Raw genomic sequence first — 114981 nt, forward strand, 5'->3', positions numbered from 1 at the left:
TATTGTCACTCATGCCGCCGTCCACAGCCAGATAATTTCTGACATTTGGAACCTCTTTGCGTGATCCCGTCTGGTATAAAGTTGTCCCTGCATCTCCCACAAGGGAGCGCCCCGGCTCAATCCAAATTTCCGGCATCTTCATTGAGTAATGTTCAGCCTGTTTCTTAACTTCCCCAATGATTTCTTCAACATATTGAGATGCATGAATCGGATCATCATCTTCTGTATAGCGGATTCCAAAACCTCCGCCTAAGTTAAGCACTATAGGTTCATAAGCATGCTTTTCTTTCCATTCTGCCATCTTTTCAAAAATTTTCTTGGCAGCCAAAATGAATCCTGTTGTATCGAAAATCTGAGAACCGATATGACAATGCAGTCCAAGTGTTTCGATCCAGCTTGAATTCAGCGCTTTTTGTAAAGCCGTTTCCGCCTGTCCATTCTGAAGGTCAAACCCAAATTTTGAATCTTCCTGGCCAGTTAAGATATAATCATGGGTATGGGCTTCAATTCCAGGTGTAACCCTCAGTAAGATTTTTGTCCTGGCTGCAAGAGATTCGCAAATCTCCTCTAATAATTCCAGCTCATAAAAATTATCGACAACAATACAGCCGACCTGATTCTTAAGAGCCATTTTCAATTCTTCTCTGCTTTTATTATTCCCGTGAAAATGAATTCTTTCAGGTGGAAAATCTGCAGCAAGAGCCGTGTATAACTCTCCGCCTGAAACTACATCCAAAGAAAGACCTTCTTCATCAACAAGCTGAACCATGGCCACTGTAGAAAAAGCTTTGCTTGCATATGCCACTTGTGCTTTTATTCCAAGCTTATCGAAAGTCTGCTTAAATCCCCTTGCCCGTTCTCTTATTAATGCCACATCATATACGTATAAAGGTGTTCCAAATTGACCGGCAAGATCGACTGTGTCCATACCGCCAATTTCAAGATGCCCTTTTTCATTTACCTTCATGGTGCCGTGAAAATACATGGTTCCCCCTCTTCCTTTTCCGCAGGAGCCAGGCCAGGTTCCCCTGCCCCCGTGATTAATCAGTTTATGAAAGAAAAAGACAGCTGCGTAAGAGACTGTCTATTCTGTTTCCTTTAATCCTTTATTTAATTAAAAAAACTTTACCATATTTCGTGTATTTCCGCAATCGGCATTACGCGTATTTCTTATTTAACAGGCTGCTTATAACGATTTTTAGTCTGGACAATACTCGGCCTGATCTTTGAACCGGGCATGGAACGGCGAATCAGGATTTGGGTTAAAGCCACCGGGCTGAATGGAATAAATGGCCATAGATATGGTGTATTTAAAGATTTAATGCTTGCCAGCAGGAGAATGATTAGTGTGAGTCCCACGACTAGGCCGGGTGTATGGAAAATGGCAACTGCCACAAGCAAACACAATCGCAGAATTTTATTGGCAATGCTCAGTTCATAGCTTGGTGTCGTATATGTTCCAATTGCCGAAAGTGATACATATAAAATGACTTCAGGAACAAATAGGCCAACATCTATGGCAATTTGGCCTATAAGTACAGCGGCTATTAAGCCCATAGCTGTTGAAAGCGGTGTAGGTGTATGGATGGCTGCAATCCTTAGAAACTCAATTCCGATGTCTGCAAGAAACAGCTGGGCTATGACAGGCACATTCGTTTCTTCGTTTGGTCCGATAAACGCGATCCTTTCAGGCAGAAGCGAAGGCTCCAAAACAAACAAGAACCATAGCGGCAAAAGCACAACAGAAGCCAAGAGACCTAAAAAGCGAATCCAGCGGACAAATGTGCCGACAGCTGGCGATTGCCTGTATTCTTCCGCATGCTGTAAATGATGGAAATAAGTAGTAGGTGTTATAATCACACTTGGTGAAGTATCAACAAAAACAATAACATGCCCTTCAAGCAAATGGGCTGCTGCCACATCTGCCCTTTCCGTATACCGTACCAGCGGGAAGGGATTGTAACCCTGTTTCAGTATAAATTCTTCAACTGTTTTATCAGCCATGGTAATGCCATCTATTTCAATGGCTTTTATTTCTTTTCTAATTAAATCAACTAAATCCTGATTGGCCACATCTTTAATGAAACCAATGGCAACATCCGTTTTAGACCTTTCACCTACGCGCATTATCTCAAATCGCAGTCTCTCATCCCTAATTCTTCTGCGGGTTAAGGCCGTGTTTACTATAATATTTTCTACATAGCCATCTCTTGATCCGCGGACAACTTTTTCAGTATCCGGCTCCTGAGGGGTTCTGCCGGGATAGCTTCTGACATCGATGACAAGACCTTCTCCCTCTCCCTCGCCTACAACCACAATTAGACCTGAGAGCACCTGATCGACCAGCTCATCCATTGTTTTAATGTGTTCAATTGATTGATGCCTCAGCCTGTTTTCAATGATTTTAAAAAGGTTAGCGGAAAGTTTTTCACTGTCATTGATTCCAACCAATCCCTCAATGATAGCAATGATATAATTCGTATCCGTTAATCCGTTAATATAATAGAAATGTACATCCTTCCTTAAGATCGTTAGCTTTCTGACACCCAGATCGAAGCTTTCTCCCAGGCCGACTCTATTTTTCATATATTTTTCAATTTCATGTACGGATTCAAATATGGGTGTCTTATCTTCTTTCGTCTTCCTTTGTGCCATAATAGCCGCTCCTTTCCAATACAAGTTCTACTGCCTTTTTAGTAATCGGTGATCCTGCATCATAATGATCTTTTTTGGACATCTTCCCGATATCGCCAATTCCCACGATTATCGGCACATCCAGCTGATCCAGACAATAAACGGTATCACCATTGATTCTGCCTATTTCCATCTCGGGAACTCCAAACTTATCAACTCCGTAGGGGGTTAATTCGCCATTATTATCAATACACACATCTACTTTTGTCCATTCGGCCTGTCTTGTTTTTGAGGCAACTGCTATGATTCCCAGAACATCGATATCCTTATGGCACGCAACATATTTCAGCGCATTCTCTCCAGTTCCCTCCCCGATAAACCCGCTGTCATCAAACATAACCAGGACAGGATCATGGGAAACCTTTTTTATTAGCTTGACGATTTGCTGACCGGTTAAGATTGAAGGGTTTCCATGCGACAAGGACAAACATCTTCCTCCGATTTCCTTAGCAACAAGTTCAACTGTCTTCCTTGCAAAATCGTCTCCATCTGTTATAAGAATGACGTGCCTCCGTTCATCCATAGCGGCTTTTCCTTTCCGAATCCTCATTTTTTCTTTAAATATGCCCAGCCGATTGCTTATTTATTTACAAAATAAATCCATTGAAACAGTGATCCGAACACCTTTCCAAATACAAATGCCATTAATAAAATCGCAATTTTCCCATCCACTCCGATTCTTTTCGCAAGGATTGGAAATACATTCAAAACTTCGGTTAAAGCTGCTGCCAGCATTCCAATAAATATTCCCGACGCGAGCCCCAGGGGGATTAAAAGCAGCGGTGTTAACTGGAGCACCGGATCCCATAAAGTTGCCAGGGCACCTGCCAAAGCACCCATAACAACTGCAGCTTCATAATGATGGATCATTTTCATCGTTTTGGTCAGCTGGGTCAGCCTCGGGATAATGCCTAAAACAGCCAGAAAGGCAACGAACCCTGAACCAACAGCGAGCCCCCCCGCAAATCCAATGATCATTACCAGGACAACATTAATGGTCATCAAGATACTTCATACTCTCCTTGTTTTCTTTCAATGCAACATAATTATCAAGATCCAGCTGATAATTGAACATTTCCACTTCCAATGGGCTAGGCTCTTCATTAAGCCGCTTCTTAAAAACATGATTAAAGAATATGATCATGCCGAGCCCCAGGCCTATGGAATAGGGAATTTGAAAAATGAGGGGCTTTCTGTCCACTTCCCCAGTTATGAGAGTGTAAATTCTAAGCTGTACAGCCTGCATGCTCACATCTTCATGAAAATTCATAATTGCCAGGGCGGCACCAATAAACAGAAGCAGCCAAACCAGCAGGAAAAGAGGGAATGATACTTTTTGCTTTTTTGTAACAACCTCAACTATCGATTGAGCCGGCCCAATCGACTGGACCTCCAGGTTTGAAAATAATTGGGTAATGGCACGAATTACCTTCATAACGTCAATTATCACAATATTTTGGTCATGCTCATTTACTTTATATAGCGGAAGTGCACAAAGCTTTACATAAATATCATCATCGGCAATGACCTGTGCAATATCTTTAAGCAGTATTATCTGATTGGGCCGTATTTGCAGACGGTGCCGCAAGCGAATATAAACTGTTTTCTCCAAAACGCTCACTTCCCACAAAGTGATTTCCTTTTTATAAACTTGGTACGACTATTTAGAGCGTTTCCGCTTTTGTGTCTATATTTAGTATGAGTTACATATATTAGCTTCATGAACTCCAATAATTGGCTGTTTAGAAAAGCAGCAGAAGTGGGGGATCTAGACAGGTATCGATGTCCAAAGCTTTATGCTTTGGTATTTTGAAAATAAAAAAAAAGACCGGATGGATTTATATATCCATTCGATCTTTCATTTGCTGGAGTATCTTTTTTTCAAGACGCGATACCTGAACCTGGGAAATACCAAGCCTTGCTGCCACTTCAGATTGAGTCTGATCTTTATAATAGCGCAAATAAACTATCAGTCTTTCCCGCTCATCCAATTCGCGGATCGCTTCTTTTAGAGCTATTTTATCAAACCATTTCCCTTCATTGCCATCATCTATCTGATCGAGCAGCGTTATGGGATCTCCATCATTTTCATAAACTGTTTCATGTATTGATGAAGGTATCCGGCTTGCTTCCTGGGCTAGGATAATATCTTCCGGAGAGATTTCCAGAAACTCGGAAAGCTCTGTAACTGTTGGGATGCGGCCAAGCGTTTTTGATAGCTCATCTTTGGCCTTCCTGATTTTATTGCCCATTTCCTTCAATGAACGGCTTACCTTCACCGTTCCATCATCGCGGATGAATCTTTGGATTTCTCCGATAATCATTGGAACCGCATAGGTTGAAAACTTCACATCATAACTGAGATCAAATTTATCAACCGATTTCAACAAGCCAATACAGCCAATTTGGAAAAGGTCATCCGGTTCATATCCTCTATTCAAGAATCTCTGGACGACAGACCAGACAAGACGCATATTTTTTTGAACAATTTTGTCTCTCGCACCCTGATCTCCGCTTTGGCTTTGCTTTATAAGCTCCTTGACTTCATTGTCCTTTAAATAGGTTTGGCCCTTCTCTGCTTTAACCTCCACATCCATAGCAAGACTCCCTTAATTGCATAGCATTTTACTATTTGATAAATGCTTCCTTAATCGGATCTCTGTGCCTATCCCCGGCTGCGATTTGATTTCGATTTCGTCCATGAAATTTTCCATGATGGTAAAGCCCATACCTGATCTTTCCAGTTCAGGCTTTGTTGTAAATAACGGCTGACGTGCCTCCTCCACATCCATAATTCCAAGGCCTTTATCCTTAATGGTCAAATCAATGAATCCATCTTCAATCAGGACAGAAATATAGACAATCCCATTAGGATCATTTTCATAGCCGTGAATAATGGAGTTGGTTACAGCTTCGGAAACGACAGTTTTAATTTCTGTCAGTTCATCCATTGTCGGATCAAGCTGAGCAATAAAAGCAGCAACAGTGACACGAGCGAATGATTCATTTTGGCTAAGTGCGCTGAATTCGAGGTTCATCACATTTTTCATATTTCAGGCAACCCCCAATCTTTGCAGTGCGTTTTCTTCTGTCGGTTCTAAACGGATAATCTTAAATAAACCCGACATATCAAATAGTCTCTGCACCGCTGGAGAAATGGCACAAACAACCATTTCACCATGCTTTTGTTTGATTTGTTTGTATCTGCCCAAAATAACTCCCAACCCTGAACTATCCATAAAAGAAAGCTGCTCAAGGTTTAAAATAATGTGATGGATGTCATGCTCTTCAATCGCCCTTGTTGCCTGTTCACGCAGCTCATCTGCCGAATGGTGGTCCAGCTCCCCGCTTAAACGAATACATAAGACATCATGCTTCACTTCCAAATTAATGTTAAGACTCACTATCTTAGCCTCCTTATCTGGTACCCGCAACTGAAAAAGCCGCTAATACTCCATGCTCTTTCTCCGGATAGGATAAGCCGGAATCTCAAAAAATTCCGGTATCCGCCCTTATAGTGAGTCAATTTCGATGCATGATGTTTCATTTCCTTCCTGGAGACAAAACTAGTGCATTTTCGCTAAAAATAATTAACATAAAGATTCTTTTCGACAAAAATGAATGGTTATTTATTCAGCTTTTGAAAATAATCCCATAGATCTCTTAAACAAGGTCCACCATGATGCTTCCATACTATCTTCTTTAGCAACCAGAGGGCTTTCAACTAAAACTTTTCCATTCTTTTTCAAGGTTAGTGTCCCGATTTGATCGCCCTTTTGGACAGGTGCTTTAATATTTTTATTTAATGTAACTTTTTGTTCAATTTCCTCAATGCTTTCACCTTTTTTAGTTAATAGGGAAATCGGTTCGCTTGTCAGGGCTTCAACCATTTTCTTCTCCCCTTTGCTTACTGCAACTTTGCCAAGGACATGATTTCTTTCATACATTGGATGTGTCTTATATTGGCTAAATGCATAGTCGAGCATTTTAGTCACTTGGGCATTGCGTTCTTTGGAAGTCGGTGCGCCAAATACAACTGCTATTACCCGCATGCCATCTTTCTCGGCAGTTGCTGTCAAGCAGTATTTTGCTTCAGATGTGAAACCTGTTTTAAGCCCATCAACTCCTGGATAAAATCGCACAAGGCGATTTGTATTGACAAGCCAGAATTTTTTATCTGTGTCCTCACGAAGATAGGCTTCATAGGTTCCAGTAAAATCTGTTATCTTTTCATATTTAAGGAGCTCTTTTGCCATTATTGCCATATCATGTGCAGTACTGTAATGTTCTTTAGCTGACAGGCCTGTAGGGTTTTGGAAATTAGTGTTCTTAAGGCCTAATTCCTTTGCCTTATTATTCATCATTTCAACGAAAGCTTCTTCTGAACCAGCAATTCTCTCAGCCATTGCAACGGACGCATCATTTCCTGAACCAATAGCGATTCCCTGCAGCATTTGCTTTGTGGTCATTTCTTCACCTGGCTCAAGGAAAATTTGCGAGCCGCCCATTGATGCCGCATACTCGCTTGTCCGGATTTTCTCATCCCATGACAGCTTTCCTTCATCTATAGCTTCCATGATTAGAAGCATTGTCATTACTTTAGTCATACTCGCAGGCGGCAGCTGTTCACCGCTATTTTTTTCATACAATATCGATCCGGTATCACGTTCGATAAGAATTGCGGATTTCACATTATCCGCTAAATCTGCACTGCTTTCTCTTGCAAATCCTGAAGGAACAAAGATTGTTGCCATTAATAATGTTATTAACATCAATGAGACGAGTCGTTTCATCACACAATACCTCCATTCTTTATAGCCTCCATTTTTTCCATTCAAAGAAAATTTATACAGTTCTGGCTGACTAAAAAGAAAATAAGAGAAACAGCACCACAGCAAAAAGCCGCCAGACATAAAGTCCTGGCGGCTTTTTGCTGCTATATTATTCAGTTATTTCTTCATGAATCAATACTGGAGCCGGTACTTTTTCAGTCGACATAGCAATGTTTTCATAAAGCATATTTCTTACTTCTTCTACATTTTCGAAGTTGCTGTAGATGGTTACGAGAGATTCGCCCTTCTGTACCTGGTCGCCGATTTTCTTTCTTAACATAAGGCCGACAGCAAGATCGATTTCGGATTCCTTGGTTGCTCTTCCTGCTCCTAAAAGCATGGCTGCTGTTCCGATTTCATCCGCTGCAATCTCAGAAACATAGCCATCCTGCTTAGCTTCTAATTCAAATGTATATTTTGCCTGAGGCAATTTTTGCGGATCATCAACAACGGAAGCATCTCCGCCCTGAGAGCTTAAGAATACTTTGAATGTGTCTAAAGCGGAACCGTCTTTAATAACATTTTCAAGCTTCTCACGCGCTTCCTTCAATGAATTCGCTTTTTTCGCCAAGAAAACCATATGGCTGCCCAAGGTCAGGCAAAGTTCTGTCAAATCTTCAGGACCTTCGCCTTTTAATGTATCGATCGCTTCTTTTACTTCAAGGGCATTTCCAATTGCATAGCCCAGCGGCTGGCTCATATCGGAGATAACTGCCATTGTGTTTCTGCCAACATTATTTCCGATTCGAACCATCGCTTTCGCTAATTCACGTGAATCATCAAGTGTCTTCATAAATGCGCCAGCGCCTGTTTTAACATCAAGGACAATGGCGTCAGCACCTGCAGCGATTTTCTTGCTCATAATCGAACTTGCAATTAGAGGAATGCTGTCGACTGTAGCTGTAACATCGCGCAGTGCATACAACTTTTTGTCAGCTGGTGTTAAGTTTCCGCTCTGTCCAATTACTGCAATTTTATTTTGATTAACAAGCTTTATAAATTCATCATTTTCAATTTCCACATGGAAACCTACTACAGACTCAAGTTTGTCGATTGTTCCGCCTGTATGTCCGAGTCCCCTGCCTGACATCTTCGCAACCGGAACACCCACTGCCGCTACAAGCGGCCCCAGGACCAGTGTTGTTGTATCGCCAACACCGCCAGTTGAATGTTTATCTACTTTAATGCCTTCTATTTTCGATAAGTCGATTTGATCACCGGATTCTACCATCGCCATAGTCAAGTCGGCTCTTTCGCTCTCTGTCATTCCCTGGAAAAAGATAGCCATTGTTAAAGCACTTACCTGATAATCCGGGATTGATCCGTCTGTATATCCTTTAATGACAAACTGAATTTCTTCTGTTGTTAACTCAAGTCCATCCCTTTTCTTTTCAATAAGATCCACCATTCTCATCATCAAACACCACTGCTTTCATTTATTCTTTTCTTATGGCTCTAATCTAATCGGATTGTTGTTTTTGTTCAATAAGCAGCCCGTTGATTTCAGCACGGGACACTTGCTTCCCGCAGGGAGGAACGAGAGCCTCCTCTGAGCAGGAGTCAAGTGCCCTCCGCTCCAACCAACTTAGTAATTAAACTAAGTTAGCCGCATAGCCTCAGAATCAACATGCCTTAAAAAATCTTATACACCAAGTTCCTTAACAATTGCTTTCACATAACGAAGGAAATCGGCTTTGACTTTCTCAGTTGTTTCGATTACTTCTTCGTGGTTCAGCGGCTGATCCAGGATACCTGCAGCCATATTTGAGATACAGGAGATTCCAAGAACATTCATTCCTGAATGCTGTGCCACAATGACTTCTGGAACAGTTGACATGCCGACTGCATCTCCGCCCATTGTTCTCAGCATGCGAATTTCTGCAGGTGTTTCATAAGTTGGCCCTGTATTGCCGACATAAACTCCTTCCTGAATCTTCAGGTCTAGCTTATCGGCTATATCTCTGGCAAGCTTTCTCAATTCTTTGGAATATGCTTCTGACATATCCGGAAAACGCGGACCCATGCGGGAATCATTGGGACCAATAAGCGGATTGCTGCCCATATTGTTGATATGGTCTGAAATAAGCATGAGATCACCAGGTGAATAGGCTTCATTCACTCCGCCTGCTGCATTCGTAACAATAAGCTTCTCAACACCCATTTCGTTCATAACTCTTACCGGAAAGGTTACTTTATCAAATGAGTATCCTTCGTAATAATGGAAACGGCCTTGCATAGCAACCACTTCAATGCCGTTCAAACGTCCGAATACCAGTTGTCCTGCATGGCCCTCTACTGTTGATACAGGAAAATCAGGGATTTCGTTATAAGGGATTTTAACCGGTTCTTCAATTTCGTCTGCCAGCACTCCAAGTCCTGACCCTAATATCAGCCCAATCTTTGGCTGTCCAGTATACTTATTTTTAAGAAATTCAGCCGCATTTTGAATTTTGCTATAATTCATCGTCATTCTCCTCATCTGCTTTTTTATTCGTTATTTCAATTGATTTAAAAAGCTTTTGCCAAAAGCCGGCATCTTTACATTAAAGTTATCAGCAATTGTTGCTCCAATATCTGCAAAGGTTTCGCTAATTGGAAGCTCTTGCCCTTCCTCCATGTCTTTTGAGTAAACAAGAAGAGGAACATATTCACGTGTATGATCTGTGCCATGGTGGACCGGGTCATTACCATGGTCCGCAGTGATCATTAATAGGTCGCCGTCCTGCATTTTTTCAAATACTTCAGGCAGGCGCTCATCAAATTCTTCAAGTGCTTTTCCATAGCCTTCCGGATCACGTCTATGCCCAAATAATGCATCAAAGTCAACAAGATTCAAAAAGCTCAGGCCCGTAAACTCTTTTTCAAATGTTTCAATCAGCTTATCCATTCCGTCCATATTTGAAGTTGTACGAATGGCTTCCGTTACCCCTTCGCCATCAAAAATGTCGGAAATTTTGCCGATTGCCAATACATCGAGGCCAATGTCTGCCATTTCGTTCATTACCGTGCGGTCAAAAGGCTTTAACGCATAATCATGTCTATTGGATGTTCTTTGGAAATTTCCCGGCTCGCCAATGAATGGTCTGGCAATCACTCTGCCGACCATATATTTTTCATCCAGCGTCAGTTCGCGTGCAATCTTACAGATTTCATACTGTTCTTCGATTGGTATTATATCTTCATGTGCCGCGATCTGCAGTACTGAATCGGCTGATGTATAAACAATCAAAGCGCCGGTTTTCATATGCTCTTCCCCGAGTTCAACTAGAATTTCCGTTCCGCTCGCCGGTTTATTGCCGATTATTTTTCTCCCGGTAAGGGCTTCAAGTTCAGAAATCAATTCCTGCGGGAACCCGTCTGGAAATACCCGAAAGGGGGTTTGGATATTCAAGCCCATGATCTCCCAATGTCCAGTCATTGTGTCTTTTCCGTTAGATGCTTCCTGCATTTTAGTGTAAAATGCCATTGGCTTCTCTGCTTTTTCGATTCCTTTGATTTCACTGATATTACTAAGCCCGAGTTTGCCCATATTCGGCATCTTCAGGCCATTCATTTTTTCTGCAATGTGGCCAATCGTATCAGCGCCTTTATCACCGAACTTATCGGCATCAGGCGCTTCTCCAATTCCTACTGAGTCCATGACGATTAAAAAAACGCGCTTATATGTATATGCAGACATATGTAAACCTCCTAATTATTTGAATACGGTTACAAAAATCATATTCGTATAGTACCCTTTTTAGGTTTATTTAACACTGATTCTCTTGCTGAAAGAAAAGCGGAACGCCTTGTCTGCCCACACACCTCAAGGAGGCAGGCGATGGACCTGGACAGTAAAAAAGGTAATTCTTTCAGTTAAATAAATATATAGATAGCCCTTTCATTCGTCAGAAGTCTGACATCTATATTTTACATAATAAACAGGTAAAAAGACAAGAAAAAGCTGCCTATTTTTCATGGCAGCTTTATGACATTTATATTTACTTAGTTAATTAATGGTTTAAGCACGGGGATGATATTGGCTGTACACATCTTTAAGGCGAGTTTTGGTTACATGCGTATAAATTTGCGTGGTGGAAATATCGGCATGTCCAAGCATTTCCTGGACTGCCCGCAAATCCGCACCATTTTCAAGCAGATGAGTAGCAAATGAATGCCTCAGCGTATGCGGAGTAAGTTCCTTCTCGATCCCTGCCTCCTGAGCCAGCCGCTTCAATATTTTCCAAAATCCCTGTCTTGAAAGACGTTTGCCGTGATGATTTAAAAATAACGCTTCATCTTTATGCTTTTTTGGAGCAAACTTTCCTCTTCCTTCATTTAAATATTTTTCCAGCGCTTCTGAGGCTGTTTTGCCAATAGGCACAATCCGCTCCTTGTTTCCTTTGCCTATACATCTTACAAAGCCCATCGTTAAATGGACATCACCTATGTTCAGGCCAATCAGCTCACTTACGCGAATGCCTGTAGCATATAAAAGTTCAAGCATAGCTTTATCGCGCAAACCAAAGTGATCCCTTATCTCTGGAAAATCCAATAAAGTTTCCACTTCCTGCATATTTAATACTTTTGGAAGCGAACGTTCCATTTGCGGTGTTTCTATATGGACCGAAGGGTCATGGCCAACTGCTTTTTCGCGGAGCAGAAATTGGTGAAAGGCCCTTATGGAGGCTATATGCCGGGCCAAGGTTTTTGAGGATTTGCCCTGTTTTTTTAAAAAGCCGAGAAATTGGAGAATCTGTGTCCGCTGCACACTCTCAAGGCTTGAAATCTTCTCTTCAGACTTGAGATATTTCAGATAACTTTTCAAATCTCTTTCATAAGATACAATTGTATTTTTGGCCAGGCCTTTTTCTACAAGTAAATAATGAATAAAGTCCCTTAACTGATCATCCATATGATTGCATTACTCCCCATTTAAATAGAAAAGAATTAACCGGTCCAGCAAGCTCCTATCTTCATCTGTACCGCTCGCCGACACCTTAACAGCCGCTCCCTGTGGTTCGTCATAGCGGTGATAATCCTGGTATTCTTCGTTTAACCACATAATACCATAATAAAAAAGGATTGTGCATCCAGTAAAAATGACAAACACTTTAATGGTCTGAAAAGCCATACTCAGCCAGGATTTCATTGTTTGGTCCTCCATCACTTTTAATAAGCAAAGATTCAAATGCTTTCTATTATTAAAAGGTATGCCATTTTGGACAAGAATTATACCTGAATCTGCATAATTGGCGTTTCTTCAGGGCACTCTTCCTTTTTGTTTGTTATTGGGGATTTACTTTTATAACCAGGCTCTTATGGATTGTTGTTTTTCTGAAAGAAGCCCGTTGATTTCAGCACGGGGCACTCCAGCTTTCCCGCGGGGAGGAATGAGAGCCTCCTCGGCTTCGCGTCTCTCCCTTCCCTCTCCTCCCGCAGAACATTGAATAAACCTCCTTGAATGAACACCGCACGAAGGAAATGCGATAGCATTTTCGAGGATCAAGTGCCCTCCGCTCCAATCAACTTTGCGGTAAAAAATATTTTTATCCATTCGAAAACAGCAAACTTTGTGAAAATAGATCAAAATAAAAAGCCCATTCTAATGTAAGAATAAGCTTTGTCAATAAATATTAGTTTTCTTCTGTTTCGGTTTCGTTGTCTGTCTGTTTATCCTGGCAGCGGTAGCAGATGCCATGAAACGTAAGGCGGTGATCCTTTATTTTAAAGTTCCAGCGGCGTTCAACCACTTCCTCTACGTCTTCAAGCAAATCTTCCTGAATTTCATCAACAGCTCCGCACTCAATACAGACTAAATGGTGGTGAAAATGGGCTGCCCCTTCCTGACGCAGGTCATAACGGGAAACTCCATCACCAAAGTTAATTTTATCGACAATTTTTAGTTCAGTCAGCAATTCAAGTGTTCTATATACAGTTGCCAAGCCTATCTCAGGCGATTTCTCTTTTACTAGGAGGTAGACATCTTCCGCACTTAAATGATCCTCTTCGTGTTCTAACAGGACGCGAACTGTTGCCTCTCGCTGTGGTGTTAGTTTATAGCTGGATGAATGCAACTGTTTTTTTATTCTTTCAATTCTGCTTTCCATACCGAAAGTCCCTCCCTCGCCACTAACATTCTCATTATAACAGAAATGAGATCACATTCAAAATAAAATAATTATAAATAACAGATAAAAATTACTTTTATATAATAATTATTATAATATGATTCAAAACATATTTAAACCTCTTTATATGTACCCTATCTTCTTTGTTTCTATCCCTTTTCCTGCACAAACAAAAGACAGAGCTGGTAGCTCTGCCATTACATTCATTCATATGTTAGGATTGGATTGAGTTGACAACAGACTTCATTAAGACAGGCGAGATAAACGCCTCGACTCCGGCTGCAGCAATTAGAAACAGAATGGCTACTGCAAAAGCAACCATATACCTTCCAAAAAGAGGCATCATGGGCTGACCGACTTTTTTCATAAATTGTCTTCTTATCATTTTTAAAGAGAAAGAAACAGCCAGTGCTGCAGCGAGAATAAATATAGGTATAATGATCAGATTCTGGGGAAGGACCGATACAAAGGAAAGCAAAAACCCTTCCCATCCCATTTGGTTAACGAGAAAACCAACTGTAAAGCCAACCACCATCCCTTTCATAAATAGAAGAATCAGAATGACAGGCAGTCCAATTATGGAGATTCCCAAAATCCACATCAGTCCTATAAATTTTGTATTATGAAAAAAGCTCTGTTTGAATAATTCATCTGCTGCTGCAACATGTCCATCTGATACCTGGCCAAAAAACTGCGACAGATAATAAAATAAATCTTCCTTTTGTGTAAAGCTTAAGCTATTCACAACGATAGCCCCAAAAATGACACCCATCAGGAATAATACAACAACAAATAAATAGATTGAGGAATGTTCGCGAAAGTGGGCTGCTGCAGCGTTCTGGTACATTTTTTTCTTCATTGCTCTTCCTCCTAAAACAAAACAGATTGGATATTAAATTCTATGCCTGTCCCAGATTTGTATGACAAAGAATTGGTTACTCCCCAATGGAAAAAAAAAGTCTTGAATACTTCAGTTATTTCCGCTATAATTTTCAAAATTATTTAAATTGTCATAGAGGGGAATGAGAAAATGGATTCGATTTTAAATGAGTTTCCAGAGAGGATTGAAACCGAAAGGCTATATATGAGACCTGCCTTGCCCGGAGATGGGAAAACAGTGCATGAAGCTATATTAGTTTCAGCTGCTGAGCTAAGAAAATGGCTTCCTTTTGCACAGAATGAACAATCAGTGGAAGAAACTGAAGCTGGCATCCGCAAATCTTATGCCAAGTTTATCCTTAGGGAAGATTTCCGTATCCATATTTATAGGAAAGAAGACGATGTCTTTATTGGCTCCACTGGCCTGCATCGTATTGATTGGGATGTCCGCAAATTCGAAATAGGTTATTGGGGAGATTCGAGGTTTCAGAAAAAAGGATATATTACTGAAGCTGCCGAAGGTTTGACGAAATTTGCCTTTGAGCATTTTCAAGCGAACAGAGTGGAAATTAGATGTGATCCGAAAAACATAAACAGCCGAAGGATTCCCGAAAGGCTGGGATACACGCTTGAAGGGGTACTAATCAATGACAGTCTGAGCGCAGATGGAAAAGAGCTTAGGGATACATGCATATATGCTAAAGTATCTAAAAAACATAGAGCCTGATGGGCTCTATGTTTTTTAGATATCCATAATTTTGCCGTACTTGCCCCCGCCCCCTGCCTTGAGGTTTAATGTTCCTCCTCGGGCTTTCTCAATAAGCCTGGCTGTTTTCTTAGGGATTACTTTGCTTATTTCTGATAAAGGAACATCGTGAAGAATGGCCATTTCAGTGCCGAAATGATTCAGCAGCTTCTCCAGCATTTTCGGGCCTAACCCTGGAATGAACTCAAGCGGCACTTGATGAATATAGGGAGGCCGTTCAACGAGCAATTCTCCAGATGATTTTAGTTCAGAGATCCGGTCAGCCACGCCTTTGATAAATTTGTGGTTACCGCAATTTCTGCATATGCCCTTTGCTCCATCAAATGGGGCAAAACATTCAGAGCAAACAGTCTGATGGTATTTTCCAAGCAGCGGATCGAGCCCGAAATTGGCTTTCACCTTGCATTTTTCTTTTTCAGCCAAAGCCTTTTTCAGGCCAGCAAATGTTGGTGACTCCATTTCAAGGATTTGATATTCTCTTGCAATTTTTTTTAGTGAATGGGCATCTGAGTTGGTTAAAAAGGTATATCTGTGTAGTTCAGCTATTTGATCAGCCATCATAGTATCTGCACTGAGCCCCAGCTCTATTGCATCAATTAAGCCAGGATCAAACACTTCTGACAGCGACCGCTCCACCCCTTTCCCGAATAAACTTTTAAATGGGGTAAAAACATGGGCAGGTATAAAAAGCCCATCCAGTTCCTTCACTTTTTTCTGAAGAATTCTGCCTGAGGCATAAATTCTCTGTGAGCTTAATGTTATATTCTTTAAATGTCCCGATAGCCAGGCTGAGAAAACCTTCATAGCTGAAAGGGTCGGAAAGAAGCAAAGAACATGAATGGGGCCTTTACAGAATTCATCATATATTTCAAGCTCTGAGCCAGGTATAATCGTTAAATCTCCATACTGAAGTCCCCCGTCGCTATGTTCAGTTACCAGTCCTTTTTGAGCCAAATCCTCGATTTCAAGAATGACTTCAGGAGAATGACAATCAATAATGCCGATGATATCAAGCCCTTTTTCATTTCGGGCATGCCTGATGATATTTGTGAAGGTTAAGGATTTAGCGCCTGTTATTTTAACCGGCTTTCCCGTAAACGTACGTCCAATATGGATATGGAGATCAGTAAAAAAGCGCTTCATGCTATTTTTTCTGCGCCTCTTGCAGCTGCAGATATTGGATAGCATAAGCGGTTTTCGCATCATAAATCCTTTGCTGCTTCAGCAGGGAAATTGCTTCATCAAGCGTTACTTCCATAAGATTCACAAATTCATCCTCATCAGGCGAAGCGGCATTTTCTTTTTTCATAAGACCCTTTGCTATATATAAATGTACCAGCTCATCGGCAAATCCAGGAGAAGTGTAGAATGAGATCAGCCATTCCATTTCCGTGCAGCCGTACCCCGTTTCTTCTTCAAGTTCCCTTTCTGCACAAACTCTGGGCTCTTCTCCTGCTTCAAGCTTTCCGGCAGGGATTTCAGCAATAATCTTATCCAGCGCTTTTCTATATTGTTCGACCATCACTATTTTATTATCTTCTGTTACAGCCAATACAGCTACTGCCCCGGGATGTTTGATAATTTCCCGCTTCGATGTTTTGCCATTCGGCAATTCAACATCTTCCACCTGCAGACTAATGACTTTACCAGTGAAGATTTTTTCCGTATTAATCGTCCTTTCTTCTAGGCGGCTCATTGTTTTTAAGTCACTCCTGTTCTATTCCGATAATGATTGCTCATACATTTTATCATACTTGATGAGGGGGAGTATGGCATGAAGGTGTATGTCCACAGAAGGGGAATTATTCTGACCGGAAAAGCCTGGGAAGTCCGTGAGAAATTAAAACAATACAGCAGGCAGTACGTTCTTGTAAAAGACTGGGTTGAATCTCAGAACAATATAAAATGATAAGCCTCTAAATTTGAGTATGCCTCATTTGTTTATGTACAATTATAGAAAACACTCAAATGAGGTGGGTACTTGAAAAAGAGAAGACTTGGAAACTCAGACTTGTACGTTAGCGAGCTTGGGCTGGGCTGCATGTCAATTGGCACCAACCCTTCCCAGGCTCAGGAGATTATTGAAGCTGCCCTTGAGGAAGGAATCAATTATTTTGATACAGCTGACTTATATGACTTTGGCGAAAATGAAAAGCTTGTCGGACAATCCTTAAAGAGTGTCCGGGAACAGGTTATCATTGCTACCAAAGCCGGCAACCGCTGGAATAATAATAAAGATGGCTGGAGCTGGGATCCCTCAAAAAGCCACATCAAAGAAGCTGTAAAGGACAGTTTAAAAAGGCTGGGCACAGACTATATTGATTTATATCAGCTTCATGGAGGCACGATTGAAGATCCTATTGATGAAACCATTGAAGCATTTGAGGAACTGAAGGAAGAAGGATACATCCGGCAATATGGCATATCCTCCATCCGTCCAAATGTGATCCGTGAATATGCTTCAAAGTCCTCCATCATTTCGGTCATGATGCAATACAGCATTCTAGATCGGCGACCGGAAGAAGAAGCTTTACCGCTTCTAAATCAAAAAGGCATCAGCGCGGTTACAAGAGGTCCGCTCGCTAAAGGTCTGCTCAGCGACAAAATGCTGTATAAGGCAACGGAGTCAGTTAAAAAGAAAGGCTATTTGGATTACAGCTATGCTGAATTGGAAGAAACGCTTACCAGCATCAGGGAAAAAATTTCGGATGAGCGCTCCATGACTGAGATAGCATTTCAGTATAATCTTGCGGATCCCGCTGTCGCTTCCGTGACGGCAGGTGCCAGCAAGGCAGAGCAAGTTAGAGCAAATGCAAGAGCAATAAGAGCTAATCCCCTGAATAAAGATGAATTGACTATTATTCAATCCATTGCCAAGCTAAACAAATATGAGCAGCATCGATAATAATAGCTTGTAATAATGAGAAAAGAAGGGGCTGATGGAAAGTCAGCCCCTTCTTTTTTTGAAAGATAAGAATATGTAATTTCTGAAGTTAGATAACTGTCCAGCTCAGGCACCATCGGCTCTCGGGCCTAAGCTGCTAAGCGTGCGCCTTCCGCTTTTCTTATTATTTGAACTCTTTCCAGTTAAGATCGCTTTCTCCAAGCAGTTCTTCAAAACTTTTATTTTTTTCGCGCAGTCTTCTTTCCTCTCTTTTTTTGCGCTCATCTTCTTCCTTCTGTTTATCTTCGGCAGCTTTTAATTCCTGCTTTTTCCCTTTTAATTGCTCCATTAAGTCCTGGTTTAGCATATCGCCAAGCGTGACTGGCTTATCGTCTTTTTTAGGCTGGGAATGGTGTTTTTTCTTTTTCATATAATCCCCTCATCAACTAATTTTGCCATTTATTATATCATATTTTTCTATTCATGAAGGAACAGGCTGCATGGCTATTACGACAAATACTCCAGGAACTCAATTCTGTTTCCGAATGGATCATCAACAAAGAATCGCTTCCTTCCTTCTATTGGCGGTTCTTCCTTTATAGCTATCTTCTGCTCTTGGAGACTGCTTCTCAAGTCTTCGAGGTTTTCTACAATAAATCCAGGGTGGGCTTTTTTGGCCGGCAGGAAGCCTTCCTGCACCCCGATATGGATTTCCTGATCTCCGCATATAAACCAGCAGCCGCCGCGCTTCTGAAGATTTTCAGGCTTGGGAATTTCCTTCAGTCCAAGCTGCTCACCGTAAAATTTCCTCGCTGCATCCTCGCAGCCTTTTGGAGCTGCCAGCTGGATATGATCGATTCCTTTAAATGAAAAACTCATTTTTTCTCCTCTTTTCTTTCAACCTCTTATTAAGAGGCCTATTTCTATTTCTCATTAGTTGTTTGCACTTTTGAATGCTGCCCGTTGATTTCCGCTGCAGGCACTCAAGCTTTCCCGCGGGGAGGAACGAGAGCCTCCTCCCGCAGGACATTGAGTTATGTGCAAATATAAACACTGAAATTTATTAAAAAACAATTCAAAAATAATGAAAAGCACAGCATGCAGCTGTACTTTTCAAAAGAAATTAATAAGCTTCTGTTACAACGTTTTCATCAATTTGCAATTCAGGTTCTGTTGAATTGATTATGTCCTCGATTGTGAAGCCTTTAGCGACTTCAACAAGCTTCAAACCAGAATCAGTGACATCGATGACTGCCCGCTCAGTTATAATGCGGTCAACAACGTTTTTTCCTGTTAAAGGCAGGCTGCATTCTTTAAGGATTTTCGAATCTCCATTTTTATTGGTGTGGTCCATGATGACGATGATTTTATTGGCGCCATGAACCAGATCCATTGCACCGCCCATTCCCTTGATCATTTTCCCGGGAATCATCCAGTTTGCCAGATCCCCTTTTTCAGAAACCTCCATGCCGCCGAGAATGGCAATATTCACATGGCCTCCCCTGATCATCGCAAAAGATTCAGCACTATCAAAATAGGAGGCCCCCGAAATTGCGGTAACTGTTTCTTTTCCTGCATTAATTAAATCCGGATCAACTTCGCTTTCGGCAGGGTATGGTCCAATTCCCAGTAATCCATTTTCAGATTGAAGGACTACTTCTTTATTATCAGAAATATAGTTTGCAACCAATGTCGGCATGCCGATTCCCAAATTAACGTAAAAGCCATTTTCAATTTCTTTCTCAGCACGTCTGGCAATTTTCTCGCGGACTGCTGCTTTATCGTTACTCATGAGTCCCTCTCCTTCCGTCCGTATCTATTTCTTCACAGTCAGTCTTTCAATGCGCTTTTCCTGTTTTCCCTCAATCAGCGACTGGACATAGATGCTCGGCGTATGAATATAGTTAGGATCCAATTCACCAATTTCATAAAGTGTCTCCACTTCTGCAATTGTCACTTTGCCTGCTGCTGCAATCATCGGATTGAAGTTCCGGGCAGTTTTGTGATATACAAGATTGCCCATTTTATCGCCCTTCCATGCTCTTACAAGGCTGAAGTCTGCTTTCAGTGCCTCTTCAAGGAGATATTCCTTGCCGTCAAAAACCTTGGTTTCTTTCCCCTCTGCAATCGGTGTGCCTACTCCTGCCGGCGTATAAAAAGCAGGAATGCCGGCACCGCCTGCACGAATTTTTTCCGCCAGCGTTCCTTGAGGCAGCAGCTCTACTTCAATTTCGCCTGAAAGAACCTGTCTCTCAAACTCTTTGTTTTCGCCGACATAAGAACCGACCATTTTCTTAATCTGTTTATTTTTTAATAGCAGCCCAAGCCCCCAATCATCAACACCGCAGTTATTTGAAATGACAGTAAGGTCCTTGACCCCTTTATCAACTAAAGCAAGAATAAGGTTTTCAGGGATTCCGCACAGACCGAAGCCGCCAACCATAAGGACAGCGCCATCATGAATTTCCTGAACTGCTTCACTGAAGGAAGTACAAATTTTCTTCACTTCAATCACTCCTTTCATTGAAATACTCAATTTTTTTGCTTTTCATTTATTTTCGATATTCCTATGCAAGCTCCACCACCGTGGCTACCCCCTGGCCACCGCCGATGCATAGAGTTGCAAGGCCTTTTTTCGCCTGTCTTTTTTGCATCTCATGAATAAGAGTTACAAGAATTCTTGCACCGCTTGCGCCGATTGGATGTCCGAGCGCAATTGCCCCGCCATTTACATTCAGAATCTCCTTGTTAAAACGAAGCTCCCTGTCAACTGCGAGCGACTGGGCTGCAAATGCTTCGTTTGCTTCAATAAGCTCCAATTCATCCATGGAAACAGAAGCCTTTTCAAGAGCTTTTTTTACCGCAGCAACAGGGCCAATGCCCATGATGCTTGGATCCACACCTGCACTTGCATTTCCTTTAATCGTTACTAATGGCTTAAGTCCAAGTGCATCTGCTTTCTTTTTGCTCATAACAAGCAATACCGCAGCACCGTCATTAATCCCGGAAGCATTACCGGCTGTTACGCTGCCGTCTTTCTTAAACGCCGGGCGCAGGCCTGCGAGCTTTTCAGCATTCGTCCCTTTTTTTGGATACTCGTCTGTATTAAAAACAATCGGATCCCCTTTTCGCTGAGGAATTTCCACAGGAACGATTTCATCATTGAATTTTCCTTCTTCAATTGCCTTTGCCGCCTTTTCCTGGCTGGCTGCTGCGAATTCGTCCTGTTCTTCCCGGCTCAGCTCGTATTTAGAGCAGAGATTCTCAGCAGTAACTCCCATATGGTAATCATTAAATGCACACCAGAGCCCGTCTGATATCATCGAATCTATAAGCTTTTGATCTCCCATTTTAAAGCCATTTCTTGCATTTTTCAGTATGTAAGGAGCCTGACTCATATTCTCCATGCCGCCAGCAATCACCGCTTCTGCATCACCGGCTAAAATGGCCTGTGCAGCTAAATGAACTGCTTTCAGCCCGGAACCGCAGACCTTATTAATCGTCATCGCGGAAACGCTTTCAGGAAGGCCCGCTTTAAGAGCTGCCTGCCTTGCCGGATTCTGTCCCAGACCTGCCTGCAGGACATTCCCCAGGATTACTTCATCTATCTGATCCGGGGTTACACCTGCTTTTTCAAGTGCGCCTTTTATCGCAATCGCCCCAAGCTCTGGTGCTGATACGTCTTTAAGGCTTCCATTAAAACTGCCGATTGCTGTCCGGACAGCGCTGACTATTACGACTTCTGTTTGTGCCATCTCTCTCATCCTTTCAAAACATCTCTCTGCTTGTATTCGTGCCAAGATCTCAAAATTCCTTTTATTTTGTCAAAATTTTTATTATTCTTGCAATCAAAAATGCTTTCCTACTACAATAAATTCAAGGGATTTAACATTTTTAAGAAAACGCTTACCAGGCACAATCTAAAATATGTAACGGGAGAGGAAAACATGACGCTTGCAATTCCAAATAAAGTAACCATCATTGAAGTGGGCCCTCGGGATGGACTGCAAAATGAAAAGTCCTTTGTACCCACCGAAGTCAAGAAAGACTTTATTAGAAGTTTAAAAAATGCAGGATTAACAGAATTGGAGCTTACTTCATTTGTGTCTCCTAAGTGGGTTCCGCAGATGGGGGATGCAGCTGAAATTACGGCAGATTGCCTTGATGCAAATACAAGGGATATCGTGCTGGCCCCAAACCGCAAGGGCATTGAAAGGGTATATATGACTGAATGCCGGGCCGTTGCCGTTTTCGTCGGTGTAAGCAATACATTTAATAAGAAAAATATTAATAAATCCACTCAGGAAAGCATGGATGAACTAAAGCCGATTATCGGAGAACTGAAGGAGAAAGGTTACTTTGTCCGCGCCTGCATCTCTACGGCATTTCATTGTCCGTATGAAGGAGCAATCGACCCTGAAGATACAGTTGGGCTATGCCGTCAATTTGTTGACGCAGGGGCTGATGAATTAAGCGTGGCAGATACAATCGGGATGGCTGCTCCCCATGAATCGCACGGGCTTTTTTCCCGTTTAAAAGAAGAGTTTCCAACTACCCTGCTGACTGCACATTTCCATGACACAAGAAAAATGGCTCTCACTAATATTTTTGCAGCCTTACAGGCAGGTGTCGACCGCTTTGATACTTCCGCCGGAGGACTTGGCGGATGCCCATTTGCCCCGGGCGCTGCAGGCAATGCGGCAACTGAAGATGTTGTGTATATGCTAGAGCGTATGGGAATTGAAACCAATGTTAATCTTAATCAATTACTTGAAGCGGTAAAAATTGTTCAGCCTCATCTTTCCAGGCCGATTGAAAGCACCTATTTCAGGCTGAACGCTCAAACTGTTCAATAGCAGCTTCTTAAGATGAATAATACGCCCTTTCTTATAGCATCTTATTAGATGAAAACAACTGCTAAAGCAGCTGACGAACTCAAATCAGCTGAAGCCTATTAGAAGGGGGATTATCCGATGAGCCAAAAACGCGATAAAGGATATAGCCAGAAGGGAAAGCCGAATTCCGATACAGTAAACCAGACGATTGCTGCCGAGGATTTAGAAAAGGCAATTCATCCAACTAAAAGACAAAACGCAAAGCAATAAGCCGCCGAAAAGCGGCTTTTTTCATGCCGAGATTCCTTCTGAAATTTCTGCATGTCCCGGCTCACATCTCTGTTTTAATTTTATCCGGAATGGTAAAATAAAGAAAAAAGATGGAGGGATGGGTTTGAGAAGGTTTTTACGTTATTTATTTTCCATCGTACTCTTTCTTTCATCACTCGGCGTCTATTTTACCAATAGGCTTATGTTTATGAGAAAGAAGGAAGATGACTTTATTTTAGAAAGGGAGAAGGAGTCCGGCAGACTTGATCTTATCAAGTATGAAAGCCTGCCAAAAAGAGAAGTGCTTATTCCCTCCCCATTTGGCTATAACTTAAAAGCTGTGGCTGTCGAACCGCATAAAAATAGTCGCTATATTGTTATTTCCCACGGGGTTACGGAAAATAAAATGAACTCGATTAAATATATGAACCTTTTTTTGGACCGGGGATTTAATGCGGTTATCTATGATCATCGCCGCCACGGAGAATCCGGAGGAAGAACGACAAGTTACGGACATTATGAAAAGTTTGATTTAAAAGCAATTATTGATTGGCTTAAAGCGGAAAAAGGGCCAACTATTCAGATTGGCATTCATGGCGAAAGCATGGGAGCTGCTACAATGATCCTCTATGCGGGAATGCTCGAAGACGGTGCCGACTTTTACATCGCCGATTGCCCTTTTTCAGACTTTAAAGAGCAGCTGGCTTACCGTCTGAAAGCAGAAATGAGGCTGTCTCCAAAGCTCTTTTTGCCTGTTGCCGATCTATTTCTGCGGATGCGTGAGAAATACTCCATCGCAGATGTATCGCCTATTTCTGTAATTGAAAATATAAAGAAACCCATCCTGTTCATACACAGTGAAAAAGATGATTTTATTTTGCCGACCATGTCCGAGGCTTTATACGAGAAGAAAAAAGGCCCTAAACAACTTTACCTTGCTGTCAATGGAATCCATGCCCAATCCTTCAATGAAAACAGAGAAGATTATGAAAAAGTCATCGACGAGTTTTTGGATCAGTATGTCAGCAGCAAAGATACTTTATCACAATAGAAACAGCTGGCTTCAATGTGAGCCAGCTGCTTCATATAGGATCCTCTAATTTTTCTTTCTCTTTATGATTTCCTTGCCCTCTGCCGACAGCCCTCTTGCAGTATGAAAATCTCCCATTTTAAAATAATAGCGTTTGTTTTCTTTTTTAATAATAGCCGCTTCTTCAAATTTCTCTTCCTTGCCGGCCACCTCTACTTTTTTTATATCTCCGCTCTGAATCTCGCCAAAAATAATCGGTAATCTGTTTTCTAATTTACCTTCCTTATCGTAATCATAAAAAGTATCTTTATAAACGGTCATATGTTCATTCTCATAATATTCCCAATGGTTATGGCCTTCATTTTTCCAGCCTTTTTTGTCACTGCCCTTCAAATAGGCAGCCGCCATGGCCTCGACCTCGTTTTGTCCATCATTCTGCTGCGTTAAATACAGCAGTATGACTCCATCTTTTACTTTTTCTTTATGTAAGACTTCTTTTACGTTGAATGGAATTCCATCATCAATCGCCTGGCCCATTGTTGCTGTACTGCACCCTGACAGCATCAGGAAAGCTGCCGCCAGCAAAAATAACTTCTGCTTCATTCGAATCTCCCCCCATCAGCACTCTCTCTTCACCAATAATGACAAAACATCTTTGTTATTGTTATTCTATTTAGCCTGTAACCTTTTACTAATATATTAAAACCTTATTTTCCAGAATTTTGGAAGGGTATTTTTACCTATGTAACCTATTAAAAAAGACCGCCTTCCCTCAGCGGCCGCCTGCTACATCATTATTTTGTTTTATCAATAAAGCTCATCCTAGGGTTTAAATACTGATTTGGGCTTTTTAACTGAAAGCAATTTGCTTTCACTGAAAAGTCTATTGTTAAATCGTCATCCAAAAATACTTCCTTTGATTTTTCCGCATATATGCTGCCAGCGTTCGTTTTAATTTCCCTGTCATCTTCATCCAGGTCATTAACAAGCCAGAGAGCCGTTACCCCGCTTACTACACAGCCGCAGCCATCTATATCATACTTTAGTTTTATGAATCCATCTTTGCCGGCAATCCGTTCGGACAATTTTTCAGCCGCCAATTCAGTTAATGCAATTTCCATGTTTAAAACTACCTCCCCTTTGCATATGCTGTATTTTAACACAGATAGGAATAACATGCTTCTGAAAGAGACAGTTGCTTATTCAGCCACCAAAATGTGAAAGGATGATTGGATATGTCAAAGGCGCAGATTAAAGTAATGGATAATGGATCGCTGCGTGTAACAGGTGATGTAGAGTTAATTGATATGGATGGCAATAAATTTGAAACAAAACAAACCTTCTCCCTTTGCCGCTGCGGGAGGTCCCAAAAAATCCCATTTTGTGACGGCACTCATAAAGGAACTTTCCAATCCTGTGTCCGTGCGGAGAAAGCTCTCGACGACAAGCAATAAGGGTGGAAAACGGGGACAGTCATCCCCGTTTTTTTTCATTTTTTATTCCTGCGGGTGTTGCTCTTTCATCCTGTACAATCCCCTGTAGCATTTCCCGGTCCCTGTCCGTACTGTCTTCTCCTGCCCCTGGTGCGATATTAGCCATCGGCAGCTGTTCCAGTTCTTTTCCTCTAGGCATATTTCTTACACCCCCTGCTGTTAAGGTGCTTCCCGCGCCCAAAAACTACCCGTTTTAATTTCATCCAGTTCAGACAGCTCTATTCTTCCGTGAACCGCGCATCCGCTATAGCGTTAATGGAAATACGGTGAATCTCCCCAAATCGATCAACAATATGAAGCTTTTGGCCAAGTTCATCCCAGTAATGGATGCTCCCGATGACCAGTTCATAATTTCTGCTCCTGTAATGAGTAAGTGTAACGCTTTTTTGAAATTCCATTGCCTCCGAAAGAATTTCATTCATATATTCAAATTTCTGCTCATCCAATTCCCGCTTTTGCTCGTACGTATCTTCCTCTGCCCAGTCTCTCAAGAGCTTTACATGTTCCGGCAGCATCATAGAAGTCCATTTTATTCTGCCCCGATCGCGAATCATGAGCTGACCCCCTTTTACATTTTATGGCCGCCAACCAATGTCGCACGGTGCTTGGCGGTTCCTGCGCTTGTATAAGAGACGGCTCTTAGCAAAGCTCCTCCTCCAAACTTGGAGCGGATCCGGTCCACTGTGTAGCCGAGCTCCCTTTTTTTCCAGCCATCCAAATCGAACAGATTCAGCTGCATTTCGCTGTCATCCGTAATATTGCCGAGGGAAATGGAAATCTGACGCACTGTTTTGCCCTCATAATTCTCGTCAAAAAGCTCGAGGCAAACGCGATAAAGATCCATCGTAATATTGGTTGGCTGGTCAACTGTCCTTGAGCGGTAAAAGCCTCCTCCAAATTCATCCTGGCTGTAGCCAAGGCCAAAACTGATGGTCCTTCCGGCTTTGCGGTGGCTGCGGGCCCTTCTTGCCACTTCCTCACACATCTCAAGGACCACATGCTTAATTTCCTTTTCCTCTTTATAATCCCTCAGTAAAATCTGGCTTTTCCCAAAGCTGATCTGCCCTTCCATGATCGGTGCCCCTATTTCCGACAGATCAATACCCCATGCATGGTGATAGAGCTGATTGCCCATAATCCCAAACTTTTTTTCAAGCTTAGCCAGATCATAGCGGGCAAGCTGTCCAACTGTAAAAATCCCCATTCCATTCAATGTCTTTTCAACACGGCGGCCGATGCCCCACATTTCCCTTAAAGGGGATACATTCCACAGCTTTGCTTTCACATCTTCGTACGTCCATTCAGCAACCCCCTTTTTTTTCGCCTCAAGATCCAGGCAGAGCTTTGACATAAGCAAATTAGGCCCTATTCCTATGGCACAGGGGAGCTGAAATTCCCGTTCAATATCATCTTTTATTTTCCAGGCAATTGTCTGGGCATCACCCCAGAGATGCACTGCACCGTCTACTTTTATAAAACTTTCATCGACACTGTAGGTATGGATGGCTTCCTTGGGGACATAACGGTTAAACACCCTGGTGATTTCAGTGGAGATTCTTAAATAAGTCGCCATTTTCGGCTCCTCAATTCTAATGCGCGGATCATTTGGAACCTCAAAAAGCCGGGCCCCTGTCTTTATCCCAAACTCTTTTTTCATTCGCGGAGAGGCAGCCAGAACAACGCTGCCCTTCCGTTCCACATTCCCGGCAATTACAAGATAGCAATCAAGAGGATCCAGACCAAGCATGACAGCAGAACAGCTTGCATAAAAGCTCTTCATATCAACACACAAAATTTGATTATTCGGCATTGCGCTGTAATCAACCATGACATCGACATCCTCCTTCAGAAAAGCGCAAGGCGCCGTACCTGCTTATGCTGGCCGGCATCTCCTGAATCCAATAAAAACAAACAAGAACATCCGTTCTATATATGTATACCCATTATATTAAGCGAATATGCGTTCGGTTTCAATGGAAATTTTACGCGTTTTTTCTTAAAACAGGTTCTTTTGCCAGGTGCCGATATTACCAGAAGCCAGTATAATCAGCTTGAGGTGCAAAAATAATGAACAAAAAACTGATATATAAAATGGTTCAAAACTGTTTAAAGCAATATAACGAGGACAGCCATTCCATTTCGTTTGAGAGCAGGGAATTTGCAGAGATATTCAATAAAGTAATAGAGGAGAAAAATAAAGAAGCAGACAGCGAGCTGCATGAAATAGTAAATGATGTGGTATACGGGTATATTACTGGTTCACCATATTTTTGAATGAAAAAGAAGCCAAAGCGATTGCTCCGGCTTCTTTTCATTTCTGATTGAATGCACGTTTTCCAATTTTTTCGAAAAGCCCTGGAAAAAGTGTATAGACGATGCTTCCCGCATTCATCCACCGAGGAAGATTAATTTCCCTGACCGGCCGGAGCATTGCATTAACTACCTTGAGCGCAACATATTCGGGCTTAAGCATAAATTTGCTGACATTTTTCACATATGTGCCTTTTTCATCGGCAATATTGAAGAAGTTTGTCTCAATCGGTCCGGGATTAACAGCAGTCACAAAGACATTGCTGTCAGCCAGCTCCATCCGAAGGCTGTTCGTATAGCCAAGAACAGCATGCTTGGTTGCGGAATAGACACTGGATTTCGGTGTGGCAATTTTGCCCGCCTGTGAGGCGATGTTGATAATATGGCCGCTCCTCTGCTTCCTCATCACCGGTAGCACCATGCTGGTGCAAGCCATTAAACCAACTACATTTACATCAAACATTCCCTTTATTTCTTCAACGTTTGCTTCATGCGCTTCCCGGAAAACGCCGAACCCGGCATTATTCACAAGAACATCTATATGATCAAACCGGGCAAGTACCTCGGAAAAAACAGCCGAGACCTCGTCAGTGTCCGAAACATCAAGTTTATGTATGTAAACATCCACTGAAAAACGCCTCAGCAAATCTGCCTGCAGTTCCTGCAATTTGTCAAAACTGCGGGCAAGAAGGACAAGGTTCGCTCCCCTCTCGGCACAAAGGACAGCCATCTGGGCCCCGATCCCTCCGGATGCACCTGTAATAATCACATTTTTATTCTTTAATCTGTCTGACAAATCAAACCACCTCTTTTGATGCGGAATACAAGAATGCTTCCTCCTCTTTATTTATATAAATCTCTCCTATTGAATGTAAATAGTCAAGCTGAGCGACCGTTTCGGAAATCGTCAGGGAAAGCTCCTTCTCATAAACTTTCGGAAAAAGGCGGCGGCACACTTCAAAAACAGTGAGCGATTCGGACTCGAGCCATGCCTTTACTTTCATTGCCCGCTCATGCTGCCGGCCAAGCCTTTCGTTTATTAACTCATTCACATTTGTAATATCCTCACCATGTCCAGAGTAAAAAAGGGATATTGGAAGCTGCTGCAGCTTTTTCAGCGACTCATTATACTGAATCTGCGGCTTTGGCCGTTCCGTATTGCCGGGAAGCGGCGGCTCCAGGATGGGATTAGGAGAAATGTGTGCAAGCAAATGGTCTCCTCCAAGAAATACACCATCTTTCTCCCTGAACAAACCTATATGGCTCTGTGCATGCCCGGGTGTCTCCATTACCGTCCAATCGTCCAGCCCTTCAGGCTGCCTGCCTTCCTCCAGTTCGCCCGTCAGAGTACGATTGCAGGAATAGCGCAGAGTCTTTTTCATCTTATTTATAAAGGAAAAATAACTTTCAGGAATCCCAAATTCATTGAACAGTTTTATGTAAAATTCATCATGAAATTTTAGAAATTGGTCCGTCCGGGACAGCCACCTTTGGTTAACCCGGTGCCCGAACAAATCGAGATTATCAGGGAAAAAGTCAAGCAGCCCGGCATGATCGGGATGATGATGTGTGAGGACAACCTGTTCAAAATCACCGGGAGTTAAATTCAGCTCTTTAAGCTGGGATTTTAAGGCTTCCCATGCTTCATCCGTTTTAGGGCCGGCATCAACAAGAGTCAGCTTTTCCCCTTTCACTGCATATACATTAACGTCACCGACAGGAAAAGGTGTCGGGATAACAAGCTTTGCAATTCCATTCTTCCAATTTGCCATTTTAACAATCCCCCTAAATCACTATATTTAAATAAAATAAAGCTGTTTTTTTATATACTTCCGCAGGCCATCCAAGTCATACAGTCCATATGCCCTTTAGATAAACCAACTTGTTTTACCCTTAAAATATCAGCATTTGCCATGCGTACAAATTACCGAAATTCCATAACATAATTTAGAAATCTTCATATATAAAAATAAGTGTACCGTTCTTTTTATCAATTGTCATTATTTTCACATAACTTTTGCACATTATTAATATTTTTTAGGAAAATACTGCTTGACAAATAAGCGTGTCTTCTTGCATAATCACAATTAAAATTTGATTTCACAAACCAAGCTGCACTATTGGACAGCAGGAAAATAGCGATGAATAAGATTAGTAAATGGAAAACGGCGAAAGAGAGTGAAGCTCAGCGGCTGAAAGGCTTCACAGTCCACTTGACCATTGAACCTGCCTTATGAGCTGTTAGGAAAACCTAAACGCACCCCCGGCGTTATCGGGATCGAGATGCCTTTTCAAAGACAGCGGATGCAGCAGGCATGCTGCACTCAGAAGGAAAGGCAATGAAGGTGGTACCGCGGAAGCATAGTCTTTTCGTCCTTTACTGGATGGAAAGGCTTTTTTTATTTTAGTCAGCCGGCATTTGGATCAATAAAGGAGGAATAACAGCAAATGAAAAAATTAGTTATTGTTGGAGCAGGATCAATGGCAGAAGCGTTAATATCAGGAATGATTGAAAGCCGGCTCATAACCGGCAGCAATATTTGGGTCACAAACAAATGCAGCAGGGAAAAGCTGCAATCCATGCAAAAAGCCTATGGCGTTCAGACAACTTATAATCACAGTGAACTGTTCAGGGGGGCTGAAACGGTTATTTTAGCGATGAAGCCAAAAGATGCAGCGGATGCCATTACTCTAATAAAACCTTATTTACAGGAAGATATGCTGATCATTTCTGTTCTGGCAGGCGTTTCAATCGAAAGCATTGAACTATTGGCGGAAAAAAAGCTGCCAGTCGTGAGAGCCATGCCGAATACATCGGCAGCCGTCGGAAAGTCAGCGAGCGCCTTATCGGCTAATGAAAGAGTGACCAAAGAACAGATGGAAGCAGTAAGAGGCATTTTTGATACAGTGGGAAAGTCAGCGTTTGTTGAGGAACGTCAGCTCGATGCCGTGACAGGTCTGTCAGGCAGCGGACCAGCGTATATTTATTATCTTGCAGAAGCCATGGAAAAAAGCGCGGAAGAAATCGGGCTCGAAAAGGAGATGGCGAAAGAATTCATCATCCAAACCCTCATCGGGGCAGCCGAAATGCTGGCCAGGTCGGCCAAGGATCCTCAGCAGCTTAGGAAGGAAGTAACAAGCCCCGGCGGCACCACAGAAGCAGGTGTAAAAGTGCTTGAAGCAAACGGGGTGCAGCGAGCCTTTATTGAATGCATCAAGGAAGCGACAGCCCAATCCAGACGGCTTGGCCAAAGCTTCAGCAGCACAGTGAAAATTTAGCTAGGGGCATCTCCCCTGTAATTACGTCTTCTTATTGCAAACTATGAAAAAAGGATGAGAAACACGCAAATGCTCACTATTCTATTAAGCGCAAGCCTCCTTGTATGGATTGCAGTACTAATTGATGCCGTTCTGGGACTAAAAAGCCTGGACCGCCTTGAAGATAGCAATACGATGACTGATGGCCCTCTTCTTTCTATCATAACAGCGGCAAGGAATGAAGAAGCCAGGCTTGAGGAGAGCTTAAAAACCCAGCTGCAGCAAAGCTATAAACGCATTGAATGGATATTGGTCAATGATCGTTCAACCGACAGCACAGGAAGCATCATGGACCGCCTCCAGAAAAGTGATTCAAGGGTTAAGTGTATCGATATCAAGACTCTTCCCAGTGGATGGCTTGGAAAAAACCATGCCCTTTACATGGGATATTTGGAGTCATCAGGGGAATTAATTTTGTTCACAGATGCTGATGTATTATTTAAAAAGGACGCCCTCAGCAGGGCCGTTCATTATTTTAGTAAGAATGACCTTGACCATTTAACCGCGGCACCGAGCTTGATGGGAAGGAGTTTCTGGCTCAACACGTTCATTGCTTTTTTTCTTTTCGGTTTTTCCTATTATAAACGCCCCTGGCTGGCGAACAATCAACGTTCCAAAACCGGCATTGGCATTGGGGCATTTAACATGGTATCCAGGCAATCCTATGAAGCAATCGGAACACATAAAGCAATAAGAATGCGGCCTGATGATGATTTAATGCTTGGAATGAAAATAAAACAAAATGGCCTCAAACAGAAATTTGCAACGGCGATGGACCTGATTGAAGTTGAATGGTATGAAAGCTTAAAAGAGGCCTTCAAAGGATTGGAGAAAAATACTTTTGCAGGCCTTCATTACCGGGTTAGCATGGTTCTGTTTGCAATTGCCGGCACATTCATTTCTCAGGTGCTTCCCTTTATCACAATTTTTTCAGCCGAAAAAGTTATTTTCAGTTTAAGCCTTGTAAACATCATTTTTTTAGCAGTTGTTTATACAATTATTACAAAAAGAATGTCCAAATTTTCCCCGCTTCTGTTTGTTGTATTTCCAATTACAGCTCTCCTGTTTATTTATTCCATACTTCGTGCCAGCATTCTAACCTTTGGAAGGGGCGGCATTGTCTGGAGAGGTACATTATATAGATTAAGCGAACTCAGGAATAAACGCTGAAGTAAGCAAACACCTTCCTAAGTGCATGTTCTTTTTCATTTGCGGAATCGCCTGATATACTTAATATTTAGGATAGCGAAATAAGGAGGCATTGATTATGGAAACAAAGCTTTTTTCCCCTTTAACAATTAAAGGAATCACCTTTAAGAACAGAATTGTTATGGCACCGATGTGCATGTACTCAAGCCATAATGAAGACGGCATGGTTGAAAACTGGCACCGGACACATTATACGAGCCGGGCTGTTGGCCAGGTGGGATTAATCATCCTGGAGGCAACTGCTGTAACTCCGCAGGGACGTATTTCTCCGCAGGATCTGGGAATATGGAACGATGACCATATCGCAGGCCTGAAAGAATTAACCGGGCTAATGAAAGAACACGGGGCATCAGCTGGGATACAGCTTGCACATGCCGGCAGAAAAGCGACTGTCGAAGGGGAAATTCTCGCCCCATCAGCTATTGCTTTTAATGAAAAAATGAAAACACCTAAAGAAATGACAAAAGAAGAAGTGTCTGAAACTGTGGAGGCATTCAAAAAAGGGGCTGAAAGGGCGAAGAAAGCCGGCTTTGAAGTAATTGAAATTCATGCGGCACACGGCTACTTGATCAATGAGTTTCTTTCACCGCTAAGCAATAAACGAAGTGATGAGTATGGGGGATCAGCCGAAAACCGCTACCGTTTCCTCCGTGAAGTCATTGAAGCAGTTAAAACCGTTTGGGGTGGGCCTTTGTTTGTTAGAGTATCAGCACATGATTATCATGATGAGGGGTTAACTGCAGAGGATTATGCAGAAATGGGAAAATGGATGAAGGAGCAGGGAGTGGATCTTATTGACGTAAGTTCCGGAGCGGTAGTGCCGGCTAGAATAAATAGCTACCCGGGCTACCAGGTCAAATTCTCTGAAACCATTAAGGAAGGTGCCAATATTCAGACTGGTGCAGTCGGGCTAATTACATCCGGCCTGCAGGCAGAAGAAATTCTGCAAAACGGACGGGCAGATTTAATCTTCATTGCGAGGGAATTGCTGAGGGACCCTTATTGGCCTCGCACAGCAGCAAAGGAACTTGGAGCAGCAATTGAACCACCTAAGCAATATGAACGCGGCTGGATTTAAAGAAAAGCAGAAGCACCTTGCCCACGAAGGAACGCAGACTAAGAACGCCACATCCTCCCAAAAAGCTGCCGCTTTCGGATGTGCGATCGCTGCCGCAACTTTCCTTGACCTGCGGCAACGTCTGCATGACCCCCATCGTGGGGCCTCACCTCGAGGGGGCAGGCTGCTTGCGCTAGACAGCTCTCAAGGTATACAAAGTTATAAATTCTGAAATTAAAATAAAGAAAAGGGATGGCGGTTGAAATGTACCCCGGATAGCGGACACTGATAAAAAAGTGCCCCTATCCGGGGTTTTTTGTGTTTCAATAGATTTAACAAATATGGGCGGAGGATTAACATGAGTAAGAATATTTATAATGAATTTCAAATTAAAGAGCTTGAAAAGAATCCTAATGTTTTATGCGCTTCTGAAAGGTCAATCTCCTATAGTCCTGAGTTTAAGCTAAAAGCAGTTACGGATTATAAAAATGGAAAAGCACCGTCGCAAATCTTTATTGAACAGGGCTTCGACCTTGACATGATCGGTAAGAAACAACCCCAGCGTTGTCTTAAGCGTTGGAGGGATTCATATGAAAGGTTTGGAAAGGAAGGTTTCCTTACGGAACGTAGAGGCAAAGGGAGTACCGGGCGTCCTTCTTTAAAGCAACTTTCCGTAGAAGAGAAATTAAAAAAAGCTGAAGCAAGAATTAAATTCCTTGAGGCAGAGAATGACTTCTTAAAAAAGCTGGAAGAGTTAGAAAGGCAGGCGTTGAAGAAGAAACGGTATTAACGGCAGCTGAGAAGTTTTCGTTGATCGAGAAAACCATCAGAATTCATCAGTTAAATAAAGCTGTTTCCTACCTGTGTGAACTGGCAGGTGTCAGTCGAAGTGGCTACTATGATTGGTTGAAGGCTGCACCATTACGGGCACAACGTGACGATCAGGATGAATTGGACATAGAGTTAATCCGAGAAATTTTCATAAGCAAAAGAGAAAAAGCAGGTGCACTCCAGATTAAAATGGTTATGGAGAATGATTATTCAACTGTAATGAACCACAAGAAGATTAGACGTTTAATGGCAAAATATTATCTTGTAGCTAAGATAAGGAAAGCCAATCCATATCGTAAGATGGCTAAGGCAACTCAGGAACATCGAACCTGCCCTAACCTTCTTGACCGTGAATTCAATCAGGAAGTGCCAGGAAAAGTTCTGCTTACTGATATTACTTATCTCTATTATGGAAAGGGCCAAAAAGCATATTTATCCTGCGTAAAGGACGGAGCTACAAAAGAAATTCTTGCCTACTACCTTTCCACGTCTTTAGAGATGGATATTGTTTATAAAACGTTAAAAAAGTTAAAGGCAGCTGTTGGCAACCACTTTCATCCAGAGGCCATATTGCATTCTGACCAAGGAATGCACTACACGCATCCTCTATTCCAAAGCAAAGTAAAAAAGCTTGGCCTAACTCAGTCAATGTCCCGAAAGGGAAACTGTTGGGATAACGCACCAATGGAAAGTTTCTTTGGACATTTTAAAGACTTATCAGAGTATAAATCACTTGATAATATAAAGGATGTAAAGAAAGAAGTAGATCGTGTAATCGAAGAATATAATCATCATCGTTATCAATGGGGCTTAAATAAAATGACCCCGGTACAATACCGGGACCACTTATTAGCTGCATAGGCGCTTTTTTATAAACTGTCCGTAAATGGGGGTACATTTCAGGTTCGCCATCCCTTTTCTATTAAATAATCTGCAGTGAATCAAGGAATACAATGATGATAACCAAAGGCACTACATAACGCAAAAGGAAATACCAGGCGGAAAAGATTCCATTCAGCGATTTTGAACCTTGAATCAATTCATTTCTCAGCAGATCCTTCTTCATTTTGTATGAAACAAAAATAGAAATGAAGAGCGCCCCTACCGGCATTAATACATTGCTGACAAGAAAATCAGCACTGTCAAATATCGTTTTGCCGAAAATTGAAATATCTGATAGGCTGCTGAAGGAAAGTGCAGATGGGACTCCTACGATAAAGATTGCCAATCCTGTCAGCCAGGCTGCACGGATTCTGCCTCTTCCCTCCTTATTCGTCAGAGCAGCCACCACTATCTCAAGCATTGAAAAAGCGGAAGTTAAGGTTGCAAATAGAAACAGTGCAAGGAATAAGAGCAAGAACACTCGTCCGAACAGAATCTGATCAAAAACAGATGGCAGAACAATGAACAATAAACCAGGACCTGCAGCCGGCTCAAATCCCAGTGAGAAAACGGCCGGGAAAATAGCCAATCCAGCTAGAATAGAAATAAACAAATTCATTCCGACAACGGAAAAGGCCGGCTGCATCAGATTTTCATTTTTAGATAGATAAGAGCTGTAAGTTACCATAACCGATACCCCGACACTTAGAGAGAAAAACGATTGACCCATCGCATAAAGGACGGTTTCAGACGTCAGATTTGAAAAATCAGGCTTTAAGAAGAATGCGACGCCTTCCATGGCATTTTCCAGTGTTAGGGATCGTGCAATCAAGATAATAAATAAAAGGAACAAAGCCGGCATCATAATTTTGCTGACCTGCTCGATACCCTTCTGGATACCTTTAGCAACCACTAAAACAGTTATTAATAAAAAGAGCCCTTGTGCCGCTACAACAGACACAGAGTCTGACACGGATGTGCCAAATAACTCTTCATAATTGCCGGCTCCATTCATAGAACCGGTAACCCCGTATACAATGTACTTCAGAATCCACCCGCCTATTACACTATAAAACGATAAAAGCAGAAAACAGGTAAATACGCCAAGGTAGCCAATCCAGTGCCATTTAGTTCCCGGAGCAATATCCTTGTATGCCGAGATTGCCTCTTTCCCCGTGCTGCGGCCGATCACAAACTCAGCCAGCAAAAGCGGAAAACCAATTAATAGTGAAAATAGCAGAAATAATAATATAAATGCTCCACCACCGCTTGTCCCGGTAACATACGGAAGCTTCCAGATAGCTCCAAGTCCGATTGCCGAACCGGCCGAGGCTAAAATAAATCCTATCTTCGATGACCATTGCTCATTTTGCTGCATGCCTGTACCTCCATAATTTACAATATAGATACTGCCTGGTTCCAGGCGGCGATAAGCTGGCGCCTGGAGCTTTTCTTAATAGAAACCGGCTGGGTTTCCATTTTTTAGAACTTTCCCAAAAAAACAAAAAAGCCACATACTTCAAAAGGGACGCGAATCAGATTCACGCGGTACCACCCTTTTTGAAAGCATGTGACTTTCCACTCGAAATATAACGGATTAACCGTCTTTCCTGCTATAGAGCAGAAAAGATAAGCTCCAAGATGAAATTCATCTTATCTTTGTGCCAGTTTTCACCATCCACTGGCTCTCTATAAACAGGGAGATAAGACTTAATAGAGTCTCTTCATAGCTTTTTAATATAATGTTTTAAAGTATAAGTGTGATTATATTATGCCTGCAGGAAACCGTCAATGCCAAATTTGAAAATTCAATTTTTCCAGACATTACTTTTCGTTCCAAATCCGCCTCCATGCCGCACCCTCACTATCTGCCTTAATCTCGAAAACATCCGGGTTGCTCATCTTCATAAGATGCTCAAAGCCTGCATTTTCATCAAAATAGCGCAGCAGCAAAGTGGATAAATTGCCATGACTGACCAGAACGATATGATTTTCACTGGAAGCGATTAATTCATCCAGCAGGGAAGCAGCTCGTTCCATGCCTGACGAATGGGATTCTCCCCCTTCGAAAACCAGTTCAAAATCGGAAAAGCTTTGCTTAAGCTTCTCCTGCCAATCATCAAAAAGAATGGAGGATAGCACCCTTTCCCCCAAACGGCTTTCCTCCACAATCTCAAGGTTTCTCGACTGTGCAAGCGGCCGGATAGTTTCCATCGCCCGCACAAAAGGGCTTGAATAGATGCGATTAATTTCCTTGTCTTTAAAGAAATCAATTAATTTTAATGCCTGTTCCCTTCCGCTTTCTGTCAATCTGGCAGAGAAAGGCTGGCCCTCAGCCTTTGCATGGCGCACGACATAGAAAGTTTTCAATTAATTCACCTCTCCTTTATCAAGCGGTATATGAATTTCTTTAAAGTCCTCAGCAATTACCGTATTGGGGAAAATTGTCTGCGATTCCTTCACAAGCTGTTCCCAATCCTGGCGTTCATATCGTGAACTGATATGATTCAGACAAAGCTTCCTTGCATTCGCCTCACGCGCGACTTTGGCAGCCTGCCGGGTTGTCGAATGGAAATAATCGTGTGCAAGCTTTTCTTCTCCCTGTGAGAAGGTTGCCTCATGAATTAATAGGTCTGCATGAGCCGCTAATTCTATTGCCGCATCGCAAATCCTGGTATCTCCCAGCACCGTGATGATTCTGCCCTTTTGAGCCGGGCCCAGAAAGTTTTTTGCTTCCAGAATACTCCCATTCTCAAGCTCTATGTTTTCGCCATTTTTTATTTTCTTATATATCGGACCCGGCTTAATTCCCGCTTCTGCAAGTTTATCCGCGAGCAATGTTCCCGGACGGTCCTTTTCAGTAACCCGGTAGCCATATGAAGGAATCCCGTGCTCGAGCAAGCGCGCTTCCACCTTAAAGTCTTTTTCATCCAATATAGTGCCATCACTGATTTCAGCAACTTTCAAAGGGTATTTAAGGTATGTACCGCTGACAGAGAGCGAGACTTCAATATATTCTTTCAGCCCTTTTGGCCCGTAGAGAGTCACCTCAGTATCACCGCCCTGAAAAGAGCGGCTGGAGAGCAATCCGGGCAGACCATAGATATGATCTCCATGCAGATGTGTAATAAAGATTTTTTCAATTCTCCTCGGTTTAATGCTTGTATGCAGTATTTGATGCTGGGTAGCCTCCCCACAGTCAAAAAGCCAAATGCTCCCTCTTTCATCCAGGAGCTTTAAAGCCATCGAAGATACATTCCTCAGTTTAGCTGGAATTCCTGCACCCGTTCCCAAGAAAAAAACATCCATTGAAAAAACAACCTCCTTTCCAGCAGTCAGGATAAAAAAATCTGTCAGAGCTTGCCAGTTCGAATATAAACAATATACCACAGCAACTGCGGAATATTTAAATCAATTGTTTTTTGTTTTATTTAACAGGATAGTTCCTGGCCTTTAGAAAGAAACTATGTTAAAAAGGCAAACTTAATATTTGCGAAAATAGCTTTAAACAGATACAATTTTATACTTGTACAGACGTTTTTTGCGAATGCAATATAACAGCTTTTATTCAAGCTGCGGGCGGGCAAATGCCAGTCCAGCCTTACATACAGAAATATTTTCGAAAAGAGGTTCTAGAATCGTGAAATCAAACGAAAAACCGACCGCATTAATAATGATATTTGGGGCAACGGGGGATTTGGCTAAAAGAAAATTGTTTCCCTCACTTTACCGCTTGTACAAAAAAGGCAGGCTGTCTGAACGTTTCGCGGTAGTCGGGATCGCCAGAAGGCCGCTCTCGAATGAAGAGTTTCAGGCAAGTGTCAAAGCCTCTGTTGAGTCAGCTATTAAAGATAACGGAGAACTTGAAGATTTTATTTCTCATTTTTACTATCATTCGCACGATGTAACGGATTCAGGCTCCTATTTGGCATTAAAGAGTGTGGCTGAAAAATTGGATGCTCATTATTCCCTTGAAGGCAACCGCATTTTTTACCTTGCCATGGCCCCTGAATTTTTCGGTACCATTGCAGAGCATTTAAAAGCAGATGGACTGACGGATGTGGATGGCTTTAAGCGCCTTGTCATTGAAAAGCCTTTTGGTCATGATTTGGAATCAGCGAAACAGCTTAATAAGCAAATTCGAAAAGCTTTTTCAGAAAATGAAATTTACCGGATTGACCACTACTTAGGGAAAGATATGGTACAAAATATTGAAGTTATCCGTTTTGCCAATGCCATTTTCGAACCTTTATGGAACAATCGCTACATCTCAAATATCCAGGTTACATCAAGCGAAGTACTGGGTGTAGAAGAACGCGGCCGTTACTATGAAAAAAGCGGCGCCCTTCGTGATATGGTTCAAAACCATATGCTGCAAATGGTTGCCCTCCTGGCAATGGAGCCGCCAATCCGCCTGACAACAGATGAAATCAGATCCGAAAAAGTGAAGGTATTAAGAGCCATGCGTCCGCTTGAAGGGGACCAGGTGAAAGAATACTTTGTCCGCGGCCAGTACGGAAAAGGCCAATTAAACGGACAGGAAGTCCCTGCATACAATGAAGAGCCGATGGTGGATGAACAATCAAACACCGAAACTTTTGTAGCTGGCAAGCTGATGATTGACAATTTCCGCTGGGCAGGTGTACCAATCTACATTCGTACTGGAAAAAGAATGGCTGCAAAATCAACGAAAATTGTTATCCAGTTCAAGGATATTCCGATGAACTTATACTATCAGACTGAGCAAACGTTAAATCCGAACCTGCTGGTCATCCATATTCAGCCTGAAGAAGGCATTACTCTATATTTGAATGCCCAAAAATCAGGACAAAACATGGAAGCCACACCGGTAAAATTAAATTTTGCCAACAAAGGCATCGATGACATGAATACGCCTGAAGCTTATGAAAGGCTTTTATATGATTGCATGCGCGGAGATGCAACCAACTTTACCCATTGGGATGAAGTGGCCCTTTCCTGGAGCTTTGTCGACAAAATTTCCGACGTATGGGAAAACACAAAAGAAGCAGGCTTCCCTAACTATGAATCCGGTTCAATGGGTCCAAAAGAAGCAGACCAGATGCTTGAAAAAGACGGTTTCTTCTGGTGGCCTGTAACAGACCTTGATGTTGAACAGTGTTAAATAATTTTCGAACCCCCCTGCCGCGGCAGGGGGGTTCGTTTAGGGGATACCATGATCCGGCTTCCTGCAATTACAAAAAAAACAGCGCCTTTTGAACGCTGTTTTTTTATATTACTCCATCCAATTTGTATGGAAGATGCCTTCTTTATCTGTACGCTGATAGGTGTGTGCGCCAAAGTAATCACGCTGTGCCTGAAGAAGGTTTGCAGGCAAAGTTTCAGTGCGGTAGCTGTCATAATAGGACAGTGCCGCAGAGAAGCATGGTACAGGGATGCCGTTCTTCACAGCCGTACTGATGATTTCACGGGTAGCATCCTGGTAGCTTTCCACGATTTCCTTGAAATACGGATCAAGAAGCAGGTTCTTTAAACCAGGCTCACGGTCATATGCTTCCTTAATTTTTTGCAGGAATTGGGCACGGATAATGCATCCTCCGCGGAAAATCATCGCAATATCGCCGTATTTAAGATCCCATCCATATTCTTCGGATGCTGCTCTCATTTGAGCAAAGCCTTGTGCGTATGAGCAGATTTTGCTCATGTAAAGGGCTTTGCGGACACTTTCGATAAAGGCTTTTTTATCACCGGTGAATTCCGATGCAGCTGGCCCGCGAAGAACTTTGCTTGCGTTGACACGCTCTTCTTTCATGGCAGAGATGAATCGGGCAAAAACGGATTCAGTAATGATTGGAAGCGGTACGCCAAGATCCAGCGCACTTTGGCTTGTCCATTTGCCGGTTCCCTTTTGGCCGGCTGTGTCTAGGATGACATCTACCAGCGGCTTGCCGGTTTCATCATCTTTTTTCGTGAAGATATCAGCGGTGATTTCAATAAGATAGCTGTCAAGCTCACCTTTATTCCAATCGGCAAATACTTCATGAAGCTCTTCAGCAGTCAAACCAAGCACATTTTTCAACAGAAAATAAGATTCGGAAATCAGCTGCATATCGCCGTATTCAATGCCGTTGTGGACCATTTTCACATAATGGCCTGCCCCATCCGGACCGATGTATGTTGTGCATGCTTCGCCATTAACCTTTGCCGCGATATCTTGAAAAATAGGGGCAACCAGCTCGTAGGCTTCTTTTTGGCCGCCAGGCATAATGGAAGGCCCTTTTAATGCGCCTTCTTCACCGCCGGATACACCAGTACCGATGAAGTGTATGCCCAGCTCGCTTAATTCCTTATTGCGGCGCTGTGTGTCCACAAAGAAGGTATTTCCGCCATCAATCAAAATATCCCCTTTATCCAATAAAGGCTTTAGCTGCTCAATGGTCGCATCTGTCGGGCCGCCTGCTTTAACCATAAGCATGATTTTGCGCGGTTTTTCCAGGGAATCAACAAACTCCTCAATTGTATATGTACCTTTAAAATTTTTTCCTTCGACTTCCTTAAGCATCTCATCCGTTTTTTCGCGTGACCGGTTAAAAACGGATACAGAGTAGCCTCTGCTTTCAATATTCATGGCAAGATTTTTGCCCATTACGGCTAAGCCGATAACACCAAACTGTGATTTCGTCATCTTTTATTACTTCCCTTCCAGCCTTTAAGCGTGTAATTGCTTGTTCAAAAAGAAGATCTTTATTAAGATTATTTGAACATCATCCAATAAAAGAATCCACTTTACTTTAGCAAGATTCCTATTCTTATTCAACTTTCCTGTCTTAGTTTAGCTTATAGCCGCCTGAAAAACTCATGAAATATCATCTTTTTTACTGCCCTTCCCTGGCCTGCTCTGCAAAAAGTCTTTATTAAAGCTGGTATCAGTGCCGATTTTGGGGCGGGGCAATTTCATTTCCGAAAGTGCACCTGCATTGTCAATTATTTTAGCCCCATATTTCTTTCGCAAAAGGTCCATTGTCTGAAATAACGGCTCTTTTTTAGCATCTTTTTCAAAACTGAATAAATCCAGCTGTTTAACTGCCTGATCGGGTTCGACAAGGTCTGTTCCTGTAATGCCCAGCAGCCGTACAGCGTTTCCATTCCAATGTTTTATAAAAAGCTCCTTTGCCATTCGATAAATTTCTTCATCCTGCTGAATAGGATTCTTCAGTTTGCGGCTTCTGGTAATGGTCTTTCTATCCTTATACCTAATGGTAATCCCCAGAGAAACCGCCATTACCTTTTTTCTTTTCAGTCTGGAAGAAACCTGTGAAGACAATTTTTCAAATACTTGAAGCAGCTCTCTTTGATTCGAAACATCCCTTGGCAGTGTGGTGGAATTTCCTACACTTTTAAATTCGGATGCCGATTCCGGATCAACTTTCCTAAGATCTTGGCCATTGGCTTTTTGTTTCAGTCTCGGGCCATTGATCCCTAGGGCTGCTTTTAATACAATTTCATCCGCTTTTGCCAATTCACCGATTGTGGCGATGTTCAGATTTCTCAGCTTTTCCCCGGTCTTCTTGCCGACTCCGTGCATTTCTTCCACTTGCATCGGCCATAAAATATGGGGTACATCTCTTTTTCTAAGAACTGTAATCCCCATTGGTTTTTTCATGTCAGAAGCCATCTTGGCTAGAAATTTGTTGGGAGCAACACCGATGCTGCAGGGCAAATCGAGCTGCTGGAAAATCTGCTTCTGTATCGTCTCAGCAATTTCTATTGGGCTCCCAAACTCATAGCTGTCTGTAATGTCCACATATCCTTCATCAATGGATACAGGTTCAACAAGAGTGGAATATTCGTGCAATATATCAAACATTCCCATAGAAGCTGCACGATATCTCTCAAAATTTGGCTTCATAATAATCAGCTGGGGACAGAGCTTTTTAGCCTCCCACAGAGGCATGGTGGTTTTTACCCCGAAGCTCCTTGCCTCATAGCTGCAAGTCACGATTATTCCGCGCCTCTCCTCCGGATTGCCTGCGATCGCTAAAGGCTTGCCCTTTAATGTGGGATCATAAGCCATCTCAACCGAAGCATAAAAACTATTCATATCAACATGGAGGATAACTCTCCCGTTTTTCGGATACATTTGCTTCATGCCGGCACTTCCCTGTAAAATCATTCACTTCTATTTTAGCAGATATTCTTCTTTTCTTTTATTATGAGGATTATAAAAGCAAAAACAGAGAATCTTGCTCCTCTGTTTTTGAATTCGCCCGCTATGCTGTTGTTTTCTGTGTTTTCATATACTCTTTTATTTCCCTTATTCCTTCCAGAGATTCCACCAGATTTGCAGGGTCGATTATAGTAATCAGCCTATGATCGATATTGGCTACCCCTGTAAAATAATTGGTTTTTTGATAGGCAATCAAACCTGGCTGTTTCAGGCAGTCTGCTGGAATATCTAAAATTTCCTTGGCTTCAGTCACCAGCACTGCAAATGATAGCTCTTCTGTCTGCAGCACGATCATCCTTGCCGAACCGCTATCGGACAGTGCCCGGCTGTAAAGAATTTCTTCAAAATCAACAACAGGAATTAGCTCTCCTCTGACTTTGACAATTCCTCTTACATAACTGGGCAAATGAGGGATCGGTGTTATGCCTTCCATTTTCTCAATGGATATAACAAAGGGAATGGGTGTGGCATATTCCTCATTTCCTGCCCGGAAAACGACAGCTTTATTATTTTCAGTCATTCCATTTCCTCCCCGGAAACTCTTATGTATAGAACTAATATACCATAGGCATTATTTTCTAACTAGAGAGGATCTAATAGAATTAAGTGATATAAAAAAGAGAACCGCTTCGGGTTCCCTTTCTTTAAGCTTAGACTTTAGACTTCTTCGATAATGGCAATGACCATTTCAGCCAGTTTATTTAATTCTTCAATAGGCATGCGCTCATTGGTTGTATGAATTTCTTCGTAGCCAACAGCAAGGTTGACTGTTGGTATGCCTAAACCGGCAATAACGTTCGCATCACTTCCGCCGCCACTGTGAAGAAGCTCGGAGCTTCGGCCAATCTTTTCAGCCGCTTTTCGGGCCACTTCAACGACATGGTCGCCTTCGCCAAATTTAAAGCCAGGGTACATAACCTGAACATCCACTTCAGCTTTGCCCCCCATTTCTTCAGCAGCACTTTCAAAAGCTTCTTTCATTTTAGCAACCTGCTGTTCCATCTTTTCAGGAATTAATGAACGTGCTTCTGCTAAAATATCAACATGGTCACACACGATATTCGTCTGCTGTCCGCCTTCAAAACGGCCAATGTTAGCCGTTGTTTCTTCATCAATGCGGCCCAGAGGCATTCTTGAGATCGCTTTCGCTGCCATAGTGATAGCCGAAATGCCTTTCTCAGGGGCTACACCGGCATGTGCTGTTTTCCCTAGAATAGCAGCCTTAACTTTCGCTTGTGTCGGGGCGGCAACGATAATATTTCCGACTTTGCCGTCACTGTCCAGTGCGTAGCCAAACTTCGCTTTAACAAGTGAAGGGTCGAGTACCTTCGCTCCGACCAGTCCGGATTCTTCCCCAACTGTGATAATGAACTGGATAGTTCCATGAGCAATATTCTGCTCTTTCAGGACTTTAACAACTTCAAGCATAACGGCAAGTCCTGCTTTGTCGTCGGCACCCAGGATCGTTGTTCCATCGGTTACAACATAGCCGTCCTTGATGGAAGGTTTAATACCTTTTCCAGGAACAACCGTATCCATGTGGGAAGTGAAATAGATTATATCTGTTCCTTCTTTGGTTCCCTGAAGAGTGCAGATGAGGTTGCCTGCACCGTGTCCGGTCTGTGCAGTTGTATCGTCTTCATATACCTCAACCCCAAGATCCCTGAATTTTTTCTTCAGCACTTTTGCAATTTGAGCTTCATACTTTGTTTCAGAATCAATTTGCACCAGTTCCAGAAATTCGTTTAATAACCGTTCCTCATTAATCATTTATGTACAAACCTCCAAATTTAAGCTTACTAAGCAAGTATAACTCCAATATTTTGGCACAGCAAATCAGGAATCCATTATAGCGGGATATTTCCATGCTTTTTATGAGGCCTGCTTTCTTTTTTATTTCGCAGCATTTCAAGCGCCTGAATGATCTTGATTCTGGTTTCTCGCGGATCGATGACATCATCCACCATGCCTCGGCTTGCTGCCACATATGGATTGGCGAACTTTTCTCTGTACTCCTCGATTTTTTGTGCCCTGGTAGCCTCAGGATCTTCACTATTCTGGATTTCCCTTGCAAAAATAATGTTGGCTGCACCTTGAGGACCCATTACAGCTACTTCCGCATTCGGCCATGCAAATACAAGATCTGCGCCAATAGATTTACTGTTCAGGGCAACGTAGGCTCCTCCGAATGCTTTTCTTAAAATTACAGTAAGCTTTGGCACTGTTGCTTCTGAGTAAGCATAAAGAATCTTTGCGCCATGCCGTATGATCCCGCCATGCTCCTGTTTAACACCTGGGAAAAAGCCTGTAACGTCCTCAAATGTAATAAGGGGAATATTAAAGGAATCACAGAACCGGATAAACCTTGAAGCCTTATCGGAAGAATCAATATCAAGGCCTCCTGCCATTACCTTCGGCTGATTGCAGACAAGTCCCACCGTCTCACCCTTGATTCGGGCAAGCCCGACTACAATATTTTTAGCAAAGTCACGCTGTACCTCCATAAAAGTATCTTTATCCACTACCTGTTCAATGACTTTTCGGACGTCATATGGACGAAGGGCATCAAAAGGAATGGCGTCTGTGAGATCCGGACGGTAATCATCGTCCTCATCCCGTTCTGACATTGGCGGTTTTTCCTCATTATTCTGCGGAAGGTAGCTTAACAGACTTCGTACCTGCTCAATAACTTCCTCTTCGGACTCGCCTCTAAAGTGTGCGTTTCCGCTGATTGTGTTATGCACACGGGCACCGCCCAAATCCTCCGGTGAAATTTTTTCCCCAGTAACCGTTTCGATTACTTTTGGGCCAGTTATGAACATCTGGCTCGTCTTTTCCACCATGAAGACAAAATCCGTGATCGCTGGAGAATAAACCGCTCCGCCTGCACATGGCCCCATAATGACAGAGATCTGCGGAATCACTCCTGAATAAATGGAATTCCGGTAGAAAATATGGCCGTACCCATCAAGGGAAACAACACCTTCCTGAATTCTGGCACCGCCGGAATCATTCAAGCCTACAAATGGAGCCCCATTTTCAGCTGCCAAATCCATTACATTAGCAATTTTTTTTGCATGCATTTCCCCCAGGGCGCCGCCAAAAACAGTAAAGTCCTGGGAAAATAAGAAGATAGGACGTCCGTTGACTTTACCATAGCCAGTTACAACACCATCGCCAGGGCCTTTTTGGTTTTCCAATCCAAAATCCGTGCTGCGGTGCTCAATAAATGGATTCAGCTCAACGAATGTGCCCGGGTCAACTAATAAATCGATTCGTTCACGGGCAGTCAGCTTCCCTTTTTCATGCTGTTTTTGTATACGCTCATCCCCTCCGCCAAGTTCGACTTCCCTGCGGCGGTCGTATAACTCATTTATTTTCTCATAGATGTCTGCCATGCTTTATTTCAATCCTTTCTTTTCACAAAATTCATATAATATGCCACCTGTTGATTTCGGGTGCATAAAGGCTACCTGGGCACCGCCAGCACCAATCTTCGGTTCATTCTGCAGCATCCTGATGCCCTGTTCCTTCATTTGATTAATGCGTTCCTGTATACTGTCAACACCTAATGCTACATGATGAAGACCTTCGCCTCGCTTCTCTATAAACTTGGCAATTGGACTTTCTTCACTTGTCGGCTCAAGCAGCTCAAGTTTCGTTTCCCCTGCTTTAATAAAAGCAACCTTTACTCCTTGGCTGTCCACTTCCTCAATTCCGAGAAATTCAAGCTGAAGCACTTCAATATAAAATGGAAGCGCTTCATCAAGAGACCTGACAGCGATACCTATATGGTCCACCTTCTTGATCATATGTTTTCCTCCTCATGGATGTCGGAATTTATCAATTTCCCGCAGAATGCGGGCATATTTTGGGTCTATTATTTAAATATTCGTTAAAAATGTCGAAAATCCTTTTAAAAATTGAGCGGTTGTTCAATTTGAAGATTCTTAGTAAAATAATAGTAAGAATTGGAACGAGGAGGAATAGAATGTCAAATAAGAAAATGACAAAAGTGATTGTTTATTTAATGATATTTGCAATGCTCGCATCTACCCTCATTATGGGGATGTCGATGTTTTTATAACAGAAATTATGTAGACTTTTTCAGCTGCTGCGGAGGGCAATTCCGGGCAGCTTTTTTTTCTGGCATGAATTTTTCTTATGTTCTATTTTTTATTCAGCATATTCTCAATTTACCTAACATGCATACCATTTTATTTTACTTCTTAAACGCTCTGCAATGCATAAAAAAACTGCATCCATTCAGATGCAGCCAGTTTGTAGACAAAAAGAGTTCGGAAAAGTCTCATTCCGAACTCTTTTTTTCATTTTTTGTAGGACTTCAAGTAATTACAGAGAATTGCAGACCTCTCCGAGGTTATCATTTAGGCCATTTCTGGACCTTGCCAAGTCCAGGTGGCCATTTTCTTCAAATTCATGGCAGCGAAAGTAAGCATCGCCTGCATCGACATTTTTTTAAGTCCCCTGAGGGTTGTCCAACGCATGCCATGCTTTTCTTTTGCATCTGCGAATACTCGTTCAATTGTTTCTTTGCGTTTTTCATAGATCGGTTTGACGTCTTGATGGTGGCGAAGATGATCTGCTTCTTCCACATGTTCCTCCCACACATGACGTTGAATCAGTTTTTGATGTGCTTGACTCTGTGTGCATTGAGACAAGAAAGGGCATCCAGCACAAATTCGAGGATCTGATTTATATTGACGATACCCTTCCTTTGTAGTTGTAGTATATTTTAATATCTCACCAGTTGGGCAAATGTAACAGTCAAAATGCTCATCATAAACATACTCATGTTTTCTGAAGAAACCCTCTTTTGTGCGAGGTCGTGTGTAAGGTAAAGCAGGTGTGATGTCGTTTTTCAATAAGTAGCTCGTGATAGCAGGTGTTTTATAGGCTGCGTCTGCCGCAACAGCTTTTGGTTTACTAACTTTCTCAATAACTTGTTCTACCAATGGCTCTAAAATATGACTATCATGCGTGTTACCAGGGGTTACAATTGCGCCTAACACGAAGCCGTTGCGGTCTGCGGCCGCATGGAAAGAATAAGCGAACTGTTTTGTACGCTCATCTTTTACATAGTAGCCACTCTCTGGATCTGTTGTACTTTCCTTGATTTCTTTGTATTCTTCTTTATCAAACTTATCTGGTGGAAACGGCTTTTTTCCATGATCCTCGCGGTCTTGGTTAATCTCCTCTTGAAGGCGTTCTTGATAAGCACGGGTTTCTTTTCGAACAACTTTCTTTTCAAATTTGCGTTTATTTGCACTCGCTTTTACATGAGTAGAATCTACAAAAACGTGTTCAGCACTAATTAAATTCTTTTCAGCTGCGGTTTTTAAGATTCGGTAAAATATTTGTTCAAAGAGATCGGTGTCTTTAAATCGGCGCTCATAATTCTTACCGAAAGTTGAGAAGTGAGGAACTTTATCGTGAAAGCCATATCCTAAAAACCATCGATAAGCCATATTCGTTTTCAATTCTTCAATTGTTTGACGCATGGAGCGAATACCGAAGGTATATTGAATAAATGTGAGTTTAATTAATATTACAGGGTCAATACTTGGGCGGCCTTTTTCTGAATACTTATCTTTTACCAAGTCATAGATGAATGAGAAATTAATCGCCGCTTCAATTTTGCGGACCAAATGGTCCGCCGGTACAAGTTCGTCTAAAGCAACCATTTCAATTTGATCCCGTTGAATTGGATTATGTTTTGAAAGCATTTAAATCACCTCAAGCATTGTATTACTTCTATTTTAAAATAAAAAAGACTGCAGACAAGCACGATTTTCATCGAGTTTGTCGACAGTCTGACTGCATCCATTCAGATGCAGCTAATTATTATTTCAAAGGATCATTTTTTTATTGCCCCGTACTCTCTTCCAAGTTCATCAAAATTTTTTGGGGAGCTGACAACTAAAATTTTCGTACCAACCGGTACAGATTCATATAACGACTCGACTGCTTCATTCTGCAATCTAATGCATCCATTTGAGACGTACCTGCCGATGGATGCAGGGTCGTTCGTACCGTGAATGCCATAAATCCTTCCATCTGTATCCTCTGCGTCAAATCCAATCCATCTAGTCCCGAGTGGATTACGTGGGTCACCGCCCTTAATATCCTTTTTCCTGTAATAAGGATTAGCTGCCTTAACAGTGACAGTGAACATCCCTTCAGGTGTAAGATCATCGGTTTTCCCGGTTGCAGCTGTGATTACACTTTGTACTTTATGATCATGAATAAACGCGACTTCATTTGTCTGTTTATTGACAATTAAAAATGGATCTCCGGGCAGCGGGTTGGGTCCCAATGGCCAGATTGGGGAAAATGAAAAAAACATGATGGCCGCTGCAGCAAACTTCAGCATGATCATTCACGCTCCAATTCCTTTTCCTTAGTTTGCTTCTGCTGTCCGGTCTTGATTCATTTCCCTATCCTTTAATCCTTTAAAAGAGCTTTTTATAATTAAATACTGTTCCATTTCTTTTACAAAGTGAAGCAGCGCAGCCCGTGCCTCAAATTCCTCTCTTGTCTTGGGGAGCTCCATATTTTCAAAGGAAACTCTCATTCTGTATAATTTATCCAGAAATTGAATGGCCGTATTCCCTGGATGAATGTGGTCCGATAGCTCCTCAATAAAATCAGCAATCATCTCCCCCTGTTCAACAGGCAGGGCTAGGGACGTTACGCTTGGAAGAACACGCTCAATAATCTCGAATTGCTTTTCCCTCATTTTAAAATAGTGATAATATAAGTTATCATTCCTTCGGAAGTGGTTTTCGACATCTCTGAAGGCCAATGTTTTAGCCTTATCGATTAATTCCATCGTTTCAGTGATTTCTCTGCCATCCCAGCTGCTTTCATGTGTACGCAAATACTTCACGATTTCATCAAAGATAATCTTAAAGTTATCTTCTATCTCGAGCCTATACTCCTTAAGCTTCGATTCCAGACTTGGCATATAGAGGTTTGCGATGAGCGCCACACCAATTCCGACAGTAATAATGCCCAGCTCATTCAGCAGGAGTTCCTTTGAAACTTCCCCTGCTGAATAAATATGCAGAATAATAACGGAGCTTGTCACAATACCATCGCTGGCCCTTAACATGACAGCTGCGGGAATAAAAAACAAAAGCAGCAGTCCTATTACAAGCGGATGATAGGCAATCCCCTCAAAGAACAAGGAAGAAAACACCATTGCCATTAAGCATGCAAAAAAACGGTCCCATGAAGCTCGCAGAGATTTTTTCTTCGTTACTTTTATGCATAAAATAGTCAATATTCCTGCAGAGACAAAATTGTCAAGCTGCAGCATCTGTGCAATCATGATGCTAATGGAAGTCCCCACGGCAGTCTTGATTGTCCGGTAGCCAATTCTGTATTTCATATAGTCAAACTCCTATATTCATTTGCCCGCACCTAAATTTAAAGAAGGCTGTTTGTTTTAAGAAAAGTGAAAGAGAAGATGATCCTTTTGACCATCTTCTCCCATAGCATATATCGATTATAGCATTTTTTGCAAGAAATCCCTTGCACGTTCACTCTTAGGATTAGAAAAAAATTCTTTAGGTGAAGAATCCTCTACAAGCACGCCGCCATCCAGGAAAAGCACCCTGTCTGCCACTTCACGGGCAAATCCCATTTCATGGGTAACAATCGCCATTGTCATGCCTGTATGGGCTAAATTTTTCATAACTTCCAGTACTTCTTTCACCATTTCCGGGTCAAGAGCGGATGTGGGCTCATCAAACAGCATGACATCAGGTTTCATAGCAAGAGCTCTGGAAATCGCAACCCTTTGCTTCTGTCCCCCGGATAACCGATTTGGATATTCGTAGGCTTTGGCCGATAATCCGACCTTCTCCAAAAGCTCGAGCCCTGTTTTCTCAGCTTCAGATTTCGAAACTCCCTTAACCTTCATTGGTGCATAGGTCAGGTTTTGAAGAACCGTTTTGTGCGGAAATAAATGAAAATGCTGAAAAACCATTCCCACATCTTGGCGCACTTTCATAATGTTTGTGCCCTTATCCGTAATGTCCTGCCCGTTAATCATGATCCTGCCATCTGTAGGCACTTCCAGGAGATTGATGCAGCGCAGCAATGTTGACTTGCCGGAACCGGATGGACCAATAATAGCTACTACTTCGCCATCTTGAATACTGGTTGAAATTCCTTTAAGAACTTCAAGGTTACCGAAATGTTTATGCAAATTTTCCACTTTAATCACTGCGTCTCATTCTCCTTTCAATCCCTTTTCCAAGCACAGTCAGGATCATTACCATAATGTAATAGATAAGCCCGGCAATCAGTATTGGTTCAAAGTAGGAAAACTTTTCGCCTCCCACGATGTAAGCCCGGCGCATCACGTCTGTTACCCCAATAACCGTTACGATTGCAGATTCTTTTGTAAGGGTAATAAACTCGTTCATCAAAGCAGGCAAAATGTTTTTCATCGCCTGCGGGAGAATAATATCCATCATGGCTGGCCTATATGGGACACCTAAAGCCATGGCCGCTTCACTTTGGCCCTTATCAACAGCCAGGATGCCTGCCCGGATAATCTCCGAAATATAGGCAGCTGAGTTTAGTCCAAATGACAGGACGGCAGCTGTTGACGGATCAATTTTATACCCGATCAGCTGGGGCGATCCATAATAAATGAGCATCAGCTGAAGAACAAGAGGTGTTCCTCTAAAAACGGATGTATAGGCATCTGCTATCCACCCAAGAATTTTAAATCTGCTGATTTTAAAGAATGATAGAATAATGCCTAATACAAAACCCAATATGCCTGCCATAGAAACTATTTGTAGCGTAACGCCAATGCCTTTAAGTATATATGGAAGGGAGGGAACGAACTGCTGAAAATCCAGATTCACTATCTTTCCATCCTCTCTCTATAAATAGTTTACTAGTTTCCAAGAAGAATAAAGCGTCCAAAGGAAAATATGCCTTGGACGCCAATTCCCAGCGGAATTATTTGTTATCAAACCATTTTACGATCAGGTCTTCCAATTCACCGTTTTCTTTCATCTTCACAAGCTCTGCATTAAATTTCTCAGTTAATTCGCTGCCTTTTGGAAAAGCCATGGCAGAACCTGCCTCCGCTTCAGCTTCTTCGATCGTAAAACCGGCAAGATCTTCATTTTTTTCAAAGTATCCTTTTGCAACAATATCTTCAATCATGGCAGCATCAAAACGGTCTGCCATAATTTCCTGAATCAATTCAGGGATGCGGTTGCGGTTTTCTACTTTCATATCAACTGTCTCACCAATTTCTTCTGCTTTATCAGCCTGAATAGAGGCAAGCTGCACACCTAAAGTTTTGCCGTTCAAATCTTCCAATGACTCAATTCCGCTTCCTTTTTTCGAAACGATCATATGACTGGCTGTATAATATACATCACTGAAATCAACGTTTTGCTTGCGCTCTTCAGTAGGTGTCATCCCCGAAAGAACAAAATCGACCTGGTTAGTTTCCAATGCAGGAATCAGTCCGTTAAAGTCCATATCCTTCACTTGTATCTCATAACCCAATTTTTCAGCGATCGCTTTGGCCAAATCCACATCAAAACCGATGATTTCTTCCCCTTTTGCGGAATCTACATATTCAAATGGCGGATAATCAGCTGATGTACCCATAGTTAATACTTTTTTATCTGAGTTTTCCCCTGAGCCGCTTCCAGTGCTGGCTTCTTCACTTGTGCCGCATGCAGCTAATACGCCAACTAAAAGTATGCTTAAAGCAAACATGATGACTTTTTTCATTTTAGTTTCCCCCTATAAAATATGAATAATCTCTGCATAACTATTAATAAATATTCACTAAAATGAATTTTAACAGATTTTTATATTTATGCAATAAGATTTTTAAATATTTATTAGAAGTTTAATTATTCAGATAAATGGACATAAAAAAAGTCCCGTAATTCGGGACTTTTACTGGAGAAATAAAAAAGAAAACTTTGAACGTCGAAAAACTATCTAGTTCCAAAAGGAATACTTCGACAGCTTTACATCGCACGACCGAAAGCGGCAGCTTTTGGGAGGAAGTGGCGTTCCTTCGCGAGCAAGGCGCTTCCGCTTTTCCTGTTTAAAGCTCTTCGCAATATTTCTCAAAGGTATCCTGCAGTTTTTGAACAACAGCCATTGGCTCATGGCCTTCAATTTCATGGCGCTCGATCATCGTGCATAATTCTCCGTCTTTAAGAAGAGCAAAAGATGGTGATGATGGCGGATAGCCGGTAAAATAAGATCTTGCTTTTTCGGTTGCTTCTTTGTCCTGGCCGGCAAATACAGTAACCAAATGGTCAGGGCGCTTATCATAATGCAGAGAATGCATGGCCGCAGGGCGGGCAATTCCGCCTGCACATCCGCAGACTGAGTTCACCATTACAAGTGTGGTGCCTTTTTTATTAAGGGCTTCATCCACTTCCTCCGGTGTAGTTAATTCTGTATAGCCGGCATGCACGATTTCCTGGCGTGCCTGCCTTACAACATCATTCATAAATAAATTGAAATCCATATTCATAGATCATCGCTCCTTATGCTGATTAATCTTTTTCACTATATACATAATACCAATACAAGAACAAAATTTACAATCAAGTCATTTTTTTGAATAAAAAAGTTTAGCATCTGGGTTATGGGGGAAAGATAAAACTACAGCTAGATCCATACCCCTAAACTCCCTAGATTCGCCAGTGCCCACAAGGCACTGGCCATTTTTTTTTCAGGAAAAGCTGCCCTGTTGAAGGACAGCTTCATTTCGAATAGACATTAAACAATTCTTCCACTGCAGATGTAACCGTCCTGTTTCCTGAGATAACCTCATTTTCGATTTTCGGAAGGAGCGGCTTAATGGCAGGATGATAAAAAAAGCTGAATTGAAGCTGATCCAGGATCATGGAATGGATCCATTGTTTTGTCTGGAGTCTTCTTCTTTCCTCAAATACACCTGAAGATTTTGCAGTATCTTCGAACGTTTTGATCACTTTCCATATCTCAGGGATGCCCTCGTTCAAAACAGAAGAGCAGGTGTAGGCTCTGGTTTGCCATCCCTTTGTAGCAGGCTGGAGAAAGTGAAGTATACGGTTATACTCTGCTTTTGTTTTCTCCGCTAATTTTTTGTTGCTTCCATCGGCTTTGTTGACAATTACCGCATCAGCCAGTTCCATAATGCCTTTTTTCATTCCCTGCAATTCATCGCCAGCCCCTGTCAGCGTTAATAGCATAAAAAAGTCCACCATGTCCCTGACAATGACTTCACTTTGTCCCACACCAACTGTTTCAACCAGAATAACATCAAAGCCTGCCGCTTCACACAGCAGCATGGTCTCTCTCGTTTTCCGGTGAACTCCACCCAATTTTCCTGCAGAAGGTGAAGGTCTTATGAATGCCCGGGGATTTCTGGAAAGCTGCTCCATCCTTGTTTTATCGCCAAGGATGCTGCCGCCGCTCAAGCTGGAGCTCGGATCGACCGCAAGCACCGCTACTTTTAACCCTAAATCACATAAGTATGTCCCAAAAGATTCAATGAACGTGCTCTTTCCTGCTCCCGGCACTCCTGTTATCCCAATCCTAAGCGATTGTCCTGAATGGGGCAAAAGTTTGTGCAGGATTTCCTGTGCATGGCGAAAATGATGTTCAGCGTTACTTTCAATCAGAGTGATCGCTCTGGCAAGCAGACCTCTGCTGCCATTCAAAATGCCTTCTTCAAGAACGTTTAGATCAGGGAGGGAGGCAGATTTTTTTTGAAACCTGCCTTTTTTCTCAAATTTCAGCTCCGGCTCGCCTGTATCCACACCACCGCGCACAATGCTTGTAAAATTATCTGCCTTTTCTTCATCAAACCATTCCGGTTTCTTATCCTCAGTCATTTACTGGGTCACTTCCTCATACCCGAGACGGCTGTAGATCTCCCTGATGACTTTTTGGGCTGCCACTGGAATGACTGTGCCCGGTCCAAAAATGGCAGATGCTCCATGCTCATATAAATACTGATAATCCTGCGCAGGGATAACCCCGCCAATTACGACAATAATATCTCCCCTATCCAATTTTTTCAGTTCAGCAACGAGCTGCGGCAGAAGAGTCTTATGACCGGCAGCAAGTGAGCTGATCCCAATGACATGAACGTCATTTTCTACAGCCTGCATGGCTGTTTCTTCCGGTGTCTGGAAAAGAGGGCCGATATCCACATCAAAACCGAGATCGGCAAAGGCTGTTGAAATCACTTTTGCTCCCCTGTCATGTCCATCCTGCCCCATCTTGGCAATCAGAATCCGCGGTCTCCTTCCCTCATTTTCAAGAAATTCATCTGTCATCTGCTTTACTTCTGCAATTTCTTCTTCGTTGGAAAAAGCAGAACTGTACACGCCGCTGATAGAACGGATAATTGCTTTATGGCGGTTGGCAACTTTTTCAATCGCTTCAGAAATTTCCCCGAGAGTGGCTCGAACCCTGGCTGCATTTACTGCTAGCTCAAGAAGATTGCCTTCCCCTGTATCTGCAGCTTTTGTAATAGCCGCCAAAGCTTCAGCAACTTTCTCATTGTCGCGGGAAGCCTTTAGCTGCTCCAGCTTCTCGATTTGCTTTAATCGGACAGCCGTGTTGTCAATGTCAAGAATATCAATCGGCTCTTCTTTTTCCAGCCGGTATTTATTCACACCAATAATGGTTTCTTTTCCGGAATCAATTTGTGCCTGCCTTCTGGCTGCCGCTTCTTCGATTCTCATTTTTGGCAAGCCTGTCTCAATCGCTTTGGCCATTCCGCCAAGATTTTCGATTTCTTTAATATGCTCCCAGGCTCGCTTAATTAACTGATCTGTTAAAGCTTCAACATAATAAGAGCCGCCCCATGGATCAATTACATTCGTGATCCCTGTCTCTTCCTGAAGGTACAGCTGCGTATTTCTGGCTATACGGGCAGAAAAGTCTGTCGGCAATGCAATGGCTTCATCCAGCGCATTAGTATGAAGGGATTGTGTATGGCCCATTGAAGCTGCATGCGCCTCAATGAGAGTCCTTGTTACATTATTAAACGGATCCTGCTCTGTTAAGCTCCAGCCGGAAGTTTGCGAATGCGTTCTAAGCGCCATTGATTTGGGATTATCCGGCTCGAAGGTCTTCATCATTTTTGCCCAAATGAAGCGGGCTGCGCGCATTTTTGCCACTTCCATGAAGTAATTCATGCCGATTGCCCAGAAAAACGAGAGCCTTGGCGCAAAGGAGTCGATATCGATTCCAGCTTTAAGGCCGGTTCTTACATATTCGAGACCATCAGCCAGCGTATAGGCAAGTTCAATATCAGCAGGAGCCCCCGCTTCCTGCATATGATAGCCAGAAATACTGATGCTATTGAACTTAGGCATGTATTTTGAAGTATATTCAAAAATATCGGCAATGATCTTCATGGACATTTCCGGAGGATATATATATGTGTTGCGCACCATATATTCTTTTAGGATATCATTCTGGATCGTTCCAGAAAGTTTCTCCTGGCTTACTCCCTGCTCTTCCGCTGTAACAATATAAAAAGCCATGACAGGCAATACCGCTCCATTCATCGTCATGGATACAGACATTTGATCTAAAGGTATCCCATCAAACAGCATCTTCATATCCAGGATGGAATCAATGGCTACGCCAGCTTTCCCGACATCTCCCTCGACTCTTGGATGATCTGAATCATAGCCTCTATGAGTAGCCAGATCGAAAGCGACTGATAAGCCTTTTTGACCCATTGCAAGGTTACGCCGGTAAAAGGCATTACTTTCCTCTGCAGTAGAAAAACCGGCATACTGCCGGACAGTCCATGGCCTGTTCACATACATGGTTGAATATGGCCCTCTTGTATAAGGGGGCAGTCCAGGCTTATCGTTTAGGTGCTCCATGTCTCTAAGATCTTCATTTGTGTACAGAGGCTTTACATTTATTTGCTCATTTGTTTCAAAGAGAAGTTGATCAATGGATGAATCGATTTCTTCCTCTGCTTTTCTTTTCCAGTCATCTTTGGCTGATTGTTTTACTTCAAGAATATCCAGGCTTTTAAAATCAGGTTTATTGGCCATTGCTTGCCGCCTCCATCTCGTTCAGCATATTTAAGAGAGTTTCATAGCAATCGCTTTTTACATGAATGTATCCGCCGATGCCAGCGTTCTGATATTCATCCTTTTTCCTCTCTTCGGGAAGGCCGGCTAAATAGATTTCAGCTGACGGGAAAGTTTCTTTCAATTGTTTAATTAAAGGTACAGCTATGCTATCGTATAGTTCATTTGATCCGCAAATAAAATAATGCCTGCAATTTGTTTTTTGAATAAATGCTTCAGCATCTTCAGGATTATATACCGAACCGCTTTTAACTGCCTCAACCCCGCCAGGAGCCAGGAAGCCTGAAATAAAATCAGCACGCGCCTTATGGTCTTTCAATGCTCCCAGACAGATAAGACCTGCTTCTGGACGAATGCCCTTTCCTTTTAATCTTTCAGATAAATTCCGCAAACCCTCGAAGGACTCAGAAAGACGAACCTGCTGGATAATCTTGAGATCACTCCTGCTGTTCTGGACGGTTTCCAATTCTGTCTGAAGCGGCTTTTCATCAAGATTTGCATATATATTCGTTCCGATGATACTTTGTTTTCTTGTATGAACATCTTTCTTCTTCTTTTCAAGAATTTGGGTAATCTGATCATGAACCCATCCTGTTTGAAGGGCATCCTTCATTCCTCCCAGCTCTTCTATCTCAAGGAAAAGTCCCCATGATTTGGAAATCAGTTCATTTGTCAGATGCTCAATATACCAGGAGCCGCCTGCTGGATCAGAGACCTTTAGTAAATGCGCCTCTTCCCTTAAAATCAACTGAGTATTGCGGGCAATCCGTTCTGAAAAAGGAGATTTGGCTCTTTCCGGATCATTATATGGACTGACATGAAGGTATTGTATTCCTCCCAATACTGCTGCGAACGCTTCATTCCCCGCTCTCAGCATATTTACATAGGAATCATAGGCAGACTTTGTAAAGAAGGACGTCTCTGCTGAAATGACCATTTTTTTACTGTCACCCCCAGCTCCGAATGCTTCCGCCACTTTGCCCCATAATACTCTTGCAGCACGCAGCTTGGCAATTTCCATAAAAAAGTTTGAGCCAACAGCAAACTTAAAGACCATTTTAGATAATATTTGTTCAAGGCCTTTGCCTTTATCAAGAAGATATTGCAGGTGATTTACTCCTGCTGCAAGAGAAAATGCAAGTTCCTGGACGGCATTTGCACCGCTATTATGATAAACCGCTGAATTCACCATGATTGTTTTCATGCTTGGCAGATTTTCTTCTGCATTACTCATCGTTTTATTCAAAGCTTCGTATAGTTCATCGATTGAGCGGTCGTTCAATGTATCGGCAGCAGCAATAGCAAGTGGATCTGCGGCAACATATCCGGAGACTTTTTCTCTTTCTTTTACTTTTCCAAGTCCTGCTATTAATACATGCTGATTTCGTCCGGCATCCACACTGAAAGGGTACCTTTCATAAAGTTCGCCTACAGACAGGCTTATCTTCTCTGGATTTTTTAACTGTTCAGGCTCAAACGCAAGAGCTGTCTGCCCTGTCTTGATGGCAGCAAGAAGTTTATCTGACAGCTCTTCGGAAGAGGAAGCACTAATTTTCTGTGCAACCTTCCATTCTTCAGACAGGTATCCGGCTGCATAGGAACCTCTTCTAAAATCTTCTAAGCCCGGATACTGTGATAATGCACCTGTTTCCAGGTCTTCTCTGGAATAAAGCGGTTTCAATTTTATGTTTTCATATGTATTTCGTGATAATGTTTCTAAGGATTTCCCTTTAAGAGTTCTTTCCGCACTTTGTTCCCAATCTTCATTTGTCTGCTGCGGGAATTTTTCTTCAATCATTTTCTTTAATGACATAAATTTGCTGTCCTTGTAGCTGACAGCGTTCCCTCCCCTCATGCGGCAGCGGACCCGTTTCTTATAAGAAACAATGCCGCAAGAAAATTATAATAAAATTCTAAATTCTCCATATACCTATTTTAGTATACAAAAGAGAAACAAGCAATGAACAATAAGAAACCGCTGTCCCAAAGCAGGACAACGGCAATTTTAATTACTAATAAATAGTTGTATTTTCTTTAGAAGTGTTCTCCAGAATTTCCTTCACACGCTGCAGGAAGCGGCCGCAAACCAGGCCGTCTAATACACGGTGATCGAGTGACATACAAAGGTTAACCATATCACGGACAGCAATCATGCCATTGTTCATTACTACAGGACGCTTCACAATGGATTCAACCTGAAGAATTGCAGCCTGAGGATAATTGATAATGCCCATTGACTGGACAGACCCGAATGAACCGGTATTATTTACAGTGAAAGTTCCACCCTGCATTTCAGCGGAAGTCAATTTACCTGTACGTACTTTTAAGGCAAGATCATTGATTTCACGGGCAATACCCTTAATCGTTTTTTCATCAGCTGCTTTGATGACCGGAACGAATAACGCGTCATCTGTTGCAACTGCAATGGAGATGTTGATATCCTTCTTCTGGATAATCTTATCACCTGCCCACATAGAATTAATCTGCGGGAATTCTTTAAGGGCCTGCGCAACAGCTTTCACGAAGAAAGCAAAGAACGTAAGGTTGAAGCCCTCTTTTTGCTTAAACTCACCTTTAATGCTGTTACGGTATTCAACAAGATTTGTAACATCTACTTCCATCATTGTCCAGGCATGTGGTGCTTCATGTTTGCTGCGAAGCATATTGGCTGCAATCGCTTTACGCACTCCAGTAACAGGGATTTCAACATCACCCGGCATTACTGGAACATTAGGTGCTGGCGCTGCCTGTTTCTGTGCAGGCTGGGAAGGTGCTGGAGCCGGTGCCTCTGTCTTTTCCGGTGCTGGTGCTGATGCAGCAGCTGCCGCTGTAGGAATATCTCCGGACTCAATGATTTTCATAAGGTCTTTACGCGTAATGCGTCCGCCTCCGCCTGTACCTGTCACCTGGTTTAAGTCAATGCCATGCTCTTGAGAAAGCTTTAAGACGGCAGGTGAATAGCGGACTCCTTTTGGAGCATCTGCCGAAATAGGTGCCGCTGGTGCAGAAGGCGCCACACCTGAAGGTGCAGCTTCAGCTTTGTCCTCTGCTTTAGATTCTGATGGGGCTTCCTGAGCTGCTTCTCCGCCGCCTTCAGTTTCAATTGTCAGAATAACCTGGCCAACTTCATAAGTTTCTCCCTCTTCTGCAACCAACTCTTTGATTACACCAGAGAAAGAGGATGGGACCTCAGCATTTACTTTATCAGTCATTACTTCAGCAAGCGGATCATATTTATTTACTTTATCTCCAACGGAAACCAGCCATTTGCTGATTGTCCCTTCAGTAACACTTTCCCCAAGCTGGGGCATTTTAATTTGCTCAATAGCCATTGGGTAACCTCCTTCTAGCTGCCCGCATTTGCGGGTCATGCAGCTAGTACAGCTGATCCGGTATGAATTCCAGCCGGAAAGCTGCACCATCTGCTCTTTCCATTTTTATTAACTAATGCCTTTATTAAAATTCAGCCAATTCGCGCATTGCTTTTTCTACTTTATCAGGGTTAACCATAAAGTATTTTTCCATAGTCGGGGCGTAAGGCATTGCTGGCACGTCAGGACCGGCAACGCGTTTGATTAGTGCATCCAATTCAAACAGGCAGTTCTCTGCAATAATGGCAGAAACTTCGCTCATAATGCTGCCTTCTTTATTATCTTCAGTAAGAAGAAGCACTTTTCCTGTTTTTGTCGCAGCTTCGATAATTGCTTCTTTATCTAACGGATATACCGTCCTTAAATCAAGGATATGCGCTGAGATGCCATCTTTGGCAAGTCTTTCAGCAGCCTGCAGAGCGAAATGAACGCATAGGCCATAAGTGATCACAGTGATATCTTCACCCTCGCGTTTTACATCCGCTTTTCCGATTGGCAGCACATAATCATCATCAGGAACCTCACCCTTAATCAGGCGATATGCACGCTTATGCTCAAAGAACAGTACAGGATCCTCGTCACGGATTGCCGCTTTCAATAATCCCTTAACATCATAAGGCGTAGAAGGCATAACAATCTTAAGTCCCGGCTGATTCGCAAATACTGCTTCGACAGATTGGGAATGGTATAGTGCTCCATGAACACCGCCGCCATATGGTGCACGAACAACGATCGGACAGCTCCAGTCATTGTTGGAACGATAGCGGATGCGTGCTGCCTCAGAAATAATCTGGTTAACCGCCGGCATTATAAAGTCGGCAAATTGCATTTCAGCAATCGGGCGCATTCCATACATCGCTGCACCGATTCCAACCCCTGCAATTGCTGATTCAGCAAGCGGAGTATCAATTACACGGTCTTCGCCAAATTTATCATACAGTCCTTGTGTCGCTTTAAACACGCCACCTTTTTTACCTACGTCTTCACCTAAAACAAATACCTTTGAATCTCTTTCCATTTCCTCGCGGATTGCCATAGTTACCGCATCGATATAAGAAATTACAGCCATATTCTCTCCCCCTTACTGTTCAGCATAGACATGCTTTAAAGCAGATTCCGCTTCTGCATATGGAGCGTTTTCAGCATAATCAGTTGCTTCGTTTACCAATTTCATAATCCGGTCATTAATTTCCTTTTCAATCGCATCATCCATTACACCATTTTCTTTCAGGTATGCGCCAAAAGTAATAATCGGATCTTTTGTTTTCGCTTCAGCCACTTCATCAGGAGCACGGTAGCTTCGGTCATCATCATCAGATGAGTGTGGTGTTAAACGGTATGAAATGGTTTCGACCAATGTCGGCCCTTCTCCGCGGCGGCCTCTGTCCGCTGCTTCTTTCACAGCTTTATAGACTTCAAGCGGATCGTTTCCATCAACTGTTATACCTGGCATACCGTAGCCGATAGCTCTGTCAGATACGTTTTCGCAAGCAAGCTGTTTTTCAATCGGTACAGAGATTGCATATTTATTATTCTCACACATAAAGATAACAGGGAGCTTATGAACACCTGCAAAGTTCGCACCTTCATGGAAGTCCCCCTGGTTTGAAGAACCTTCACCAAAAGTTACAAAGGTTACCAGATCTTTTCCTTCCAGCTTTCCGCCAAGAGCAACTCCAACAGCATGAGGCACCTGTGTAGTAACAGGTGAAGAGCCCGTTACGATTCGGTTTTTCTTTTGACCGAAATGTCCTGGCATTTGGCGGCCGCCTGAATTTGGATCTTCGGCTTTAGCAAACCCTGACAGCATTAATTCCTTGGCTGTCATGCCGAACGTAAGGACTACTCCCATGTCGCGATAATATGGCAGGACATAATCCTTCTCGCGATCAAGTGCAAATGCAGCACCTACCTGAGCAGCTTCCTGTCCCTGGCAAGAAATAACGAAAGGGATTTTTCCCGCGCGGTTTAAAAGCCACATACGCTCATCAATACGGCGAGCTAATAGCATCGTCTCATACATTTCAAGAACTTTCTCATCACTTAAACCTAAATCTTTATGTCGGTTTTCAGCCATTTATACAACCTCCTAAGCTAATATGTATCACCGGGCTCCCAAAAGAAGCCTGGACTTTTCTGTTTATTCAATTGGAACTTTATCCGTGGATAGCTTTTCCATCAACTGCAAGGGCAGCTTCACCGATTGCTTCAGATAACGTCGGATGAGGATGGATTGTATGTGCTACTTCCCATGGAGTTGCATCAAGAACACGGGCCAGACCTGCTTCTGAGATCATGTCTGTAACGTGCGGGCCTATCATATGGACACCCAGGATATCATCGGTATCCTTATCTGCCACAATTTTCACAAAACCGTCGGATTCACCAAATACCAGTGCCTTTCCGATTGCCCGGAATGAGAACTTGCCCGTTTTGACATTATGGCCTTTTTCTTTTGCTTCATCCTCTGTTAATCCTACACTTGCCGCTTCAGGTGAACTGTAAATGCATTTAGAAACCAGGCTATAGTCAATTGGAGAAGGATTCTTGCCGGCAATGTGCTCAACGGCTACGATTCCTTCATGAGAAGCAACATGAGCCAGCTGAAGGCCGCCAATGACGTCACCAATCGCATAAATATGGGATTCCTTTGTCTGGAAGTATTCATTTGCTAAAATAAATCCCTTTTCTATCTGAATGTCAGTATTTTCAATGCCAATACCCTCTGTATTTGCCTGACGTCCCACTGAAACAAGCAATTTCTCGGCGGAGAATTCCTGCTGAGATCCTTTCACTTCAGCTGAAATCGTAACTCCGTCGCCTTTCTGAAGGGTTTCAGGAAGCACTTTTGCTCCTGTTACAATTTTGACTCCCTTTTTCTTCATAAGGCGCTGCATTTCTTTTGAAATTTCTTTATCTTCCGTAGGTATAATGCGGTCAGCATATTCGATTACTGTTACCTCAGCACCAAAGTCTGATAACATAGATGCCCATTCGATGCCGATGACTCCACCGCCAACAATTATAATGGAGCTTGGCACTTCTTCCAAAGCTAAAGCCTCATCCGAAGTCATTACAAGTTGTCCATCAATGTCCAATCCTGGCAGAGTACGAGGACGTGATCCAGTTGCTACAATAACATTTTTAGGGATCAGCATTTCATTTTCGTCCCCATTGTTCATTTCAACAGAAATTGTGCCCGGCATCGGAGAGAAAATAGATGGTCCAAGTATGCGGCCTGTTCCTTCGAATACATCAATCTTGCCTTGCTTCATCAAGTGCTGAACACCTTTATGAAGCTGATCAACGATTTTATTTTTTCTTTCCTGTACCTTATTGAAATTGATGGATACATCACTTGTCACTACGCCAAAATCTTCACTGTGCTTTGCGGTAGCAAACACTTCAGCACTTCTTAATAAAGCCTTGCTTGGTATACAGCCTTTATGAAGGCAAGTCCCTCCAAGTTTTCCTTTTTCAACGATTGCCGTTTTTAAACCAAGCTGTGAAGCACGGATGGCAGCTACATAGCCGCCTGTGCCTCCGCCTAAAATCACCAAATCATATTCCTGTGCCAAATTGCTTCCCCCTTCTATTTCAACGCTGCTTTGTCAGCTTTTTTTCCAGGATATTCTTTTTCAGTCTCTTCACCGCGGAGGACACGAAGAGCGCCTTCAGCGAGTGCCTGCAGTTCATTTTCACCAGGCTGCACGATGACATCTGCAATCCAGTTAATCCGTTCACTGATTTCGTTTACAAAGTCCTTGCCATAGGCAAGACCCCCTGTAAGGATGATGGCATCAACCTTTCCGCCAAGCACTGCACTGGCAGATCCGATTTCCTTAGCCACCTGATAAGCCATTGCGGAGTAGACAAGCTTTGCTTTCTCATCTCCGCTTTCAATCATCTTTTCAACCTTTACTGCATCATTTGTTCCCAGGTAACCAACGAGACCGCCTTGTCCAACAAGCTTTTTCATCACTTCTTCACGATAAAAGCTTCCGGAGTAGCAAAGTCCCACCAAATCACCGGCAGGTACTGTACCTGCCCGTTCCGGACTGAATGGCCCGTCTCCATGAAGTCCGTTATTAACATCCACCACTCTGCCTTTTTTATGAGCACCTACAGTTATACCTCCGCCCATATGCGTAACGATTAGGTTAAGCTCCCCGTACTTTTTGCCAAGTTCTTTGGCTACTCTCCGGGCAACAGCTTTCTGATTCAAGGCATGGAAAATACTTTTTCTTTCTATCATTGAAAAGCCTGAAATTCGGGCAATTGGATCCAATTCATCTACCACCACCGGATCGACAATGAACGAAGGAATATTTAAACCAGAAGCAATCTCATATGCCAGTATTCCGCCAAGGTTTGAAGCATGCTGACCAGCAAAACCGGCACGAAGATCCTCTAGCATTGCATCATTAACTGAATATGTGCCTCCTTCAATCGGTCGCAGCAGCCCCCCGCGGCCGCACACTGCACTTAATTTGGAGATATTGATTCCTTCGTGATCCAATGTTTCCAGAATGGTCTGCTTTCGGAATTCATATTGATCGATAATACTTTCATAAGAGTTAATGACATCTGCATCATGGCGCAATGTCTTCTCCAGGACAGAGATCTCATTATCGAAAACTCCAATCTTAGTTGAAGTGGATCCCGGATTGATGACGAGAATTCGATGTTCTTGTTCTAGCACGTTTAAACCTCCATAAAGAGCGGAAATCTCCCTTGTAAAAGTATACTCTTACTCAGGTACTATTAACTGCCGCTGCATTTTTTCTACTCTGTTTTTAAAGGCAAAGACGCTGAATATTCCATTCAGCGCTTTGCATTTCAGGAAAGTTACTCCTCCCTAAAGCTTATCTGCGGCTTAGAATATGATGGCCATTTTGGAGGAATTGTCCGCGTGAATTACGCATTCTTTCAATTCTTTCCTCAACCATGCGGTCAGCCGCTTTATATGTCGGAATTCCATCCCTTTTAGCAATCTCAATAACTTTTTCAATATTATTGTATACAGTTTCAACTTTTTTCATTGCTCGTTCACGGTTGTATCCGTACAGCTCATCCGCAACATTAATAACTCCGCCTGCATTAATTACATAGTCAGGAGCATAAACGATGCCCATCTCATGAATTAAATCACCGTGGCGTGTTTCTTTAAGCTGGTTGTTGGCAGCTCCAGCGATTACTTTTGCTTTCAGCTGCGGGATTGTATCATCATTAACTGTCGCACCTAAAGCACAAGGAGCATAAATATCACATTCAACTCCATAAATTTCATTTGGTTCAACTGCTTTAGCACCGAACTCTTCAACTGCACGCTGAACTGCTTCTTTATTAATATCCGTAACAATCAGCTGTGCACCTTCTTCATGCAGATGGCGGCAAAGATTGAACGCAACGTTTCCAACACCTTGAACAGCAATTGTTTTGCCTTCAAGAGAATCAGTTCCGAATGCCGCTTTTGCTGCAGCCTTCATACCTCTGTATACGCCATAAGCTGTAACTGGTGAAGGGTTGCCGGAAGAGCCGAACGCAGGTGAAATTCCTGTTACATAGTCTGTTTCCTCATGAATCAGGTCCATATCAGCTACTGTAGTACCCACGTCCTCAGCAGTAATGTAACGTCCATTTAAACCTTGGATATAGCGTCCGAATGCACGGAACATTTCTTCGTTTTTATCTTTGCGCGGATCGCCGATAATAACTGTTTTACCGCCTCCAAGATTTAAACCAGCTGCTGCATTCTTATATGTCATGCCGCGTGCAAGACGCAATGCATCCTCAATAGCAGCTTCTTCAGATTCATAAGTCCACATGCGTGTACCGCCTAGTGCTGGGCCTAAAGTGGTATCATGAATAGCAATAATAGCTTTTAATCCTGATTGTTTGTCCTGGCAAAACACCACTTGTTCGTAATCATAAGTTTCTAGGTATTTGAAGATTTCCATGTTATAATTCCTCCCCGGATTCTTTAAAAGTAATATGTTCGTTTTGTTAAAAAAAATTTAATTTACGATTTATAAAATACTGAATGAATTAATTTCTTTCTTTCAGAGCCCATTACTTTGCTGAGCATATCGCTAAAGCAAGGGAATAAACCTTGCTTTCTGCCGAATCTGCTCTTGAAGTAAGAACGATCGGCGCTTTGGCACCTGCGATAACAGCTCCTACTTTTGCTTTCGCAAAGTAGACAAGTGATTTATATAAAGTATTCCCAACTTCTATAGTCGGCACCAATAAAATATCTGCCTGTCCGGCAACTTCACTTTTGATCCCCTTATGTTCAGCCGCTTCAAAAGAAATTGCATTATCCAAAGCCAGGGGACCGTCGACAAGACAATCTTTTATCTGGCCCCTTTGGTTCATAAGAGTTAATGCTGAGGCATCCAGAGTTGCCTGCATAGCAGGATTAACAACCTCTACTGCAGCAATCGGGGCTGCAAGAGGCTTTTCTATTCCTATGCTCCTTGCAATTTCAACTGCATTTTTCAGGATTTGTGCTTTTTGATTGAGGTCCGGTGCAATATTCATTGCTGCATCAGTGACAATCGTAAATCGTTCAAAACCTGGAACCTCAAATACCGCCACATGTGATAAAACATTTCCTGTTCTTAAGCCGAATTCTTTATTTAAGACAGCTTTTAAAATACCTGCCGTCGGGATATTTCCCTTCATCAGCACATTGGCTTTCTGCTCTTTTACAGCCCTTACTGCCAATTCTGCAGCATATGCAGGCGATTCTGCATGAAGGATTTCAAGCTTAGGGCTTTCAGCTGCTGCGCTATGGTTCCGATTTATGATTTCGCGGATTTTTACTTGATCCCCAAATAATAAAAAGCTTGCTAAGTTCAGCTTAATTGCTTCAGCAACTGCTTCGAGAACTTCTTCGTCTTCCGCTGCGGCTACGGCTACTGTTTTCTCACCATATTGGGTTGCTTTCGTTAGAAGCGAATCCAATTTCATCTGTTCAACCCCCTTACTAGAAAAGCGCGCGCCTCGCCCTCCCACGGCACCTCGCGGGGCAGGCTGATTGTGCTAGACAATTACCGGCGCCTTTTTCTTGATGTCCATCCGTTTATTATACTTGCAAGAAGTGTGCCAACTTAAAATTACTGTGAAAACGCTTTATTCACTGAGTTAAAGTGCGCAATTAATTGCACACTGTGAAATTTATTGCATGCCATCTTTTGCAATATCGTATTTCTCCAATTTATAGTAAAGATTCCTGACAGAGAGTCCAAGCGATTTAGCAGTCTTGGTTTTATTTCCATCCAGCTTGTGAAGTGTTTGTCTGATCATTTTTGCCTCATATTGCTCTACCAGCTGAGTTAATGTTTTAGTTTGTGCTCCTTCACTTGTTTCAACACTTGGAGACGGCTTATTGGCACCTATCAAATCCGGAATATGCCTTTCCTCTATATCTGTTTCGTTGTAATTCATAAAAATAATGGCTCTGCCGAGGATATTATCAAGTTCTCTCACATTTCCCGGCCAATCATAGGCCATTAGTTTATTAACTGCTTGTTCTGTTACACCTTCTACATTCCGTCCATATTCCTGGTTGATCTTTTGAATAAGCCTGCTGCATAGAAGAGGAATATCCTCCTTTCTGCGTCTTAATGAAGGAATATGTATAGGCATTCGATTCAGCCTGTAGTATAAGTCTTCCCTGAAAGTGCCGTCTGCAATTCCTTTTTCTAAATTCACATTGGTCGCAGCAATAACTCGAACATCTATTGAAATGGGCTTGGTCCCTCCCACTCTTGTAATTTCATGTTCTTGAAGAACCCTGAGCAGTTTCGCCTGAGTGTTAGCTGTCAGCTCGCCAATTTCATCCAGAAAGATACTGCCTTTATCAGCTTCCTCAAACAAACCCCGTTTGCCGCCTCTTTTTGCTCCTGAGAACGCCCCCTCTTCATAACCAAATAATTCGCTTTCCAGAAGAGACTCTGATAATGCTGCGCAATTAACCCTGATAAACTTGTTATATTTTCGGTCGCTGGCATTATGTATAGCGTGGGCGAACAATTCTTTGCCTGTCCCTGACTCTCCTCTTAGCAAAACGGTAGCTGGAGTTTTAGCCCCGAGTCTTGCCTGTTCAATTGCAAGCTTCATCTCTTCAGATGATCCAATAATATCCTCGAATGAATATTTCGCTTCCAATGTACGGATAATCTGTCTTGCCCGGCTTAATTCACGATTCAGATTCTGAATTTCCGATACGTCGTGAATAACTCCCACACTTCCTTTTAACTTTCCATCAACAATGACAGGCGCAACATTTACAATAACATCCTTTCTTTTCGGTCCGACCCTCATGGCCACACCTCTCATTGCCCTTCTCGTTTGAAGAACCTTCATATGCACACTTTCACCTTCGGAAATATCAGCTGTGGCAGGCTTCCCGATCACTTTTTCTTCTTCCAGGCCTGTTAGCCTCGAATATGCCGGATTGATCAAAATCCCTTTCCCATTTTCATCAACCACAGAAATGGCTTCTTCACTTGATTGAATAATCGCCTGAAGCATTGTCTGTATCTCTTTCAAATTCGTAATTTCTTCCGCAAGCGAGACTACTTCTGTTATATCCTTAAAAACAGCAAACGCACCCATTAATTCGTTATTTTCTCCAAGCATCGGTATTCTTGTCGTAATAATTTTCAGGCCATTTGCCAAAGTCATTTCCTGATTCGCTTCAATTCTCCTTGTTGCCATAACTCTGGGAAGCATGCTGTCTGTAATGACTTCATTAATTTTTTTCCCTAAAGCGTCTTTCCTCTTAATTCCTGTCATTCTCTCCGCACTTCGATTAAAGACTGTAATCTCACTAAAGTTGTTGATTACAATCATACCGTCATCAGTCGAATTAAAAATCAAATCATGCTTATACGTTTCATTTCTGAATTTTGAAATCAGTTCTTCCTTTTCTTCAAGTAATTTCGCGATTAAGAAAGCTACACTTCCAGGAATCAGGACCGTATTTTTGCTCCTGGCTTCCCTGATGTCGATAAACACCTGTTCATTTCCGGTAACTTCAATAATGATATCAATATCCTGATCCATAAAATAACGCCAATCAGTGCCAATCGGGATGCCGCTTTCTTTGGCAATCCGAAGTCCTTCAGCACCCGGATTAATGTCCACCATAGCTTTTACATCCAGAACAGCCGTTTCCTTTATAATTTTAAGGATGGCCGTACCGCCTTTACCTGCACCGACAATCATTACTGTTTGCATTTTTCTACCTGCTTTCATTGAAAATTCTTGCACGCTTGACATTATTCCGTGCAACATTCTTCATGAATTTATTTTAGCACAGCAGCGGTACTTGACAAATTTATTTAATGATTTATGATTTCGGTAGGTAATTCGATTTGAAGGGAATTTTTTTATGATTAGACTAATTGCTTTATTAATTTTACTCCTGCCAGGCATATTGGCTGTCTATGGGATAAAATTAATGAGAGATATGGTCTTTGGCATCCTGCAAAGCCCATTTCCATATTTATGGCTTCAATTTGTTTCAGGTTTCCTTTTTTTAATCATAGGTCTTGGCTTTATCGCAGGATTTATTCTTTATCGCGATCGAAAGAGAAACAAAGTTCAGGAACGATTTAAAACCAAATAAGTTAGTGGGGGGATAAAAAGTGAAGCCGCTGCAGTTATCACCGGAAACAGCATTAAAGCTTGCTGAAAAACTAAATCTTCCTCTTGAGCAAATCATGCACATGCCTCAGCACATTTTGATTCAAAAGATGATGGAGCTTGAGAATGAAGAAAAGAAATAAATTAATAAGTTCAGTTTGAAAAATTTCAAACTGAACTTTTTTGTTTCCGCTGAATTTTGAGGACAATAAAAAAACGCCCCATAAGGAGCGCAGCATAAAAAATAAATGATTTTGTTATAAGTCCTTACCCTTTCAAGAAGCTTTGTGCTCCAGACGCAGCTTATCTGCAACCATTGCAATGAATTCCGAGTTGGTTGGCTTTGCTTTTGTCATGCTGACTGTATACCCAAAAAGAGAGGAAATGGAATCAATATTACCGCGGCTCCACGCAACTTCAATCGCATGGCGGATTGCACGCTCCACACGGCTTGCAGTAGTATTAAACTTCTTAGCAATATCAGGGTACAGCACTTTTGTAATGGAACCGAGAAGTTCTATATCGTTGTATACCATTGAAATGGCTTCACGGAGATATAAGTATCCTTTAATATGGGCAGGAACGCCAATTTCATGAATGATGCTGGTGATGCTGGCATCCAGGTTCTTAGGCTTTGCTTCTCCCTGAGGACGGTAAGATTGAGCGGGTTTGCGGAGAAATGAATTCGATTTTCCGCTGACTTGGCGTATATGACTTGCCAAATTGTCCATGTCAAATGGTTTAAGGATAAAGTATGAGGCTCCCAAATCCACTGCCTTCTTGGTAACATCCTCCTGTCCGAATGCAGTGAGCATGATTACATTAGGGAGTGTTTTCAAATTTAAATCTCTCATTTTTTCGAGTACAGCAAGTCCATCCAAGTGAGGCATGATGATATCCAATACAAGAACGTCGGGCTGTGTATGCTCTAATATTTCGAGGCAATCCTGTCCATTATGTGCCACACCGGCAACTTCCATGTCTTCCTGAGAAGATATATATTCCTCTAAAAGCCCGACCAGTTCCCTATTATCATCCACAACACAAACTTTTATTTTCTTCACTTACTTTCCTCCTCGGTCCAATTATGGTCTCTTTAATAAATGTTCATTTTCGAACATGCTCTTTTTGATATCTATTTTCTATTCTAAATGAGAAATTCGACAATGCAACAAAAATTCCTCTACTTTTTTGAAATTTTCTTAAAAAACCAACTAAACCTCATTTATTCTTTTGTTTTCTTCTGTTTTCGACCGATTTCGTCATACTCTTTACAATCCGTGTTTCTTTGTCGAAAATTCTTTATTTTCATTTTAACATAACTATTTTACTCATAGTTTTTGTTTAGCCTATAATGCGGCCTGTTTTTTCACTGCAAGAGCAGTAAAAAAAAGACGGGTTTAACCCGCCTTTTTTAAGATCCATTCAGTATTAGGATGCTTTTTCTTCAGCTTTTTCATATATATCAATACCTGCTTCATTTAACATCCATTCAATATGAACACCATATCCTGAAGTAGGGTCGTTTACAAATACATGGGTCACTGCTCCAATAATCCTGCCATCCTGGATAATCGGGCTTCCGCTCATCCCCTGGACTATGCCGCCTGTTTTATCAAGCAGCTTCTGATCCGTCACTTTTATGACCATTCCTTTTGTTGCCGGAAACTTCTGCGGAATCGTACTGACAATTTCAATATCGAACAATTGTACTTCGTCATTGTCGACCACAGTTAAAATTTGGGCAGCGCCCTCTTTGACTTGATGAGATAAGGCTATAGGCATCGGTTTGTCAAAAATTCCGTTCTTCATATCCCGGTTTAATTCCCCAAATATTCCGAATGGACTATTTCTGACAATATTCCCGATTATTTCTTTATCTGAAGAAAATCGTGCAAGTTTTTCACCAGGATTGCCATTGCTTCCTTTTTCAATTGAAGTAACAGTTGATCGGACAATTTGCCCGTCTTCAACCACAATTGGCTTCTTTGTATCCATATCGGAAATAACATGGCCGAGTGCTCCATATTTTTTCGATTCCGGGTGATAGAAGGTCATCGTCCCAATACCTGCTGCAGAGTCACGTATATATAATCCAAGCTTATAGGTTTCTTCCCCGTTTTCTTTCAAGGGTGTCAGCTCTGTTTTCACCTTTCCGCTTTCACGGCTTACGATAATTTGGAGCGGATTGCCGCTTTTGCCAGCTTCTTGAACAAAGGGAGCAACATCTGACATTTTTTCTATTTTCGTTCCATTGATTTCTGTAATGATATCTCCAATTTTTATGCCGGCCGTTTCGCCAGGCGAAGCTTTTCCTTCAGCTGTATTAACCTGATGGTGTCCAACTACTAACACGCCTACTGTATTCAGTTTAACCCCAATCGATTGGCCTCCTGGAATAACTTTAAAATCTTTTAAGACGTTAACATCAACTTTCTTTATCGGAAAACCTGCCAGTTCGAGAAGCATTTCATTTTTTCCATTTTCTTTTGCATGAAGCGAAATCGAATGGTTATCTTCTTCAAGTGAAACACTTGTATTATCTATGGACAGTCCGGACGACACTGCTTCTGCCTTTGCAATGTCTAACTGCTGCCCTTCAAAAAGAGTAATATTTGCAGGTACTTGCAAATATTCCTGAACAGGCTTGGAAAAACCTAAAGCAATTAATGAAACAAGGAGAATTCCACCAATTATTTTGCGTAAAACATCATATGTCAAATTTTTCACTCTCCTCGCTTCTAGTCCATCCACGTCAAATGGCTACATCTTTAATTTTGCCTGCATTGAGGGCATTTATAACAGCCATTCACATAAAAAAAGCTATCCTGCTTTGGATAGCTTTTCAAGGTATTAGATCTGATAGCGCCGCTGGCGGGAACAGACCTTATAATGGATCAAAATTACTTTAGCTGATTAGCCAGGTGCAGCAGCTCTTTCGCATGCTCTTTTGTTAAATCAGTAATTTCCACCCCGGAAATCATACGGCCGATTTCTTTGATTTTCTCATCTTCAGTGAGCGGTTTTACTGTTGTTTTTGTCCGCCCATCCTTTGTGTTTTTAGCAATAAATAAATGAGTATCTGCCATGGCCGCAACCTGAGGAAGATGAGAGATGCACAGAACCTGTGAATCCACGGAAACGTGATGAATCTTTTCCGCGATGGCTTGTGCAACCCTGCCGCTCACGCCTGTATCCACCTCATCGAAAATAATACTTGTGACACCCTGATGCTTTGAAAATATGCTCTTTAAAGCAAGCATGATTCGGGACAATTCACCGCCTGATGCAATTTTAGACAGCGGCTTAAGCGGTTCTCCCGGATTGGTGGAAATGTAGAACTCAGCCCTGTCAATTCCGTTTTTCAGGAAGACTTCGGAATCAGAAAAGAATCTGACCTCAAAGACTGTCTTTTCCATATATAATTCCTTAAGCTCTTTGTGAATTAACTTGGTAAGTTTAAGGGCAGATTTTCTGCGCAGCTTGCTCAATTCTTCTCCTTCAACCAGAAGGTCTTTTTTCAGGGCAGCAACTTCCTTTTGCAGCTTATCAATATGGGTTTCTTTATTTAGCAGGGTTTCAATTTCTTCTTCTATCTGTGCAGCGTATTCCAGCACTTCTTCAACCGTTTTTCCATATTTTCTTTTCAACCCATTAATTTCATTCAATCTGCTTTCTATCTCATTAAGTCTTTGGGGATCATATTCCATAAAGTCCATTTCATTGCGGAGTGATCTCGCTGCATCTTCAAGCAAATAAAAACTGTTTGCCACATTTTCCGCTATTTCTTTATAGGCGGGGTCCAGTTCCGCGGCATCATTCATATAGCCCATAACCATTCCGATCCAATCAAGCCCTTTTTGTTCTCCTTGAAGGGCATTATAGCCTGACTGAAGAGAATCAAAAATACGTTCAAAATTGGAAAGCTTTCTTTTTTCTTCAATCAAATCTTCATCTTCGTTCAATTTAAGCTGAGCAGATTGAATTTCATCCAGCTGAAATTGAATTAAATCAAGCCGGTGCGCCATTTGCTGTTCATTCTCACTTAAATTTTTAAGCTTTTTCAGTGTGTTTTCATATAACCTGTAGATATCCTGGTATTCAGTTAAAGCAGCGGATAATTTGGATCCCCCAAACTGATCGAGGAGAGGAAGATGAAAGGTTTCATCCATTAATTCCTGATGTTCGTGCTGGCCATGTATATCAATAAGGGAACTTCCGATTTCTCTCAATACAGATATAGTGACAAGTTTTCCGTTCACTCTGCAGACGCTTTTTCCTGTCTTTGATATATCTCTGCGGAGAACAATCATTCCATCTTCAATCTCTATCCCAAATTCAGCAGACCGTTTATAGCAAGGATGTTTAAGATCATCCAGGATAAAAAGCCCCTCAATTTCAGCCTTATCCTCACCATGGCGGACAAATTCTGCAGATCCCCTGCCTCCAGCCAGCAAGTGAATGGCATCGATAATGATGGACTTTCCCGCCCCTGTTTCACCAGTTAAAACAGTTAAGCCCTTTTCAAATGAGACAGAAAGGGCTTCGATTATGGCAAAATTTCGTATGGATATTTCGTTTAACAAACATATCACCTCTTAAGAAAAGCGCAAGCGCCTTGCCCAACCCCGACAAGCACATGACGTGCCTCCCGGAAAGGCGTTCTTTGCCTTTTTGGGGGCTTGCTTGAAATGTGAAGGCGACTTCCCTTCAAGGAATACAGACTAAAAGCGCCACGTCCTATGGCAACGTCTGCATGACCCGTACACTCCCAAAAGCTTCCGCTTTCGGTCGTGCGATGTTTATGCTGACAAAGCCTTCCTTGTCCTGCGGGCCTCAGGCATAAGACGGTTCTTGTAAGAAGGCGTTTCTTCTGTAAGGAAACGGCTTAGATCTGAGAGTCTCTAGGAGCCGCAACTAGACAAGCTTGTGACCTCGATGGGGCAGTCTCTGGAGCTAGGCAGTTATCTAACTTCAGTATTCATACATTCTTATCTTTTAAGAAACACGATGAACACCAGCCTATCGGCATAAGCGACGGCGCTCGGAGCTTGAATTATCTACAGCATTTCAAGAAAACGGTTTGAAATTGCTTCTGTATCTTCTGGGGTTTTGCATATGATCAGGCATGTGTCGTCCCCGCAGATTGTCCCCAGAATCTCTTCCCAGTCAAGGTTATCAATAAGTGCGCCAATAGCCATGGCATTGCCCGGGAGAGTCTTCATTACAAGGAGATGTCCTGCAGTATCCACTCTGACAAAGGCATCCATTAAATTTCGTTTAAGCTTTTGCAGCGGATTGAAGCGCTGGTCCGCTGGAAGACTGTATTTATATCTTCCGTCCATTAAAGGAACTTTTACCAGATGAAGCTCTTTAATATCTCTTGAGACAGTCGCCTGAGTTACATTAAACCCGGCGTTTTTCAATTCATCCACCAGGTCATCCTGTGTTTCAATATCGTTATTTGTAATAATCTCCCGGATTTTAATATGTCTTTGCCCTTTATTCATTTTTTCACCTCTATAATCAGCCGCTTAACAGCGGGCAGAAAAAAATTAATTTAAAGTATTTTGTACTCTAATGTTAGCTGATTTTCTCAATAAAGTACAATTTTTCCCGTATATTATTTATTATTATTCGTTCAAACTCGACAAATTCCTTTAAGAAAAGCGCAAGGGCCATTCCCACCCGAAACCTTCGAAGGGCAGGCTGCTTGCGCTGGATAGTTCTCGAAGCAGACATTATATATCCTTTTTAAAAAGAGGAACAGGCATCAGCCTATTCCTCTTCTTTAACCTTCGTTTTCAGTTCGGCGTGGGCTTCTTTTACAACTTCATCTGTCTGGGCTTTAAGAAGGTTTTCTCCTTCCTCTCTGCTGCCTGACCAATACAGATGGAGGAGAAATTCTATGTTGCCGTCTCCGCCTGTAATGGGTGAATAGGAAACGTCCTTGACATCATAACCGAGGCTCAGTGCAAATCCGATAATTTTATCAAGCACTGCTTCATGTACTTTAGGATCTCTGACAATCCCCTTTTTCCCAACCTGTTCCCGTCCAGCTTCAAACTGGGGTTTCACTAGGGCAACTGTGTCACTGCCCGGAACAAGCAGCGTTTTTAATACAGGCAATATAAGCTTTAGAGAAATGAACGAAACATCAATGGAAGCAAAATCAGGCATACCGGCTGAAAGATCGGCCGGGGTTACATACCGGAAATTGGTCCTTTCCATTACAACTACTCGTTCATCCTGCCTTAATTTCCAGGCAAGCTGATTATATCCGACATCTAATGCATATGACAATTTGGCGCCATTCTGCAGGGCACAATCTGTGAAGCCCCCGGTTGAGGACCCAATGTCAAGGAGGATCTTGCCTTCGATTTCTAAATTAAAAACTTTTAGAGCTTTCTCAAGCTTCAAGCCTCCCCGGCTGACATAAGGCATGACCTTCCCCTTTAAAGTAAGCGGAATGTCCGCACTAACCTTCTCGCCCGGCTTATCCATCCTGCTTTCATTGCTGAACACCAGGCCGGCCATAACGGCTCTTTTCGCTTTTTCTCTTGTCTCAGCAAGACCTCTTTCAACTAATAAAACGTCTAATCGTTCTTTCTTTGTTTTCATTTTTTAAGCCCTTTTTTGTTTTTTTCTTGCCAGTTTTCCCATTCTCTCAACAACATCTTCTGAAGTCATGCCGATTTCTTCTAATAGTTCATTTACACTGCCATGCTCAATAAATTTATCAGGTATCCCCATACGGTCGATTTCCGCATGATGGAAGCCATGTTCGTGAGCATATTCAAGAATTGCACTGCCAAAGCCACCCTGCAGCACAGCTTCTTCTATAGTGAGAATTGGCATATTGGCTGTGAACAATTCATGCAGCATCTTTTCATCAAGCGGCTTAATAAACCTTGCATTAATGACTTTAATGGAGTGTCCCTGTTTCTCCAGGATTTGTGCTGCCTTCAAAGCCATTGGAATGGTTGTCCCAAAGGTTAAAATCGCTCCATCATTGCCATCGAGCAGAACTTCCCATGTTCCAATTGGAATTGGCTTAAGTTCTGTGTCCATAGGTACTCCTATGCCATTTCCGCGCGGGAAACGCATTGCGATAGGGCCATCATTATATTCTATAGCTGTTTTTACCATATGCTGGCCTTCATTTTCATCTTTTGGCATCATCAATACCATATTCGGCAAATGCCTTAAAAACGCAATATCGAATACACCCTGATGGGTTTCACCATCTGCACCCACAAGTCCTGCCCGGTCTATTCCGATAAATACATTCAAGTTCTGGCGAGCAATATCGTGTACCACCTGGTCATAAGCACGCTGCAGGAAAGTAGAATAAATTGCAAGAAACGGCTTCATGTTTTGGGTTGCCAGCCCGGCAGCTACCGTTGCTGCGTGCTGTTCAGCAATACCAACATCGTACATCCGATCCGGAAATTCACTTGCAAAGCCTTCAAGCTTCGAGCCAACAGGCATTGCAGGAGTAATTGCAACGATTCTTTCATCTTCTCTCGCAAGCTTCCTGACGGTTTCCGAGACAAGCTTGCTCCATGCTGGCGGTGTACTTGCAGGTTTCAAAAAGTCGCCTGTTTCCATTTTATAAGGTCCCGTACCATGCCATGTGCCAACCCGGTCGCTTTCTGCAGGGTGATAGCCTTTTCCTTTTTTCGTTATAACATGGAGGAGCACTGGGCCTTCTGTTTTCTTAGCATAAGCAAGGTTCTCGAATAAGGCTTCATAGTTATGCCCATCGACAGGTCCCAAATAGGTAAAACCTAATTCTTCGAAGAACATGCCTGACACAAACAGATACTTTAGGCTATCTTTCAGTCTTTCAGCAGTTGAGGCCAACTTTCCGCCGACTGCCGGAACCTTTTTTAATAAATATTCAAGTTCATCTTTCACCCAATTATACTTGCCTGCAGTCCTTAACCTTCCAAGTACATTGTGAAGAGCACCAACATTAGGTGCAATTGACATTTCATTATCATTTAATATGACAATCATGTCCTTTTTTTCATGACCGATATGGTTTAAGGCTTCTAAAGCCATTCCGCCTGTTAATGCACCGTCCCCAATTACTGGAATGACATAATTGTTCTCTTTTTTCAAGTCTCTGGCAATAGCCATTCCCATTGCTGCAGATAAAGAAGTGGAGCTGTGCCCCGTTTCCCATACATCATGCTCGCTTTCAATCATTTTCGGAAAACCGCAAAGACCTTTATATTGTCTTAAAGTATCGAATTGACACGCACGGCCCGTAAGAATTTTATGGACGTAAGACTGATGTCCGACATCCCAAATAATTTTATCCTTCGGACTGTCAAAACATTTATGCAATGCGACAGTCAGCTCAACAACTCCAAGATTAGGCCCAATATGCCCCCCGGTGCCTGAAAGCTTTTCTATTAGAAAAGTGCGGATATCCTGACTCAAACTTTCCAATTCTTTATTCGAGAGCCCTTTTAAAAAGGAAGGGTCTTTAATTGATAACAGATCCATACTGCGGACCACTCACTTTCGTTTCTTATTCATCCGTTTTCTTTTTACGTAATGTTAGGCAGTGTTTGTATAAGCCTAAACAAAACAAGCCTATTTATTACAGCGTCTAGCCTGTCTAAAAGATAGTATCTTAAGATTACCTTATTACAGGAGATTTTCCAAATGCTTTTCATATTAAACAGCTTTAGTCTTGATGGTGTCTCTTCCGCTGGCCAATGCATCCACAGGAAAAAAAGTGCAAGCTTCTCCAGCAGCAATTCCTATGATACCAAAATATACACATTGAAGACCATCATTTTATTAAACAGCAAATGCCGCTGATACAAAAGTACAGCGGCAAGACCATCGTTTTTCTAATTCATTTTTGGCACCCTGACTTCCGATTTAGTGATCCCTGTTTGCAATTAGATCTGTTATTTCTTCGAGCAGCTCTGTTTGAAGGCCTGTTTCCCTCAGCTTTTCTTTTGCAGATCTGATATGTTCTTCAAGCGCCTCTTTCGCCCCGCTCATTGAAAGAAGAGATGGATAAGTACTTTTATCTTTTGATTCATCACTGCCTACAGGCTTCCCGATTATCTCCTCTGTCCCTTCAAGGTCGAGGATATCATCCCTGATTTGAAAAGCCAGTCCCAGGTGATAGGCAAATTTAGATAGAGCCTGAATTGTTTCCTGACTGGCATTTGCCAAAATTGCTCCTGATACAACACTGCATTCCAGCAGTTTGCCCGTTTTGTGCACGTGGATGTACTCAAGATCCTCTAAGCCCAGCTGCTTGCCTTCCCCTTTAATGTCTGCTGCCTGGCCGCCTACCATCCCCTCAGCACCGGAAGCTTTCGACAGCTCTTTAATTAAAGAAAGCTTTGTTTCAGCAGAAGCAAATTCGTCAGGCGTTTCCGCAATTGTTTGGAAGCTGTATGTAAGCAAGGCATCGCCTGCCAGAATGGCGAATGCTTCTCCAAATACTTTATGGTTCGTCGGTTTGCCTCTTCTTAAGTCATCATTATCCATGCTTGGCAAGTCATCGTGAATGAGCGAATAAGTATGGACCATTTCAATCGCCGCCGCAGTCCACAGCCCTTTCGACGTATCCTCGCCAAAAGCAGCCAATGAAGCAAATAACAGCATTGGCCTTATCCGCTTTCCTCCGGCTTCAAGTGAATACAGCATTGATTCCTTGACCTCAGGAGGAGCATTTAATTTATGTACGTAATCCTTTAAATGAATTTCCAGTTTCTCTTTATGCAGTTCAGAGAAAGAACTTAAGGATTGATGCAAAATTATTCCTCCTCCGGAATGGCAAAGTTCGATTTACGGCCATCCTCCGCCAGTATTTCCGTAAGCTGTGATTCTACATTTTTAAGCTTATCATGGCATAATTTTGAAAGCTCCATGCCTTTTTTATAAATATTAATAGCCTCTTCAAGGGGAACATCTCCCTCTTCAAGCTTTTCCACAATAACTTCAAGTTCTTCCATTGCTTGTTCAAATGAAAGTTGTTTTTCATCCGCCATGCCATTCACTCCTCAATATCCGTTACCTTGCATTCAATGCTTCCATCAGACACCTTCAATTTTATCATATCATCCGCTTTAACTTGGGACACGGTCTTTATCAGGGTTTCATTTTCTGTATAAGCAAGGCTATAGCCCCTATCCATAATTTTTAGCGGACTGAGCGCCTCGAGGGTTGAAATAACTCTCGCAAAGTCCTTTTCTTTTGCAGCCAGGATGTTTGCCATTGTTCTGTTTAAAAGTTTATGAAGCCGATCATTGTTTTCTTTCGCCTGATTCTTCAGCTGCCCTGGATGACTCCGAACCAGCCTTTTTTGCAGGGTTTCTGCCTGCTCAAGCTTTAAATCGTGCAGCCTTCTTGAACCTCTCATTAGCTGTTCGGTCACTTTATCCAGCTGTTCCATTTTTTGCTCATACAATTTTTGCGGGTACCGGAAAGCGTATGATTTCTGCACCCTTAGAAGCCTTTCATTTTGCAGTGCAACTTGTTCTTTCATCGCTCTTATCAGCCGTGATTGCCTGTTGAAAAGTCTTTCCGTCAAGTCATCGATATGCGGAACAGCCAATTCTGCAGCTCCCGTTGGGGTTGGGGCCCTTAAATCTGCAACAAAATCTGCTATTGTAAAATCCGTTTCATGGCCTACAGCTGAAATTATAGGTATTTCAGACTTAAATATTGCCCTTGCTACGGCTTCTTCATTAAAGGCCCAAAGCTCTTCAATGGAGCCTCCGCCCCGTCCGATGATTAAGACATCTGCATCCCTGGAGGTATTAGCTTCCGTTATCGCTTTCACAATTGAGGGAGCTGCCTGGTTCCCCTGAACAAGCGCAGGGTATATAAGTATGTTCGCAATTGGATAGCGCCTTTTGAGCGTTGTCAAAATATCTCTGATTGCAGCTCCAGTAGGGGATGTGATTACCGCAACTGTTTTTGGATAACGCGGTATATCTTTTTTATGCGCAGGTGAAAAGAATCCTTCTTTCTCAAGTTTTTCTTTAAGCTGTTCATAAGCCAGATAAAGTTCACCAATCCCGTCGGGCTGCATTTCCTGTACGTATATTTGATATTGCCCGCTGGATTCATAAACGGATATGGCTCCGCGAACTAAGACTTTCATGCCATTTTCCGGCCTGAATTTCATTGTCCTCGCATTTCCTGCAAACATTACGGCTAAAATTCGGGCTTTCTCATCCTTTAAAGTGAAGTACATATGACCGCTTGAATGCTGTTTAAAGTTTGAGATTTCCCCCTTAACCAAAATATTTTGCAGATGTGGGTCGGCATCAAATTTTCGTTTTATGTATTTGGTCAGTGCGTTTACTGTCAGATACTGCTGTTCCTTCATAACAATCTCCTTTATGCTGAAGCTGCATTGCATCTCCTGCAGAGCAATAACGCAAGAAAAGCACAAGCGCCTTGCCCACCACTGATAAGCACAAGACTCGACTCATAGAAAGGCGTTCTTTGCCTTTTTGAGGCACGGCTTGTGATCTCGAGGGGGTAGGCGCTCCTTCTAAAAGCTAGCGCTTTTATTTGTGCGATGATAAAGCTGTCGAAGCTTTCCTTGCGGAGCTGGACAGTTATCAAAGTTCAAGGTTATACTTTCCTATCTATCAAAAAAACTGTCCTTCCATTCTGCCTGCATGCTTTTACCTGCATGACAGGTTTCCTAAATACAGGATAATGGAAATGGACAGATTTTGCATCAATGGCGGCCATTACTTTTAACTTTGCTTATGGAAAGCTTTGCTGCTTTTAGCGTATTATGCATTAACATGGTAATTGTCATCGGCCCCACTCCGCCTGGAACAGGAGTAATAAATCCTGCTTTGTGCTTCACTGCCTCGAAATCAACATCGCCGCAAAGCTTTCCTCCCTCATTTCGATTCATGCCGACATCTATCACGATTGCACCATTTTTAACGTGGTCTTTCGTGATTAATTTCGCTTTCCCTGCTGCTGCCACCAGTATATCCGCCCGCTTTGTATATTCCTTCAAATCAGCCGTTTTCGAATGGCAGTATGTGACAGTAGCGTCTTCATTGAGGAACAGCTGCCCGGCGGGCTTTCCTACAATGTTGCTTCTCCCAATAACCACTACATGCTTTCCGGAAATGTCTGTACCAATGCTATCCAGCATTTCAATTATTCCTGCGGGAGTACAGGGGATAAATGCATCCTGAGCTGTCATCATCCTGCCAATATTTATGGGATGAAACCCATCTACATCTTTGTCAGGAGATATGGCCTCGATGATGGCTTTTTCATTAATATGGCTTGGGAGCGGAAGCTGGACAAGGATTCCATGGATATCTTCACTTTCGTTTAACTCAGTGATTTTTCTGATAAGCTCTTGCTCACTGACGCTTTCGGGAAGTTCAATAAGCATAGAATTCATTCCCAGCTTATCGCATGTTTTCTGCTTGTTTTTCACATATGTCCTGGATGCCTGATTATTCCCTGCTAAAATAACGGCCAGGCCTGGCGTGATCCCTTCCGCCTTCAGCTTTTGAACTTCTGAACCGATATGATCCTGTTTCTTTCTTGCAATTTCTTTTCCATCTATTAATTCTGCAGCCATTTTCATCCCCCTATCAGGAACTCGGAAGCGCCTATGATAAGGACTGCCGGCTCGCTTGCATCTAAAAAGTGCCAGCACATCCAGTATGAGTCAGAACTCTATTATTTTTAAAGCTTTTCTTTTACCTTTGATAAAACACCATTAATAAACTTGCTTGATTGATCATCACCGTAAAGTTTGGCGATTTCAATAGCTTCATCGAGCACCACATTGGCCGGGACTTCCTCCGCTAAATACAGCAGCTCGTAAACGGATAAGCGCAGAAGATTGCGGTCTACAGTAGCAAGCCTCTCCAGTGTCCATTTTTCAAGAAATCCTTTGATTTCGCCATCAATTGTTTCTTTATGCTGCAGGACACCCGATACTAGTTTGTTTAGGTACTCATCGCTTTTTTCACCCTCTAAAACATGTTCGATGGCGGTCTCCGGTTCTGCCTGGCTTACATCAATTTGAAATAAAGCCTGCAATGCTTTTTCTCTGGCTGTTCTTCTCTTCATCTTTATAAAACCCCTTTATGGCTTAACATAGTAATTTTTCATTTTTGAGCATTTTCACGTCCAAAAATTGCATAAGAAGATAATAGCATAAGTAAGGAATCTTCGCACTACAACAAGAGCATTATGTTTGGACAGAAACATGATTTCAGGCTGGAAACTTATAAATTTAATTTTCCCTTTAAAAACTCCTTTATTACGTCTTAAGGAGTGAATGATGAAGGAGACTGAACCATGAGAAAAGCCAAAGACGAATTTTATGTCTTTGGCTTGATGGTGGGTTACATTTCCTGTTCGTATTCAACCTCATGCTTTTGGTTTTCAAACATGATTCCTACTACGTGGATGTTTACTTCCTGGGCGTCAAGGGCTGTCATATTCAGGAGGGCCTGACGGATGTTATCCTGAATTTTTTGGGCAACGCTTGGAATGGAGACGCCGAATTTCATCAGACAATATACATCAACTTTGATGCCTTCTTCTGTTAATTCGACTTTTACGCCTTTGCCATGGTTCTTCTTACCGAGCCTTTCAACCACTCCTGTAGCAAAGTTTCCGCGCATTTGCGCTACGCCTTCTACTTCCGAAGCAGCAATGCCAGCAATAACCTCAATAACTTCCGGTGCAATTTCCACCTTGCCAAGGCCAGAATTTTCAGGGCTCATTTCGAGAATATTATTTTCGCTCATTTTAGCACCTCCACAAGTCTTTAAGAATTCATTACATCATGCAATTCAAGAAATTTCGTATTAAACTGCCCTTCCACAAAGTTTTCGTGGCTTAGGAGCTTGAGGTGGAATGGGATTGTTGTATGTACCCCTTCCACTACAAATTCACTTAATGCCCGTTTCATTCGGGAAATGGCTTCTTCTCTAGTATTGCCGTAAGTGATCACTTTTGCAATCATTGAATCGTAATATGGAGGAATCATATAGCCAGGGTAGGCAGCAGAGTCCACTCTGACACCCAGCCCGCCAGGAGGCAGGTACATATTGATCTTTCCTGCTGATGGCATAAAGTTCTTCTCAGGGTTTTCCGCATTAATTCTGCATTCGATCGACCAGCCGCTAAAAGTAACATCACTCTGTGTGAAATTAAGCTTTTCACCTGAAGCAACCTTAATTTGCTCCTTGATTAAATCGACCCCTGTAACCATTTCTGTAACTGGATGCTCCACTTGAATACGCGTGTTCATTTCCATGAAATAGAATTTGCGATTTTGATAATCGTATATAAATTCTATCGTGCCAGCGCCTGTATAATCAACCGCTTTTGCTGCTTTAACAGCTGCATTTCCCATTTCTTCGCGTGTTTCCCCGTCAAGAGCAGGTGAAGGCGTTTCCTCCAGCAGCTTTTGCAGACGCCTTTGAATGGAGCAATCCCTTTCTCCCAGATGAACGGTGTTCCCGTAATTATCTGCAAGAACCTGGATCTCCACATGGCGGAAGTCCTCAATATATTTTTCAATATAAACGCCAGGATTTCCGAAAGCCGTTAGTGCTTCCTGCTGAGTGATCGTAATTCCTTTAATAAGCTCTTGCTCAGTGCGGGCTACACGGATTCCTTTCCCGCCTCCGCCGGCAGTCGCTTTAATAATTACCGGATATTCAATCTTTTCAGCAAGCTGAATAGCATCTTCTGTATCCTTTATGATTCCGTTGGAGCCAGGAACAATCGGTACTCCTGCTTCCTTCATGGTTTCCCTTGCAATATCCTTTGTGCCCATTTTGCTGATGGCTTCTGGAGTCGGGCCGACAAAGATAATATTGCATTCTCTGCACAGTTCAGCAAAGTCCGCATTTTCAGCAAGGAATCCATAACCTGGATGGATCGCGTCACAGCCTGTAAGCTTAGCGACACTAATTATATTGGTGAAATTCAAATAGCTGTCCTTTGAAGCTGTTGGGCCAATGCAGTAAGCCTCATCGGCCAGCTGAACATGGAGTGCTTCCCTGTCAGCTTCTGAAAATACAGCTACAGATTCTATCCCCATCTCGCGGGCTGCCCTAATGATGCGCACCGCTATTTCTCCTCTGTTGGCAATCAAGAGTTTTTTGATCATCTGTAACCGCTCCTTATTCAGGCTTTACTAAAAATAGTGGCTGGCCATATTCTACTAACTGGCCATCCTTTACAAGCACTTCTACAATTTCGCCATTAACTTCTGCTTCAATTTCATTAAATAACTTCATTGCTTCTACAATGCAGACAATGGAATCTTTTGTAACCTTGGAGCCGGCTTTTACATAAGCATCGGCTTCAGGTGAAGATGATTGATAAAAGGTCCCTACCATTGGTGAAACAATCTTATGTAAATCTTCCGCGGCATCAGCCTGTGGTGCCGGCACTTGCGCTGGCGCTTCTGCTTTTGGCTCTTCCACTTTTACAGCAGCTGGCTGGACTGGCTGCGGAGCAGGAGCTATCGCTTGAACAGCTGCCGGCTGAACTTGCTGAACAACGGCTGCTTCATTGCCCTTTTTCTTCATCTTAATTTTTGAACCTTCATGCTCATATACAAATTCATCAATATTTGACTGATCAACTAATTTAATCAGTTCACGGATTTCTTGTACTTTTAACATTTTGGCACCCCTTGTTTTCTCACTGCATGACAATCCCTTTAATCCGTATTTATCCTTTTGATGCAAAGAATTAGAACATACGGCAGGAATGTTCTGCATGATTTAATTATGACTAGATACTAATATCATACGATAAGACCTTATAAAACTTCAACATCCTATTATGTACTGGATAATAATTTCTCTATCCATCCTGTGTTCCATTTTAATATTTTTCTAATTTTTTGTGAAATATTTAAGGATTTTACATGAAATTCAGCCAGATTTCTATAGTAAACAGGACTTTTATATTATGCACTTATATGAAAAAGTTACCAAACATAAAATAAAATTATAAAAGGGAGCCCGCAGGAATTATGCAGGCTCCCTCTATATTATTTACTTTTCAACCTGGAACTCAACGGCGACTGCCTCAAGCTGTCCAATTTCGTTCCTTACTTCCTGAATGATATTGTTTGCAGCAGAAGCTGAATGATCTTTTGCTTTAACCGTAATTTGAACCTTCTTGCCGTCAGCACGGACAAGTACATCTTCATAATCCATCGCTCTGATTAATGTTTCAAGCATCGCTTCTTTTTGGGCGATTTCATTTAATTCATCAATTTGATCTTTTGCCTTCATTCTTTCTTCAGCCGGGAGATCTGTTTGCCCAAGAACTGACGTAAGGTCTTCCTTCATGCGGCTGCGCTCATCGTCAAGCTGAAGGCGCAAAGTTTCAAACATTTCATCACTGGCAGTGTTTGTAATAATCGCCTTGCCATCTTCACTTTCAACTGATTCCATTTCACCCTTTGCCTTCTCTTCCATAGCAGCCAGGTCACTGCCTTTTTGCTCCGGAGATGTTACATAATATACGGATAATACAACCACCAAACTTAGCATTGTTAAAAGCCAGACTGTTTGTTTCTTTAAAAGCATCTATTATTCCCCCTTTGTTTTTTTAGGCATTACGGATACTCTATGACTTGGGACATCGAGTGCCCTTGTTACTGCCTCAATAATCCATTTTTTCACTTGTATATTTTCTGCCCCTTTTGCCACGACCAGCACTCCCCTTATTTCAGGTTTCTTGGTTTCTATGACAATCGGAACCTCTTTTTCTCCATTTCGGACGATCACAAGCTGTTCTTCCTGTGACTGATCCTCAACCTTCCTTTTGCCGCCTTCCCGATCAGTTTCATCGGTTTTCTGTGTTTGGGTCGTTTTATTTTTTTCAAGGACTTTCTTCTCTGTGGCATCCACATTTACCACAACTGTTGCATCTTCAACCCCTACGATTGCATCAAGGGCCTCTTTTATTTGAGCTTCGTATGCCTTTTCATAATTGGAGATTGTATCATTTCCTCCGGATTTCTGCTGGCCGAATACCGGCACCTCTTCTTTCTGCTTCGCTTCTTCCCCATTTTTAAAAACGGACAAATCCTCGGTGGAGCTGTCTTCTTGAAACAGTGTATTGCTGATCAGCATGATCGCGGCTCCAAAAAGGAGAACCAGAAGCAAATAATGGAATTTCCCAGGCTTCTTGTCAGACTGCCCGTCTTTGGAAATTATCTTTTTTATCCACGTGAAAGGTCCTTTTTCATTATCCATCCTTATCCATATTCCCCCCTTCTGCCAGAACTTCGATTGAGTTTGCGTCTACATTCCACTTTTGTGCGAGAAAAGAAGCGATTCCTTTTGCGTCTTCATGATCGGGTCCGCTGGATGGAAGAGGTTCCCCGGTATTGATATCCACTGTTTTAACCACTTCTACTGCTTCTGCTTCTGCATCTTCTGCTTTAAGTTGGATCATGACCTTTTGCAGGTTATCCGGGAAGGCTTGATCACTGCTTTCATCTACTAAAATATCAATGTTGGCAATTTCCAGACCGTACTGTTCCATCAACTCCTCTTCTGCGTCCTTTTCCATTTGGACAGCCATTTGTTCTAAAATATATGCATCACTTGAGGCTTGTATTTCTTTTTTCTTCATTTCTATTAAATTTTCCATGTTTTTTTCACCAGATGCCTCAAAAACTGGCACTGAAACAAGAGCCTCTTCAAAATCACTTGATATAATTCTTAAAATCGGTGTAAGAATAATCGCAATCAGCAGCAGCCCTGTCACCATTTTTGTGTATTTCTGAAGCTTGGAATTGGGGAGGAGCATATCTATGACAGTGGCAAGCAGAACAAATAATATGATGTTCGTTACCCATTCTTTTATGAAATCCACTTCATTCCCTCCCTACCTGACCATCATGGTCAAATTACCGGCTGCTATAATAACCGTAATACTAAGGAAAAACATCAGGGAGACGATGGCCAGAGCGGCAAAAACATAGATGATGCTTTTGCTGATTATATCCAGGCAGGATATGATCGGCCCTCCCCCCAGCGGCTGTAAAATGGCAGCCGCGAATTTATATATAAACGCAATCATTAAAATCTTGATTGCAGGAAAAGCTGCGATAATAAGGAGAATGGCGACTCCTGCTATCCCAACAGTATTTTTCAATAGCACCGAAGCGCTAATGACTGTATCGGTCGCATCTGTAAACATCCTCCCAATGACTGGAATGAAATTTCCAGTAATAAATTTCGCTGTACGTATGGTAATTCCATCGGTAACCGCCGCTGAGGCTCCCTGAACTGAAATGACTCCTAAAAAGACTGTCAGGAACATGCCGAGAAGTCCTATGCTCCAATTCCGCAGCAGATTGGCAAGCTGGGTTACCTTGTAATGCTCTGACAATGTACTGACGATGCTTAACAGAGCGGATAAGAATAAGAGTGGAAGGATGATATACTGGATAAATAGTCCGCTGACATTCATCAGAAATAAAATCACCGGGTGGAAAAAAGCAGCGGATACCACACCTCCCGAAGAAGCAATCAGTGCAAGCAGCAGCGGTATTAGAGCCATTATGAATGACACCATGGTTGAAATGGTTTCCTGTGTATAAGTGATCGCAACATGAAAGCTATTCAGTGCAATAATTATTAAAACCATGAAAACGATTGAATAGGCCGCTTTACTGACAGTGCTTTTTTCAAATGAATTCTGCAGGGACTGGAGGAACATGCTAAATACCGTCAGCAATATTAAGGTTCCAAGCAGTTTTCCATTTACAATAAACTCATGGAACACAAACTTCATTGCGCCGGCAGCCCACTCTTTTAGTGAGAATTCTTTTTCTCCCTTTATAAATTCATAAAGGCTCCCCTTTTGGCTTTCAGGCAAAAAGCCTCCATACTCTGTTGTGATTTCTTCCCAAAACCCTTTCAATTCATTAAGATCTAACTTCTCCACCTGTGATTCCACTAAATCCTGGGGGGATATCGTTTCCTCTGCTTCGCCGGTCTTAGGTGAGGCTTGTACAATTGGTGCCAGGAAAAAGAATAGAATTAAGCTTAACCATAACGTTTTCTGCATCCTTTGCTTCATTTTTTTCACCTCTTTTAAAAGACCCTGTCTAATGCCCGCAATATGTGCTTGTCCATTCCGGCGCCCAGCCTATTCAGCAGGCCGGCATAAGCTAGCTCGGAATCATGCGAATGATGGTTTCGATTAATACAGTAAGGATCGGGATAGCCATGGCGAGGATAAGTATTTTCCCGCCCATTTCAATTTTTGCTGCAATGGCCCCCTGACCTGCATCTTTCGTGATCTGGGCTGCAAATTCAGCAATATAGGCTATTCCGATTATCTTTAAAATGGTTTCAACATATACGATATTCACCTTTGCATTGACGGCAATCTTTTCAATCATATGGATAATGGCATAAATTTGGTCTACCAGAAAAAGAAAGATGGCACAGCCGACAAAAACAATCAGCAAAAAAGCAAAATTGGGTTTTTGCTCCTTAACAATCAGCGCCAGGAAAGTGGCTACAAGCGAAAATCCGACTATCTGCAGAATTTCAATGGCTGAGCCCCCCTTTTAACCCTGAAACAAAAAAACAGATTTTATTTTTTGGAATAGGTTATCTACAATGGAAGCAACCATGAACAAGATATATATAAATCCGAACAGCGTCACCCATTGTGCGTATTCCTTTTTGCCCACCTGATCAAGAATAGTATGCAAAAAGGCTACAACAATTCCGACACCTGCAATCTTAAATATGATATCTACCTCTAGGCCCATCTTTTCTCCCCCTAAGCTCTGATCAGCGTCCGGCATTCAAGCTGCCGGCGTTTCCTACATTAGTAAAATGATTAAGAGCAATCCGGATAAAAAACCCAGACTTTTGACCATTCTCTCGTATTTCACTTGTCTGTCATGTGCATCTGCTTCTTCACGTTCCAGGTGGGAAAGGGTCAGCATAATCTGCTTTTGCTGGGAAAGACGGTCATGTCTTCCAAGTGTTTCGCCAAATTGCTTCATAATCTCGAATTCCCCTTGTTTAAAAGCCGTCATTTTCCATATTTCCTTCAAACTTTCTTCCCAGGCGTCCTTAACGGTCGTCTCGGAATCAGTCAATTTCTTTGCAAAGGATTCAAAGAACCAGGATAATGGCTTGGAAAGCTGGGCAGAAAGTCTTCTGGCTGCTTCATGAAGTGGCGTATGGCCATACATAATTTCAGCCTCCAGGGACTGCAGTGCCGATTTAAGCTGGCGAAGCTGGCGCGGCCGTTCGGTCAGATGCCTCGAAGCTTCAAATCCTGCCCACGTTGTAGCAACGATGATCAAAACAGCTCCAATAACCTTCATCATTTACATCACGCCCGCTTTATGAGGATATCCCGCACTGTCTGAGTTTCTAATGCACACAATGCTGCCTGGCCCTTCTTTCCTGCCCAGTTCAATAAATCGCTGAAAAATGCCCATTTCCAATATGGCTTTTAAAGTGGGGCGCTTCTTAATTTCTTCCAGTGAATTCCCATGTGTAGTCATAATCAGCTTTATTCCGGCATTTACAGCCTCCATTATGGCCTCTGCATCTTCATGCCTGCCAATTTCATCAACAACCAGAACCTCGGGGCTCATGGAACGAATCATCATCATCATGCCTTCAGCTTTTGGACAGGCATCAAGGACATCAATTCTATTCCCAAATGTCATTTGCGGAATCCCGTTCACACATCCTGCTATTTCGGAGCGTTCATCCACAATCCCAACCTTGCTGGCAGGAAAGTCATTATTTGGATCACCAGATGAAATGATTCTTGCAATGTCGCGCAGTAAGGTGGTTTTACCAGTCTGCGGCGGACCAATAATCATGGTATGCAGCCACCCATCCCTGTAAATTCTGGGAATCAGATTCTGGGCAATGCCAATTTTCTCCCTGGCAATTCTTATGTTAAAAGAGGAAATATCCCTGATTGCCTTAACCTTCCCTTGTTCAAGAATGACCTTCCCTGCTAGTCCTACCCTATGGCCGCCTTCAATCGTGATATAACCTCTCTTCAGTTCTTCCTCCAGTGTGTAAATGGAAAAATGGCTTATTTTATTCAGCAAATGCACAGCATCCTCTGACTCAACTATATATGGGAGATAATGCGGCATCCCCCTTGCTGTCAGCTCAATGGGTCTGGAAATACGGACCCTGATTTCCTCCAGATCCTCTAAGATTTGCGGAGGGATTCTCTGTATTTGTTCGGCAATTTTTTTCGGCAAAAAGGCTATAATCGTTTCCATGTCTGCTCCTCCATTCATCATCTGATTTCGGACTAGCTTCTCATTATTTAAAATGTATGCCTGAGGCAAAACAATATGACTTAGATTTGCAAGCTTCACAATTATTTAGGACAAGCTTTTTGCTGAGTAAAAAAATCTTTTTTTCAAAAAATAATCCAATAAGAACATTGAAAAAGGCTGGTGTCAATTTATGAAAGCTAACTGCACTTACATTCTGGTTATTTTTCTTCTTTTAGTCCTTGGCATCTTCCCTTCAGAAGGAATGGCTCTTCAGGGAAATACAAAAGGACCGCAAAATGTCATTCTTATGATTGGAGATGGAATGGGAATAGGCCAGATTGAGATTGCAAGAAAACTGGAATATGGAAAGGATGGGCGGCTGTTCCTGGAATCTCTCCCCCACACGGCATTGGTGCATACCGAATCTGCCAATAATTTCGTTACAGACTCAGCTGCCGGTGGTACTGCACTTGCAATTGGAAAAAAAACGAATAATGAAATGATCGGAGTTACTCCTGATGGCAAGGAAATAGACAGCATTCTGGATTTATTCAAGAAAAACGGAAAAAAGGCGGGGGTTATCTCTACCAATACAATTACAGATGCAACACCTGCCGCCTTTACAGCAAGTGTTTCAAACAGATGGTCCGGACAGGAGGAAATTGCACGCCAGCAGCTGAATAATGAGGTCGATGTGTTAATGGGAGGCGGGAGAGCCTATTTCGGCCCGGATAAGCAAAATGGGAAGGATTTAATTAACGAGGCCAGGCTGAAAGGGTATGACTATGCAGCCAATCGGGAGGAAATGCAGAATGCCAAAGGGGGAAAGCTTCTCGGATTGTTCAATAATGGATATATGAACTTTAAACTGGACCGTCCTCTAAAAAACAGCAAAGAACCAAGCTTAAAAGAAATGACTGAAAAAGCGATCAGTGTACTTTCAAAAGGAAAACAGGGATTTTTTCTTATGGCAGAAGGCGCAAGGATTGACCATGCTTCTCACGCAGGCGATATTACAAGCATCTGGAAAGAAACCATTGAATTTGATGAAGCTGTAAAATATGCAGTTGAATGGGCAAAAAAGGACAAAGAAACACTGGTATTGGTTGCCGCTGATCATGAAACAATGGGGATATCAGCATCAGAACCGCTGGATATACAGCAGTTAAAAAAAATCAAGGCGACGCCGCAGTATATGGTCAGCCAATTTGCAAAAGGTGAAAATAGAGGTACTTACCGGTCAGAAAGCGTGAAGGATGTTTTAAAAAAGTATGCAAATATTGATTTAACCGAGCAGGAAATTAAAGCATTTAATGGCAAGCTGATGACCACAGACAGCCAAGTTTATCCTCAATATATAGCAGCATGGGAAATAGGAAGCCTGATTGCAGAAAAGTATCATGGGGGCATTTTAACAAATAAAGTAAGATCTCTCAGCTCAACCGGCGGACATACAGGCAATATGATCCCTTTATTTGCTTATGGCAATGGAAGCGAAACTTTTACAGGAGTGATGGAGAATACAGATATCCCAAAGAGAATTGCGCAGCTGATGAATTACAGCTGGGATTAATTATGTAGCATTTTCTCTCTTTCCCCGGCGTAATTCTAGAATGATACCTCAATGAAAGCGGGGAATGAAATTCATGTATTATTATCAGCCCTTTGTCCGCAATTCTGTACAAACAGGTAGCCATTCCAGATCAAACAGAAATATTTTAAGGGTTTCAGGTGAGGGAAAGCTAGCTGTACAGCCTGACCAGGCTAACATAAAACTGGGAGTTTTAACAGAAGACAAGGAGCTTCTGAAGGCACAGGAACAGAATGCAGCTGCCATTTCAAGTGTTAAAAAGGCTCTTAATGCTATTGGAATAACAGATCAGCAGATTCAAACGTCCGATTTTACCATTTTTCCGCAATACGATTTTGTAGATGGCAAGCAAATTTTCCGCGGGTACAGGGTCGAGCATATACTAGGCATTACTGTCGATGAGATAGAAAATACGGGACTCGTTGTGGATACAGCAGTGAATAATGGTGCAAACACCATCAGAGGAATTCATTTTGAAGCTGAAAACCAGTCTGAATTGTACCGGCAGGCATTAAGTCTGGCCGTTATGGATGCTTACAAAAAGGCAGAAACAATTGCCTCTGCACTAAGAGTACAATTAATCAGCACCCCGCTATCCGTTGCGGAAGGAACTTTAGGCATGGAGCAGCCTGTTTCGTTTCAATCCTCCACTTTTGTTAAAAGTGCCGTCAGCACACCTATCCAGCCGGGAACCATAGACATAGAAAGCCAAATCACAGCAGAGTTCACATATTATAGTTAAAAGATCTTCGTCTTATAATCATGAGGATAAAGCTAATACTAATAATGTCTCACTTAGTAACTTCCCAGAGAAATGAGGTTTAAGGATGAATGAGAACTTAGGTGAATTTTTAAAATACCAGAAAAAAGGCGACAGGGCTTATCTTGGCGGAACACGCGATAACAGAAATGGTCCTGCATCTGACCCTGATTATAATAATCGCAATGATACTGACATATCCCCTGGAGCTGAAGGCAGGAAATATAAAGGATAAAAAAAATCCCGAGAAATCGGGATTTTTTTATCAAATTATGCACGAGACACGTAGGAACCATCAGTTGTATTGATGATCAGCTTATCCCCTTCATTGACAAAGAAAGGAACTTGTACAGTCAGACCTGTTTCAAGTGTAGCAGGTTTCGTTCCGCCGGAAGCAGTATCCCCTTTAATGCCTGGTTCTGTTTCAGTCACTGTAAGTTCAACAGAGTTAGGAAGCTCGATTCCAAGAGACTCTCCCTGGTAAAGCATAATAGCAACTTCCATGTTTTCTTTTAGAAACTTTAATTCGTACTCAATTGCAGATGCAGGCAGCTCGATTTGCTCATAAGACTCATTGTCCATGAAAACATGCTGATCTCCATTTGCATAAAGGTATTGCATTTTGCGGTTATCAATTTGTGCCCTCCCTACTTTTTCACCTGCGCGGAAGGTTTTTTCCTGAATGGCACCTGTGCGGAGGTTGCGCAATTTGGAACGTACAAATGCCGCTCCTTTTCCAGGTTTAACGTGCTGGAAATCCATTACACGCCAAATGCCGTTATCAACTTCAATCGTCAATCCCGTACGAAAATCGTTTACAGAAATCATGAGTTTGTCCTCCTATTGTGTACAATTAAAGAATGATCAATTCTTTAGTAGAATGAGTAAGCGTTTCGTTGTGATCCTTTGTAATGACTGTATCGTCCTCAATGCGGACACCGCCAAGGCCCGGTATGTAAATGCCCGGCTCCACCGTTACAACCATTCCAGGTTCAAGGATAACATCAGACTTAAATGACAATGCAGGCCCTTCATGCACTTCAAGCCCGATGCCATGTCCGGTAGAATGGCCAAAATACTCGCCATAGCCTTTACCAGAAATATAATCGCGAGTTAAGGCATCTGCTTCTTTGCCGCTCATTCCCGGTTTGATGCCTTCCATCCCCCGCTCCTGAGCTTCCTGCACGATTGTATAGATTTCTTTCAGCTTATCTTCAGGTTCTCCAACAGCAACCGTGCGGGTAATATCTGAAACATAGCCCTTATAATAAGCGCCGAAGTCCAGTGTGACCAAATCGCCTTTTTCGATAACCTTATCACTGGCGACTCCATGCGGAAGTGCTGAACGGTATCCGGATGCTACGATGATATCAAACGATGATGAAACTGCACCCGCTTTTCTCATAAAAAATTCTAATTCATTCGAAACTTCCAGTTCAGTAATTCCCGGCCGAATGACATCAAGAATATGTTTAAACGCAGCATCTGCAATGTCAGCTGCCACCTTTATTATCTTAATCTCTGATTCGGTCTTTATCAAGCGTAACTTTTCAATTGTGTCAGAAACAGGGACAAGTTCAGCGTTAACAGCTTTTTCATAAGCCTTATAGGAAGAAAAAGTTAGATGATTCTCTTCAAAGCCAAGCTTTTTGATCCCAAGCTGTTCAGCCTGTTTGGCAACTTCTTCAGGAATTGCACCAGTATGCTTTACAATTTCATACCCTTCACACTGTTTAGCTGCCTGTTCCGTGTAGCGGAAATCGGTTATGAAGATTGCTTTATCCGCACTGATTAATACGACGCCGGCTGAACCGGTAAAGCCAGTCATATAGCGGCGATTGTAACTGCTGGTAATCAGCATTCCATCTATCCCAGACTCTGTAAAGCGTTCGCGTAATTTTTGTATTTTCTCCATCTTATCCTCTCCCCTTTTGAATATCCAATAATGCATGAAAAGCAAGTTCATATCCTTTAAAGCCCAGGCCAACTATTTGCCCTATTGCAGCAGGTGCAATGACAGAAGTATGCCTGAATTCTTCTCTGGCATGAACATTAGAAATATGTACTTCGATCAAAGGAACCTGGATTCCTGCAACAGCATCCCTGATCGCATAACTATAATGGGTAAATGCCCCGGGATTGAAAATAATACCCTGTGTGCCATCTTCATTGGCGGAGTGAAGCTTGTCAATGAGTTCCCCTTCATGATTTGACTGAAAACAGGACACTTCTGTCTCAAACGAAGCACCCAATGCTTTCATATTTTGCTCCAGCTGATCAAGCGTTTCTTTTCCATAAACACCTGGTTCCCTTTTGCCGAGCAGATTTAAATTCGGCCCATTTAACAGGAGTATTTTCCCCATGTTCAACCCCCTTTAACATAGTTGCTGACGGGCCTCTCTTTCTATTCAAGTCATTTCCCTGACAGCATCGAAAAAGAATGCCCATTAAGAACATTCTATCATAAAGCAAAATTTCATACAGTTCTGATGTATAGCGCTTTTCGCATAATTTTTCATCACTTAACAGCAATCGTGCACAAAGATAAAACATTCGTCATTATGCTTTGTTCATCAAGTTAAATCCGGATCTGTGCGGGTCTTTTTTTCATCTTCAGTCTTGCCTCTGATTTCTTGGGCTTCATATGAAATGGAATACCCTACGAAAACGCCAAATAATATATAGAAACAGATCGATGTGATAATTGTATTCCGCTCAAGATCCCAAAACGGGCTGATTCCAGGAAAGATTGGGTTGAGTATAAAAAATACCAGTAAAAAAAGGGCAACTCCATAGCCAGCCCCCACGAAAATACTTTGAAATTTCCGCAGCGCTGCATAATAAATTAAGGCCGCCACAATTGATATTCCTCCAATAAAGAGAATTGAGATCAATGTTCCCAGCCAGCCCTCTTTCCAGGCACCAATCGTCCAGGGTTCGAGAATGACATTAGGGCGAATTTCGGTAAAATTAAACACGTATGCCAGATAGGCCAGGCCGCTCCAAAGAATGCCTCCAACCAGTCCGGTAATGACCACCATTGCCATAAAAGACATTGGTTTTTCCCTTTGATCCTGTTCCAAGCGCTCCTTTTCTTCTGCCACTTTGCGCCACCTCCTTTTCCTATTATGTCCACACGCATTTATTCCATTGCACCAGATTTAAAATAAATGCAGATTGGATTAACCATCCTGCAAAGATCGTCCATATTTTTTATATAATTTCCTGTTGTATAGAGGTTTTATGAGATTTTAGGTCGAATAAAATAATTAATGATACAGTCCTTTGATTTTGTGCTTATTTGAGGTAATGTGTGTTCCGGGACTTGTGTGCATAGCATAAATTTAAGTATAGGCAGCATCCAGCTATTCCCGATACTTATTAAAAGATATATTCCGCTGTTTAAATTGTAAAGAAATAGGAAAAGAAAAATATGAAGACAACTTTCATTAATTATTTCGATAAACTTTAGCTTATATAGTTTAAAAGCTTATAAAATTGCTCATCATGCTTTTAGGGAGGTGGCTTTCTTGAAAAAACCATTTACATTTTATATTGTCTCCGGGCTCATTTTGCTAGCTGTTATCGGAGTTGCCGTCAGCCTGATCTCAAATCCTGCCGGTTTTTTGCAGAGAATAGCTGTCATTGTCATCATTGGTGCTGTTGTATACTTTCTTTTTCAGCGCTTTAACAGATTTAATCCCTCAAAGCGGGAACAGCGAGCTTTTATAAAGGCAGCCAAAAAATCAAAAAAGCGCTTTAACAATAAAGAAACGGGCTCAGCGAATGGAAGAAAGGCTTCTGTAGGTTCCCTTACTTCAATTAAAAAGGCTAAGAAAAAATCTTCTCCACACTTGACAGTCATAGAAGGCAAAAAAGGCAAAAAGAAAAATCGAGCCTCCCTTTAACTCGGGCTCGATTTTTTATTTTTATATGATAAGTCCTGAATTCTGGGGAACCTTCAAGAATCGGGCTCTGGCTTTTCTCTTTAATAGCTCCATGATGAAAAAAATTGCTCCGCACATTGCCTGCCGTGCTCCAGAAGATCTTTTTTCTTTTGCTCGGTTATATTAAATTCAGCAGTCAGCACGCCATCCGTTGGAATGAAAATAATGTTTTGTGCATGTTTTCTGGAGATGTATCTGGCATCATGTGCATCCTTCATCGTTTCAAAAAGCGCAGCATACATTTGGATGGCGTTGTCAATTTTATTCGGCGGCCGTTCGCTTAAATTATGGCTTAACTTTATCCCGAGGACAGGCCTTGTCTTTTTCACGTTTTCCTTATCAAAAAGCCACATGGGAAAATTGCTTAGAACCCCGCCATCCACAATGACACTCGAGCTGCTGTATGCGTTCAGCTTAACCGGCTCAAAAAAATACGGGAGACTGCAGCTCATCCTTATCGCCTTTGCTACCGAAAACGAAGCGGGGTCAATCCCATAATTTATAAGATCATCGGGCAGTACTACCAGTCTTCCGTTTGTCAGGTCAGAAGCTATGACTCTCAGCGATTGCGGAGGAAGGTCTGAAAAGGTTCTAATCCCCCTGTCAGCCAGCTTTTGAGCAATCCAGGTTTCCAGCTCGGATCCTTTATATAATCCCAGCCGCCAATAAAGGTTAAGCCATTTTCCTACTGCGAAGGGAATAAAGGTTTTTCTTTCATCAAGAAGCTTTTTTACATCAAACTGATCGACGAGCTGATATATTTCATCACTTGTATAATTGGCAGCAATTAAAGCAGCAACGATGGAACCAGCACTTGTCCCTGCAACCCGCTTAAATCGAAAGCCTCTTTTGTGAACTTCCTCATAAGCACCGATTAACGCAAATCCCTTGATGCCTCCTCCTGAAAAAACCCCATCTATATACATGTAAGCCACTCCTGTCGATGTACTTGCCCATAGAGGAACTCTTACTTATACATCTTTAATCAGGAGCTTTTTAAAATAGTACGGCTGACAAGCAAAAACTCAGGTTTAGGTGAAATATTGCACTTCTGCTTCTGGAAAATAAGAGTGAATATACCCCCTAATCGTATTTTCAAGATCCTTTGCTTCATCAGTCGGATAAACATACTTGCCTATTCCATATCTTCCCCACTTGTATTTGCGTTTTTCTTCATCCATTTCCAGCTTTGTTTTCGGGTAGCGTTTTTCAATTACCTTTTTGGCTGGTTTTGTAAATCTGTGCTGGATTAACTCGAAAGTTAATCCTTCCAGATTGATGCCTTCGAGCGATTTGCTTAACCTTTGAAAAAGTTCATGATAGCCTTCACGCCAATCATCATGCATGTAAATAGGCGCTACGATAAAGCCAAGCGGGTAGCCGGCATTAGCTACTTTGCGGGCAGCTTCAAGCCGATCGTCGAAAGAGGAAGTGCCCGGTTCAAAGTTTTTTATTACAAACCGCGAATTAACACTAAATCGAAATCGGGTTTTCCCATTATGTTTAGCATCAAGCAGATGGTCGACATGATGATACTTAGTGACAAAGCGGAGCTGGCCATACTCCGTCTGGCCAATAAATTCAATTGTTTTTTTCAGAGAATGGGTCAAATGATCAATCCCTACGATATCGGATGTACATGCAGCTTCAAATCGTGTAAGCTCCGGCTTTCTCTCCTCCATATATTTAGAGGCCTGCTCAAAGATTTCTTCAAGGTTTACATACGTGCGAATATATGGCTTGCTTCCAAGTGTGGTTTGCAGATAGCAATAGTGGCAGTGGCCCATGCAGCCTGTAGCAAGCGGAATGGCATATTCTGCCGAAGGCTTGGATGTATCAAATTTCAGAGTTCGTCTGATGCCTACCACCAAAGTGGATTTCGCATTGCGGTACTTTTGCAATTCGTTATCACCGGGAATATTTCTCACCTGGTTATGTGATGTTGTTTCCCTAATTTCCAAGTTCATTTTTTCAAATTTTCCCTTTAGCTCTCTTCCTAGGGGATATTCGAGAGCTTGAGGTTCTATATAAACTAGCTGAGGGATAAATGGCTTCATTAGGCATACCTCACTTTATCAATTTGTCCTGCCAGAGGAAAAATGTCAGCAGAACCCTATGTCTGTAGTATGAACCAATTAATCCAACAGCAAAAAAAGAAGATGGAACAATTATTTCCATCTTCTTGGTTCGTTTAAATTATTCTTTTATAAACCGCATTTCAGCTGGGCATTACAGTTTGTGCAAGTATTGCAGCCGCCGATTTCTTTGACTTTTCCTTTACGGCATACTGGACATGTATTGCCGACTTCCGAACCGATTGTTACATCGGTTGAACGCAGGTCGCTGATTGTATCAACCAGAACTACATGCTGCTTTGATTTTTCTTTTTTGACTGTATCTGTATCTTCAAAGCTGTTCTCTTCAGCTTTCAGCGTCAATACTTGAGAATCGCGTGAGCCGTCTACATAGACAGTGCCGCCCTTTGCACCGCCGCGGTATAAGCGTTCATACACTTGCTCAACCTGTTCAACACTGTAGCCCTTCGGTGCATTTACTGTTTTACTGATCGAGCTGTCGATCCAGCGCTGTATAACACATTGAACATCTGCGTGGGCTTCAGGAGCCAGATCCATTGCTGCCACAAACCATTCAGGCAGATTATTAGGATCTGCATCCGGATTGCGGTCTAAATATTCCTGAACAATATCTGCCTTTACTTCAATGAACTTGCCTAAGCGGCCGCTCCTGAAGTATGAGAAGGAGAAATATGGTTCAAGACCTGTAGATACTCCAACCATGGTACCTGTGGATCCAGTAGGTGCAACAGTCAGAAGATGTGAATTACGGATTCCGCTTTGTAAAATGGATTCACGGATATCCTCAGGCATTTTCTGCATGAAGCCTGTTTCTGTAAAAGCTTTGCGCAGGCGATTTGTTTCTTCAGCATTTTCACCTGTTAAGAATGGGAAGCTCCCTTTTTCCTCCGCAAGCTCTACAGAAGCTCTGTAAGCTGTGGCTGCAATGGTTTCGAAGACTTTGTCAATCAGCACATTGCCTTCCTCAGAACCATATTCTGTTTCACAATAGATCAGCAGATCATGAAGCCCCATAACGCCAAGGCCAACACGGCGCTCGCCTAATGCCTGCTTTTTGTTTTCTTCAAGGAAGTATGGTGTAGCATCTATTACATTGTCCTGCATACGTACTCCCACTTCAACAGTACGCTTCAGCTTTTCAAAATTAACGGTCTTATTTTCCTTATCTGCCATTTCTGCAAGGTTCACTGCTGCAAGGTTGCAGACTGAATATGGTGCAAGAGGCTGTTCGCCACACGGATTTGTTGCTACAACCTTTTGTCCGTAAGCCTGTGCATTGGTCATGTCATTGGCATTATCAATAAAGAAAATACCTGGCTCTGCCGAGTATGTTGCACAGATATTAATCAGGTTCCAAAGTTCTTTCGCTTTGATTTTGCGGTGAACACGGACTTTATAGCCAAGTTTTCCCCATTCTCTGACGTCACCGACTTTATGCCATTCTTCGTTGTAGGTTTTCATGGTATCAGCATCATATGATTCAACATCCGGGAAGCGAAGCTCATATTCTGCATCATTTTCAACTGCATCCATAAATTCTTTTGTCAGGCAGACTGAAATGTTTGCCCCGGTCAGGAATTCAGAATTATGAACACTGTAAGTACCGCCAGTCGCCAGTTTTTCTTCAGCATCCTGTATGATTTTATCGCTGAAACCGCCATAGCCGGGAATGCTCTTGTAATTGATAATACCCTGGTACATGGCTATTTCCTGTTCAGTAAATGGAGTGAATTTTAATTTTTCTTTAGCATATTTTTTTATTGTATCATCATTTGTATTTTCAAGAAGGAATCGTAAAATTCTTGGGTTTTGCATTTTCGAGATGATGAATTCGATGATGTCCGGGTGCCAATCTGCCAGCATAATCATCTGAGCACCTCTGCGGGAACCTCCCTGCTCCACAAGGTGTGTAAGCTTCGCAATATCATCAAGCCAGGATACTGAACCCGATGACTTGCCGTTTACTCCTTTAGCCAGTGTGTTGCGCGGCCTTAGGGTTGAACCGTTTGTCCCAACTCCTCCGCCTCGGCTCATGATTTCCATTACCTGCTTTCGGTGCTCGGAAATTCCTTCACGGGAGTCCTGTACGAATGGCATTACGTAGCAATTGAAATACGTAACATCTGTGTCGGCACCCGCTCCATACAATACGCGGCCAGCCGGAATGAAATTCAAGTTTTTCAATTCCTGATAGAACTTTTCAAACCATTCTTTTCTTTTTTCTTCGGTTTTCTCAACAGATGCCAGGCCTGTTGCGTTACGCTTGGCGATTTGCTCATAGAAGATTTCAAGGGGTTTCTCGATTACATCAAGAGGCTTTGTAATAATGCCTGTTCTCGATTCTTCCGGATCATCCAGTACTCCTCTGTAGTCTTCCTCGACTAAAACCTTGGCTGTCTTGTTTTCCCAGTCAATATCCTGGATGAATCCTAAGCCTCGTGCCGGAAATTTTGGATCTTCCTTGATTGTGAGGACGACGAAGTCACCGTTTGTGAGTGTCACTTTCTCGGTGTCTTTGAAGGTGTAACGATCTAGCATAACTAAGCGGGAAACACCTTTGTGGGTCATTTTCATATCTGGGGTTACAGGGTGAACCTGAGGAAAAAGACGGATATCCTTGTTTAAACGATCAATGTTCAATTTCATTTTTTGTCCTAGAGCAACAGACATTGTTACAACTCCTTCTAAATTCAATTATCAATTTGTGTAAGCATTCTGGCAGATAGGGTAAATCTATCTGTTTTAAAAGAGTACCCTAAAGTTACCATACCTCAAACCCCAAAATCAATATATAGTGTCCTAAATATTTTCGACACCACTACATATTGTGTCTAGTTCAACTAAAAGTGATTTTGTCAAACTTAAAATATACCAAAATTTAAAGAAAAACAGAGTTAATAGCCGATTTCCGACAATTAACGATAAATTTTAACATATTTTGAAGCTTGCACTTTTACAGGGCAACAATTGGAAAATTATTCATTAAAAAAAGAGAAAAAGCGACTTTGCCGCTTTTATCTCTTATAGTTCCAGTCATCACTTTCATATCGCTCTTTTGCGATTTTTTGTACATATGCCATTTCTTCATCTGTAAGCTTGTAAGGTTCAAGTTCAATATTCAAGCCTTCTTCAAATCCTTTTTTGAAAGTTGCTTTTGCTTGATCCAGGGTAATTTTTTCAGTTGTCAGCTCATTTATAGCAACAGCTTTATTCTTAAAAGCTTTTTGCATTCTCTCTTTGACTCTGTCATTCGGATACTTGAACAAGCTGAACAGCTTGTCTTCATCCAAATCAAGCAAAATGGAACCATGCTGAAGGATTACCCCTTTTTGCCTTGTTTGTGCACTCCCAGCCACTTTACGGCCTTCTACAACAAGTTCATACCAGCTGGGGGCATCAAAACAAACAGCAGATCTTGGATTTTTCAGAGAGTCCCTTTCTTCAGCTGTCTTCGGCACTGCAAAATAAGCTTCCATCCCAAGTCCGTGAAAACCTTTTAAAATCCCTTCCGAAATAACTCTGTATGCTTCAGTTACTGTATTCGGCATTTCGGGGTGGGCTTCAGGTACGATCACACTGTATGTGAGTTCATGTTCATGAAGTACGCCTCTTCCGCCTGTAGGCCTTCGGACAAATCCCAATCCATGCTGCTTCACAGCTTCCATATCTATTTCTTTTTCAACCTTTTGGAAATAGCCGATTGAAAGAGTCGCCGGATTCCAGCCGTAAAAACGGATTACAGGAGGCATTTTGCCCTCACTGTTCCAGTCAAGCAACGCCTCATCCAAAGCCATATTAAAAGAAGGTGACCCCTCTTTTGAATCGATAAAACGCCAAACCTCTTTAGTCATATGTAGCCCTCATTTTCAGATTCTTTAACTAGTCATTTGCGGTTAATAGTCTACCAAAATTCCAGTGAAATTTAAAGCAAGTTGAATTTCCATAACAAATTTAACAGATTTCCTTTACTCCTATTAGGAAAGGCTTATATAATATTAGTTGGCTTACCTATGTGTGAAAGGAGAAAGACATATTGGAAACACTTTATTTCATTCTTATCATTTTGGGTGCAATCATTACCTATTCCGTGATAACCTGGTTTTATCAGCGCCGAATTGTTAAAACGCTTACGGAAGACCAGTTCAGAGAAGGCTACAGAAAAGCCCAATTAATCGATGTACGTGAACCAAATGAATTTGAAAACGGCCATATTTTAGGTGCCCGCAATATACCGCTTTCACAAATGAAAATGCGCATGAAGGAATTGCGTCCGGACAAGCCAGTCTACTTATATTGCCAAAGCGGCATGAGAAGTGCGAGAGCTGCCCAGTTTTTGCATCGTAAAGGCTACAAAGACCTTTCACACCTGCAGGGCGGATTTAAAAAATGGACAGGAAAAGTGAAAGCGAAAAAATAATAGCAATATTTAAAAAGACCCCGTTATTTTAACGGGGTCTATTGATTGGAAACCCCTCTTCTAAGTTCAATCATATAATCTATTCGCCAAAACCGCTGTTCTTTTCTCATTTAGCTTGTTTCATGCCCAGGTTTTCGATTCTTTTCCCCGGAATCGCTGCAAATTCCCAAATTTCCCTATTCCTTCCCAGAGTTCACAAGTAGTCTATAAGCCGCAAAAAAAGAGTGCCCTCTTAGGGACACCCTTTTTCGTTTTATTGCTTTTGATAGCGAAGAACCGGCTTTCTTGCAGCCATTGTTTCATCAAGACGGCCAATTACTGTTGTGTGAGGTGCTTCCTGAACAATCTCAGGGTTTTCCTCAGCTTCTTTAGCTATTTGAATCATGGCGTCGACAAAAGCGTCCAGCGTTTCTTTTGATTCTGTTTCTGTCGGCTCAATCATAATACACTCTTCCACGTTAAGCGGGAAGTAGATGGTTGGCGGATGGTAACCAAAGTCAAGAAGACGCTTGGCAATATCCAATGTACGCACGCCAAGTTTCTTTTGGCGCTTGCCGCTTAAAACGAATTCATGCTTGCAATGTCTGTCAAATGGCAGGTCAAAGAATGGCGCAAGCCTTCTCATCATATAGTTTGCGTTTAATACCGCATTTTCCGTAACAGCCTTCAGTCCATCTGGCCCCATAGTACGGATATAAGTATAAGCCCGGACATTGATTCCAAAGTTTCCGTAATATGGCTTTACACGGCCGATTGATTGCGGGCGGTCATAATCAAATTCATATTGGTCACCGTTCTTTACCAGAACAGGCTTTGGAAGGAAAGGAATCAGATCCGCTTTTACCCCGACTGGCCCTGATCCCGGTCCGCCGCCGCCATGCGGTCCTGTAAAGGTTTTATGAAGATTAAGGTGAACCACGTCAAATCCCATATCTCCAGGGCGTGCTTTTGAAAGTACAGCATTCAGGTTAGCTCCATCATAATATAGCTTCCCGCCGGCGCCGTGAACAATCTCAGCCATTTCAAGAATGTTTTCTTCAAACAAACCTAAAGTATTCGGGTTAGTCAGCATAAGGGCAGCAGTATCCTCGCCAACCACTCTTCTTAAATCCTCTAAATCCACCAGCCCATTTTCATCAGATTTAACAGTTACTGTTTCAAAGCCTGCGACTGTCGCGGATGCAGGATTTGTTCCGTGGGCAGAGTCAGGAACGACTACTTTAGTGCGCTTTGTATCGCCATTCGCTTCATGATAAGAACGGATCATCATTAATCCAGTCCATTCTCCATGTGCTCCTGCAGCTGGCTGAAGTGTAACCTCATCCATTCCCGTAATTTCAATCAGATGCTCCTGCAGATCATACATCAGTTCCAGAGCACCTTGAACAGAGCTTTCATCCTGCAGCGGGTGCAAGTGGGCAAAACCATTGAAGCGCGCTACATTCTCATTGATTTTAGGGTTGTATTTCATTGTGCAGGAGCCCAGTGGATAAAACCCTGAATCAACGCCATGATTGCGTTTTGAAAGTGCAGTATAATGACGCATGATATCAAGTTCAGACACTTCCGGCAGCTCAGGCTCTTCCTCTCGCAGGTAGCCTTCGGGAAGAAGTTCGCCCAGGTCAATTTCTGGAATATCCATTTCAGGCAGGCTGTAGCCGATACGGCCTTCTGTGCTTAATTCAAAGATGAGTGGCTGATCTTCCTTATGCATGGTAATCCCCCATTTCTTTAACGAATGCATCAATTTCATTCTTCGTTCTCAATTCTGTTACAGCAACAAGCATATGATTTTTCAGGTCAGCATAATCTCTGCCCAAATCGTAGCCGCCAATAATGCCCTTATCAAGAAGCTTTTGATTTACTTCTTTAACAGGCTTATTCAATTTGATGACAAATTCATTAAATGAAGGGCCTTCGAATGGAACTTCAAAACCGGCAGCCTTAAATTGCTGTTTCGCATAATGGGCTTTTTGCATATTGGCAGCAGCCATTTCCTTTACGCCCTTCTTGCCAAGAGCAGTCATCGCTACAGATGCCGCAAGTGCGTTTAGAGCCTGATTGGAACAAATATTTGAGGTTGCCTTATCGCGTCGGATATGCTGTTCACGCGCCTGAAGAGTAAGCACGAAGCCGCGGCGCCCCTGATCGTCTACCGTTTGTCCGACAAGACGGCCCGGCACTTTTCTCATTAGCTTGGTTGTAACGGCAAAATATCCGCAATGCGGGCCTCCGAAAGCTGTAGGAATTCCGAAAACCTGGGCATCTCCTGCTACAATGTCTGCTCCTAATTTACCAGGAGGTGTCAGTGCGCCAAGAGCAAGCGGGTTGCTTGAAACAACAAACATGGATTTATGGGCATGGATAATCTCCTCAAGCTCTTGTAAAGGCTCGACTCTGCCAAAAAAGTTAGGATACTGTACAATGACAGCTGCGATATCATCGCCAATCATTCCATTTAGAGCTTCAAGATCTGTGATGCCGTCCTTATGAGGAATTTCAATCACTTCAATATATTGGCCCTTTGCATATGTCTTTACTACTTCTTTAGATTCAGGGTGAACGGCGCTTGAGATAAGAATTTTCTTGCGGCGTGTGCTGCCTGCGCTTAGCATGGCTGCTTCAGCAAGTGCTGTTCCGCCATCATACATAGATGAGTTGGCAACATCCATTCCTGTTAACTCACAGATCATGGTCTGGAATTCAAAAATTGCCTGGAGCTCTCCCTGGGAGATTTCTGGCTGGTAAGGAGTATAGGCAGTATAAAACTCTGAACGGGATAACACATGATCAACAATGATTGGCATGTAATGATCATAAACACCCGCACCAAGGAAAGATGTATTTGTACGAAGATCAGCATTTTTCTGAGCCATTTTAGTAAGCTCTTTCAGTAAGGCTGTCTCAGATTTTGCCGGCTTGATTTTATATTCACCCTTAAATCTTACACTTTCGGGAATATCACTGAATAGTTCTTCCACAGAACTGACGCCGATTTTTTCAAGCATTGCTTTCTGGTCAGACTCTGTCATCGGTAAATAGCGATGTTTCATCATTTTCTCCCCCCGGTTAGTTCTTTTCTCTTTTATAAAAAGGTGTTGCTGCAATCTTAGCCTTCAGTCGTTTGCCGCGGATTTCCACTTCCAAATCAGTTCCCGGCTCCGCATGCTCTTTCTTGATAAGAACAAGGCCAATATTCTTTTTTAATGTCGGAGATTGAGTTCCTGTTGTCACTTCCCCGATCAGTTCTTCCCCTTTATATACAGGATAGCCATGGCGCGGAATGCCGCGGTCAATCATTTCAATTCCAGCCAGCTTGCGGGGAACCCCATTTTCTTTTTGATTCTTAAGCACTTCTTTGCCGATAAAATCAGCTTCTTTATTGACTTTTACAGCAAAGCCGATTCCTGCCTCAAGAGGTGTGATTTCAGGCGAGAGCTCCTGCCCATAGAGTGCCAGGTTGGCTTCAAAACGAAGAGTATCCCTTGCGCCAAGCCCGCATGGCAGCACGCCTTCTTCTTTGCCTGCTTCAAGGATTTCAATCCATAATGCGACTGCATCCTGGGCATCACAATAAACTTCAAATCCGTCTTCTCCTGTATAACCTGTTCTGGAGACTAGCGCTTTCTTTCCATTCAGATCTACATCCTGCTGGAATTTGAAAAATCCGATATCCGACAGGTTCGTGCCAGCAAGCTTTTGGAGCACTTTTTCTGCAAGCGGTCCCTGAATCGCAAGCTGTGCCATATCTTCAGAAAGGTTTTTCAATTCCACATTCCCTTCAGCATGGTCCTGAAGCCAGTTGAAGTCCTTTTCAATATTGGAAGCATTTACAACCAGCAAATAATGATCATCCTCTATTTTATAGACAAGTAAATCATCAACAGTTCCGCCATTCTCATAACACATGGCTGTATATTGAGCACCTGAGTTCTTTAATTTGGAAATATCGTTCGTCATCATTTTTTGAAGGTATTTAAGGCTATCCGTCCCCTTCACTTCGATTTCACCCATATGGGATACATCAAAAAGCCCGGCTTTTGTACGGACTGCTTCATGTTCTTCTTTAATGCTTGAAAATTGAACAGGAAGATCCCAGCCCCCGAAATCAATGGTTTTTGCTCCGTAATCTTTGTACACCTCAAATAAAGGCGTGCGTTTTAACTGTGACATTTACTCGTCCCCCTTAAATCTTTTGAAGTTGTTGCAGGAACATAAGAAAAGCGGAAGCGCCTTGCCCACCCCCGACAAGCACAAGACAAGCCTCACGGAAAGGCGTTCTTTGCCTTTTTGGGAGGATTGCTCGAAATGTGGAGGCGATTGTCCTTTCAAGGAACGCAGACTGAGAGCGCCACGTCCTGTGGCAACGTCTGCATGACCCTCATCCTGGGGGCCTCAGGCATAAGACGGTTCCTGTAAGAAGGCGTTTTTCCTTCTGAAAGGAAACGGCTTATGCCCCCGAGTCCCTAGAAGCCGAAACAAGACAAGCTTGTGACCTCGAAGGAGTAGGCGATGGAGCTAGACAGTTCTCGAAGTTCAAAAATTTCTTGTTGAACATAAAAAAGGACAGAGTATCCCCTCAAATATGAGAAGATCTCTGTCCTTGCACCTGAAAGTTTACCGAAATCGGCTTTCCCCTTGGGTGGCTTATTAAAAAGCACTCTCCAGAGCTGCGTCAAACAAGAGTTCTTTTGCCTGAGAGATTCACAGATTTTGCTTGCTCCTTCGGCGCTACAAAGTAGTCTCTCCCCTTGTTGTCATTCGCATTTATAAAATTTTCCAAGTTGGTCATACTTATACCAAACAGAAAAAATAAAAAATCCATTATTTCGGTTAACTAAATGTAATGTGTTAACTTTCAAAACTTTCAAAGCTATTAACATCGTACCACCTTAACGAGGTTTGGGCAATATCTTTATATAGATAAAAGGAGCTGTTTTTATGACAGTGCAAATTGGCTTTGATTCTGCCTGGCAGGATGAATTCTTAAAAAGAATTGATGACGACGGCCCATGGGGAAATTGGGAGCTTTATAAATTGGCTGTTGAGGTTGAAAACCACACGACTATTCCTGATTTTGAAGGCCTGCAGGCTCCAAAGCATCTGCCGAATCTTACTCCCCTTCCCCATCAGCTGGAAGTAGCCAAGCAGGTTGTTGAAAGCATGAACGGCAAAGCGATCCTTGCTGATGAGGTCGGTCTCGGCAAAACGATTGAAGCTGGTTTGATATTAAAGGAATATATGATCAGGGGACTCGTAAAAAAAGTCCTTATACTCGTTCCTGCTTCCCTCGTTTCACAATGGGCCATGGAGCTCAACAGCAAATTTTTTATTCCGGCTGTGGCACAGCGGAAAAGCTATGTATGGGAACAATGCGATGTAGTGGTATCATCCATTGATACAGCCAAACGAAATCCCCATCGGGATATTATCTACAGCCTTGATTATGATCTGATCATTATAGATGAAGCTCATAAGCTTAAAAATAATAAAACCAAAAACTATGAGTTTGTGCAAAACCTGAAAAAGAAGTTTTGCCTCCTTTTAACAGCGACACCTATTCAGAATCGCATAAGTGAGATATTCAACCTTGTGTCTTTGCTCAAACCAGGCCATCTGGGCAATGAATCAGCCTTTTATGAGAATTATAAAAAGGACTCGCGTTCTTTAAACGATGATGCACATCTAAAAGAACTCGTAAACAAAGTAATGATCCGCAACCGCAGGGCAGATACAGGAATTGAATGGACCAAAAGACATGTGGAAACAATACCGATTGAATTCTCGCAGGCTGAGCGCGAGCTTTATGAAGCTGTAACAGAGCTGCGGGGTGAAGGTGACTGGGTCAGTTCGAGCCAATTTTCTGTGATGACCCTGCAAAGAGAGGCGTGCAGCAGCAGGGAAGCTGTCTATTTCACCCTTCAGAATATGCTAAAAAGACAGGAACAGCCCTCAATAGCTTTTCAGGAACAAATTCAATACCTTATTAAAAAAGTGGAAGCTGTCCAGCAAAATTCCAAAGCTCAAAAAGCTCTGGAATTAATACAAAACATAAATGACAAGGTCATAATCTTTACTGAATACAGAGCAACACAAATGTATCTTCAGTGGTTTTTAAAACAATATGGGATTACATCTGTGCCGTTCAGGGGAGGATTTAAAAGAGGCAAAAAGGACTGGATGAGGGAGCTTTTCCAAAAGAATGCTCAAGTCCTGATTGCAACAGAAGCAGGAGGAGAAGGGATAAACCTGCAATTCTGCAATCATATCATTAATTTTGATCTCCCCTGGAATCCAATGCGTCTCGAACAAAGGATAGGACGTATCCATCGTCTCGGCCAGGAAAAGGATGTCATGATTTATAATTTTGCCACTAAAGATACAGTCGAAGAACATGTAATGAAGCTTTTATATGAGAAAATACATCTTTTTGAAAAAGTCATAGGTGATTTGGATGATATTTTAACAAAACTTGAATTTGGAAGTATTGACGATCACCTTGTTGACATTTTCGGAAGATCTGCTTCTGAAGGTGAAATGAGAATCAAAATGGAGAACCTTACGAGCATGATTCAATTTGCTGAGGATATGAAAGAAGGTGGACTGAATGCAGCAACAGGAAATTCATAAATTCCTTGAAAGGTATTTTCACGCAAATGGATGCGAAATAATTGATAAAGGCCCGGGGTATATGACCGTACAGCTGACGATTGATCTGGATAAGGAATTAATGAATCGCCCCTTTTACTGGCATTATCTCGAAAAAACAGGCGGAGTTCCTAACCCAATGCAGCTTACACTTATTACAAACCAGCAGCTCGCCCCTGCACATATTAAGGGGGAAGTCATTCATTTTGGCTCCCCAAGACTTCACCAGATCTTTCATTCTGCCCGGAACCTGGCAGGCTATATACGATTATATGAAAACCACCGGGAGGCACCAGGCATGCAGGTTCCATTAAGGCCATGGCTGGGAATGAACGTCCGTGTATCTTATCAATGCGACCGAAAAAGAGATGTCTTTAAATCCATCGGCCTCCAATTAATAAATGGGCAAATGGTTGAAAGCTTTCATGACAGATTGCTTGGCATGAGCCTTACACCAAAGATTCCCGACTACTCTTTCACTCTGTCACCGCTCATTATGCCGGGAAGCGGTGTATTCAGGGTAGCTAATTTCATAAAGTCCGTAATTGAACAGGAAGAACATTTATGGGCTGATGAAGCCCGCAAGCGCTGGCAAAAGGATCTCAGCCTTCTTGAACATTTTTATGAAGATGCAGAAGAAAAGGGCGAAAGCTATGAAAACGAGAAAGCAGCCCTTCAAGAGCAATATGAGCCAAAGATTAATATCTCTATAATAAATGGAGGCCTCTTCTATCTGACAGACAGCGCAGTATGAAAGCACACAAAAAACCGGCAGAAATTGCCGGTTTTTTGCGTGAAATCTACTTATGTTTTTTTCTTCTCATGCCCAAATAGAAAACATATGAAAACATGCCAAACCACCTGAATAAAAATGGCTCTTTCATGTCCTTTTTCTCTATTCTATGCCGTTTTCGCTCATCTTTGGGCTGATCTATATATTTTACTACTGTCTGGGTAAGATACTTTACATAATCGTTGGATTTCATTTGTCATACCTGCCTTTTTCTGCACATATTGCAATTACACCCTGCTATTTATATTTACAAGTATGTCCAACGAGTTTTTACCCTAAACAATCTATTATTTCCTGAATTATTTCTGCTTTATCTTTATTGGTGGTATCAATGACTACATGGGCGGTTTCTTTATAAAGCGGCATCCTTTTTTCATAAAGTTCCTGAATCAGCTTTTTTTTATCGCCTTTCAGCAGGGGTCTGGAATGATCATTTTCAATCCGTTTAAATATTTCTTCCGGCGAAGCATAAAGGAAGAAAACGATTCCTTTTTCATTCAGCTTTTTTCTGTTTTCAGGCTTAACTACAATTCCCCCGCCAGTAGTAACAATTCCCGCTCTATTGTCAAACTCATTTAATATAAGCGTTTCAAGATTTCTGAAGTATTCCTCTCCATGCTCTTCAAAAATATCATTAATATTTTTCTTCTCCCGCATAACTATTTCTTCATCTGTATCGATTACTTCTTGGTTTAAGCAGGATGCAAGCTCTTTTCCAATTGTTGTTTTGCCGGCACCCATGAATCCGATTAAGTAAATTGGCTTCATCTTTATCCCCACTCAGTTTTTTTCAATCCATTTTATCATTTTTTGCAGATCCGTGTCATAGTAAGCATATCCGGAAATTTCCTTATCAGAGCCAATTTTCGTTTTGAAGGTAATTTGAATTAAGCTTGTTGCCACTGGGGAGATTTCATATGAAACAGATCCATTTTTAAACGAAAAAATTCCTGATTTATCAGGGTCTATATTTTCGCTCAGCATTTTTTCAGTTTTTTTAAAGGAACACAGTAAGTAATACTCCTGCATTATGACGGTTTCCGCCTGATTCACTATCCTTTTCTCAGAAATAAACTGATCTAATTGAATCGTAAGGAGAAAGAGTGCAGCCAGAATGATTGTTAAAGTAAGAGGGTAAGAAAATCCATCCTGATTACGGTACATCAATATCCTCCATATTCATCAGGTAATAAAGACAGGCCGAATGCTCCTGATCAAAACTATCCGATACATTTATTTCAACTCCGCCATTAATGGAACTGAATGTTATTCTATCAAGTTTTTGCAGGACAACTTCATGGCCTTTCATATCCACTCTCCTCCTCAAATTGGAACCATATTTTTCATAAATCACACTTTTCCCGTCTATGGTTAATACAATGGAAACAGGTGATATTTCTGCAGCATCAGCAAGCCTAATCTCTTTTTTCAGCTGATTGATAAATACATGCCACTCAAGTCTTTGTGTCCTGGCTTCCATTTTCCAGTCCTGAAAGAGGAAATTAATGCTGACAGGCAAAAAGGAAGCAATCATTAAGAATATTGCAAACGCAAACAGCATTTCCAGCATGGTAAATCCTTTATTATTGGAATACTTCACACTTTTCTTTCGATCTATCCCGTACGTTTTCATATCTTATGCAAACCTCCATAAATCCTTGGTTTTCCATAGGGACTATTTCATAGACGGTTTGATTTTTTATAATAGTCTTCCCCACAGGATAACTCCCTTCCGAGGCGGCTTCCTGGAGACTCTCATAAAGCAGCTGTGTGCTTTCGTAATCCTGTTTTACCTCTTCAGAATGCTCAATAGCCTTAATGACAAGAGGAAACATTACACCCGCTGCAAGCAGCATCCCCGATAAAGACAGAAGGAGCTCAGCCAAAAAGAAGCCGTCATTCCTTCTCCACATAAAATCTCCCTCTTCCGATTAAAAAGGTAATTTTGTATTGCTCATTGTCTGTTTTGACATAGAAAGTACCAAATTTATTTGTAATTCCCCCTGGCCCGTATTGAAAATACAATGGCATGGTACCCTCCTTAATCTCAATGATTCCAGGATATTCTCTGCTGAAGATAGGATCAGCTGCAAACTTTACCTGGGCGTAATACCTTTTCTCCTCGGGAACAATTTGAATAGCTACATCTGTCTGATGGGTGATGGCATAATTCTGGGCATAAAGCAGGTCAGACTTTAATTGGGAAAAGAACATTCTCTTTTCAAGATAGAGGAATTGCGGTTTAAGAAGAATAGAGGTAATCGTGGCAATTATAAGGAAAATACTGAAAACGAAAAGAGTTTCTATTAATGTAAAGCCCTCTTTGTTCTTTATCATAACCCTGAAGATTCAACCTTCCCCTCTGCAGAAATCTTAATGGCATCTCCATTTGGACAAGTCGTGGTTTCAGCATTGAGGTAATCGGCATCCACTAAATCCTGTATACCTGAAGGAAGCTCTTTATTGTCAATTTCATATGCCTGAACCTGGGCCTGCACCATTTTAACAAACGCATCGCATCCCTTGCTGTTTATTTTTGAATTGTGTTTCGTTACATTCGGAATGGTGATGATTAAGAGTACGGAAATCACCAATAAAACAATCATCATTTCAATGAGCGTGAACCCTTTGTCATTATTTACTGTGC

Annotated in this window: 122 protein-coding genes, 1 riboswitch and 2 other annotated features (2 of these 125 cut by a window edge); of the genes, 24 read left to right on the forward strand and 98 right to left on the reverse strand. The window is 42.2% G+C overall.

Annotation, left to right across the window (positions count from 1 at the left end):
• From lysA to spoIIM, 17 genes are all read right to left on the reverse strand, one after another.
• Positions 1-985, reverse strand: partial view of a diaminopimelate decarboxylase gene (lysA, locus tag AC0VZ9_RS20060; protein ID WP_019380345.1) — the 5' portion only. It extends 335 nt beyond the left edge of the window; the window shows 985 of its 1320 coding nt (coding positions 1-985); its start codon is at positions 983-985; the stop codon falls past the left edge of the window.
• Positions 986-1170: 185 nt separating this feature from the next.
• The gene (locus AC0VZ9_RS20065) at positions 1171-2655 is read right to left on the reverse strand and encodes a spore germination protein (protein WP_009332819.1); all 1485 of its coding nucleotides are present in this window, start codon (positions 2653-2655) and stop codon (positions 1171-1173) included.
• On the reverse strand, positions 2627-3217 hold the full coding sequence (gene spoVAEA / locus AC0VZ9_RS20070; RefSeq protein WP_019380344.1) for a stage V sporulation protein SpoVABEA: 591 nt from the start codon (positions 3215-3217) through the stop codon (positions 2627-2629). Before spoVAEA ends, AC0VZ9_RS20065 begins: the two co-directional genes overlap by 29 nt.
• 56 nt (positions 3218-3273) lie before the next feature.
• Complete coding sequence (locus AC0VZ9_RS20075) at positions 3274-3696, reverse strand: stage V sporulation protein AB (RefSeq protein WP_113884466.1); 423 nt, start codon at positions 3694-3696, stop codon at positions 3274-3276.
• Complete coding sequence (locus AC0VZ9_RS20080) at positions 3686-4306, reverse strand: stage V sporulation protein AA (RefSeq protein ID WP_009332822.1); 621 nt, start codon at positions 4304-4306, stop codon at positions 3686-3688. Before AC0VZ9_RS20080 ends, AC0VZ9_RS20075 begins: the two co-directional genes overlap by 11 nt.
• 226 nt (positions 4307-4532) lie before the next feature.
• A complete protein-coding gene (sigF, locus tag AC0VZ9_RS20085) occupies positions 4533-5291 on the reverse strand; it encodes an RNA polymerase sporulation sigma factor SigF (RefSeq protein ID WP_009332823.1) in 759 nt (252 codons plus the stop codon).
• 12 nt (positions 5292-5303) lie between these two features.
• A complete protein-coding gene (gene spoIIAB, locus AC0VZ9_RS20090) occupies positions 5304-5744 on the reverse strand; it encodes an anti-sigma F factor (RefSeq protein ID WP_009332824.1) in 441 nt (146 codons plus the stop codon).
• A gap of 3 nt (positions 5745-5747) precedes the next feature.
• Positions 5748-6098, reverse strand: a complete 351-nt coding sequence (gene spoIIAA, locus AC0VZ9_RS20095; RefSeq protein ID WP_009332825.1) for an anti-sigma F factor antagonist — start codon at positions 6096-6098, stop codon at positions 5748-5750.
• 225 nt (positions 6099-6323) lie between these two features.
• Positions 6324-7487: a D-alanyl-D-alanine carboxypeptidase family protein gene (locus AC0VZ9_RS20100; protein ID WP_009332826.1), complete on the reverse strand. Its 1164-nt coding sequence runs from the start codon at positions 7485-7487 to the stop codon at positions 6324-6326.
• A gap of 148 nt (positions 7488-7635) precedes the next feature.
• Positions 7636-8940, reverse strand: coding sequence for a pyrimidine-nucleoside phosphorylase (locus tag AC0VZ9_RS20105; protein WP_019380340.1), 1305 nt, complete (start codon positions 8938-8940; stop codon positions 7636-7638).
• A 228-nt stretch (positions 8941-9168) separates the two neighbouring features.
• The gene (locus AC0VZ9_RS20110; RefSeq protein ID WP_019380339.1) at positions 9169-9990 is read right to left on the reverse strand and encodes a purine-nucleoside phosphorylase; all 822 of its coding nucleotides are present in this window, start codon (positions 9988-9990) and stop codon (positions 9169-9171) included.
• Positions 9991-10020: 30 nt separating this feature from the next.
• The gene (deoB, locus tag AC0VZ9_RS20115) at positions 10021-11205 is read right to left on the reverse strand and encodes a phosphopentomutase (RefSeq protein WP_475396660.1); all 1185 of its coding nucleotides are present in this window, start codon (positions 11203-11205) and stop codon (positions 10021-10023) included.
• 321 nt (positions 11206-11526) lie between these two features.
• Entirely contained in the window at positions 11527-12420 is an 894-nt protein-coding gene (xerD, locus tag AC0VZ9_RS20120; RefSeq protein ID WP_475396661.1) for a site-specific tyrosine recombinase XerD, read from the reverse strand.
• A 9-nt stretch (positions 12421-12429) separates the two neighbouring features.
• Positions 12430-12657, reverse strand: coding sequence for a YqzK family protein (locus tag AC0VZ9_RS20125; RefSeq protein ID WP_009332831.1), 228 nt, complete (start codon positions 12655-12657; stop codon positions 12430-12432).
• Between the two features lie 153 nt (positions 12658-12810).
• Positions 12811-13062, reverse strand: a complete 252-nt coding sequence (locus tag AC0VZ9_RS20130; RefSeq protein ID WP_256814776.1) for a hypothetical protein — start codon at positions 13060-13062, stop codon at positions 12811-12813.
• 79 nt (positions 13063-13141) lie between these two features.
• Positions 13142-13615 carry a ferric iron uptake transcriptional regulator gene (gene fur, locus AC0VZ9_RS20135; protein WP_009332832.1) on the reverse strand — a complete coding sequence of 158 codons (474 nt, stop codon included), beginning with the start codon at positions 13613-13615 and terminating at the stop codon, positions 13142-13144.
• A 235-nt stretch (positions 13616-13850) separates the two neighbouring features.
• Entirely contained in the window at positions 13851-14495 is a 645-nt protein-coding gene (spoIIM, locus tag AC0VZ9_RS20140) for a stage II sporulation protein M (RefSeq protein WP_009332833.1), read from the reverse strand.
• A 171-nt stretch (positions 14496-14666) separates the two neighbouring features.
• Here spoIIM and AC0VZ9_RS20145 point away from each other — a divergent pair, with 171 nt between their 5' ends.
• On the forward strand, positions 14667-15242 hold the full coding sequence (locus AC0VZ9_RS20145; RefSeq protein WP_009332834.1) for a GNAT family N-acetyltransferase: 576 nt from the start codon (positions 14667-14669) through the stop codon (positions 15240-15242).
• Between the two features lie 15 nt (positions 15243-15257).
• On the opposite strand, the gene AC0VZ9_RS20150 is transcribed toward AC0VZ9_RS20145, so the two are convergent.
• Together AC0VZ9_RS20150 and AC0VZ9_RS20155 are read right to left on the reverse strand one after the other, a co-directional pair.
• Entirely contained in the window at positions 15258-16424 is a 1167-nt protein-coding gene (locus AC0VZ9_RS20150; protein ID WP_475396662.1) for an endonuclease Q family protein, read from the reverse strand.
• Position 16425: 1 nt separating this feature from the next.
• On the reverse strand, positions 16426-16977 hold the full coding sequence (locus tag AC0VZ9_RS20155; RefSeq protein WP_009332836.1) for an NUDIX hydrolase: 552 nt from the start codon (positions 16975-16977) through the stop codon (positions 16426-16428).
• Between the two features lie 78 nt (positions 16978-17055).
• On the opposite strand from AC0VZ9_RS20155, the gene mciZ reads away from it, so the two are divergent.
• Positions 17056-17190 (forward strand): Z-ring formation inhibitor MciZ, encoded by a 135-nt coding sequence (gene mciZ, locus AC0VZ9_RS20160; RefSeq protein WP_475396663.1) that lies wholly within the window; start codon positions 17056-17058, stop codon positions 17188-17190.
• A 72-nt stretch (positions 17191-17262) separates the two neighbouring features.
• Positions 17263-18186, forward strand: a complete 924-nt coding sequence (locus AC0VZ9_RS20165; RefSeq protein ID WP_009332837.1) for an aldo/keto reductase — start codon at positions 17263-17265, stop codon at positions 18184-18186.
• Between the two features lie 163 nt (positions 18187-18349).
• Here the strand turns inward: AC0VZ9_RS20165 and AC0VZ9_RS20170 are convergent, their stop codons facing one another.
• The 5 genes from AC0VZ9_RS20170 to AC0VZ9_RS20190 all read right to left on the reverse strand — a co-directional run bounded on the left by AC0VZ9_RS20170 (position 18350) and on the right by AC0VZ9_RS20190 (position 21920).
• On the reverse strand, positions 18350-18595 hold the full coding sequence (locus AC0VZ9_RS20170) for a YqkE family protein (RefSeq protein WP_009332838.1): 246 nt from the start codon (positions 18593-18595) through the stop codon (positions 18350-18352).
• 77 nt (positions 18596-18672) lie between these two features.
• Entirely contained in the window at positions 18673-19044 is a 372-nt protein-coding gene (locus AC0VZ9_RS20175) for a VOC family protein (protein ID WP_009332839.1), read from the reverse strand.
• 244 nt (positions 19045-19288) lie between these two features.
• On the reverse strand, positions 19289-19957 hold the full coding sequence (locus AC0VZ9_RS20180) for a CoA transferase subunit B (RefSeq protein ID WP_009332840.1): 669 nt from the start codon (positions 19955-19957) through the stop codon (positions 19289-19291).
• Between the two features lie 24 nt (positions 19958-19981).
• Positions 19982-20671, reverse strand: coding sequence for a CoA transferase subunit A (locus AC0VZ9_RS20185; RefSeq protein ID WP_019380334.1), 690 nt, complete (start codon positions 20669-20671; stop codon positions 19982-19984).
• Positions 20672-20732: 61 nt separating this feature from the next.
• Complete coding sequence (locus tag AC0VZ9_RS20190; RefSeq protein ID WP_009332842.1) at positions 20733-21920, reverse strand: acetyl-CoA C-acetyltransferase; 1188 nt, start codon at positions 21918-21920, stop codon at positions 20733-20735.
• Between the two features lie 192 nt (positions 21921-22112).
• On the opposite strand from AC0VZ9_RS20190, the gene AC0VZ9_RS20195 reads away from it, so the two are divergent.
• The 3 genes from AC0VZ9_RS20195 to AC0VZ9_RS20205 all read left to right on the forward strand — a co-directional run bounded on the left by AC0VZ9_RS20195 (position 22113) and on the right by AC0VZ9_RS20205 (position 24321).
• Positions 22113-23021: a hydroxymethylglutaryl-CoA lyase gene (locus AC0VZ9_RS20195; RefSeq protein WP_009332843.1), complete on the forward strand. Its 909-nt coding sequence runs from the start codon at positions 22113-22115 to the stop codon at positions 23019-23021.
• Positions 23022-23138: 117 nt separating this feature from the next.
• On the forward strand, positions 23139-23270 hold the full coding sequence (locus tag AC0VZ9_RS20200) for a hypothetical protein (protein ID WP_019380331.1): 132 nt from the start codon (positions 23139-23141) through the stop codon (positions 23268-23270).
• A gap of 124 nt (positions 23271-23394) precedes the next feature.
• Positions 23395-24321 carry an alpha/beta hydrolase gene (locus AC0VZ9_RS20205; RefSeq protein ID WP_009332844.1) on the forward strand — a complete coding sequence of 309 codons (927 nt, stop codon included), beginning with the start codon at positions 23395-23397 and terminating at the stop codon, positions 24319-24321.
• A gap of 45 nt (positions 24322-24366) precedes the next feature.
• Here AC0VZ9_RS20205 and AC0VZ9_RS20210 read toward each other — a convergent pair whose 3' ends face one another.
• Both AC0VZ9_RS20210 and AC0VZ9_RS20215 read right to left on the reverse strand, forming a co-directional pair.
• A complete protein-coding gene (locus tag AC0VZ9_RS20210) occupies positions 24367-24903 on the reverse strand; it encodes a hypothetical protein (RefSeq protein WP_475396664.1) in 537 nt (178 codons plus the stop codon).
• A 191-nt stretch (positions 24904-25094) separates the two neighbouring features.
• The gene (locus AC0VZ9_RS20215) at positions 25095-25421 is read right to left on the reverse strand and encodes an iron-sulfur cluster biosynthesis family protein (RefSeq protein ID WP_009332846.1); all 327 of its coding nucleotides are present in this window, start codon (positions 25419-25421) and stop codon (positions 25095-25097) included.
• 114 nt (positions 25422-25535) lie between these two features.
• Here AC0VZ9_RS20215 and AC0VZ9_RS20220 point away from each other — a divergent pair, with 114 nt between their 5' ends.
• Positions 25536-25754, forward strand: coding sequence for a CDGSH iron-sulfur domain-containing protein (locus tag AC0VZ9_RS20220; RefSeq protein WP_009332847.1), 219 nt, complete (start codon positions 25536-25538; stop codon positions 25752-25754).
• A 19-nt stretch (positions 25755-25773) separates the two neighbouring features.
• On the opposite strand, the gene AC0VZ9_RS20225 is transcribed toward AC0VZ9_RS20220, so the two are convergent.
• From AC0VZ9_RS20225 to AC0VZ9_RS20235, 3 genes are all read right to left on the reverse strand, one after another.
• Positions 25774-25932 carry a hypothetical protein gene (locus tag AC0VZ9_RS20225; RefSeq protein ID WP_019380330.1) on the reverse strand — a complete coding sequence of 53 codons (159 nt, stop codon included), beginning with the start codon at positions 25930-25932 and terminating at the stop codon, positions 25774-25776.
• 79 nt (positions 25933-26011) lie between these two features.
• Positions 26012-26347, reverse strand: coding sequence for a YolD-like family protein (locus AC0VZ9_RS20230; protein ID WP_019380329.1), 336 nt, complete (start codon positions 26345-26347; stop codon positions 26012-26014).
• Positions 26348-26361: 14 nt separating this feature from the next.
• A complete protein-coding gene (locus tag AC0VZ9_RS20235; protein ID WP_009332850.1) occupies positions 26362-27621 on the reverse strand; it encodes a Y-family DNA polymerase in 1260 nt (419 codons plus the stop codon).
• Positions 27622-27860: 239 nt separating this feature from the next.
• Between AC0VZ9_RS20235 and AC0VZ9_RS20240 the strand changes: the two genes are divergently transcribed.
• The gene (locus tag AC0VZ9_RS20240; protein WP_009332851.1) at positions 27861-28067 is read left to right on the forward strand and encodes a YqzH family protein; all 207 of its coding nucleotides are present in this window, start codon (positions 27861-27863) and stop codon (positions 28065-28067) included.
• Between the two features lie 37 nt (positions 28068-28104).
• On the opposite strand, the gene AC0VZ9_RS20245 is transcribed toward AC0VZ9_RS20240, so the two are convergent.
• Together AC0VZ9_RS20245 and AC0VZ9_RS20250 are read right to left on the reverse strand one after the other, a co-directional pair.
• Entirely contained in the window at positions 28105-28899 is a 795-nt protein-coding gene (locus tag AC0VZ9_RS20245; protein WP_009332852.1) for an SDR family NAD(P)-dependent oxidoreductase, read from the reverse strand.
• A gap of 1 nt (position 28900) precedes the next feature.
• The gene (locus tag AC0VZ9_RS20250) at positions 28901-29875 is read right to left on the reverse strand and encodes an MBL fold metallo-hydrolase (protein ID WP_019380216.1); all 975 of its coding nucleotides are present in this window, start codon (positions 29873-29875) and stop codon (positions 28901-28903) included.
• A 360-nt stretch (positions 29876-30235) separates the two neighbouring features.
• Positions 30236-30484: a binding site (T-box leader), on the forward strand.
• A 67-nt stretch (positions 30485-30551) separates the two neighbouring features.
• Here AC0VZ9_RS20250 and proC point away from each other — a divergent pair.
• From proC to AC0VZ9_RS20270, 4 genes are all read left to right on the forward strand, one after another.
• Complete coding sequence (gene proC / locus AC0VZ9_RS20255) at positions 30552-31382, forward strand: pyrroline-5-carboxylate reductase (RefSeq protein ID WP_019380214.1); 831 nt, start codon at positions 30552-30554, stop codon at positions 31380-31382.
• A 69-nt stretch (positions 31383-31451) separates the two neighbouring features.
• Complete coding sequence (locus AC0VZ9_RS20260; protein WP_475396665.1) at positions 31452-32591, forward strand: glycosyltransferase family 2 protein; 1140 nt, start codon at positions 31452-31454, stop codon at positions 32589-32591.
• Between the two features lie 97 nt (positions 32592-32688).
• Positions 32689-33708 (forward strand): NADPH dehydrogenase NamA, encoded by a 1020-nt coding sequence (gene namA, locus AC0VZ9_RS20265; RefSeq protein WP_009332856.1) that lies wholly within the window; start codon positions 32689-32691, stop codon positions 33706-33708.
• Positions 33709-34045: 337 nt separating this feature from the next.
• A protein-coding gene (locus AC0VZ9_RS20270) for an IS3 family transposase (RefSeq protein WP_475396666.1) occupies positions 34046-35379 on the forward strand; the annotation gives its coding sequence in 2 pieces (ribosomal slippage) (positions 34046-34418 and positions 34418-35379; 1335 coding nt in all).
• Between the two features lie 61 nt (positions 35380-35440).
• Here AC0VZ9_RS20270 and AC0VZ9_RS20275 read toward each other — a convergent pair.
• From AC0VZ9_RS20275 to rnz, 3 genes are all read right to left on the reverse strand, one after another.
• On the reverse strand, positions 35441-36778 hold the full coding sequence (locus AC0VZ9_RS20275; protein WP_009332857.1) for a sodium-dependent transporter: 1338 nt from the start codon (positions 36776-36778) through the stop codon (positions 35441-35443).
• Positions 36779-36921: 143 nt separating this feature from the next.
• Positions 36922-37137, reverse strand: a binding site (T-box leader).
• Between the two features lie 87 nt (positions 37138-37224).
• Complete coding sequence (locus AC0VZ9_RS20280; RefSeq protein WP_009332858.1) at positions 37225-37770, reverse strand: histidine phosphatase family protein; 546 nt, start codon at positions 37768-37770, stop codon at positions 37225-37227.
• Entirely contained in the window at positions 37771-38709 is a 939-nt protein-coding gene (rnz, locus tag AC0VZ9_RS20285) for a ribonuclease Z (protein WP_009332859.1), read from the reverse strand.
• Between the two features lie 331 nt (positions 38710-39040).
• Here rnz and zwf point away from each other — a divergent pair, with 331 nt between their 5' ends.
• Positions 39041-40543 carry a glucose-6-phosphate dehydrogenase gene (zwf, locus tag AC0VZ9_RS20290; RefSeq protein WP_019380210.1) on the forward strand — a complete coding sequence of 501 codons (1503 nt, stop codon included), beginning with the start codon at positions 39041-39043 and terminating at the stop codon, positions 40541-40543.
• 111 nt (positions 40544-40654) lie between these two features.
• Here zwf and gndA read toward each other — a convergent pair whose 3' ends face one another.
• The 6 genes from gndA to mce form a co-directional block, all read right to left on the reverse strand.
• On the reverse strand, positions 40655-42064 hold the full coding sequence (gndA, locus tag AC0VZ9_RS20295; RefSeq protein ID WP_475396667.1) for an NADP-dependent phosphogluconate dehydrogenase: 1410 nt from the start codon (positions 42062-42064) through the stop codon (positions 40655-40657).
• Between the two features lie 171 nt (positions 42065-42235).
• On the reverse strand, positions 42236-43528 hold the full coding sequence (locus AC0VZ9_RS20300; RefSeq protein WP_034296531.1) for a DNA polymerase IV: 1293 nt from the start codon (positions 43526-43528) through the stop codon (positions 42236-42238).
• Between the two features lie 121 nt (positions 43529-43649).
• Positions 43650-44126 carry a chemotaxis protein CheW gene (locus AC0VZ9_RS20305; RefSeq protein ID WP_009332863.1) on the reverse strand — a complete coding sequence of 159 codons (477 nt, stop codon included), beginning with the start codon at positions 44124-44126 and terminating at the stop codon, positions 43650-43652.
• 137 nt (positions 44127-44263) lie between these two features.
• Complete coding sequence (locus AC0VZ9_RS20310) at positions 44264-45376, reverse strand: tripeptidase T (protein WP_009332864.1); 1113 nt, start codon at positions 45374-45376, stop codon at positions 44264-44266.
• 77 nt (positions 45377-45453) lie between these two features.
• Complete coding sequence (locus AC0VZ9_RS20315; RefSeq protein ID WP_009332865.1) at positions 45454-47004, reverse strand: acyl-CoA carboxylase subunit beta; 1551 nt, start codon at positions 47002-47004, stop codon at positions 45454-45456.
• Positions 47005-47007: 3 nt separating this feature from the next.
• Positions 47008-47418 carry a methylmalonyl-CoA epimerase gene (gene mce, locus AC0VZ9_RS20320; protein ID WP_009332866.1) on the reverse strand — a complete coding sequence of 137 codons (411 nt, stop codon included), beginning with the start codon at positions 47416-47418 and terminating at the stop codon, positions 47008-47010.
• Between the two features lie 179 nt (positions 47419-47597).
• Here mce and prli42 point away from each other — a divergent pair, with 179 nt between their 5' ends.
• Positions 47598-47693 (forward strand): stressosome-associated protein Prli42, encoded by a 96-nt coding sequence (gene prli42 / locus AC0VZ9_RS20325; RefSeq protein WP_019380208.1) that lies wholly within the window; start codon positions 47598-47600, stop codon positions 47691-47693.
• A 301-nt stretch (positions 47694-47994) separates the two neighbouring features.
• On the opposite strand, the gene AC0VZ9_RS20330 is transcribed toward prli42, so the two are convergent.
• From AC0VZ9_RS20330 to AC0VZ9_RS20415, 18 genes are all read right to left on the reverse strand, one after another.
• Positions 47995-49353 (reverse strand): IS1182 family transposase, encoded by a 1359-nt coding sequence (locus AC0VZ9_RS20330; RefSeq protein ID WP_284521487.1) that lies wholly within the window; start codon positions 49351-49353, stop codon positions 47995-47997.
• A 131-nt stretch (positions 49354-49484) separates the two neighbouring features.
• Entirely contained in the window at positions 49485-50006 is a 522-nt protein-coding gene (locus AC0VZ9_RS20335; RefSeq protein ID WP_009332867.1) for a L,D-transpeptidase, read from the reverse strand.
• 21 nt (positions 50007-50027) lie between these two features.
• Positions 50028-51020: an aromatic acid exporter family protein gene (locus AC0VZ9_RS20340; protein ID WP_217026205.1), complete on the reverse strand. Its 993-nt coding sequence runs from the start codon at positions 51018-51020 to the stop codon at positions 50028-50030.
• Between the two features lie 117 nt (positions 51021-51137).
• Complete coding sequence (locus tag AC0VZ9_RS20345) at positions 51138-51860, reverse strand: amino acid ABC transporter ATP-binding protein (protein ID WP_217026204.1); 723 nt, start codon at positions 51858-51860, stop codon at positions 51138-51140.
• Positions 51853-52512 (reverse strand): amino acid ABC transporter permease, encoded by a 660-nt coding sequence (locus AC0VZ9_RS20350; RefSeq protein ID WP_009332870.1) that lies wholly within the window; start codon positions 52510-52512, stop codon positions 51853-51855. Before AC0VZ9_RS20350 ends, AC0VZ9_RS20345 begins: the two co-directional genes overlap by 8 nt.
• A 97-nt stretch (positions 52513-52609) precedes the next feature.
• On the reverse strand, positions 52610-53401 hold the full coding sequence (locus AC0VZ9_RS20355; RefSeq protein ID WP_009332871.1) for a transporter substrate-binding domain-containing protein: 792 nt from the start codon (positions 53399-53401) through the stop codon (positions 52610-52612).
• Between the two features lie 325 nt (positions 53402-53726).
• Positions 53727-54164 (reverse strand): BrxA/BrxB family bacilliredoxin, encoded by a 438-nt coding sequence (locus tag AC0VZ9_RS20360; RefSeq protein ID WP_009332872.1) that lies wholly within the window; start codon positions 54162-54164, stop codon positions 53727-53729.
• Between the two features lie 232 nt (positions 54165-54396).
• Positions 54397-55512, reverse strand: coding sequence for a methylmalonyl Co-A mutase-associated GTPase MeaB (gene meaB / locus AC0VZ9_RS20365; RefSeq protein WP_009332873.1), 1116 nt, complete (start codon positions 55510-55512; stop codon positions 54397-54399).
• Entirely contained in the window at positions 55513-57705 is a 2193-nt protein-coding gene (gene scpA / locus AC0VZ9_RS20370) for a methylmalonyl-CoA mutase (protein ID WP_009332874.1), read from the reverse strand.
• Positions 57695-59557, reverse strand: a complete 1863-nt coding sequence (locus AC0VZ9_RS20375; protein ID WP_475396668.1) for a methylmalonyl-CoA mutase family protein — start codon at positions 59555-59557, stop codon at positions 57695-57697. The genes scpA and AC0VZ9_RS20375 overlap by 11 nt, the downstream gene beginning before the upstream one ends.
• A gap of 199 nt (positions 59558-59756) precedes the next feature.
• Positions 59757-61076: a dihydrolipoamide acetyltransferase family protein gene (locus AC0VZ9_RS20380; protein ID WP_019380205.1), complete on the reverse strand. Its 1320-nt coding sequence runs from the start codon at positions 61074-61076 to the stop codon at positions 59757-59759.
• A gap of 124 nt (positions 61077-61200) precedes the next feature.
• On the reverse strand, positions 61201-62184 hold the full coding sequence (locus tag AC0VZ9_RS20385) for an alpha-ketoacid dehydrogenase subunit beta (protein WP_475396669.1): 984 nt from the start codon (positions 62182-62184) through the stop codon (positions 61201-61203).
• A 12-nt stretch (positions 62185-62196) separates the two neighbouring features.
• On the reverse strand, positions 62197-63192 hold the full coding sequence (locus tag AC0VZ9_RS20390) for a thiamine pyrophosphate-dependent dehydrogenase E1 component subunit alpha (protein ID WP_009332878.1): 996 nt from the start codon (positions 63190-63192) through the stop codon (positions 62197-62199).
• Positions 63193-63271: 79 nt separating this feature from the next.
• On the reverse strand, positions 63272-64693 hold the full coding sequence (gene lpdA / locus AC0VZ9_RS20395; protein WP_009332879.1) for a dihydrolipoyl dehydrogenase: 1422 nt from the start codon (positions 64691-64693) through the stop codon (positions 63272-63274).
• 14 nt (positions 64694-64707) lie between these two features.
• Entirely contained in the window at positions 64708-65817 is a 1110-nt protein-coding gene (buk, locus tag AC0VZ9_RS20400) for a butyrate kinase (protein WP_009332880.1), read from the reverse strand.
• Positions 65818-65980: 163 nt separating this feature from the next.
• The gene (gene bcd / locus AC0VZ9_RS20405) at positions 65981-67075 is read right to left on the reverse strand and encodes a branched-chain amino acid dehydrogenase (RefSeq protein WP_009332881.1); all 1095 of its coding nucleotides are present in this window, start codon (positions 67073-67075) and stop codon (positions 65981-65983) included.
• Between the two features lie 112 nt (positions 67076-67187).
• Positions 67188-68090 carry a phosphate butyryltransferase gene (gene yqiS / locus AC0VZ9_RS20410; RefSeq protein WP_009332882.1) on the reverse strand — a complete coding sequence of 301 codons (903 nt, stop codon included), beginning with the start codon at positions 68088-68090 and terminating at the stop codon, positions 67188-67190.
• 207 nt (positions 68091-68297) lie between these two features.
• Positions 68298-70364, reverse strand: coding sequence for a sigma-54 interaction domain-containing protein (locus AC0VZ9_RS20415; RefSeq protein WP_019380203.1), 2067 nt, complete (start codon positions 70362-70364; stop codon positions 68298-68300).
• Between the two features lie 154 nt (positions 70365-70518).
• On the opposite strand from AC0VZ9_RS20415, the gene AC0VZ9_RS20420 reads away from it, so the two are divergent.
• On the forward strand, positions 70519-70755 hold the full coding sequence (locus tag AC0VZ9_RS20420; protein WP_019380202.1) for a DUF2627 domain-containing protein: 237 nt from the start codon (positions 70519-70521) through the stop codon (positions 70753-70755).
• A 19-nt stretch (positions 70756-70774) separates the two neighbouring features.
• A complete protein-coding gene (locus AC0VZ9_RS20425; protein ID WP_009332885.1) occupies positions 70775-70915 on the forward strand; it encodes a YycC family protein in 141 nt (46 codons plus the stop codon).
• A 132-nt stretch (positions 70916-71047) separates the two neighbouring features.
• On the opposite strand, the gene spo0A is transcribed toward AC0VZ9_RS20425, so the two are convergent.
• The 6 genes from spo0A to dxs form a co-directional block, all read right to left on the reverse strand.
• Positions 71048-71836 carry a sporulation transcription factor Spo0A gene (gene spo0A, locus AC0VZ9_RS20430; protein WP_019380201.1) on the reverse strand — a complete coding sequence of 263 codons (789 nt, stop codon included), beginning with the start codon at positions 71834-71836 and terminating at the stop codon, positions 71048-71050.
• A 367-nt stretch (positions 71837-72203) separates the two neighbouring features.
• The gene (spoIVB, locus tag AC0VZ9_RS20435) at positions 72204-73493 is read right to left on the reverse strand and encodes a SpoIVB peptidase (RefSeq protein ID WP_475397520.1); all 1290 of its coding nucleotides are present in this window, start codon (positions 73491-73493) and stop codon (positions 72204-72206) included.
• A gap of 182 nt (positions 73494-73675) precedes the next feature.
• Positions 73676-75358, reverse strand: coding sequence for a DNA repair protein RecN (recN, locus tag AC0VZ9_RS20440; protein WP_009332888.1), 1683 nt, complete (start codon positions 75356-75358; stop codon positions 73676-73678).
• A gap of 474 nt (positions 75359-75832) precedes the next feature.
• Entirely contained in the window at positions 75833-76282 is a 450-nt protein-coding gene (gene ahrC / locus AC0VZ9_RS20445; protein WP_009332889.1) for a transcriptional regulator AhrC/ArgR, read from the reverse strand.
• Between the two features lie 268 nt (positions 76283-76550).
• A complete protein-coding gene (locus AC0VZ9_RS20450; RefSeq protein ID WP_009332890.1) occupies positions 76551-77393 on the reverse strand; it encodes a TlyA family RNA methyltransferase in 843 nt (280 codons plus the stop codon).
• A 3-nt stretch (positions 77394-77396) separates the two neighbouring features.
• A complete protein-coding gene (gene dxs / locus AC0VZ9_RS20455; protein WP_019380196.1) occupies positions 77397-79289 on the reverse strand; it encodes a 1-deoxy-D-xylulose-5-phosphate synthase in 1893 nt (630 codons plus the stop codon).
• Positions 79290-79451: 162 nt separating this feature from the next.
• Here dxs and AC0VZ9_RS20460 point away from each other — a divergent pair, with 162 nt between their 5' ends.
• On the forward strand, positions 79452-79610 hold the full coding sequence (locus tag AC0VZ9_RS20460; protein WP_019380195.1) for a hypothetical protein: 159 nt from the start codon (positions 79452-79454) through the stop codon (positions 79608-79610).
• Positions 79611-79673: 63 nt separating this feature from the next.
• On the opposite strand, the gene AC0VZ9_RS20465 is transcribed toward AC0VZ9_RS20460, so the two are convergent.
• From AC0VZ9_RS20465 to spoIIIAA, 16 genes are all read right to left on the reverse strand, one after another.
• Complete coding sequence (locus AC0VZ9_RS20465; protein WP_009332892.1) at positions 79674-80564, reverse strand: polyprenyl synthetase family protein; 891 nt, start codon at positions 80562-80564, stop codon at positions 79674-79676.
• Between the two features lie 2 nt (positions 80565-80566).
• Entirely contained in the window at positions 80567-80800 is a 234-nt protein-coding gene (gene xseB / locus AC0VZ9_RS20470; RefSeq protein WP_009332893.1) for an exodeoxyribonuclease VII small subunit, read from the reverse strand.
• A gap of 5 nt (positions 80801-80805) precedes the next feature.
• On the reverse strand, positions 80806-82146 hold the full coding sequence (gene xseA, locus AC0VZ9_RS20475) for an exodeoxyribonuclease VII large subunit (RefSeq protein ID WP_475396670.1): 1341 nt from the start codon (positions 82144-82146) through the stop codon (positions 80806-80808).
• Positions 82147-82506: 360 nt separating this feature from the next.
• Positions 82507-83382, reverse strand: coding sequence for a bifunctional methylenetetrahydrofolate dehydrogenase/methenyltetrahydrofolate cyclohydrolase FolD (gene folD / locus AC0VZ9_RS20480; RefSeq protein WP_009332895.1), 876 nt, complete (start codon positions 83380-83382; stop codon positions 82507-82509).
• A 107-nt stretch (positions 83383-83489) separates the two neighbouring features.
• A complete protein-coding gene (gene nusB / locus AC0VZ9_RS20485; RefSeq protein WP_009332896.1) occupies positions 83490-83879 on the reverse strand; it encodes a transcription antitermination factor NusB in 390 nt (129 codons plus the stop codon).
• A 278-nt stretch (positions 83880-84157) separates the two neighbouring features.
• Complete coding sequence (locus AC0VZ9_RS20490) at positions 84158-84565, reverse strand: Asp23/Gls24 family envelope stress response protein (RefSeq protein ID WP_009332897.1); 408 nt, start codon at positions 84563-84565, stop codon at positions 84158-84160.
• Positions 84566-84585: 20 nt separating this feature from the next.
• Complete coding sequence (accC, locus tag AC0VZ9_RS20495; RefSeq protein WP_009332898.1) at positions 84586-85938, reverse strand: acetyl-CoA carboxylase biotin carboxylase subunit; 1353 nt, start codon at positions 85936-85938, stop codon at positions 84586-84588.
• A gap of 13 nt (positions 85939-85951) precedes the next feature.
• Positions 85952-86458, reverse strand: coding sequence for an acetyl-CoA carboxylase biotin carboxyl carrier protein (accB, locus tag AC0VZ9_RS20500; protein ID WP_475396671.1), 507 nt, complete (start codon positions 86456-86458; stop codon positions 85952-85954).
• A 378-nt stretch (positions 86459-86836) separates the two neighbouring features.
• Positions 86837-87376, reverse strand: coding sequence for a SpoIIIAH-like family protein (locus AC0VZ9_RS20505; protein ID WP_009332900.1), 540 nt, complete (start codon positions 87374-87376; stop codon positions 86837-86839).
• A 3-nt stretch (positions 87377-87379) separates the two neighbouring features.
• Positions 87380-88048, reverse strand: coding sequence for a stage III sporulation protein AG (gene spoIIIAG / locus AC0VZ9_RS20510; protein ID WP_009332901.1), 669 nt, complete (start codon positions 88046-88048; stop codon positions 87380-87382).
• Positions 88041-88673, reverse strand: a complete 633-nt coding sequence (spoIIIAF, locus tag AC0VZ9_RS20515; protein ID WP_258743360.1) for a stage III sporulation protein AF — start codon at positions 88671-88673, stop codon at positions 88041-88043. Before spoIIIAF ends, spoIIIAG begins: the two co-directional genes overlap by 8 nt.
• A 12-nt stretch (positions 88674-88685) precedes the next feature.
• Positions 88686-89885 carry a stage III sporulation protein AE gene (spoIIIAE, locus tag AC0VZ9_RS20520; RefSeq protein ID WP_019380190.1) on the reverse strand — a complete coding sequence of 400 codons (1200 nt, stop codon included), beginning with the start codon at positions 89883-89885 and terminating at the stop codon, positions 88686-88688.
• A gap of 91 nt (positions 89886-89976) precedes the next feature.
• Positions 89977-90366 carry a stage III sporulation protein AD gene (gene spoIIIAD, locus AC0VZ9_RS20525; protein ID WP_172581968.1) on the reverse strand — a complete coding sequence of 130 codons (390 nt, stop codon included), beginning with the start codon at positions 90364-90366 and terminating at the stop codon, positions 89977-89979.
• 15 nt (positions 90367-90381) lie between these two features.
• On the reverse strand, positions 90382-90588 hold the full coding sequence (gene spoIIIAC, locus AC0VZ9_RS20530; protein ID WP_009332905.1) for a stage III sporulation protein AC: 207 nt from the start codon (positions 90586-90588) through the stop codon (positions 90382-90384).
• 54 nt (positions 90589-90642) lie between these two features.
• Entirely contained in the window at positions 90643-91158 is a 516-nt protein-coding gene (spoIIIAB, locus tag AC0VZ9_RS20535; protein WP_009332906.1) for a stage III sporulation protein SpoIIIAB, read from the reverse strand.
• Complete coding sequence (gene spoIIIAA, locus AC0VZ9_RS20540) at positions 91159-92082, reverse strand: stage III sporulation protein AA (RefSeq protein WP_019380189.1); 924 nt, start codon at positions 92080-92082, stop codon at positions 91159-91161.
• 190 nt (positions 92083-92272) lie between these two features.
• Between spoIIIAA and AC0VZ9_RS20545 the strand changes: the two genes are divergently transcribed.
• From AC0VZ9_RS20545 to AC0VZ9_RS20555, 3 genes are all read left to right on the forward strand, one after another.
• A complete protein-coding gene (locus AC0VZ9_RS20545) occupies positions 92273-93655 on the forward strand; it encodes an alkaline phosphatase (RefSeq protein WP_475396672.1) in 1383 nt (460 codons plus the stop codon).
• A gap of 73 nt (positions 93656-93728) precedes the next feature.
• On the forward strand, positions 93729-94415 hold the full coding sequence (locus AC0VZ9_RS20550; RefSeq protein ID WP_282140577.1) for an SIMPL domain-containing protein: 687 nt from the start codon (positions 93729-93731) through the stop codon (positions 94413-94415).
• 85 nt (positions 94416-94500) lie between these two features.
• A complete protein-coding gene (locus AC0VZ9_RS20555; RefSeq protein WP_475396673.1) occupies positions 94501-94668 on the forward strand; it encodes a hypothetical protein in 168 nt (55 codons plus the stop codon).
• Between the two features lie 35 nt (positions 94669-94703).
• Here AC0VZ9_RS20555 and efp read toward each other — a convergent pair whose 3' ends face one another.
• The 4 genes from efp to AC0VZ9_RS20575 all read right to left on the reverse strand — a co-directional run bounded on the left by efp (position 94704) and on the right by AC0VZ9_RS20575 (position 97537).
• Entirely contained in the window at positions 94704-95261 is a 558-nt protein-coding gene (gene efp, locus AC0VZ9_RS20560) for an elongation factor P (RefSeq protein WP_475396674.1), read from the reverse strand.
• 25 nt (positions 95262-95286) lie between these two features.
• On the reverse strand, positions 95287-96348 hold the full coding sequence (locus AC0VZ9_RS20565) for a M24 family metallopeptidase (protein WP_475396675.1): 1062 nt from the start codon (positions 96346-96348) through the stop codon (positions 95287-95289).
• 1 nt (position 96349) lies between these two features.
• Positions 96350-96796 (reverse strand): type II 3-dehydroquinate dehydratase, encoded by a 447-nt coding sequence (gene aroQ / locus AC0VZ9_RS20570; protein WP_009332913.1) that lies wholly within the window; start codon positions 96794-96796, stop codon positions 96350-96352.
• A gap of 210 nt (positions 96797-97006) precedes the next feature.
• Entirely contained in the window at positions 97007-97537 is a 531-nt protein-coding gene (locus AC0VZ9_RS20575) for a YqhR family membrane protein (protein ID WP_009332914.1), read from the reverse strand.
• A gap of 417 nt (positions 97538-97954) precedes the next feature.
• Between AC0VZ9_RS20575 and AC0VZ9_RS20580 the strand changes: the two genes are divergently transcribed.
• On the forward strand, positions 97955-98341 hold the full coding sequence (locus AC0VZ9_RS20580; RefSeq protein WP_475396676.1) for an SA1362 family protein: 387 nt from the start codon (positions 97955-97957) through the stop codon (positions 98339-98341).
• Between the two features lie 80 nt (positions 98342-98421).
• On the opposite strand, the gene AC0VZ9_RS20585 is transcribed toward AC0VZ9_RS20580, so the two are convergent.
• The 4 genes from AC0VZ9_RS20585 to AC0VZ9_RS20600 form a co-directional block, all read right to left on the reverse strand.
• Positions 98422-99306: a patatin-like phospholipase family protein gene (locus tag AC0VZ9_RS20585; RefSeq protein WP_009332916.1), complete on the reverse strand. Its 885-nt coding sequence runs from the start codon at positions 99304-99306 to the stop codon at positions 98422-98424.
• A gap of 105 nt (positions 99307-99411) precedes the next feature.
• A complete protein-coding gene (gene splB, locus AC0VZ9_RS20590) occupies positions 99412-100437 on the reverse strand; it encodes a spore photoproduct lyase (RefSeq protein ID WP_475396677.1) in 1026 nt (341 codons plus the stop codon).
• 147 nt (positions 100438-100584) lie between these two features.
• Positions 100585-103146: a vitamin B12-dependent ribonucleotide reductase gene (locus AC0VZ9_RS20595; protein ID WP_009332918.1), complete on the reverse strand. Its 2562-nt coding sequence runs from the start codon at positions 103144-103146 to the stop codon at positions 100585-100587.
• Positions 103147-103490: 344 nt separating this feature from the next.
• Complete coding sequence (locus AC0VZ9_RS20600) at positions 103491-104327, reverse strand: lipoate--protein ligase family protein (RefSeq protein WP_475396678.1); 837 nt, start codon at positions 104325-104327, stop codon at positions 103491-103493.
• Between the two features lie 182 nt (positions 104328-104509).
• Here AC0VZ9_RS20600 and AC0VZ9_RS20605 point away from each other — a divergent pair, with 182 nt between their 5' ends.
• Positions 104510-104893, forward strand: a complete 384-nt coding sequence (locus tag AC0VZ9_RS20605) for a rhodanese-like domain-containing protein (RefSeq protein ID WP_009332920.1) — start codon at positions 104510-104512, stop codon at positions 104891-104893.
• A 253-nt stretch (positions 104894-105146) separates the two neighbouring features.
• Here the strand turns inward: AC0VZ9_RS20605 and gcvPB are convergent, their stop codons facing one another.
• Genes gcvPB through gcvT form a run of 3 tightly spaced genes read right to left on the reverse strand, consistent with a single transcriptional unit; the run spans position 105147 to position 109066 of the window.
• Entirely contained in the window at positions 105147-106607 is a 1461-nt protein-coding gene (gene gcvPB, locus AC0VZ9_RS20610; RefSeq protein WP_009332921.1) for an aminomethyl-transferring glycine dehydrogenase subunit GcvPB, read from the reverse strand.
• Positions 106600-107946: an aminomethyl-transferring glycine dehydrogenase subunit GcvPA gene (gene gcvPA / locus AC0VZ9_RS20615; RefSeq protein WP_475397521.1), complete on the reverse strand. Its 1347-nt coding sequence runs from the start codon at positions 107944-107946 to the stop codon at positions 106600-106602. Before gcvPA ends, gcvPB begins: the two co-directional genes overlap by 8 nt.
• 16 nt (positions 107947-107962) lie before the next feature.
• The gene (gene gcvT / locus AC0VZ9_RS20620; RefSeq protein ID WP_019380181.1) at positions 107963-109066 is read right to left on the reverse strand and encodes a glycine cleavage system aminomethyltransferase GcvT; all 1104 of its coding nucleotides are present in this window, start codon (positions 109064-109066) and stop codon (positions 107963-107965) included.
• Between the two features lie 500 nt (positions 109067-109566).
• A riboswitch (glycine riboswitch) is annotated at positions 109567-109654 on the reverse strand.
• Positions 109655-109834: 180 nt separating this feature from the next.
• Here gcvT and AC0VZ9_RS20625 point away from each other — a divergent pair.
• Both AC0VZ9_RS20625 and AC0VZ9_RS20630 read left to right on the forward strand, forming a co-directional pair.
• Complete coding sequence (locus tag AC0VZ9_RS20625) at positions 109835-111523, forward strand: DEAD/DEAH box helicase (protein ID WP_071156988.1); 1689 nt, start codon at positions 109835-109837, stop codon at positions 111521-111523.
• Positions 111501-112295: a YqhG family protein gene (locus AC0VZ9_RS20630; protein WP_009332925.1), complete on the forward strand. Its 795-nt coding sequence runs from the start codon at positions 111501-111503 to the stop codon at positions 112293-112295. The genes AC0VZ9_RS20625 and AC0VZ9_RS20630 overlap by 23 nt, the downstream gene beginning before the upstream one ends.
• A gap of 46 nt (positions 112296-112341) precedes the next feature.
• On the opposite strand, the gene AC0VZ9_RS20635 is transcribed toward AC0VZ9_RS20630, so the two are convergent.
• The 7 genes from AC0VZ9_RS20635 to comGC all read right to left on the reverse strand — a co-directional run.
• Positions 112342-112527: a YqzE family protein gene (locus AC0VZ9_RS20635; RefSeq protein ID WP_009332926.1), complete on the reverse strand. Its 186-nt coding sequence runs from the start codon at positions 112525-112527 to the stop codon at positions 112342-112344.
• Between the two features lie 77 nt (positions 112528-112604).
• Positions 112605-113102 carry a shikimate kinase gene (locus AC0VZ9_RS20640; RefSeq protein ID WP_009332927.1) on the reverse strand — a complete coding sequence of 166 codons (498 nt, stop codon included), beginning with the start codon at positions 113100-113102 and terminating at the stop codon, positions 112605-112607.
• A 12-nt stretch (positions 113103-113114) separates the two neighbouring features.
• Positions 113115-113498: a competence type IV pilus minor pilin ComGG gene (gene comGG, locus AC0VZ9_RS20645; RefSeq protein WP_019380177.1), complete on the reverse strand. Its 384-nt coding sequence runs from the start codon at positions 113496-113498 to the stop codon at positions 113115-113117.
• Entirely contained in the window at positions 113488-113967 is a 480-nt protein-coding gene (comGF, locus tag AC0VZ9_RS20650) for a competence type IV pilus minor pilin ComGF (protein ID WP_226280632.1), read from the reverse strand. Before comGF ends, comGG begins: the two co-directional genes overlap by 11 nt.
• Entirely contained in the window at positions 113918-114247 is a 330-nt protein-coding gene (locus AC0VZ9_RS20655) for a hypothetical protein (protein WP_009332930.1), read from the reverse strand. The genes comGF and AC0VZ9_RS20655 overlap by 50 nt, the downstream gene beginning before the upstream one ends.
• Complete coding sequence (comGD, locus tag AC0VZ9_RS20660; protein WP_019380176.1) at positions 114231-114671, reverse strand: competence type IV pilus minor pilin ComGD; 441 nt, start codon at positions 114669-114671, stop codon at positions 114231-114233. Before comGD ends, AC0VZ9_RS20655 begins: the two co-directional genes overlap by 17 nt.
• A protein-coding gene (comGC, locus tag AC0VZ9_RS20665) for a competence type IV pilus major pilin ComGC (protein WP_019380175.1) crosses the window boundary here: on the reverse strand, positions 114668-114981 show its 3' portion. Its footprint extends 10 nt past the window's final position; 314 of the gene's 324 nt are visible here — the last part of the coding sequence; its start codon lies off the right edge, out of view; it ends in the stop codon at positions 114668-114670. Before comGC ends, comGD begins: the two co-directional genes overlap by 4 nt.

It is taken from the genome of Cytobacillus sp. QJM3NY_8, assembly GCF_056173585.1.

Coding starts and splice junctions, on each gene's coding strand:
- dxs (WP_019380196.1), bottom strand. CDS start 79,289: ATGGATCTGTTATCAATTAAAGACCCTTCCTTTTTAAAAGGGCTCTCG.
- accB (WP_475396671.1), bottom strand. CDS start 86,458: ATGTTAAAAGTACAAGAAATCCGTGAACTGATTAAATTAGTTGATCAG.
- accC (WP_009332898.1), bottom strand. CDS start 85,938: ATGATCAAAAAACTCTTGATTGCCAACAGAGGAGAAATAGCGGTGCGC.
- ahrC (WP_009332889.1), bottom strand. CDS start 76,282: ATGAATAAAGGGCAAAGACATATTAAAATCCGGGAGATTATTACAAAT.
- AC0VZ9_RS20390 (WP_009332878.1), bottom strand. CDS start 63,192: ATGGCTGAAAACCGACATAAAGATTTAGGTTTAAGTGATGAGAAAGTT.
- AC0VZ9_RS20220 (WP_009332847.1), top strand. CDS start 25,536: ATGTCAAAGGCGCAGATTAAAGTAATGGATAATGGATCGCTGCGTGTA.
- AC0VZ9_RS20360 (WP_009332872.1), bottom strand. CDS start 54,164: ATGAATATGGATTTCAATTTATTTATGAATGATGTTGTAAGGCAGGCA.
- spoIIAB (WP_009332824.1), bottom strand. CDS start 5,744: ATGAAAAATGTGATGAACCTCGAATTCAGCGCACTTAGCCAAAATGAA.
- comGF (WP_226280632.1), bottom strand. CDS start 113,967: ATGAAAACGTACGGGATAGATCGAAAGAAAAGTGTGAAGTATTCCAAT.
- AC0VZ9_RS20375 (WP_475396668.1), bottom strand. CDS start 59,557: ATGTCATTAAAGAAAATGATTGAAGAAAAATTCCCGCAGCAGACAAAT.
- AC0VZ9_RS20420 (WP_019380202.1), top strand. CDS start 70,519: ATGATTAGACTAATTGCTTTATTAATTTTACTCCTGCCAGGCATATTG.
- AC0VZ9_RS20385 (WP_475396669.1), bottom strand. CDS start 62,184: ATGGCTGTAATTTCTTATATCGATGCGGTAACTATGGCAATCCGCGAG.
- AC0VZ9_RS20180 (WP_009332840.1), bottom strand. CDS start 19,957: ATGAGTAACGATAAAGCAGCAGTCCGCGAGAAAATTGCCAGACGTGCT.
- AC0VZ9_RS20585 (WP_009332916.1), bottom strand. CDS start 99,306: ATGTATATAGATGGGGTTTTTTCAGGAGGAGGCATCAAGGGATTTGCG.
- deoB (WP_475396660.1), bottom strand. CDS start 11,205: ATGTCTGCATATACATATAAGCGCGTTTTTTTAATCGTCATGGACTCA.
- gcvT (WP_019380181.1), bottom strand. CDS start 109,066: ATGTCACAGTTAAAACGCACGCCTTTATTTGAGGTGTACAAAGATTAC.
- scpA (WP_009332874.1), bottom strand. CDS start 57,705: ATGGCCAATAAACCTGATTTTAAAAGCCTGGATATTCTTGAAGTAAAA.
- AC0VZ9_RS20145 (WP_009332834.1), top strand. CDS start 14,667: ATGGATTCGATTTTAAATGAGTTTCCAGAGAGGATTGAAACCGAAAGG.
- AC0VZ9_RS20125 (WP_009332831.1), bottom strand. CDS start 12,657: ATGAAATCCTGGCTGAGTATGGCTTTTCAGACCATTAAAGTGTTTGTC.
- gcvPB (WP_009332921.1), bottom strand. CDS start 106,607: ATGCATAAGGAAGATCAGCCACTCATCTTTGAATTAAGCACAGAAGGC.
- AC0VZ9_RS20100 (WP_009332826.1), bottom strand. CDS start 7,487: ATGAAACGACTCGTCTCATTGATGTTAATAACATTATTAATGGCAACA.
- fur (WP_009332832.1), bottom strand. CDS start 13,615: ATGGAAAGCAGAATTGAAAGAATAAAAAAACAGTTGCATTCATCCAGC.
- AC0VZ9_RS20275 (WP_009332857.1), bottom strand. CDS start 36,778: ATGCAGCAAAATGAGCAATGGTCATCGAAGATAGGATTTATTTTAGCC.
- AC0VZ9_RS20490 (WP_009332897.1), bottom strand. CDS start 84,565: ATGAGCGAAAATAATATTCTCGAAATGAGCCCTGAAAATTCTGGCCTT.
- AC0VZ9_RS20065 (WP_009332819.1), bottom strand. CDS start 2,655: ATGGCACAAAGGAAGACGAAAGAAGATAAGACACCCATATTTGAATCC.
- spoIIIAE (WP_019380190.1), bottom strand. CDS start 89,885: ATGAAGCAAAGGATGCAGAAAACGTTATGGTTAAGCTTAATTCTATTC.
- namA (WP_009332856.1), top strand. CDS start 32,689: ATGGAAACAAAGCTTTTTTCCCCTTTAACAATTAAAGGAATCACCTTT.
- AC0VZ9_RS20110 (WP_019380339.1), bottom strand. CDS start 9,990: ATGAATTATAGCAAAATTCAAAATGCGGCTGAATTTCTTAAAAATAAG.
- AC0VZ9_RS20155 (WP_009332836.1), bottom strand. CDS start 16,977: ATGAGCCGCCTAGAAGAAAGGACGATTAATACGGAAAAAATCTTCACT.
- gcvPA (WP_475397521.1), bottom strand. CDS start 107,946: ATGAAACATCGCTATTTACCGATGACAGAGTCTGACCAGAAAGCAATG.
- AC0VZ9_RS20230 (WP_019380329.1), bottom strand. CDS start 26,347: ATGATTCGCGATCGGGGCAGAATAAAATGGACTTCTATGATGCTGCCG.
- proC (WP_019380214.1), top strand. CDS start 30,552: ATGAAAAAATTAGTTATTGTTGGAGCAGGATCAATGGCAGAAGCGTTA.
- xerD (WP_475396661.1), bottom strand. CDS start 12,420: ATGGATGATCAGTTAAGGGACTTTATTCATTATTTACTTGTAGAAAAA.
- AC0VZ9_RS20260 (WP_475396665.1), top strand. CDS start 31,452: ATGCTCACTATTCTATTAAGCGCAAGCCTCCTTGTATGGATTGCAGTA.
- meaB (WP_009332873.1), bottom strand. CDS start 55,512: ATGACTGAGGATAAGAAACCGGAATGGTTTGATGAAGAAAAGGCAGAT.
- spoVAEA (WP_019380344.1), bottom strand. CDS start 3,217: ATGGATGAACGGAGGCACGTCATTCTTATAACAGATGGAGACGATTTT.
- AC0VZ9_RS20105 (WP_019380340.1), bottom strand. CDS start 8,940: ATGAGAATGGTGGATCTTATTGAAAAGAAAAGGGATGGACTTGAGTTA.
- xseA (WP_475396670.1), bottom strand. CDS start 82,146: ATGAAGGAACAGCAGTATCTGACAGTAAACGCACTGACCAAATACATA.
- AC0VZ9_RS20630 (WP_009332925.1), top strand. CDS start 111,501: ATGCAGCAACAGGAAATTCATAAATTCCTTGAAAGGTATTTTCACGCA.
- AC0VZ9_RS20595 (WP_009332918.1), bottom strand. CDS start 103,146: ATGTCTGTTGCTCTAGGACAAAAAATGAAATTGAACATTGATCGTTTA.
- AC0VZ9_RS20460 (WP_019380195.1), top strand. CDS start 79,452: ATGCTTTTCATATTAAACAGCTTTAGTCTTGATGGTGTCTCTTCCGCT.
- AC0VZ9_RS20380 (WP_019380205.1), bottom strand. CDS start 61,076: ATGGCTATTGAGCAAATTAAAATGCCCCAGCTTGGGGAAAGTGTTACT.
- aroQ (WP_009332913.1), bottom strand. CDS start 96,796: ATGGGGAAAATACTCCTGTTAAATGGGCCGAATTTAAATCTGCTCGGC.
- AC0VZ9_RS20200 (WP_019380331.1), top strand. CDS start 23,139: ATGAGCCAAAAACGCGATAAAGGATATAGCCAGAAGGGAAAGCCGAAT.
- AC0VZ9_RS20130 (WP_256814776.1), bottom strand. CDS start 13,062: ATGGATAAAAATATTTTTTACCGCAAAGTTGATTGGAGCGGAGGGCAC.
- mciZ (WP_475396663.1), top strand. CDS start 17,056: ATGAAGGTGTATGTCCACAGAAGGGGAATTATTCTGACCGGAAAAGCC.
- bcd (WP_009332881.1), bottom strand. CDS start 67,075: ATGGAAATCTTCAAATACCTAGAAACTTATGATTACGAACAAGTGGTG.
- AC0VZ9_RS20555 (WP_475396673.1), top strand. CDS start 94,501: ATGAATGAGAACTTAGGTGAATTTTTAAAATACCAGAAAAAAGGCGAC.
- mce (WP_009332866.1), bottom strand. CDS start 47,418: ATGATCAAGAAGGTGGACCATATAGGTATCGCTGTCAGGTCTCTTGAT.
- AC0VZ9_RS20195 (WP_009332843.1), top strand. CDS start 22,113: ATGACGCTTGCAATTCCAAATAAAGTAACCATCATTGAAGTGGGCCCT.
- AC0VZ9_RS20150 (WP_475396662.1), bottom strand. CDS start 16,424: ATGAAGCGCTTTTTTACTGATCTCCATATCCATATTGGACGTACGTTT.
- comGD (WP_019380176.1), bottom strand. CDS start 114,671: ATGATAAAGAACAAAGAGGGCTTTACATTAATAGAAACTCTTTTCGTT.
- AC0VZ9_RS20655 (WP_009332930.1), bottom strand. CDS start 114,247: ATGTGGAGAAGGAATGACGGCTTCTTTTTGGCTGAGCTCCTTCTGTCT.
- AC0VZ9_RS20635 (WP_009332926.1), bottom strand. CDS start 112,527: ATGAAATCCAACGATTATGTAAAGTATCTTACCCAGACAGTAGTAAAA.
- comGG (WP_019380177.1), bottom strand. CDS start 113,498: ATGTACCGTAATCAGGATGGATTTTCTTACCCTCTTACTTTAACAATC.
- yqiS (WP_009332882.1), bottom strand. CDS start 68,090: ATGAAATTGGATTCGCTTCTAACGAAAGCAACCCAATATGGTGAGAAA.
- AC0VZ9_RS20545 (WP_475396672.1), top strand. CDS start 92,273: ATGAAAGCTAACTGCACTTACATTCTGGTTATTTTTCTTCTTTTAGTC.
- AC0VZ9_RS20310 (WP_009332864.1), bottom strand. CDS start 45,376: ATGATTAATGAGGAACGGTTATTAAACGAATTTCTGGAACTGGTGCAA.
- AC0VZ9_RS20210 (WP_475396664.1), bottom strand. CDS start 24,903: ATGAAGCAGAAGTTATTTTTGCTGGCGGCAGCTTTCCTGATGCTGTCA.
- AC0VZ9_RS20305 (WP_009332863.1), bottom strand. CDS start 44,126: ATGACTGAAAATAATAAAGCTGTCGTTTTCCGGGCAGGAAATGAGGAA.
- AC0VZ9_RS20315 (WP_009332865.1), bottom strand. CDS start 47,004: ATGGCAGACATCTATGAGAAAATAAATGAGTTATACGACCGCCGCAGG.
- AC0VZ9_RS20175 (WP_009332839.1), bottom strand. CDS start 19,044: ATGAGTTTTTCATTTAAAGGAATCGATCATATCCAGCTGGCAGCTCCA.
- AC0VZ9_RS20505 (WP_009332900.1), bottom strand. CDS start 87,376: ATGCTTTTAAAGAAACAAACAGTCTGGCTTTTAACAATGCTAAGTTTG.
- AC0VZ9_RS20550 (WP_282140577.1), top strand. CDS start 93,729: ATGTATTATTATCAGCCCTTTGTCCGCAATTCTGTACAAACAGGTAGC.
- gndA (WP_475396667.1), bottom strand. CDS start 42,064: ATGACGAAATCACAGTTTGGTGTTATCGGCTTAGCCGTAATGGGCAAA.
- spoIIIAA (WP_019380189.1), bottom strand. CDS start 92,082: ATGGAAACGATTATAGCCTTTTTGCCGAAAAAAATTGCCGAACAAATA.
- AC0VZ9_RS20565 (WP_475396675.1), bottom strand. CDS start 96,348: ATGGAGAAAATACAAAAATTACGCGAACGCTTTACAGAGTCTGGGATA.
- efp (WP_475396674.1), bottom strand. CDS start 95,261: ATGATTTCTGTAAACGATTTTCGTACGGGATTGACGATTGAAGTTGAT.
- AC0VZ9_RS20640 (WP_009332927.1), bottom strand. CDS start 113,102: ATGAAGCCAATTTACTTAATCGGATTCATGGGTGCCGGCAAAACAACA.
- AC0VZ9_RS20250 (WP_019380216.1), bottom strand. CDS start 29,875: ATGGCAAATTGGAAGAATGGAATTGCAAAGCTTGTTATCCCGACACCT.
- prli42 (WP_019380208.1), top strand. CDS start 47,598: ATGTCAAATAAGAAAATGACAAAAGTGATTGTTTATTTAATGATATTT.
- AC0VZ9_RS20240 (WP_009332851.1), top strand. CDS start 27,861: ATGAACAAAAAACTGATATATAAAATGGTTCAAAACTGTTTAAAGCAA.
- AC0VZ9_RS20300 (WP_034296531.1), bottom strand. CDS start 43,528: ATGAAGCAAATGTATCCGAAAAACGGGAGAGTTATCCTCCATGTTGAT.
- AC0VZ9_RS20075 (WP_113884466.1), bottom strand. CDS start 3,696: ATGACCATTAATGTTGTCCTGGTAATGATCATTGGATTTGCGGGGGGG.
- nusB (WP_009332896.1), bottom strand. CDS start 83,879: ATGAAGAGAAGAACAGCCAGAGAAAAAGCATTGCAGGCTTTATTTCAA.
- folD (WP_009332895.1), bottom strand. CDS start 83,382: ATGGCTGCAGAATTAATAGATGGAAAAGAAATTGCAAGAAAGAAACAG.
- sigF (WP_009332823.1), bottom strand. CDS start 5,291: ATGGATGTGGAGGTTAAAGCAGAGAAGGGCCAAACCTATTTAAAGGAC.
- AC0VZ9_RS20330 (WP_284521487.1), bottom strand. CDS start 49,353: ATGCTTTCAAAACATAATCCAATTCAACGGGATCAAATTGAAATGGTT.
- spoIIIAB (WP_009332906.1), bottom strand. CDS start 91,158: ATGATGAAGGTTATTGGAGCTGTTTTGATCATCGTTGCTACAACGTGG.
- spoIIIAG (WP_009332901.1), bottom strand. CDS start 88,048: ATGGATAATGAAAAAGGACCTTTCACGTGGATAAAAAAGATAATTTCC.
- AC0VZ9_RS20450 (WP_009332890.1), bottom strand. CDS start 77,393: ATGAAAACAAAGAAAGAACGATTAGACGTTTTATTAGTTGAAAGAGGT.
- AC0VZ9_RS20215 (WP_009332846.1), bottom strand. CDS start 25,421: ATGGAAATTGCATTAACTGAATTGGCGGCTGAAAAATTGTCCGAACGG.
- xseB (WP_009332893.1), bottom strand. CDS start 80,800: ATGGCGGATGAAAAACAACTTTCATTTGAACAAGCAATGGAAGAACTT.
- spoIIM (WP_009332833.1), bottom strand. CDS start 14,495: ATGAAGAAAAAAATGTACCAGAACGCTGCAGCAGCCCACTTTCGCGAA.
- AC0VZ9_RS20415 (WP_019380203.1), bottom strand. CDS start 70,364: ATGCAAACAGTAATGATTGTCGGTGCAGGTAAAGGCGGTACGGCCATC.
- AC0VZ9_RS20355 (WP_009332871.1), bottom strand. CDS start 53,401: ATGAAAAAAGTCATCATGTTTGCTTTAAGCATACTTTTAGTTGGCGTA.
- AC0VZ9_RS20170 (WP_009332838.1), bottom strand. CDS start 18,595: ATGAAAAAGAAAAAACACCATTCCCAGCCTAAAAAAGACGATAAGCCA.
- AC0VZ9_RS20340 (WP_217026205.1), bottom strand. CDS start 51,020: ATGAAATACAGAATTGGCTACCGGACAATCAAGACTGCCGTGGGGACT.
- AC0VZ9_RS20335 (WP_009332867.1), bottom strand. CDS start 50,006: ATGATCATGCTGAAGTTTGCTGCAGCGGCCATCATGTTTTTTTCATTT.
- AC0VZ9_RS20235 (WP_009332850.1), bottom strand. CDS start 27,621: ATGGTTGATTACAGCGCAATGCCGAATAATCAAATTTTGTGTGTTGAT.
- AC0VZ9_RS20225 (WP_019380330.1), bottom strand. CDS start 25,932: ATGCCTAGAGGAAAAGAACTGGAACAGCTGCCGATGGCTAATATCGCA.
- rnz (WP_009332859.1), bottom strand. CDS start 38,709: ATGGATGTTTTTTTCTTGGGAACGGGTGCAGGAATTCCAGCTAAACTG.
- spoIIIAC (WP_009332905.1), bottom strand. CDS start 90,588: ATGGGCCTAGAGGTAGATATCATATTTAAGATTGCAGGTGTCGGAATT.
- AC0VZ9_RS20600 (WP_475396678.1), bottom strand. CDS start 104,327: ATGACTAAAGAGGTTTGGCGTTTTATCGATTCAAAAGAGGGGTCACCT.
- AC0VZ9_RS20190 (WP_009332842.1), bottom strand. CDS start 21,920: ATGGCACAAACAGAAGTCGTAATAGTCAGCGCTGTCCGGACAGCAATC.
- AC0VZ9_RS20625 (WP_071156988.1), top strand. CDS start 109,835: ATGACAGTGCAAATTGGCTTTGATTCTGCCTGGCAGGATGAATTCTTA.
- splB (WP_475396677.1), bottom strand. CDS start 100,437: ATGAAGCCATTTATCCCTCAGCTAGTTTATATAGAACCTCAAGCTCTC.